The sequence below is a fragment of the Allosphingosinicella sp. genome (assembly GCF_046295735.1).
GTDB lineage: Bacteria > Pseudomonadota > Alphaproteobacteria > Sphingomonadales > Sphingomonadaceae > Allosphingosinicella.
The window spans coordinates 1-115,343 of record NZ_JBKBMQ010000004.1 but is presented as its reverse complement, the minus strand read 5'-3'; the positions used below and the strand labels follow the sequence as shown (position 1 = coordinate 115,343).

Sequence of the window (115,343 nt, the reverse complement as noted above, 5' to 3'; positions counted from 1 at the left end):
CATAGCAATCGGCCTGCAGCTCCATCCGGACCTGCAGCGCGTTCGCTTCCGCCTGCGAGGCGCGCGCCTGCGCCTGGCGGACGTCGCGGGCGATGCCGGTGATCGTCTGGATGTGGTGGCCGACCTCATGCGCGATCACATAGGCCTGGGCGAAATCGCCGGGCGCGCCGTGGCGCCGCTCCAGCTCGCGGAAGAAGGTGGTGTCGAGATAGATGCGCCGGTCCGACGGGCAGTAGAAGGGCCCCATCGCCGCCTGCGCCGCGCCGCAGCCCGACATGCCGCGCCCGTCGTAGAAGACCAGGCGCGGCGGCTCGTAGCGCTGGCCGGCGGCCTGGAAGACTTCCGACCAGCGGTCCTCGGTCGAGGCGAGGACCTGACAGGAGAAACGGGTGACCTCGTCCTCGGCGCAGACGTCGCCGGCCGGGCGGCCGGCCTGGCGGGCCTGGTGCGGGGCGACCGCCGTCTGCTGGCCGCCGCCGCCGCCGCCGAGCAGGCCGATCGGATCGCCGAGCAGCATCGTCACCGCGAACAGGACCAGCAGGCCGCCGATCCCGAAGCGGTTCAGCACCAGCCCGAAGACCAGCCCGCCGAGCCCGCCGCCCCGGCCGCCGCCGAAGCCGCCGCCGCCGAAGCTCTGGCCGCGCTGGCTTTCGACATTGCCGCTCGTCCTGCGCCCTCCGAACCGCATGAACTCTTCTCCTCCGAACCGCGGGGGAATGTGCGGATGCGGAGGGAGGTTCCATATTCGAAGGCCGTTGCAAAGGCGTCGCGGCCGGGCGAAACAGCCGGCGTCACAATTTGAAAGGCGGTTCATGTTGCTTTCCGGCAAAACGGCACTCGTTACCGGCTCCACCTCCGGCATCGGCCTCGCCATCGCCCGGGCGTTCGCGGCGGAAGGCGCGCGGGTCGTCCTGAACGGCTTCGGCGCGGAGGAGGAGATCGCGCGGCTTTCGGACGAGCTCGGCGCGCGCCACATCGGCGCGGACCTCACCGATCCGTCCGCGATCGCGGCGATGATGGAGGAAGCCGGCGAGATCGACATCCTGGTCAACAATGCCGGCATGCAGTTCGTCGCCCCGGTCGACCAGTTCCCGACCGACAAATGGGACCTGATCGTCGCGCTCAACCTGTCGGCGGTGTTCCACACGACCCGGCTGGCGCTGCCGGCGATGAAGGCCAGGGGCTGGGGCCGGGTGATCAACACCGCGTCGGCGCACAGCCTGGTCGCGAGCCCCAACAAGGCGCCCTATGTCGCGACCAAGCATGGCGTCGCCGGCTTCACCAAGGCGGTGGCGCTGGAAAACGCGCAGAGCGGCGTCACCGTCAACTGCATCAGCCCCGGCTATGTCTGGACGCCTCTGGTCGAGAACCAGATACCGGACACGATGAAGGCGCGCGGCCTCACCCGCGAGCAGGTTATGAACGACGTGCTGCTCGCCGCCCAACCGACCAAAAAATTCGTGACGGTCGACCAGGTGGCGGCGCTCGCTCTGTTCCTGTGCCGCGACGAGGCGGCGGCGATCACCGGCGCCAACCTGTCGATGGACGGCGGCTGGACGGCGCAATAGGCGCGGGGGCCGGGCTACATGGAGCCGTAATAGGTGCGCGACAGCGGGAGCTCCATGACGCGGCCGACGTGTTCAAGCGCCTCCCGGACGGCCGGTCGCTCGCGAACCCGCATCAGCCGGTCGTCCAGCGCCTGCGCGGGCGCGACGAGCGTGCCGCCGCGATAATCCTGGAGGCCGATCACCAGCCGGTCGGCGTCGTCCCCTCCCAGGCGCCGGACGAGCAGCGCCTCCGCCGCGTCCTCGTCGCCCATGCAAAGGAGGGCGCGGGTGTGGGCGGCGCCGTTCTCCTGGGAATTTTCCGACAGCTTCGCGAGCCAGGGCGCCGCTTCGTCGCCGCGGCCGAGCTGGGCGAGCGCGCACACTCCCCCCGCCCAGATCCACATCTTGCCGAACATGCTGGCATAGCGACCCTGCGCGCCTTCCAGCACCTTCACCCGCTCCAGCGACTCGGCCGCCCGCTCCGCCTCCCAAAGGACGCTAAGGTGGTTGATGAAGAGGTTGATCAGATAGGGATGCGCCGCCGGATCGAGGACGGTGAGACGGCCCATCAGATCCGCGGCTTCGCTTGCCCGGCCGAGATCGGAGAGGGCGTAGGCCGCCTCGTTCACCAGCCACATGCCTTTTTCCGACTCGCGGGCCATGGCCGCCGGATCGGACAGGCGCGGCTCGACCAGCCCGAACGCCTCCGCGCTGCGGCCGGCGCGGCGCAGATATTGCACGCGTTCGAGCAGGACGGCGGGATCGTCAGGCTGGCGGGCCAGGGCGGCCGCGGTCGTCCGGTCGCTATCGGCCAGCGCCGCCTGCAGTCGCGCGGCGGGATCGGCGCCGAGCCCCAGCGCTTCATATTTGCGCAGCACCACCAGTTCGAGCACCGAGCGGACCGAGCGGATGCCGTCGGCGATCGGCGCGAGGCCGGCGAGATCGCCCCGCTCCGTCCGCGCGCGCACCACCGCCATGCGCATCGAATCGCGCGAATCGGCATCGGACTCGCCCGGCCAGCCGGCGGCGACCAGCGCCTCCGCCATGGCGAGCTGCTGATCCCGTTTCTCCTCGCGGGTCAGCCCACGATAGATGTCCCACACGGCTTCCGGGTTGAAGATCTCGAACAGGATCGCGCGTTCGTCCTCGGCCCGCACCGCCGCCAGCGCGGCGACGATCACCGCCGCCATCCGCTCGCGGCTCTCCGCTTCCGCCGCGGCGATCCAGACCTCCCAATAATCGGAGGCCTCATCGGTGCCGGTCGCCAGCAGCCGCTCGGAGACGCGGCGTGCCTCCTCGTGCCGCCCCAGCGTGACATAAGCGAGGATCTCGATCCGAAGGAATGCGATTTCCACCCCCGCATCGGACGGGATCGTGCGGGCGAGGCGGATGTGGCGCAGCGTCGCTTCGGCATAGGCCCGGTCGCGGCCCAGGCGCTCCTCGTCGAGCTCGGCGAGCGCGCCCAGCGCCCGCTCCACCTCGTTGCCGCTCGGCTTGGCGCCGCCGGCGCGGGCGGCGGCGGGCTTGCCCGGCTCGGTCTTGGCGAGCGCCGGTCCGCCGGACCAGGCGAGCGCGAGCATGACGGCCGCGCCCGCGAAAAGCTTCTTCTTCATCCTTCCCCCCTTGCGATTTCCCAAAGGCTTAACCGATCCGCGGCGGCTTTCAACCGGGCTTCGACTTTCGCTCTCGCCTTTCCCGGCACGGTCGCTAGAGTGCCGCGCCGATGTCGCGTTCCCTGATCGTTTCCGCCTGCGCGGTCCTGCTCGTCTCGCTCCCCGGGTGCGGGGTGGTGCGCGAGGCGGCCAACCAGCCCGTGCTGCAGCCCACCGTCGACTGGCGCAACGTCGCGACGCCCAACGACCGCCGGCGCCTGCGCGAATGGCGCAGCGCCTGGGTGGAGGGGCTGGCGCTCGCCGCCGCGGCCGGCCACCAGGCGGAGATCGCGCGCGAGGGCACGCTCCTCCATCCCGACGCCGCGCAGATGCGGGCGCTGCCGCCGCCCGGCGACTATCGCTGCCGCACGATCAAGATCGGCGGCCAGTCGCCCGGCATGCTCGACTATCTCGCCTATCAGCCCTTCGCCTGCCGGATCACGCTGGAGGAAGGGCTGCTGAGCTTCGCCAAGGTGAGCGGATCGCAGCGGCCGGTCGGCCTGCTGTTCGAGGATACGGACCGGCGGATGGTGTTCCTGGGCACGCTGCAGCTCGGCGACGAGCGGCGCGCGCTGCAATATGGCCGCGACCGGGAGCGGGACATGGCGGGCGTGCTGGAGCGGGTCGACGACCGGCGCTGGCGGCTCGTCTTCCCCTACCCCCATTTCGAATCGCTGATCGACGTGCTGGAGCTCGTACCCGCCAGCAGCTGAAAGGACCGCCGATGACGAAGCGCCACCTGATCGCCGCTCTGCTGGCCTGCGCCGCCTGGACCGCGCCGGCCGCCGCCGATCCGATCCGCGACGGCGTGCGGCAGGACATGCCGTCGCTGCTCGAGCTCTACCGCCACCTCCACGCCAATCCCGAGCTCAGCCTGCAGGAGGAGCGGACCGCGGCGCGCATGGCGCAGGAGGTGCGGCGATTGGGCTTCCGGGTGACGACCGGCGTCGGCGGGCACGGCGTCGTCGCGGTGATGGAGAACGGGCCGGGGCCGGTCGTGCTGCTGCGCGCCGACATGGACGGCCTGCCGGTCGAGGAGCAGACCGGCCTTCCCTTCGCCAGCCGCGTGCGCGCGACCTCCACCGCCGGCACCGAGAGCGGGGTGATGCACGCCTGCGCCCACGACACCCACATGGCGGCCTGGGTCGGCGCGGCCCGGCGGCTGGCGGCGATGAAGGACCGCTGGTCCGGCACGCTGGTGATGATCGCCCAGCCGGCCGAGGAGATCGGCGTCGGCGCGCGGGCGATGCTGGAAGACGGGCTCTACACCCGCTTCCCCAAGCCCACCCACGCCATTTCCTTCCACAACTCGGCGACACTGCCGGCCGGCCAGATCGGCTATTCGATCGGCCCGGCGCTCGCCAATGTCGATACGGTCGACATCCGCATCCGCGGCGTCGGCGGCCATGGCGCAGCGCCGCACACCACCCGCGACCCGGTGGTGCTCGGCGCGCGCATCGTCGGCACGCTGCAGACCCTGGTCAGCCGCGAGCTCAACCCGCTCGATCCCGCGGTGGTGACGGTCGGCAGCTTCCAGGCCGGGACCAAGCACAACATCATCTCCGACGAGGCGGTGCTGCTTCTGACCGTGCGCAGCTACACGCCCGAGACGCGGCGCCTGCTGCTCGACGGCATCCGCCGCATCGCGCGGGGCGAGGCGATCGCGGCCGGCATTCCCGACGACCGCATGCCCGAAGTGACGATCCGCGAGGGCGAATATACGCCGGCGACGCTCAACACCGAGGCGCTCACCCGCAGCAGCGCCGACCTGTTCCGCGAGCGCTTCGGCGAGGAGCGGGTGATGCAGGTGCCGCCGGTGATGGCGGGCGAGGATTTCGGCCGCTACCACCTCGCCGACCCGTCGGTCGAAAGCCTGATCTTCTGGGTGGGCGGCGTGCCGCAGGCCAAGTGGGACGAAGTCGCGGGCGACACGTCCCGCCTGCCCTCGCTCCACAGCCCCTTCTGGGCGCCGGACCCCGAGCCCACCATCGCCACCGCCGCCGAAGCGATGGTCGCCGCCGCGCTGGGGGTGTTCGGGCGGTAACCGACCGAATCCTCCCTGTCCGCGAAGCGGATGGGGAGGGGGACCAGCCGAAGGCTGGTGGAGGGGCGGCGAGCAAAGCGAGCCTGCCAGCGCCGATTGCCCCTCCACCATGCTGCGCATGGTCCCCCTCCCCATCGCCTTCGGCGACAGGGAGGATTTTCGTCTACTCTACCCAGTCGAGGCCGATGTCGCGGTAGAGGCCGCGGTCCTCCTCCCATTCGGGGCGGACCTTGACGTGGAGGAAGAGGTGAACCTTGCGGCCGAGCAGGGCGGACAGCTCCTCGCGGGCGGCGCGGCCGATTTCCTTGATGCGGGCGCCCTTGTTGCCGAGAACGATCGCCTTCTGGGTCGGGCGGCCGACCAGGATCTGCTGGTGGATGGCGACCGAGCCGTCGCGCCGTTCCTCATATTTCTCGGTCTCGACCGCGCTCGCATAAGGCAGCTCGGCGTGGAGCTGGTGATAGAGCTGCTCGCGGGTGACCTCGGCGGCCAGCATCCGGTCGGTGGCGTCGGAGACCTGGTCTTCGGGGAAGTGCCACGGCCCTTCCGGCATCCGCGCGGCGAGCGCCGCCTTGAGGTCGCCGACGCCGTCGCCGGTCGCGGCCGAGACCATGAACGTGTCCTCGAACGCCACCCGATCGTTGAGCCGGGCGGCGAGGCCGAGCAGCGCGTCCTTCTTCGCCAGATCGACCTTGTTCAGCACCAGGATCTTGGGCTCGCGCCGTTCCTTCAGCCGGTCCAGCATCTCCTCGATCCGGTCGGAAAAGCCGCGTTCGGCGTCGACCACCAGAGCGACCATGTCCGCGTCCTGCGCCCCGCCCCAGGCGGCGGCGACCATGGCCCGGTCGAGCCGGCGGCGCGGCTCGAAGATGCCGGGCGTGTCGAGCAGCAGGATCTGCGCCGCGCCCTCGATGGCGATGCCCATCAGCCGGGTGCGGGTCGTCTGCGCCTTGGGGCTGACGATCGCGACCTTCTGCCCGACCAGCGCGTTCACCAATGTCGACTTGCCCGCATTGGGCGCGCCGACCACGGCGACCAGGCCGCATTTTTCCGTCACGTCAATTTCTCCAGCAGCGCCTTGGCGGCTTCGGTTTCGGCTTCCTGCTTGTTGGTCCCTTCCGCCGTCGCCGCGCCGACGCCCCTGATCGACACTTCCACCTGGAAGGTGGGGGCATGGTGCGGGCCGGAGCGGCCCTTCAGCTCATAGACCGGCGGCTTGCGCTCGTTCGCCGCCGCCCATTCCTGCAAAGCGGACTTGGGATGCTTGGGCGCGCGGGTGCCGCGTTCCACCCGTTCCGACCAGGCGCGGCGCACGAACGCCTCCGCCGCCTCGAACCCGGCCTCCAGATAAAGGGCGCCGATCAGGGCCTCCATGATGTCGCCAAGCACATTGTCGCTGTCGCTGGCGCCGTCGTCGCGCGCCTGCTTGCCGAGCCGCATCTGCGCCCCGACGCCGAGCTCGCGCGCCACTTCCGCGCAGGCATAGCCGGAGACGAGCTCGTTGAAGCGGCGCGACAGCTTCCCTTCCGGCTCGTCCGGGAACATGCGGTAGAGCCAGGTCGCCATGGCCAGGCCGAGCACCCGGTCGCCGAGGAATTCCAGCCGCTCATAATGGTCCTGCCCCAGGCTCGCATGGGTGAGCGCCCGTTCGAACAGCGCCATGTCGCGGGGTGTGTGGCCGAGGGTCGATCGGACCCAGTCCTCGAGCTTCGTCATCAATAGGTCTGCCCCACGCGGTCCCAGCGCGCGGCCGTGACCCAGGTCCAGGGATTCAGCCATTCGGCCGAGCCGTCGGTCGAAAAGATGGTGATGAGCGCGCGGCCGACCAGATGGTCGACCGGCAGCATGCCGACGCCGCCCACGTCGAGCGGGAAGCGGCTGTCGAAACTGTCGTCGCGATTGTCGCCCATGACGAACACATGGCCCTGCGGCACCACGGTCGGCGCCATCTCGTCGCCCGGTCCCTCGCCCTGATCCAGCACGAAGTGGCTGCGGCCGCCGGGCAGCGTCTCCTGATAGCGGGCATAGGCGCAGAACTGACGTCCATCCTCGCCTTCGACGATGCGGGGCTGTTGCGGCACGGCCATGCGGCACGGGCTGTTGGGCGATCGTTCCATCAGAAAGTCTGCAACGCGGTGGCGCGCCACCGGCTCCCCGTTCAGCCACAGGGCGCCGCCGCGCATTTCCACCACGTCGCCGGGAAGGCCGATCACACGCTTCACATAATCCTCGTCACTGGGTCCGGGATAGCGGAAGACGGCGACGTCGCCCCGCTCCGGCAGCCGTTCCATGATCCGCCCCTCGAAGCGGAAGACGCCGAACGGGAAGGAATGCTGCGAAAAGCCGTAGGGCCATTTGGCGACGAACAGATAATCGCCGATCATCATCCGCGGCAGCATCGATCCCGACGGGATGCTGAACGGGGCGATCAGCAGGCTGCGCAACAGGATTGCGGCGATGAACAGGAGGATGAGGAAGCGGGACGTTTCCGCCCAGCCTTCCTTCTTCTTCGCGGGCTTCGCGGCCGGCGCGGCCGGATCGGCCGGCGCCGCGGCGCCCTTGCTGTCGCTGCTGTCCATCGGCCCCGCTTTCGCTTGGGGCCGGGAACGGGTCAAGCGGCTGCGTCCGCCGCGATCCATGCCGGCACGGATTTCGCGCCCCCAAGCGGACCCTTCCTTGACCCGGCCCACGCGGCTAGACGGGCGCGACGCAAGAGGAGACGCGGACGATGAGCGAGGCTTGGCAGGCGGTCGAAGAGCTGGAGCGCACCGAATTGAAGGCGCTGTTCGACGCCGATCCGGAGCGGGTCGGCCGCCTCTCGGTCGCGGAAGCAGGCATCCGCTTCGATTTCTCGAAGACCCATCTCGACGCGGCGGCGCTCCGGGCCTTCGTCCGCCTCGCCGAGGCGCAGGACCTTGCCGGGCGGCGCGACGCGCTCTTTTCCGGCCAGGTGGTGAACCCGTCCGAAGGCCGCGCGGCCGAGCACAGCGCCGAGCGCGGCCAGGGCGCGCCGGAGAGCGTGCAGCGGGCGCGCGGCTTCCACAGCCGGATGCGGGCGCTGATCGACGCGATCGAGGCCGAGGCGTTCGGACCCATCCGCCACATCCTCCATGTCGGGATCGGCGGATCGGCGCTGGGGCCGGACTTCGTGGTGGACGCGCTCGGGCGCGGCGAGAATATGCGCTACGACACGGCGATCGTGTCCAACGTCGACGGCGCGGCGCTTGAGGAGGCGGTGCGCGGCTTCGACCCGGAGACGACCTTGCTGGTGATCGCCTCCAAGACCTTCACCACCACCGAGACGATGCTGAACGCCCGCTCGGCGCTCGCCTGGATGGGCGAAGCCGGCGTCTCCGACCCCTATGGCCGGGTGATCGCCCTCACTGCCTCGCCGGAAAAGGCGGTCGCGTTCGGCGTGGACGAGACCCGCATCCTGCCGTTTTCCGAAACGGTGGGCGGGCGCTATTCGCTCTGGTCGTCGATCGGCTTTCCGGCGGCGCTGGCGCTCGGCTGGGAAGCGTTCGAGACTTTGCTCGAAGGCGCCGCGGCGATGGACCGCCACTTCCGCCTGGCGCCGCCCGAGCGGAACGCGCCGCTGCTCGCCGCCTTTGTCGACCGCTATTACGCCAATGTCGCGGGCGCCGAGACGCGGGCCGTGTTCGCCTATGACGAGCGGCTGCGGCTGCTGCCGCCCTATCTCCAGCAGCTGGAGATGGAATCGAACGGCAAGAGCGTGCGCCTCGACGGCGGCGAGGTCGGCCGCGCGAGCGCCGCCATCACCTGGGGCGGGGTCGGCACCGACGCCCAGCATGCCGTCTTCCAGCTGCTGCACCAGGGGACGCACCTGGTGCCGGTCGAGTTCGTCGCCAGCGTCGAGCCCGGCCACGCGCTCGATCCCGAGCATCACCGCCAGCTGCTCGTCAATTGCTTCGCGCAGGGCGCCGCCTTGATGGCCGGCCGCGGCGGCGACGATCCGCATCGCTTCTATCCGGGCGGGCGGCCGTCCACGACCATCCTCCTCGACCGGGTCGATCCGGCGACGCTCGGCGCGCTGATCGCCTTTTACGAGCATCGCACCTTCGCCAACGCCGTGCTGCTGGGCATCAACCCGTTCGACCAGTTCGGAGTCGAGCTCGGCAAGGAAATGGCGAAGGCGATGGACGGCGCCGGCGCGCCGGACTTCGATCCGTCCACGCTGGCACTGATGGCGCGCGCCTTCGGCGACGAGGGGGAGGAATGACCGGACGCACGCTTTTGGCCGCCGCCCTGGCCGCTCTGCTGCCCGCCGCCGCGGCGGCGGCGCCGCTCGAGACTTTCCGCAACCGCTTGTTCGTCGCGGCCGAGGTGAACGGCGCGCCGGTCGCCGCCCTGCTCGATTCGGGCGCGGAGATGAGCGTGCTGGACGACGGCTTCGCCGGACGGCTCGGCCTGGCGCAGGCCGGCGGCGCGACCGCCCACGGCTCCGGCGCGGAGGCACTGGAGGCGCGCTTCGCCCAGGGCGTGGCCATCAAGGCGGCGGGGGTCCGGATCGCCGACCGCACGGTGGCGGTAATCGACCTCGGCGAAGTGTCGGCGCGGCTGATCGGCCGGCCGGTCGACATGATCCTCGGCCGCGACCTGTTCGACGCCGCGCGGCTGCGCATCGACATCGACGGCGGCACGATCGATCCGCTGCCGCGCGACGCCGAACCGGCCGGCGTCCGGCTCGCCCTCGCCAGCCATCGCGGGATCGAGGCTTTCCCGGCGGCGGTGGAGGGCCACGCGACCGCGCAGGCGGTGTTCGATCTCGGCAACGGCAGCGAGGTGATGGTCGGCCGCGCCTTCGCCGAGCGCATCGGCCTCGCCGCGCCGGGGCGGATCGTCGAGCGGCGCAGCGGCGGCGGCCTCGGCGGCGCGGTGGAGCGCGACGTCGTGCGGCTGGAGACGCTGGACATCGCCGGCCGCACTTTCCGCGACATCCCCGCCGCGATCGACGATTCGCCCACCGCCGCCGATCTCAACATCGGCACGTCCATGCTGCGCCATTTCCTGATCACGACGGACTTCGCCCGCCAGTCCCTCTGGCTCGCCCCTCACGAGTGAAGCTCCCCACCTCTCCCCCCGGGAGAGAATACGGAGCCTTGGCGAGGCGAAGCCGAGCCTAGGCGGAGTTGGTGAGGGTGTCGGCGCCGGGAGAACATCCTCGAACGCCGTACCCCCTCACCCCAGCCCTCTCCCCTTGGGAGAGGGGGAGGAGCCGCCACTCTCTCCACGCCCGCTCTCCCGTTCGGCCTGAGCGTGTCGAAGGCCGCTATTTTCTTCCGATCCGCGCCTTGAAGTAAAAGGCGGCCTTCGACAGGCTCAGGCCCAATGGCTGGGGGTTGCCTCCCGGAGGGAAGGAGACAGCGATGCGCATCCTCATCTACCTGTTCGATGGCGTGACGGCGCTCGACGCCATCGGCCCCTATGAGTCGCTGAGCCGCCTGCCGGACGTCGACATTCTGTTCGTGGCCAGGGCGCAAGGCCCGCTGCGCACCGGCGACGGCTTCCTCGGCCTTCACGCCGACGCGGCGATCGGGGAGGCCGGGGCCGCCGACATGCTGATCGTGCCCGGCGGCCAGCGCGACGCGGTGGCGCGGGAGGCGCGCGATCCGGAGCTGCTCGCCTGGCTGCGTACCATCGATGCGGTGACGCGCCGCACCTGCTCCGTCTGCACCGGCGCGATCCTCCTCGCCGCGGCCGGACTCCTCTCCGGGCGGCGGGCGGCCACCCACTGGCGGGCGCGCGACATCCTTCCCAAGCTCGGCGTCCGCTATTCCGGCGAGCGGGTGACGGCGGACGGCAAATATCTGACCAGTGCCGGCGTCTCCGCCGGCATCGACATGGGCCTGACGCTCTGCGCCGAGATCGCCGGGCGGGAGCTGGCGGAAGCCGCGCAGCTCAGCATGGAATATGATCCGCGTCCGCCCTTCGACGCCGGGGACCACCGCACGGCCGGGCCGGAGCGGATCGCTTTGGTGGAGACGCTGCGCACGTGAACTGCCCAACCCCCTCTCCCCCCGGGAGAGGATACGAAGCCTTGGCGAGGCGAAGCCGAGCCTAGGCGAAGTTGGTGAGGGTACCAGCGCCCGAGACTATTCTCCAACACCGTACCCCCTCACCCCGACCCTCTCCCCATGGGAGAGGGGGAAGAGGGGCGCCCTCCACCCGCATTTGCGCGCGGGGGGCGGCGTCGCCATATGGGCGGCTCAACGCTGCGGGGACCTGCACGTATGGCTGAAAGCTACGACTACGACCTCTTCGTCATCGGCGCCGGATCGGGCGGGGTGCGCGCCTCGCGCGTCGCGGCGGCCCATGGAGCGCGGGTGGCGATCGCCGAGGACCACAGGGTGGGCGGCACCTGCGTCATCCGCGGCTGCGTGCCCAAGAAGCTGCTCGTCTACGGCGCCCATTTCGCCGAGGACCTGCAGGACGCCCGCCGCTTCGGCTGGGACGTGCCGAAATGCCGTTTCGACTGGCCGGCGCTGCGCGACAACGTGCTGGCCGAGGTCGAGCGGCTGGAAGGCATTTACGGCGAGATCCTGGAGCGCAACGAGGTCGAGCTGCACGAGCAGCGCGCGACCGTCACCGGCCCCAACGAGGTGACGCTGGCGGACGGGACCCGCCTCACCGCCGGCACGATCCTGATCGCCACCGGCGCCTGGCCGATGGTGCCGGACCTGCCGGGGGCGGAGCTCGGCATCACGTCGAACGAGGTGTTCCATCTCGACGCGGTGCCGCGGCGGGTGGCGATCGCGGGCGGCGGCTATATCGCCAACGAATTCGCCGGCATCTTCCACGAATTCGGCGCGGAGGTAACGCTGATCAACCGCGGCGACCGCATCCTGCGCCATTATGACGAGCAGATCCGCGACCGGCTGCTGCAGATCTCGCTGACCAAGGGCATCGGCTTCAAGTTCAATGCGCCGTTCGAGCGGATCGAGAAGGCCGAAGACGGTTCGCTGGACATCCACCTCAAGGGCAGCCCCGATCCGTTGAAGGCCGACCTCCTCCTCTGGGCGGTGGGGCGGCAGCCGAACAGCCGGGGCCTCGGCCTCGAGGAGGTGGGGGTGAAGCTCGGCAAGGACGGCGCGGTGCTGGTGGACGAGGACAACCAGACCTCGGTGCCGTCCATCTATGCGATCGGCGACGTCACCAACCGCGTCCAGCTGACGCCGGTCGCGATCCGCGAGGGCCAGGCGTTCGCCGACAGCGTGTTCGGCGGCAAGCCGACCCGGGTCGATTACGAGAACATTCCCTCGGCCGTGTTCAGCCATCCGCCGATCGCCGGCGTCGGCATGACCGAGAGCGAGGCGCGCGACAAGCTGGGCTCCTACAAGACCTACACGTCCGATTTCCGGCCGATGAAGAACGTGCTGGCCGGCCGCAACGAACGCTCGCTCTACAAGATGATCGTCGAGGGCGAGACCGAGCGCGTCGTCGGCCTTCACATGATCGGGCCCGACGCGCCCGAGATCCTCCAGGCGGCGGCGGTGGCGGTGAAGGCCGGCCTCACCAAGGCCCAGTTCGACGACACGATCGCGCTCCATCCCACCATGTCGGAAGAGCTGGTGCTGATGCGCTGAGGCTTTCCCCCTCTGCCCCCTCCCCCCGCGGAGGGCAGGGTGGGGGTCTCGGCGGTGGCGGATGTGCTTCGGAAGGCGGGAACCCTCACCCCGGCCCTCTCCCGGGGGGAGAGGGGGTTTTCGGCGCCCGTCTCCGACGTTTGCTCCCCCTCCTCCCGCGGGGGGGAGGACCTGCTCCTCCCCTCCGGGAGAGGCCATGCTCCCCCCTCCCCCTCCGGGGGAGGGTAGGGTGGGGGTCCCCGGCGGTGGCGGATGTGCTTCGAACGGCGGGGGCCCTCACCCCGGCCCTCTCCCGGGGGGAGAGGGGGTATTGAGGTTGACCGCGTGGGTCCGGCGGCTAGGATGTGGGCCCAAGGGGTTCTTCAATGCTTTCAGGACTTTTGCTGCTTTTCGCCGGGGCCGCGGCCGTTCCGGAGCCGGTGCCGGTCAACCCGTCGCAATGACTGCGGGCGAGCGACCTGCCGTTGCTGAAGCGGCTTCGCACGCGGACCGAAGAGATTCGCTACAGTCTCGAAGTCGATGCGCGCGGACGGCCGGTGTCCTGCACGATCGATGAGGGCTCGAGCTCGCCGGCGATCGACGCGCGCACCTGCGGGTTGCTGATGGAACGCGCCGCCTTCACCCCGCCGACCGACGCATCGGGCGCGCCGATCGCCTCGACCTTCGCCGGCAAGATCGTCTGGCACGTCGCCGATCCCGCCAAGGTGAGGATCGAGGATTTCGAGCCGGGGATGCGGCGCTTCATCTACGGCATGGCGAGCGACGGCACGGTCGAGAGCTGCGCGAAGGAAGAGGAAGGCGCCCCGTTGTGGACGCCCGGCACCAGCGATTGCGACGGCGTGGTCGGCCGCGCCTCTTATGTCTTCGCCCGCCATGCCCGGGACTATGGAACCCTCCACAGCCTGGTCGCGGTGATGCGGCCGGGCGATGCGCCGCCCGCCATTCCGGGCGCGACCTTGCTGTACGACGAGGGCGCGCAGCTCGAATTCCGGGCGAACGGCCGCTTCATCCGCTGCACGCCCTTTCCCGGCACCTACGACCCGACACTGCCGGAGCTATGCTCCTCTCTCCCTTCGGAAGTGCGGACGCGCCAAGGCACGGCCGAGACCCGCATCGTCCGGCGCCGCATCTTCGGAATCGCCCGCGAGGAGGACTGAGCCCCGCTCGCCTTCCTCTGCGGGAAGGCCATGCTCCCCCTCCCCCTGCGGGGAAGGCCAGGCTCCCCCCTCCCCCTGCGGGGGAGGGTAGGGTGGGGGGCTCCGGCGGCGGCGGGTTTGCTTCGGAGGCGGGGACCCTCACCCCAGCCCTCTCCCGCGGGGAGAGGGGGTGGATGTGCGCTTGGGATCGGGCGCGGGGATCGCTAGAGGGGCGGAATACTGGCGAGGAGGTAGATGTGACGGAAGGCTATATGTCCGGCTTCGGCAGCCATTTCGCGACCGAGGCGGTGGAGGGCGCGCTGCCGGAGGGGCGAAATTCGCCGCAGAAGCCGCCCTTCGGCCTCTATGCCGAGCAATTGTCGGGCACCGCCTTCACCTTGCCGCGGCACGAGAATCGCCGCTCCTGGCTCTACCGCATGCGGCCTTCCGCCGAGCATCCGCCCTATCGCGCCTGGGACGGCGCGCCGCTGTTCGCCGCGGCGACGGTGGCGGAGCTGGCGCCCAACCGGCTGCGCTGGAGCCCGCTCGAGCCGCTGGAGGGTCCGAGCGACCTGATCGAAGGCATGGCGACGATGCTCGCCAACGGCAATCCCGAGGCGCTGACCGGCGTCGCGGTGCACATCTACCGCGCCGATCGCGGCATGGAGCGGCGCGCTTTCTTCAATGCCGACGGCGAGATGCTGTTCATCCCGCAGCAGGGCCGGCTGGAGCTGCTCACCGAGATGGGCCGGATCGAGGTGGCGCCCGGCGAGATCGCGATCGTGCCGCGCGGCGTGCGCTTCCGCGCGCTGCTGCCCGACGGCGCGGCGCGCGGCTATGTCGCGGAGAATTACGGCGCGCTGCTCAGGCTGCCGGACCTGGGGCCGATCGGCGCCAACGGGCTCGCCAATCCGCGCGACTTCCTGACGCCGGTCGCCTGGTACGAGGACCGGGACGAGCCGTTCGAGCTCGTCCAGAAATATCTCGGCCGGCTGTGGATCACCGAACTCGACCATTCGCCGCTCGACGTCGTCGCCTGGCACGGCAATCTCCCGCCGGTCAAATACGACCTCCACCGCTTCAACACGATCAACACGGTGAGCTTCGACCATCCCGATCCGTCGATCTTCACCGTGCTGACCTCGCCCACCGACACGCCGGGCCGGGCCAATGCCGATTTCGTGATCTTCCCGCCGCGCTGGATGGTGGCGGAGGACACGTTCCGCCCGCCTTGGTTCCACCGCAACGTGATGAGCGAGGCGATGGGCCTGATCCACGGCGCCTATGACGCCAAGGCCGAGGGCTTCGCGCCGGGCGCGCTGTCGCTCCACAACCTGATGGCCGGGCACGGCCCCGACGTGGCGAGCTGGCGGGCGGCGAGCGAGGCGGAGCTCAAGCCCCACAGGATCGAGGGCACGATGGCCTTCATGGTCGAAAGCTGCTGGCCCTACCGGCCCACCGGATATGCGATGGCATCGCCCGCGCTGCAGACGGATTACGACGCCGCCTGGGGCGGATTCCCGAAGGCGCGGCTGGGGTAAGCTCCCTGCGGGGGAGATGGACGCTTGCTCCCCCTCCCCCTGCGGGGGAGGTAAGGTGGGGGTCTCCGGCGGCGGCGGGTTTGCTTCGGAAGGCGGGGACCCTCACCCCAACCCTCTCCCATGGGGAGAGGGGGTATTCGGTGCCTGCGCCTTGCTCCCCCCTCCCCCTGCGGGGGAGGGTAGGGTGGGGGTCTCCGGCGGCGGCGGGTTTGCTTCGGAAGGCGGGGACCCTCACCCCGGCCCTCTCCCATGGGGAGAGGGGGTATTCGGTGCCTGCGCCTTGCTCCCCCTCCCCCTGCGGGGGAGGTAGGGTGGGGGTCTCCGGCGGCGGCGGCTTTGCTTCGGAGGCAAGGGGACCCTCACCCCGGCCCTCTCCCAGGGGGAGAGGGGGAAGAAGGGGGAGAGGGGGTTTCTTACGCGCGGAGGGCTTTGCGGGCTTCGGGAAGGGTGAGGGCGAAGGCGGCGAAGTGGGTGAGGGCGTCGACGACGCACCAGGGGCACCAAGCCCTGTCGACCTTCGGCATCTGGTGGAACAGATATTTGGCGGCGATCGCGGCCTGCGGCAGGCTGAGCAGGCTCGCCAGGACCGGCAGCCAGGGGCGCCGCTCCCCCCGGTCGGCCGGGCCGGCCGCGGCGAGCGCGATCGCGGCGGAATGGGCGATGAGGGTGAGCGGCGCATCGGGCATGCCGTAGGAAAAGGCCTCTTCGCTGGTGTTGACCTTGTCCGTGTCGAAATGCGGTGTCTTCGTCTTGGGGTCGGGCAGATGCTTCAGGATGCCCGTCTGAAGCAGGGTGACGACGCCCATGGCCGCCATGCCGACCAGCGACACGCCGACGATGGCCCGCCGGTAGCGCATCTCCGGCCGGTCGTCCGTGCGGATGCTCCGCTCGAGCGCGCGGGGCGACAGATCGCCGCTCGTCGCGCGGTGCAGCAGCTGTTTCATGACGGGACTCCTCTCGCCGGCCCAACGCAGCGCCGGGCGAAGCGCTCCCGCCGCAAATCGCTAGGAGCGCGCCGCCGGCCGTGGTAGCGGGCGAACGGGGAGGGGTTGCCCGAGATGAACGAATTGTCCGCCGATTTCAAAGCCGCGCCGGCCGAGGCCGCGGCAGGGCCGATCGCGATCGGCATCGTCATTCCCTGCTTCAACGAGGCCGGCAACGTGGCGGAGCTGGTCCGCCGGCTCGACGCGACGCTGACGGGGATCGCGTGGGAAGCGATCTTCGTCGACGATGCGAGCCCGGACGGCACCGCCGACATCGTCCGCGCCATCGCCCGCGACGACCGCCGGGTGCGCTGCCTGGAACGCTACGGACGGCGCGGCCTCTCGTCGGCCTGCGTCGAGGGCATGATGGCGACCTCGGCCCCGCTGATCGCCGTGATCGACGCCGACCTGCAGCATGACGAGACGCTGCTGCCGGCGATGGCCGCGCGGCTCGCCGCCGAGCCCGAGCTCGACATCGTCGTCGCCTCCCGCTTCGTCGAAGGGGGCAGCGCGGACGGCTTTTCCGGCGCGGACCGCGCCTCGCAGTCGCGCATCGCCACCAGGCTCAGCCGCGTGGTGCTGCGCGAGGAGTTGGCCGATCCGATGAGCGGCTTCTTCATGGTGCGGCGCGAGGTGTTCCGGGCGGCGCTTCCCAAGCTGTCCGCGGTAGGCTTCAAGCTCCTCCTCGACATTTTCGCCTCGTCCGACCGGCCTCTGCGCTTCGCCGAGCTGCCTTACTCCTTCCGCGAGCGGGTGAGCGGGACGAGCAAGCTCGACGGCACGGTCGCCTTCGAATATCTGATCATGCTCTACGACAAGGCGCTGGGGAAGCTGGTGCCGACCCGCTTCGCCTTGTTCTCGGCGATCGGCGGGCTTGGCGTCGCCGTGCACTTCGCCTTCCTCACCTTGTTCTATGTGGCGCTCGGCTACGGCTTCATCCTCGCCCAGACGATCGCGACGGTGGGGGCGATGACGTTCAACTTCTTCCTGAACAACGCGCTCACCTATCGCGACCAGCAGCTGCGCGGGCCGGCGAAGCTCGTGAAGGGCTGGCTGTCCTTCTGCCTGGTGTGCAGCGTCGGCGCGGTCGCCAATGTGGGCGTCGCCGCCTTCCTGTTCGAGACGCAGCACGCTTACTGGACGGTGTCGGCGCTGGCAGGGATCCTGGTCGGGGCGGTGTGGAACTTCGCTCTGTCCTCCCGCTTCACCTGGGGCCGCTACTGAGCTGACACCTCTTCATCCTCCTCGCGGAGCGAAGCTCCATGGGGAGGGGGACCAGCCGAAGGCTGGTGGAGGGGCTTGCCGCCGCTGTTTGCCCCTCCACCATGCTATGCATGGTCCCCCTCCCCGTCGCCTGCGGCGACAGGGAGGATCAGGTCAGCGCCAGCTGTCGAACCAGGTCCATTTCAGGAAGTCCTGGTCCTGCTGCAGCGGCGAGGCGGAGATGATCGGGTAGAAATAGATGAACAGGGTGATCGTCGCCGCGAAGAAGGCCGGCGGCACGAGCTGCGCCCGTCCGCCCCGGCACATCCGGTCGAACGCCACCGCGAGCGCGATCGAGAGGAAGATCGCCGGCACGTAATAATAATAATAGAAGCTGACGTTGCGCGGGATCACGGCGTAAACACCGTAGGAGAAAGCGAACAGGCCTGCGAGCAGCAGCAGGCGCATATCCTTGCTCCGCCAGCCGCGGCGCAGCACCAGCAGCATTGCGACGAGCCCGCCCCACATCACCGCGGGATTGCCGACCAGCAGCACGCCGCGCAGCACGCCGTCCACCCGTTCATAGAGATACCAGATCGGACGCCCGATCAGCGGCCACTGGGTCCAGCTGCTCATGTAATTGTGGGGGGACAGCGGCTGCGTCTGCTGGCGGTAGATTTCGAACTGGTGCGGAATGATCTGAAGCAGGCCAAGCCGATTGGTCTCGACGAACAGCGCCGGCAGGAAGGTGAGGAAATAAACCGCGAGGAAGGTGCCGCCGAAATAGAAGAGGCCGTCCATCGTGGAGACGCCGCGCCAGGACGGCAGGTCCTTCGTGTGGAGGAACTGGTCGTCGGGCACTCCGGCCTTCTTGGCCTGACGGTCGCGGATCACGTAGAACGCGATGGCGGCGCCGAGGAAATAGGGAAGCGCCGCCCATTTGGAGCCCACCGCCAGGCCGAACATCGCGCCGGACAGGATGAGGCCCCATTTCACCCGCTTCGCATCGCCGCGCTGATAGCTGTCGAGCAGGAAATAGAGCGCGAACAGCAGGAACGCGCCCATATAGACGTCCAGCATCGCGATCCGCGCCTGGATGTAGACGAGCTGGTTGAGGAGCGTCAGCACCGCCGCCGCGACGCTGATGCGCACGTCGCGGAAGATGGTCTGCGCGATCAGGAAGACGGCGACGATCGTGGCCGTCCCCATCAAGGTGCTGAAGAAGCGCCAGCCGAAGGGGTTGTCGCCGAAGATCAGCATGGAGATGCCGATCAGTGTCTTGGCGAACAGCGGATGCTCCACGTTGCGATATTCGATCCCCTGGATGAGATCGCGCGCCGCCGGGACGTAATGAGTCTCGTCGAAGAACAGCTGGGTGGGATGCTGCAGCTGGAACATGAAGAGGATCTGGCTTACCACCGCCAGACCGATCATCGCCGGAAGCACCCCGATATTGGGGATGAACGACAGCCCCGAACGGGCCGGCGGCGGCGGCGCTACCGCCGGTTCAGCACGATCACTCATATCTCCGCTCCCCTTGGCGACCCGGCAGGCGCCGTCGCCCTGTTGAATCTCTTGCTGGGGGCTCCCCCGCCCGCTCCTCCTCTATGCCAAAAAGGCGGTGTGTTGCCGAGCGAAAACGGCTAGGAACAAGCGGTCCGAAGAAGATTGCACGGGGGAGGGGAATGCGGGTGGAACGGCCGAAGGAAGTCGCAGCGTTCGAATGGCTGTTCCTGGCGGCGATCGCGCTCGGCGTGGTCGGCGCCATCATCGACTGGGAGCTGCTCGCGGCCGACCCGTTGCTGCTCACGGTCATCGCGCTCAGCCTGATCGTCACCCTGTTGCTGGTGATCGGCACGTCGCGCTTCCGCAGCAACGTCTCGCGCTGGATCCTGACGGTGCTGACCGTGATCGGCGTGGCCATGTCCGCGGGAACACTCGGCGTCACGACGCTGACGGGGCTGCTGGCGACGGTCACCGCCTTGTTGCAGGTGCTGGCGCTGTTCCTTCTGTTCACCGAACCGGCGCGCACCTGGTTCGCGGCGCCCGCGACCGACACGCAGCCGGAGGAGCCAGGACCGGCCTGATCGGAGCGCGCCGGCCGCCCCTTCCCTCCACACCTGCAGGTGGCGCGTTCAGGCTGCCGCCGCCTCGCTCGACCGGCCCCAGGGCCGCTCGCGGAACCACTTGGTCACCACATATTTGACGCCGCGCTCCACCGGCTGCGCCTGGTGCATGGTTTCGGGATTCGGCTCGCCGAGCAGCCCGAGATTGTTCCAGGTGAGGAGGTTGCCCGGAGTCGGCACGATCCGGATGGCAGTGCGGGGAAAGGTCGTGGCGCCGCCCGCTTCGACGTGATTGAGGAACGCCATCGCGGTCCAGGTCCGCTGCCCGCCTTCGGCCATCACCCGCTCGAAATATTCCTCCTCGCGGTGGAAATAATCGTGGTGCGCCTTGAACTGTTGGCCGACCGTGTAGCGCTGCCCCTGCATCGGCTCGCCATATTCGGGCGGGATGCCGAGCAAGTCGGCGATCCGCTGCTCGATGGCGGCGACGACCGGGTGCTGCCGGTCGAGGTGGCAGGTGTGGCTGGTGCGGAATTCGGGGTCTTCGAGGCTGCCGAGCGTCTGGGAGGGCACCGCGTCGCGATCGATGAGACCGATGATCGCCGCGCATTCGTCCGCCGTCAGGAAGGACCGGACCACATAGAGGTCGAGCGCGTCAGTCGGCATGCGGAAGGCGTTAGGCGCTTCCGCCAGAGCGGCGGTGGCGATCGCCCCGAACGGAATGTGCGAATCAGCCATATGCGCTTCCGCTGCCCCTCCTGGCTGCTGCTCTGGAGTTAACGGCGAATCGCCGACTTTGGCAACGCCGCTCGGCCGCTTCGCCACTGGCGCCTGTCGCCGGCAGCCCGTGGCGGATCCCAGCCAAAGAAAAAGCGGCGCCGCTGATGGCGGCGCCGCTCTTTCGGTCGAAGGCCCAGGCCCAGATCAGCCCGGCGTAACGGGAGTCGGCGTCGGCGTCGGAGTGGGCGTCGGCGTCGGCGTCGGAGTGGGCGTCGGCGTCGGCGTCGGCGTCGGAGTGGGCGTCGGCGTCGGAGTGGGCGTCGGCGTCGGCGTCGGAGTGGGTGTCGGCGTCGGCGTCGGCGTCGGGCTCGGAGACGGGCTCGGCGTCGGAGTGGGCGTCGGCGTCGGCGTCGGAGTCGGCTCCGGGGTGGGAGTCGGCGTCGGCGTCGGGCTCGGCGACGGGCTCGGCGTCGGAGTGGGGGTCGGCGTCGGCGTCGGAGTCGGCTCCGGGGTGGGAGTCGGCGTCGGGCTCGGAGACGGGCTCGGCGTCGGCGTGGGGGTCGGCGTCGGAGTGGGCGTCGGCGTCGGCTCCGGCGTGGGGGTCGGCGTCGGCGTCGGCGTCGGCGTCGGCGTCGGCGTCGGCGTCGGAGTGGGCGTCGGCGTCGGAGTGGGCGTCGGCGTCGGCGTCGGCGTCGGCGTCGGCGTCGGCGTCGGAGCCGGCGGTTGCGGACGCGGACGGCTGCGATTCGTCAGGATCGCCGCGGCGGCAACCGCGAGGCCGACGCTCACCGCGACCGCAGTCGTCGAGGCCGGGGGCATGGTGCCGCCACGGCCCGGAGGCGTGCTCGCCTGCGAATAAGCCGTCGTCGCCGCCGAGGAGGCGCTGGCAAAGGCATAGCGAATCGGACCGGTGCTGGCGGAGGCCATCGAAGCGCCGGGAAGGGCACTGGCTGCGATCGCCGGGCTGAATGCGGTCGTGAACACGAGAGCAAACGACGCGAGAGCGGTCGTGGAGTGCAGAAGGCGCTTCGACTTCATGGTAATTCCCCTGTATGCAGCTTCTTCCAACCACATGTCGGGGGCGAAATCAACCCTGAAGAAGGTGGCTGACGCGGGATTCATCTTACAAGCTGCTCATACTGTGTGGTAATTTTCTGACCAACCAACAAGGGCGGGGGAGTGCGGGGCGGTGGGATCGACGGGATCCGGGACTGGTGGGAAAGCCGAGAAGGCGCGGGGAGGACGCCGCGGGAACGCGGAACTGACAGACAATGAGGGCGCGCTGCTCGCCCTCATCCAGCGGATCCAGCCCGCAACCGCCTATCAGATCGCGAAATTTTACGAAGCTGCCCCAGTCCACAGCTTCAACGCCGCCAAGGGCAAGCTTTATCCCCTGCTCTACCGGCTTCAGGAGCGCGGACTGCTCGGCTCGGAGGCGGTGGCGCGCGACCAGCGCGGCACGCAGCTGTTCACCTGCGCCCCCGCGGGCGAGGCGGCGCTGCGCAATTGGACCCGATCAATCCGCGCCGACCACGATCTGCTCCACGATCCGCTCCGAAAAAAGGTGCAGGCCTTCGAGTTGCTCGACCAGGCGGAGCGAATCGCCTGGATCGAGGACGCCCGCGCGCTGCTCCAGGCCAAGCTCGCGCGCATCCTTATATATGGCGCCCATGAAGAAGGCCGGTGGGGACCGCTCCTCGCCGACAGCGCCCGCACCGCGACCGAGGCGCGACTCGCCTGGCTGGACCGGCTGCAGGAGGAGGTGCTGAGCGACGGCCGGCCCGCCTGATCCAGCGGAATCAGGAGCTTCCAGCGGCCGCTTTGGAAAACTCATCTTCTCCGGCCGCTGTTTCTCTGCCAAGGTGCCGCATCGGGGATCGATAGGGCGACAGAGGGGACATACCTTGCCGCGAACTTTGGCCGGGATCGTGGTCGGCATCATCGTCGCCATCGCCGGAATCTGGATCACCGACGTCATCACCCAGCAATTCTATCCGCTGCCCGCGCCCGAAGCGCGGCCGGCGGACGCGGTCGCCTGGGTGCCGCCGGAAATTCCGGCCGGCGCGCTGTTGTTCGTCGCCTTCGCCTGGTTCATCGGCGCGCTGCTCGGCGGCGGCGCAGCCGGGCTGATCAGCGGCAAACGCTGGACGGTTTGGCTGCTCGCCGCGCTCGTCCTCGTCGCGGCGACGATCCTCACCGCCTGGCTGCCGGCTCCCGGTTGGGCGAAGATGGGCGCGGTCATCGCGCCGATGCTGGGCGGCCTCATCGCCACCGCCCTTACCGCATTGTCGCGCCCGCAGCGCCGCACGCGGCGGGCGGAGCCCGCTTCGGCCCCGCAATAGAAGCCGCGCGCCCCGGCCCATGCACATCCTGTTCCTGACGGACAATTTTCCGCCGGAGGTGAATGCGCCGGCGTCACGCACCTATGAGCATTGCCGGGAATGGGTGAAGGCGGGCGCCGAGGTGACGGTGGTCACCTGCGCCCCCAATTTCCCGAAGGGCGCATTGTTCGACGGCTATCGCAACCGGCTGTGGCAGACGGAGGAGATGGACGGCATCCGCGTCGTCCGGGTGTGGAGCTATATCAGCGCCAATGAGGGCTTCCTGCGCCGCACGCTCGATTATGTGAGCTATATGGTGAGCGCGACGCTCGCCGCGCCGTTCGTGCGCAAGGCCGACATCGTGATCGGCACCTCCCCGCAATTCTTCACGGCCGTGGCCGCTTATATGGTGTCGCGGACGAAGCGCATCCCGTTCGTGTTCGAGCTGCGCGATCTGTGGCCCGAATCGATCCAGGCGGTCGGCGCGCTGAAGCCGAGCCGCGCGCTGCGGGCGCTCAGCCGGCTGGAGATGTTCCTCTACCGCAAGGCGGCGGCGATCGTCAGCGTGACCCGCTCCTTCCGCGAGATCCTGATGGACCGGGGGGTGGACGGCGCGAAGATCCACGTCGTCACCAACGGTTCGGACCTCACCCGCTTTCACCCGCTGGAGCGGGACGCGGCGCTGGCCCGCGAGCTCGGCGTCGAGGGGCGGTTCGTCGCCGGCTATATCGGCACCCACGGCATGGCGCATGCGCTCCACAGCCTGCTCGAGGCGGCGCGGCTGCTCGCCGGGCGGCCGGACGGGCGCGACATCGTGCTGCTGCTGGTCGGCGACGGCGCGGAGAAGAAGGCGCTGAAGGCGCGCGCCGAAGAGCTCGGCCTCGCCAACGTCCGCTTCGTCGACACGGTCCCCAAGGCGGAGATCCCGCGCTACTGGTCGCTGCTCGACGTCTCGATCATCCACCTGCGCAAGCAGGACCTGTTCAAGTCCGTCATTCCGTCCAAGATGTTCGAAAGCATGGCGATGGGCATCCCCATCCTGCACGGCGTCGAGGGCGAATCGGCCGACATCCTGCGCGAAAGCGGCGCCGGCTTCACCTTCGAGCCGGAAAATGCCGCCGAACTGGCCGACCATCTGGTGCGGCTCGCCGGGGACACGGCGCTGCGGGCGGAGGCGGGGCGGCGCGGGATCGCGGCGGCGCGGCGCTACGACCGCCGCCAGCTCGCGGCCGAGATGCTGGACGTGCTGCGGCGGCTGGTGCCGGCGGCCCGCCGCGACTCGGCCTGACGATGGGGCTGATCGGCCGGCTGGGCCGCGCCTGGCGATTCGGGCGCCACATGCCGCCGCGCAAGCTCGCGCACCGTTGGGCGCTGGAGGCGCGGCGCCGGATCGCTCTGCGCCGCCCGCCGCGACTCGACTCGCCCGGACCGGAGCGGCTGCGCCCCTCCCCCGCCCCGCCGCTCCCGCTCTTTCCGCCGCGTGGGCCCAAGGCGGAACGGCTGGGGCAAGGCTGGCGCTTCACCTTCGTCGGCCGCACGGTCGAGATGGCGGGCGGCATCGACTGGTCCGCGCCCGGTCCCGGACCCGAGCACCAGCTGTGGCGGATGAACCTCCATTATATGGAGTATCTGGAGGCGCTCGACGCCGAGACGGCGGCGGAGCTGATCGGGCGCTGGATTGCCGACAATCCGCCGTACCGCCCGGGCTATTGGCGTGACAGCTGGAACAGCTACGCCTTGTCGCTGCGGGTCGTGGTGTGGATGCAGCAGCTCGCCCGGCACGGCGGCCGACTCGCCACCGCCGATGTGCTCGACAGCCTCGCCGCCCAGCTCCTGTTCCTGGAGCGCAATCTGGAGCGCGATCTCGGCGGCAATCATTTGATGAAGAACATCAAGGCGCTGGCCTGGGCGAGCGTCTTCTTCGAAGGGCCGGTGGCGACGCGCTGGCGCGCCCTCGGCCTTCGCCTGCTGGACCACGAACTTCGCCACCAGATCCTGCCCGACGGCATGCATGACGAGCGCTCCGCATCCTATCACGCGCAGGTCCTCGCCGACCTTGTCGAGATTCGCCACGCGCTCGGCCGCGATCCGCTGTCGGGCCGGCTGGACGGTGCGATCCGGGCGATGGCCCAGGCGGCGGCCGACCTCGCCCATCCGGACGGCGGCCCGGTCCTGTTCAACGACAGCGGCCTTACCATGGCCTATTCGCCCGCCCAGTGCCTCGATGCGGCGGCGCGGGTGCTGGGAGAGGCACCGCCCGCCCCCTCGCCCGTCTTCGCCTATCCGGCGGCGGGCTATTTCGGGCTGCGCGCCGGCGCCGTCTATCTGACGGCGGACATGGGGCGGATCGGGCCGGACGACCTGCCCGCCCACGGCCATGGCGACATCGGCAGCTTCGAGCTTTCGGTCGCGGGCGAGCGGCTGATCGTCGACCAGGGCGTGTTCGAATATATCGAAGGCGAGCGGCGGACCCGCGCCCGCGCCGCCGCCAGCCACAACACGCTCGCGCTCGACGGCGCGGACCAGGCGGAATTCTTCGGCGCCTTCCGCTGCGGCCGGCGCCCCAACGTCACGGTGCGGCGCTGGGAGACGCGGGACGGCGGCTTCCTGCTCGAAGGCAGTCATGACGGCTACGCCTATCTGCCCGGCCGCCCGATCGCGGTCCGCCGGATCGAGGCGGACGCGGCCGCGATCCGGGTCCACGATTGGATCGAGGGCCGGACGGACCGCGCCGCCTCGGCCGGCCTGCTCCTCCACCCGGACGCCACGGCGGAGCGCGAGGACGGCGCGATCCTGATCCGGCGCGGGGGCGCCGCCGCCCGGCTCCGCCACTCCGGCGAGGCGTGGATCGAGCCGGCCGTGCACTGGCCCGACATGGGCGCCGAGCGTCCCACTTTGCGCATCCGCCTGCCCCTCGCCGACCCGGTCGCCGGCGGCGACTTCACGATCGAGATTATCTAGCGGGCCAATCCTCCCTCTGGAGCGAAGCTCCATGGGGAGGGGGACCGCACGAAGTGCGGTGGAGGGGCAATCGGCGCGGGTCGGCCCCTCCACCATGCTTCGCATGGTCCCCCTCCCCATCGCCTGCGGCGACAGGGAGGATGGATGGTTCCCTAGCCCGCGAATTCCCCCGCGCGGATCGACCAGCGGGAGACTTCGATCAGCTCGTCATAGGGGATCGGCGCCGGGCCGCCGCCGCGCAGCGCCTGGAGGAAGGCCGCGGCGCAGGCGGACTGGCCCTTGTCGCCGCCGCGCGAACGCGCCTTGGTGAAGCCGGGCCAGCCATGGCCGACCAGCGTCCGGTAATTGTCGAGCTGCAGGATGCGGCCGCCGCCGAACAGCTCGATCCGCTCCTTGGGGAAGCTCTTCGCGCCGTTGGCAAAATAGTGGATCGTCCCGTGCGAACCGTCGGCGAAGCTCAGCGTCAGCGTCGCCTTGTCGTCGCGCACCGCGTCGCCCGATTCGGCGCCGAGGCGAGTTGCGGCGAGGCCGGTGATCGGATGACCGACGAGGAAGCGCATCAGATCGATCCAGTGGCAGCCCTCGCCGACGATCCGGCCGCCACCCTCTTCGCGGTTCTGGACCCATGTGTGGGCCGGCACGTCGCCGGCATTCACCGTCATGATCAGCGTCTTGGCCACCGACAGCTGGTCCGCCAGCGCCTTCATCCTGACGACCAGCGGCGCGAAGCGGCGGTTGAAGCCGACCATCAGCAGCGGCGATGCGCCGGCCGCCGGCGCTTCGTAAGCGGCGGCGACGGCGTCGATGCCGGCATCGTCGATCGCCAACGGCTTTTCGACGAAAACCGACTTGCCGGCGGCGAGCGCGCGGGCGGTGAGATCGGCGTGGGAATCGTGGCGGGTGGCGATGACGATCCCCGAGACGCTGTCGTCGGCGAGCACGGCGTCGATGTCGGTGGCGGCCGCCTCCGCGCCCGACTTGCGGCCGTGGATGAAGGAGGACAGGCCGCTGCGGCTCACCACCGCGGCGATGTCCGCGCCGCCTTCCTTCATCGCGGGGATGAGGACGCGCGAGGCGTAATTGCCCGCGCCGATCACGGCGATCCGCGCCGCGCCCGCAGCGGCCGCCTGCCGCGCGCCGCCCAGAGGGATGTAGCGCGACCAGCGCGAGGGCGCGGCCGGACCGGTGTCGGCGGGCGGTTCCGGATATTCGACGATGATGCCGAGCATCTTCGGATCGCCGATCAGGCTTTCATAGGCCGCATTTGCCTCGGCGATCGGCACACGCTTCGAGATGAGCGTGCGCACGTCGAGGCGGCCGTCCGCCATCAGGTCCAGCACCGCCTCGAAATTGCGCTGCTCGGTCCAGCGGACGAAGGCGTAGGGATAGTCGACCGCCCGGTCCTCATAATCCGGATCGTAGCGGCCGGGGCCGTAGGAGCAGGAGACCTGGAAGCTCAGCTCCTTCTCGTAGAAATCGGCGCGGTTGATGGTGGAGCCAATCACGCCCACCAGCACGATGCGGCCACGCTTGCGGCTCATCCCCGCAGCCTGGGCAAGCGGTTCGGAGCTGCTGGTCGAGGCGGTGATCAGCACCGCGTCCGCCCCGCGCCCGCCGGTGAAGCGCATCGCCGCCGCCACCGGATCGCCGGCGCCGGCATTGGCGACCTCGGCTCCGAAACGCTGCGCCATCGCCAGCCGGTCCGGATCGAAATCCAGCCCCAGCACCCGGCATCCGTTGGCGCGCAGGATCTGGACCGCCATCAGGCCAATGAGGCCGAGGCCGATCACCACCACCTTTTCCCCCAGGGTCGGCTGGATGAGGCGAATGCCCTGGAGCGCGATCGCGCCCAAGGGCGTGAAGGCGGCCTCCTCGTCGCTCACCCCGTCGGGGATGCGGGCGCACAAAGTCTGCGGCACGCAGACCACTTCGGCATGTGAACCGTTCGAGACGACCCGGTCGCCGACTTCGAAGCCTTCGACCCCCGGCCCCACTTCGTGGACGATACCGGCGCTGCAATAGCCGAGCGGGATCGGCTGATCGAGCTTGGAGCGCACCGCCTCGATCGTCGGCATGACGCCGTCGGTGCGCATCTTGGTGAGGACGTCCTTCACCCGCTGCGGCTGTTTCAGCGCCTTTCCGACCAGGCTGGAGCGGCCGAAGTCGAGCAGCATCCGCTCCGTTCCGGCGGAGAGCAGGCTGGCCCGCGCGGCGATGGTGAGGTGGCGCCCGCGAGACACCGGCGCGGGCACCTCGGCGACCTCGATCTGGCCGTTGGACAGCGACTGGAGAACCTGCTTCATGAACGATCATCCCCCGGGCCTGCGGGAATTACGGGCCTGGCGCCCCGATTAGAAGAAGCCTCCCCGAAAATCGACCGATTTTCACTCGCTTGGCCCGTCCCGGATTGCTACGCAGCAATCCGGGGGGACGGGCCGCCGCGGCGGCGCACATAAGACGGGGACGGGGACATGCCGCTGCTCGACCGGATGAAGCGCGAGACCGCGCTCAAATTCCACGACGAGCTCGCGCTCGACCATTTCTCAGAGATCGACATCGATCTCGCTTTCTATTCCTTCATCCGCGCGGCTTATTACCGCAAGGACGTGAAGGACGTGCTGGACTATGGCGCCGGCCGCAACCGCTACGAGCAGGATTTCGATCCGGCGATCAACAGCTGCTACATCCGCGAGCTTCGCGACCTGCGCTTCGGCGGCGCGACCGTCACCGCCGCCGATGTCGATCCCGACGTTATGAGCCACCCGACCTCGCACCGCCAGGTGGTGATCGATCCGAAGGGCCCGCTACCCTTCGCCGACGAATCGTTCGACCTCATCGTCTCCGACTACGTGTTCGAACATGTCGAGAATGCGCAGCTGGTGGCGGGCGAGCTGCAGCGCGTGCTGCGCACCGGCGGCTTCCTGTTCGCGCGCACGCCCAACAAATATGGCTATGTGAAGATGGCCAGCGCCGCGGTGCCGAACCGGCTCCACCACGCGGCGCTGAAGCGCATCTCGCCCCAGCGCAAGGAGCGCGACACCTTCCCCACTTACTACCGCCTCAATTCGAAGCGCGACCTCCAGCGGCATTTCAGCCAGTGCGAGGTGGCGGCGATCAACGACAGCTGGGAACCGGCCTATTTCTTCGGCAAGCCCTGGCTCTACCGGCTGCTTCTGCTGGTCCACAAATTGCTGCCCAAGGCGCTCGGCACGGCCAGCATCTTCATCCTGAAGAAACGCGGCTGAGCGGCGGCGCTTAGGACCCTGCGCTACTGCCGACGAGGCGCCGAGTGCCGGGCGCGGCTTGGGAGCCGCGGGTGCGCAGTTCCGAATACATGGCGACGAGCTTGCGCGCTTCGGCGTCCCAATTGTAGCGCTCCAGCACGGCGCGACGACCCGACGCGCCATAGGCCCTGCGCCGCTCCGGATCGGCGGCGAGCGTGCGGATCGCGGCGGCCACCGCGCCGGCGTCCGACGGATCGACCAGCAGTCCGGCGTCGCTCCAACGAACGATCTCCGCCACCTCCACGGCAAAAGCGGGGGCGATGAGCGCGTTCTGCGCCATCATATAATCGAACATCTTGTGCGGCAGCGCGCGTTCATGGTTCCTCGGACCCGGCTGGAACAGGACGAGCCCGATGTCGGATTCGAGCAGCAGCGCGTAAGCTTCGTCGTACGGAAGCCAGGCTTCGAACCGGATGCGGTCGCGGAGGTCCAGCCGATCGACCTCGGCCCAGAATTCCTGTTCGGACTCGTCATTGAACTCGCCAACGACGTTCAGCTTCAGATCGAGATCGGCACAAAGCCGCATCGCCTCGAGCAGTTGGGGCCACCCACGCAGTCGACCGATCAGGCCAAGGTGGACGAGCCGGACAGGACCGCCGGACGCTTCGGGAGGACGCAGGCGATCGGCGGTGTGGATCGGCCCGTAATTGGATACGGTCAGGAGCTTGTCGGCGCAGAAGCGATAATCCTCTGCGATCGAATGCTTGGCGAGCACGATTTTCCAGGTGAGCGCCGCCGCAACACGCACACAGGCGGCGTAGATGGCACGAACCAAGGCGCGGGCGCGCCGAGGCGCCCGTTCGACGACCATCGCGCTGTAATCCTCGTGCGCGTCGAAGACGCAGCGCGCGCCGGTCGCCTTGGCGAGAAACGCCCCGACAAACCAGGAATCCACTTCGTTGCAATGAATCGCATCCGGCTTCAGCGCCGCGACCGCCTTGGCGGAACGCAGCAACGTGCGAGGCCGCCACCAGCGACCCCGGGCGCGTGGCACCGCCCGTATCTCCACGCCGTCGCCCGGCCTGCTCGCAACCGGCGCATCGGCGGGACAGACATGGATCACCTCGAAGCCGGCCCGCGCCAGCGACAGAGCTTCCTTGTCGTAGACGCGCTTGTCGAACGGCGGATGGGCGCTGGAAAAGAAGACGATGCGCGGCGCCGGCCCAGCCTCGCGCCCGCGAACGCCCTGATCTTCGGACATAGAAAAGCCCCACCGTCGAGAGAAGCCGATAGCGCCACCCCGCACCGCGACCGCGATCGCCGAAGCGCGCCTGGCCATCTCCCCCAAAGCGCGATCCCACCGCTTGGCGTTTAGCCGATGGACCCTTTGGGAACAAGGCGGTAATGGACGTTTTGGGGGCAGTCGGTGCGGCTTCGCATCGAACGCTGGCGACCTATGGGCGAGGGGCTCTATCGAGCATGACGGAGTGGATCGCGGCGTGAACGGGAGCCTTGCGCGCGCCGCCGACCTCATCTCGCGCAATCGGCGCCTCATCCGGCTGATCGGCGTGCTCGGCGGCATTCGTGCCGCGCATGCGGTCGGCGGCATCGTGCTCGTCGCCGTGGTCGTACGCGGCTGGAGCCTGACCGATGCCGGCGTCTATTTCCTGTTCGTCACGGTGTCCGCGATGGCGGGCGCTCTGTTGCTGGGCGCGTTGCAGCATCTGAGTCTGCGCCACGGCTCGATCTATCGGGAGAAAGGCGACGATGCCGGGCGGCTGCGCCTGTTCGGCTTTGGCTGGGCGGTCGCGCTGCTGCTCTACGTGGTGCTGAAAGGCCTCCTCGCCGCCGTGGGAACGGGAGGAGCGGGTTTACCGGAAGCCGCCACGCGCCTGCTCGCAACGGGCTTGCTCGCCGAGAGCATCACCTTGTCCGGCCTGATCCTGTTCATGGTGGGATACGCCCGGTCAGGCGGGCACCTGACAGCGGCGCAGCTTCCTGAGTTCGTGTTCCGCACCTGGGGAATGGTGTTGCTGGCCGCAGCGGTGCTTGCCCTGCCCGGCGCGCACGACGCGGTGTCGCTGCCGCAGCTCTTTGTCGCGGTGCAGATCGTATCCCTGCTGTTTCTGCTCGCCGTCTCGCGTGCCTTTGTCAGCTTCGTGAAGCTTCGGCCCTCGACCATCCGGCCTGAGCGGGGCTGGGTCGCTGAATATCCCCGGCTCGCTTTCTACACGGGATCGGGAGCGGTGCTGGCTAGCATGGACGTGATCCTCGTCGGGCTCCTGCTCTCGGTCGAAGATGCGGCCATCTACAAGGTGGCCGCGCAAGCGGGAGCCATCATCATCAGCGGCATCCAGCTCAGCAACGTCATCTACGCGCCGCAAATGGCAGTGCTGCACGACAAGGGCGAACGCGACCAGTTGCAGCGCGTGACCCGCCACTCGGCTCGGATCAGCTTCCTCATATCGCTTGCAGTGGTGGCGCTGTTCGCGGTCTCGCAGCCCGTGCTGCCGACGATCTTCGGGTCCGAGTTCGGAGCGGCCTATGTTCCGCTCATGATCCTCGCAGCGGGCCGTCTGGTGAACGCCTGGTACGGCTCCGCCACCAACCTCGCCATCATGTCGGGAACTTCGATCCTGATCGTGTGGGCGCAACTGCTGGGCATCGTGGTCGCGGCGCTGTTGATCGGCCTACTCGCGCCAGCGGGGGGAGTAGCCGGCGTGGCGATGGCGATGTCGGTCTCGCTGGTCGTCTGGAACGTCGTGCTCGCCCGGGCTCTGCATCGCAAACTGAAGGTGAAGCTCGGCGCATTCTAATCTGATCAGCCCAAGGAGGGTGTCCAATGGCAGAAGTTCTCCACATTCAATGTCCCAATTGCCGCGCCGACGATTACAGTCTCTGGGCCGAGGAAAACGGGTTCAAGGCGGTGAAATGCAAGCCGTGCGGCCTCGTCTACGTCAACCCGCGCCCTTCGGACGAGATGATTACCGAATCGCACAAGATCGGAATGCATCAAGGCGAGGAAGGCAATCTTAACGTCAAGGCGCGCCGGCTTCCCTCCAAGGTCCGCCGCTACAAGAAGATAATCCGCGACATGTTTGGCGACGAGATCCGTGCCGGCAAACCGCTACGATGGCTGGATGTCGGGGCCGGTTACGGCGAAGTGGTCGAAGCCGCAGCGGCGGTGCTGCCTACGGGAAGCGAAGCCTCCGGGATCGAGCCCATGGCCCCCAAGGCGGAAGCCGCGGCGGCTCGCGGCGTGCCAGTATCGATGAAGCGATTGGAGGAAGTCGGCGGCGGGTATGACGTGATCTCCCTGATCAACGTTTACTCGCACATCCCGGATTTCGACAGCTTCGGGCAAATGCTGGTCGACAAGCTGAAGCCGGGCGGTTTCCTGTTCCTGGAGACCGGCAACCTTGCCGAACTCCGCTCCGGCAAGGAATTTCCCAACATCTTGGTCCTCCCCGACCATCTGGTGTTCGCTGGAGTGAAGCAGATGCTCCAGATCCTCGAGCGGCTCGGCCTCACCGTTGTAGAGCATCATAAGCGGCCTGTGGGTAATCTGGTCTGGACCGCCAAGACGTTCGTCAAAGGTTTGATGCGGGGTAAGCTCAGGATCGCCTTCCCGATCTTCGCACCCTATCGAACTGTTCTTTACAAGGCGCGCAAGAACTAACCGTCAGCGGCGGAGTGGTACTGCGCCGTAGCGGAACCCATAAGGGCGCCGCTGCCGCGGTGCAGCCTTTTCTTTCCGAGCGTCGCGGAGCATCTCGTAGGAAAGGAGCGGCGCCAGGATCGCGAGGATGAGGAAGGGCCGGCTGAGATAGAGGCTGCTTGCCTTCATGCTTTCGATCACCGGGATGAAGGCGATGAGGTGGATCGCCAGCACGTAAGCCGACGTCTCGCGCAGCACGACGCGAGCCAAGCTGAAGAGAAAGGAGAACACGATCGCCGCAATGGCAAAACCGCCCAGCAGACCGAGATCGGCCATGGCCTCCAGGAAGGCTTGGTGCGGATAGATGCCGAGCGCTGACTCCGCACCGTGGATGCCCCAACCCCAACCCGGCCGCTCTAGAAACATCTCCCATGCCGTGCTCCACAGATAGCCGCGGCCGCTCTCGTTCATCTCCGCCTGCGGATTGAGCATGCGGGAGAAGCGGCGCATCAGGAACGAGTTGGAGTCGAGCACCGCCAGAAACACGAATGGGAGAAGCGGTAGCGCAATCGCGCCGGTGCGTAGCGCCGTCATCAGCCGGTTGAAGCCGGTACGCTTCAGTCCGTATATCGCGGCCAGGAACAGAGCGGCGAGCCCGGTTAGGAGAGCCGTGCGCGCCAGAATGGTGCTGAGCGAATAGGTGAGAAACAGTGCGAGCAGGCCGAGGGCAATCCGTTTGGGCCAGGATTTCTGCGCCCGCATGCCAAGCACGGCGGGTCCGATCGCAGCGGCGACCGGGACCGCCGTCATCGTGTAGAGGAGCTTGACGTCCTCGGCGCCCCAGCCCGCGACGCGCGCTTGCACATAATTCGGATCATAATTTGTGTAGAGCGCGGTGACGATGCCGAGCAGGACCACCGTCCAGACGACGCCTTTCAGCACCTTCTCCGCCGACGCGAAATGGGCGGCGATCACCATCGCGGCCGACAAGGCGACGGACAGCAGCGCTTCCCATTGCTCATCCGTATCAAGGCTGGGCATCCTGGTGGCCATTAGGAGGAGGAGCAACAGCAGCCCGATATGGCCGGCGGTTGGTCGGATCGCCTGAACCCGATAGCCGATGGCCAGGGAGACGAAGGCGAATAAAGCGACCGCTCCGAGGCCCGCGGTGTAGACCACCGAATTGGCGAGGCCGCTCATCATGGCAATGACCGGCGTGAATGCGAACAGCGTAATGCCGGCACCCAGCAGATGCCCCGTTTCCGGGAGCACGATGCGCGCAGACTGGCCGGTTGAGACTTGCCGCGTCGGCATTCCGGCTCCAGGCTGGCGGTAGCTCATCGTCATCACGTCCCCCGCAGCGGCAGCAGCTGCAACTCGTCGAAAAAGCCGACCGCCTCCGCGTCCACCCGCCCGCGCGGGAGGCTGAGGGACAGCCATTGGAGTTCGCACCCGCCGGCCGGCACTGTAAAGCGGAACGCGAAATCGGTCCAGCGACCCTCCTCCGCCGGCGGGCCGGCCTCCCCCAACGGGGCGCCGCCGCTTGCACAGGTCACCACCCAGGCCGGCGGCGCGGTGCGGGCGATCCGTTCCATCCGGGCGCGGCCGCGCAATTCGTAGCCGCCCGGCGGCAACACCAGCAGCTGCCGGATGAGCACCCGCGGCGCGTCCGACCCGAAGGCGAAGCGCAACGCCCGCCCGGCGCCTCCCGCCGGAGCGGAAGCCGGCTCGGCGCTGTAGCGCTCGTTCGCGCCGAAATTCCAATCAAACGGCGGCACCGGGTCCTCTACCCCTTCGAAGCCGCCGTCGCGCAGCCCGGCCGAAGAGGCGCGTCCCGCCACCCGTTCATATTCCCGCGCGGCGAGGCCGAAGCGCTCGGCGGCGACCAGACGGCGGACGTAGCGGCGGATCACGTCCGGCTCCGCCCGGCCGCCCGCGGCCTGCACCGCGTCGAGCAAGCGGCTGAAACCTTCGTAATCCTCGCTCTCGAGCGCCGTGCGGTTGAGGAACTGACGCCCCCAGACCGGCACGCGGCGCGGCGAGCCGAGATCGGCGGCGATCGCCCGGCCGAGCGGCTCCACGAAACCGTCGCGCCCCATCCGCTCGGCAAGCCGTTCGAACAAAGTGCCGCGGAAATTCCGGTCGGCGCGGATCGCCCGGTCGTAATGTTCGACCGCGCGGGCGAAGTCGCCGCTTCTCTCATAACGTTCGGCGAGCCACAGCTCGACATGAAGGCTGCGCTTGGACAGATCGGCGGCGTGGCGCATCAGCCGCTCGGCAGTGTCGCGGTCGCCGCGGCGGTCGGCGGCCACCGCCAGCACCCGATAGGCGCCGGGAAGGCCCGGATCGCGCTTCAGCGCCTCGCGGGCGAGCGCCTCGGCGGGGACGGGATCGGCGGCCGGATCGTCCGGTAGAAGCCGCTCCGCCTGGGCGGCAAGGGCGGCGCCGCTGTCGAGGCCGTAGCGTAGCGCGAGATCGGGGCGCCCGCTTTGCGCCACCGCCCCGAAGGTGGCGGCCGTCACATACCACAGGAGCAGGAACGCGGCCGCGCCGACCGCGATCGTGCGGATCCTTGCTCCCGTTCCGGCGGCGTCCGGTGCGCGATCCTCCGCCACGGCGCGCGGCTCAGGCGGCTTCCCGGCCGGTCGTCAGCTCGCGACCGTAGCTGTAGTAGTAATAATAGGACTCGCCGTAACCGGCCTGCGACTTGCGCGGATCGAACTTGGTGAGGATGCCGCCGGTGAGCGGCGCGCCGACCGCCCGCAGACGCGACAGCGCGCGCAGCGCCACGCGGCGCTTGGTCCGCCGCGATTCGACCACGAACACGATGCCGTCGACCACCGTCGAGATGAGCGGCGCGTCGGCAAGGCCGAGCACCGGCGGATTGTCGAACACCACATGGTCGTAGCGCGACCGCGCTTCGGCGACGAAGGCCTGGAGGTGCATGCCCGACAGGAGGTCGCCCGGGCTCGGCGGCTGCGGCCCGGCGGTCAGGACGCTGATCAGCTCGTCCTCGATATGGTGGACGAACTGGTCGAGCTTGCCCTTGCCCGCGAGCAGGATGCTGAGCCCCTGCTTGTTGGGCAGGCCGAGCGTCTTGTGGAGCGAGGGCTTGCGCATGTCGGCATCGACCAGCAGCACGCGCCGTCCGAGGCGGGCGAGCGCCATCGCGAGCGCGCGGGCGCTGGTCGACTTGCCTTCGCTCGGCTGCGAACTCATCACCGCGATCACCTGCGGCGCGCCGGTGGGGCTCGCGAGATCGAGACCTGTGCGCACTGCCGTATAGGCTTCGCTGACGCCCGACTTCGGATCCTTGAGGATCGCGGCAACGTCCGTGTCCTTCTCCTGCCCCACGACACCGAGCAGCGGCAGTCCGAGCAGCGAGGTCAGCTCTTCCGGATCGGTCAACCCCTCGTCAATCTGGTCGAGGCCGAAGGCGGCCGCGACGCCCACCACACCGCCCAGAATGAGGGCGAGCAGCATGTTGAGCAGCGGGCGCGGCGAGGACGGCTCGGTGGGCGGCTTGGCGGCGTCGACCACCGCGACGTTGTTGCGTCCGACGCCGCCGGCGATGCCGATTTCCTTGTAGCGCTGCAGCAGGCCGTCATAGAGGCTGCGGCTGGTGTCCACGTCGCGCTGGAAGATGTTGTACTGGATGCCGCGCTGGCGGACGTCGAGCGCTTCGCCGGTCAGCTGGGCGACGCGGCTGCGCAGCTGGTTCTCGCGCTGCAACGCCGACTGGTAGGTTTCCTGGAACGAGCGACTGACCCGCGCTTCCTCGCGCGCGATCGCCTGATCGAGCGCGTCGATCTGCCCCTGGACCGCGCGCGCCTGCGGAAAGCCGGGTTCGTATTCCACCATCAGCCGCGCATATTCGGCGGACGCCTCCGCGCGGCGCTGCCGCAAGGTGGCGAGCGCGGGGCTGGAGAGGCTTTCCTGAGACGCCCCGCCCTGCGCCTGCCGCAGCCGGCTCTCCGCCTGGACGCGGGCCGAGGTGGCGGCGGCGAGCTCTGCGTTGAGCAGCGACAAGGTATTGCCGACCAGCGACTGTTCCTGCTGCCCCTCTCCGCCGGTCACGCCGGTATTGACGCTGACGAGGCCCTGCTGCGTGGCATAGGTAACCAGCTGACGCTCGGCATCTTCCAGGCGCTGGCGGACCTGCTCGATCCGCCGCTCGAGGAATTCGCGCGCGTAGGACGCGGAATTGAACCGGCGATCGAGCGAGGCCTGCATGAAATTTTCGACCCAGACGTTGGTCACCCGCGCTGAGAAAACCGGGTCCGGGCTTTCGAACCGCACATCGACCAGCCGCGACGAGGCACGGGGAACGACGCGCACATTCTCAAGCAGCACCTTTTCGGCCTCGTCAAGGCGCTGGGCGCGGGCTTCCTGGCTCAACTGACCGGGCGTTTGATCGGCGAACAGGCCTCCGCTTTCGTCCAGCTTGTAGATCCGGCGGAATTGCTCGTTTTCAGGCAGGTTGAGCTTTTCCGCGACGCTGCGCGCCAGCGATTGCGAGCGCAGCAGGCCATATTGCGTCTCGTAGAATTCGCGATCCTGGACCGACACCTGCTCGCTGACGCCTTCGAGCCCCGTGACGTTCTCGACCTCGCGGGATATTTCCAGCGTCGCGCTCGCCACATATTGCGGCGTCGAGAGCAAGGTGACGGTCGCGCCGATCAGCAGTGCGACGGCGATGCAGCTCAGCACCACCCATTTGCGGCGAAACAGGGTCCAGTAGAATTGGACAAGTTGGCTCGGCGCCGTTTCGCCTTGCAGCACATGAACCGCGGGCGGCTGCACCTCTTCCGCGAGGACGAGGCCCCTCGGATCACGGCGGCCTGAGTCGAAACCAATCTGCATCTTGTTTCCCGATCTACCGGACGATGGCGACCAGCGGTGCGGTCAGAAGCCCGCCCATCGATGCGATGTCCCTGAACAGACGGCGGCCAGGCGAGTCCCCCACCACCACCACGTCGCCGGCGAACAGCTCCGGATCGGCATAACGGCCTTCGCGGATCGCCCTCAGGCTGTAGAGCGCGGCCATGCGCTGATCGCCGATGTTGCGGAACACGACCACGTCGTTCAGCGTGGCAAATTCGGTGACGCCCTTCGCCTGCGCGATGGTGCGCATCAGCGAGGTGCGGCCGATCACCGGATACTGCCCCGGCTCGCGCACGGCGCCGTCCACGGTGATGAGCTGGCTTACCGCCTCGACGAGGTTGATCGAAACCCGCGGGTCACGGACGTAGTTGGCACGAAGCCCCGCGCGAACCATTTCCTCGAGTTCGGTGGGCGTGCGTCCCGCCGCCTCGACGGAGCCGACGAGCGGAAGCGACACCCGGCCGCTCGCATCGACCTGCGCTTCGGCGCTGAGCGCGTCATTGCCATAGACGGCGACCCGGATCCGATCGAGCGGTCCGAGCCTGTACGGCCGCTCGGTGCCGTTCGGATCGACATGGGCGGGAAGCGGCAACGCCTGATGCTGCGTGACTTCCAGACCGGGGCCGCCCGTGAACACCGCGCGCGACGCGCAGCCGCCGAGCGCCAACGCCGCCAGGGCGACCAAAAGAACCGTTTTTTTCACGTCCCCGCCTCTTCCCAAGCCCCGGGTTGGTCGTAAGTGCTTGCAATTATGTGCAATCTACAGACCCTCCTCTTTACACCGCCGCCGTGGTGCGGTCGAGTCCTAATTCGCCGCCCTGCTCCGCGGTAGCCCGACGGTACGGCTCCAGCAGAAGCGCGCAGAAGATCGCGAACAAAGCCGCCATGGTCGGGGTCCGCAAAGGGAACTCGACCAGGCTGGCGACGAGCAGGCCGCCGGTGCAGACGATCGCGACCTTCATCTGGTCCCCGATCGCGCCGTGCCTGGCCCGCGACGCCCGCCAGGCCCGCTGCAGCCACCAGTAGAGGAAGAGAAGCAGGAGCACGACGGCCGCCGCGCCGCCCTCGATACCGATCTGGACGAGATCGTTGTGGGCGTGATTCACGTAAGCCGACTCCATCGTTTCCTGGCGCTCGAAGGCCGGGAAAATGTAGCGGAAGGAGCCGAAGCCGGAGCCCCAGGGAAGGAATGCGGCCAGCATGCGGTCGAGTTCGCCCACGATCAGCACGCGCGTATCCTCCGCCAGCGACGTGCCGAACAGGCGCCCGACCGAGCGGGTATCCGCCAGCAGCGTCGCAAGGCCCGCCGCGGCAATCGCGCCCGCCGATCCCACCACCAGCCAGTGAAGGCCCCTCCTGCCCCCGCTCCGCCGCCCCATCGGTGGGTTGAGGGGGTAGAACAAGGCGGCGGAAGCGGCCAGCGCGAGAAAGGCGATGGCGAAGCCGGAGCGCGACCCTGTCACCGCGATGCTGACCAGCAGGAAGAGGCTGAGCGCACCGAGGATGATCCCGTCGAAGCCGCGGTCCCTGCCCGCCGCGGCACGCTCCCGCGCCTTGTAGGCGAGCAGCGGGAAACCGAGCGCGATCACGAGCGCATTGTGATTGCGATTGGCGAACAGGCCGACGGCATCGCCTTCATTGGTGATGCGGTAGAAGCGAAGCACCGTTCCCGCCCCCGCCGCGATCTGCAGCATTCCGAGAAGGGCGCTGACGCAAATCAGGATCAGGATAGCGGTGAGCAGACGCGCGCGCCATTCGGGCCCGAGCGCGGACGCGCCGAGGAAGGCGGCGAGCGGCACCAACAGCGCCATCAGGGCGTTCCGCGTGCCCCCGGGCGACAGGGTGAAGGGACGCCATTCCTCCGTCAGGCCGGCCGCGGCAATGCCTTCCGCCCAGATTTCCCGGCCGGAGAAGAGCGCCCATAGCCCCGGCGGCAGCGGCACCAGCTGCGCCCCGACCAGTCCGAACATCGCGGCGATGAACCACAGAGCCTCACGCTTCCCTTCGAAGACGCTTCGGCCCGCGATCAGCACCAGCGCCGCGAGGAACAGGACGGTCGCCGGCCGCACGAACAGCAGCGACTGTGCGTCGCCCCGCGCGGTTCCGCCGCCGAGCGCGATCACGGCCAGCCAGCCCGCGACGATCCAGAAGAGCAGGCGCTGCCGTTCGACGCCCCCGTCGGCGGCGGGCGGCGCGCCGCTCCGGCGCCGTCGAGCGCGCGCGCCCGGGATCACCGCGGCGCCTCTCCCCGCGCCCGCAGATCCGCGACGCAGCGCTCGGCCGTGTGCCCGTCCCAGAGGACCGGACGCCGCCGAACCGAACGCGCCTCGCCCAGCGCGGCTTCCAGGAGGCCGGGCAGTTCGGCCGGGGTCGAAAGGCGGTTCGTCCCTTCCTCGATCGTGATCGGGCGTTCGGTATTCTCCCGCAGCGTGAAGCACGGAATGCCGAGATAGGTGGTCTCTTCCTGGATGCCGCCCGAATCGGTGATGACCGCCGCGGCGCCCGTCACCAAGCTCATGAAGCGGATATAAGGAAGCGGCGCGATCAAGCGAACGCCCGCCGCCTCGAGTTCGGCGTCCATGCCGGTGTCCCTCAGCCGCGCCGCCGTGCGGGGATGGACCGGGAAGACCAGCTGGAGGCGCCGCTGTACCGCCTTCAGACAATCGACCAGCGCACGCAGCGGCTCGTTCGTATCGACATTGGCCGGCCGGTGGAGCGTCGCGACGCAATAAGGCGCGCCGGTGACGCCGATCTCCGCCGCCGTTCCCGCCGCCTCTATCTTCGGCCGCGTCATTTCGAAGCTGTCGAGCATGATATTGCCGACGCGGGTGATCCGCGCCTCCGGCACGCCTTCGGCGATGAGGTTGCGGTCACCATCGGGCGAAGGGGTCCACAGCACGTCGCAGATCGCATCCGTGGCGATGCGGTTGATCTCCTCCGGCATGGTGCGGTCGCGCGAGCGCAGCCCGGCCTCCAGATGCGCCGTCGGGATGAGGAGCTTGGCGCCGACCAGGGCCGCGGCGACGGTCGAGTTGACGTCGCCGACCACCACCAACCAGTCCGGCCGCCGCTCCATCGCCACCTTTTCATAGGCGATCATCACCCGTCCGGTCTGCTCGGCATGGGTGCCCGAACCGACGCCGAGATGATGGTCGGGCTGCGGCAGCCGCAGATCCTCGAAGATCGCGTCCGACATGTTGGCATCGTAATGCTGGCCGGTGTGGATCAGCACCGGATCGAAATCGGGCGCTTCATTCAGCGCATGCCAGAGCGGCGCCACCTTCATGAAGTTCGGCCGCGCGGCCGCGATCAGATGCACCGTCCACAAATCGATTCCCTCCCCGCTCGGCCCTGTCCGTCCCCCCTTCCGCCTCTCTTAGCGCACCGCCGCGCCGCGGCAAGGCGAAAGCCCCGCCGGCTGGCTCAAGCCGGGACAGCGGCCGGCAGATTTCGTTAGCGCATTGCAAACCAAGCTTTTACAAGTGCGGCTATCGCCGAATCAGGGGGGAGTGACCTGTCGGCTCGCGGTTTCGCGGAGCGACAACATGAACATGCCTGTGGCTCTCGGCAAATATGCCGGGGCAAGACGGTCGACGTGGGACAGTCCCGGCTGGCAGCTCGGGATGGCCCTTCTGCTTGCCGTCGCGGCACCCGGGCTGGTCCGGGTCGCGGTGGACCCCACCCAGCTCAACAATGAGAGCCTCTGGGCTTCGCTGGCGGGCACGGCGGGCGCGGTCCTGCTCGGCGTCTGGTGGTTTCGGCGCTTCCTGAACTATCCGGGCGTCAAGGCGCTCAACAACGTCGTTCCGGCGTTCGTCATCTTCTACGGACTCGCCCTCGCCATCTTCTTCTTCGCGCGGCTAGATTATTCGCGCTTCCACTTCCTGGCGAGCTTCGTCGTCTGCGTCGTCTGGTTCTTCGCCGTGTCGTTCCGTCTGCAGCGGCGACGGCATCTGCGCGTCGGCCTCGTTCCTTTCGGGCTGGTCGACCGGCTGACGCAGATCGGCGGCATCACCTGCATCCGCCTCGACCAGCAGACGATGCACAGCGACTATGACGTCATCGTCGCCGATCTGCGCGCCGAAATCCCGGCGGACTGGGAACGGTTCATCACCGACGCAGCGTTGCGGGGTGTCCTGGTGCTCCACTTCAAGCAGGTCGAAGAATCGCTCACCGGCCGGGTGTCGATCGAACATCTGTCCGAAAACAATTTCGGGTCCCTACTCCCCGGCCTCGTCTACGGACGCGTGAAGCGGGCCGGCGACCTCGCCTTCTCGCTTCTCACGGCCCCTCTGCTGTTCCCGCTGTTCGTGCTGCTGGCTGTGCTGATCAAGCTGGATTCTCCAGGGCCCGCCATTTTCCGGCAGCAGCGCATGGGTTATCGCGGCCGCCCCTTCGTCATGTACAAGTTCCGCACCATGCGGCACGAGACGGAGCTCGGTCCCGACGACGCGCGCCGGGCGGCGATGACGCAGTCGGCGGACAGCCGCGTTACGAAGGTGGGCCGCTTCCTGCGCCGCTATCGCCTCGACGAACTGCCGCAGGTGCTGAACATCCTGAAGGGCGAGATGAGCTGGATCGGGCCGCGGCCGGAAGCGGTGCCGCTGTCGCTCTGGTACGAAAGCGAGCTCGCTTTCTACCGCTACCGCCACATCGTTCGCCCGGGCATCACCGGCTGGGCGCAGGTGAAGCAGGGCCATGTCGCCGAGGTGGACGAGGTGCTGAGCAAGCTCCACTACGACTTCTACTACATCAAGAACTTCTCCTTCTGGCTCGACATGCTGATCGTCGCCGGCACGCTCCGGACCGTCATCAGCGGCCACGGCGTGAAGTGAGCGCGGCGCCGCCCGCCCGGACATGATCCGCGAACTCGCCGACCGCGCCGCGGCTTCGCTCCCGCGACCGATGCTGCGCGGCGCCGCCTCGCTGATCCAGCGGGCGCGAAAGACCCTTTGGTTCTTCACCCGGCCCGAAACCTTCGGCGTGCAGGCGATCGCGCTGACGCCCGCCGGAAAGGTCATCCTCGTGCGCCTGACTTACGCGCCCGGCTGGCAGCTTCCGGGCGGCGGGCGGCCCCGGCATGAGGATCCCCGGGCCGCGCTGATCCGCGAGCTGTGCGAGGAGATCGGACTGCGAACGTACGGAGCGGTCGAGCATCTCGAGGACATGTTCGCGATCGTCGATCACAAGCGCGATAGCGCCGCGCTCTTCCTGGTCCGCGATGTCATCTACGAACCCCGGCCGTCCCTCGAAATCGAGGCGGTGGCCGAATTCGCCCCTTCGGCTATGCCGCCCGGCGCACAGCGCGTCCGCGCGGCGCTGGAGCGCCATCGCGGCAGGATCGGCGGCGACGCGTGATGAAGAGAGGGCGCCCCCGTGCGGGAGCGCCCTCTCCATCGGACCGCTCGGCTCAGCCGCCCGTATAGGCGACGAAGTCGAGATGGGTGAGCGCCGTGCCCGGAGCGACGGTCGCGAACAGGACCGCCTCCACGCCGCCGGCGCCGTCCGGATCGTAGAAGATCGATCCGGTCGCGCTGTTGTAGATGATGCGATCGTCCGCATCGAAGGCGAAGCTTCCCGTCCGGAACGCGTTGGAGTTCAACGTTCCGTTCTCACCGATGCCGGAGAAGATCGACCGATCGAGGAAGATCGTGTCGTCGACCGGGCTGAAGTCGACGATGTGATCGACGTTGGTCGACATGTTGAGGGCGGTGTCGAAGTGGAAGCCGTCCTTGCCCGCGCCGCCGATCAACCGGTCGTTGCCGGTGCCGCCGAACAGCTTGTCGTCGCCGCCAAGCCCGTAGAGCACGTCGTCGCCCGCCATACCGCGCAGCGTATTGGCACCGGCATTCCCGTAGATCGTGTTGCCGATTTCGTTGCCGTTGAAGTTGATCGGATTGGTCCCGTTCGCGGCCGTGGTACGCAGGATCTCGACATGAACGCCCGCGCCAAGCGTATAATCTCCGCGCGAGAAGATCGTGTCGGTGCCCTCGCCCGGCAGCTCGATCACCACGTCGTTGGGATTGTCGATGATGTAGGTGTCGTCGCCGCGGCCGCCGACCAGCAGATCGTTGCCGGCGCCGCCGTCGAGCAGGTCGTTGCCGTCGCCGCCATAGAGCTTGTCGTCTCCAGCCATGCCGCGCAGCTCGTTGTCGCCGGCATTGCCGTAGATCGTGTTGGCGATCTCGTTGCCGGTGAGTTTGACAGCGGCGGTGCCGTTTGCGGCGGTGGTTCGCAGAATCTCGACGTGGGACCCGGCGGCCAGCGTATAGTCGCCGCGCGAGAAGACGGTGTCGGTGCCCTCGCCGGCGAGTTCGATCACCACGTCGGCGGAATTGTCGACCACATAGGTGTCGTCGCCCTTGCCGCCGCGCATGATGTCGATGCCCGCGCCGCCGTCGAGCAGGTCGTTGCCGTCGCCGCCGATCAGTTCGTCGTCGCCGGCACCGCCGTACAATTTGTCGTCGCCGCCGCGGCCTTCGAGCACGTCGTTGCCGGCATTGCCGCGCAGGATGTTGGCGGCTTCGTTACCGATCAGCCGGTCGTTGCCCGAACCGGAGCTGGCATTTTCGATGGTGACGCCGTTGGCGATGGTGAAGCCGCCATGGATGCCCCACACATGGGACACGTAGCCGCCGCCGCCCACTTCATATTTGAGCGTCGCGGGCCTGAGGTCGATCACCGCGTCGCGGCTGCCGGAATAGGTGATCTCGTCGATCCCGCCCGCGTCCCAGATCGAATAGAAGAAGGTGCCGGGCGCGTTCACGTCCTTCAGGACATAGGTGTCGTTGCCGGTCGCCCATTCCTCGTTGACGCCATATTTGTCCTGGATGACCGCGATGTCGAACGCCATCAGCCCGCCGAGCCAGCCATAGCCGGCATTGGTCGAGGCCTGGCCGTAGGGGGAATCGACCCATCCGTCCTCATAGGACATCATCGTGTAGACGCCCTGGTTGAGACCGAAATCGCCGGTCGTGTAGCTGAAGGCGGCGCCGCGCGAGGTGACGCCGTTCATCACGCCGGAACGGCCGCCGCCGTCATGCGGGTGGGCCATGCCGTGGCCGTGGCCGAGCTCGTGGATCAGCGTGACGAAGGTGAAGCCGCCCGGCGCCAGCCCTTCCGGATTCCAGCGCTCGTCGCCCGAATTGACTTCGGTCTGGCCGGCATTGCGTTCGCCCGGCGGGCTCATCCGGCCGAGCAGGCTCGCGCCCGGCCCCGGCGTGCCCTTGTAGGTGACGATCTTGAAATCCGCCTCGTAGCGGTTCTGCGTCTCGATATAGACGATGTCGGCGACCTTCTCATATTCCTTGAAGGCCGTTACGAAGGCGTCCTTCTCCCACTGCTCCATGCCGGCGGCGATCATGGTGGTGGTGAGGCCCGGATTGGTCGGATCCTCGTCCACGAACACGTCGCCCGCCTTGGCGAAATAGTAGGTGATGACGTTCTTGCCGGTGATGCCGTAGGGGTTCCAGGCATGGCCGGTGAACGGATTGCCGGTCTCGCGCGGGCCTTCCTCGCCGTCCGGATTGCGCGACGAGCCCTTGACCTGCGAGCCCCAGTCGAGCGCGTAGAGCGGGCTGTCCGGCTTGTAATAGGGCTTGTAGCTGAAGGGCGAGGCTTCGCGCAGGAACAGCTGATAGTCGCCGACGAAATCGCCGGTCGCGCCGGGCACCGGCAGCTCGTCATAAGCGCGCGCGTTGATGAAATAGGTGCCGCTTGCCTGCGGCGTGAAGGTGAGCAGCGCGTCGAGGCCGGACGGCGTGTTCGGCCCGCCGCCGTCGGCGACGACGAGCAGCTTGCCGGTCGCGTCGTAGAGTTCGAGATAGGCGTCGGCCAGCGGCACGCCCATCGGCCCGCCGACATGGGCATATTGGCCGATCTCATAGGTCTTGCCGGCCACCAGCTCGACCCGGAAGAAGTCCTGATCGCCCAGATAATCGAGCGTGTTGACGATCGTCTGGCCGACGGAGAGCGTGACCGTGCTGCTGATGTCGTCGGGCACGTTGTCGATGGTGATGACGCCCGGCGGAATGACGATCAGGCCGGTGTCGCTGCCGATCAGCACCTCGCCCAGATCGCGGGCCGCGGCTTCGTAATGGAGGGAGGACAGGCCAAGCTGATTGGCCCAATAGTTCATCGCCAGGCTCGACCTCTGCTCGCCTTCGCAAATCCAGCACATCTTCAGATCTCCTCAATCCTGAACCTCGGGAATGGCCGCGCGCGCCGCGAAGGCGCGGCGGCCGAAGGATTTGTCGCAACTCTTGAAGGTGGTGCGCTTGGGCCAGCCGCCGGGACGGCGGAAGCCGGGAAGACGCAGCTCAAAACCGGCCGCGAAGCGGCGGGGCCGAGCGGAAGGGCACGCGCCTCAGCCGAGCGCAAACCAGAGCGCCCTTGCTGAATATGTGCACGACCGATCGCTCAAGCCATTCGCCTCGCTGGCGTTTTCGCTGCCTACTGCTGCTGTTCAGAACATCCTGAAGCTGCGATGGTTCCATGACGCCAAAAGCCGGGCCCGGCGCAGGGGGGTTTCCAAAGGGTGCGGGCTTGATGATCGGCTCCGCCGCCGCCACATGGGCGCCATGCCGAAACACGACCCCGTTCCGCCGCGCGAGCCGCCGCCTGCGCGCCAGGGCCCCGATTATGCCCGGGCGGCCTCCGCCTGGGCGCGCTACAAGGCGATGATGAAGTGGATGGCGCTCGCCGCCTTCGTCTCGGTCCTGCTGGCGCTCATCTATCTGAAGGCGAGCGGGGTCGAGATGCCGATCCACGCGGTGATCGCCACCGTCGCCGGCGTCGGCCTCACGGTGCTGGTCGGCACCGCGCTGATGGGCCTCGTCTTCCTCAGCAACGCATCCGGCCACGACGACGCGGCCACGCATGGAGAATGGAATGACCCGGGAAGACGCTAGGCGCTCGCCGATCCTGAGGGTGGTGCCGGCGCCCGGCGACATCAATTCGAACGGCCACATCTTCGGCGGCTGGGTGCTGAGCCAGATGGACATCGCCGCCGGCATCGTCGCCTCGCGCGAGGCGGACGGGCCGGTCGCGACCGTCGCCATCGACGCGATGAAGTTTATCGCCCCGATCCTGCTGCACGACCTCATCTCGGTCTATGCCGAGGTGGAGCGGGTCGGCCGCACCTCCATCTCCATCCGCATCGAAGTGATCGCGAGCCGCGCGCGCGGGCGGGAGGAAGTGAAGGTGACCGAAGGGCTGTTCACCTTCGTCGCGCTCGACGAACAGCACCGCCCCCGCCCGGTGCGGCGCGACTGATCAGTCCCGCACCCGGACGCGGTAGTCGAGCGTCGCGGTGCCGTTCGCGGGCACATTGACCTTCCACAAAGGCATCGCCCGGCGCCGCTCCAGGCGGACGGCGGAGCGCAGGTCCCGCGCCGGCACCTCGATCTCGGCTTCATAGGCGACGGGCCGCGGCCCGTCGTTCGCGACCTCCAGCCGATAATGGGTCCAGCCGCGCGCGCTGCGAACCCGGACGTGGCGGGCACGCACGCCCGGCGCCTCGCCCATCTCCACTTCCACCTCTTCGCCGATCGCGCGGTCGCGCATCTCGCCCTCGCCGATCACCAGCCGCCTCTCCCCGGCCGAAAAGAGGACGAGATTGCCGGCCAGCAGCGGCAGGCCCAGCCCCTCGGCCGTGCGGTTGCGGGTCACCAGCAGCCGCCGCGCCGGCGCCCATTCGCCTGCCGGATCCGATCCGATGCGGTGGCGGTGGACGAGCCGCGCCTGCACGCCCGTCCGCCGCAGCAGCGCCACCTGCTTCTGGCTGTTGGCGGCGACGGTCACGGGCTCGGGGATGCGGTAGAGCTTGAGATCGCCCAGTTCCTCCTGCTCGGCGGTCATCACGGTGACGGGAGCGCTCTGTTCGAGATTGGGGCGGCCGATACGGGCGCCGGTCACCACGATCGCGGCCGTCGGCGGCGGCGGCGGAGCCGGCGGGGGCGGGGGCGGAGGCGGCGGCATGCCCCAGGGATCGAGCGGGATGTCGCTGGTCCGGCTGTGCGGCCAGCAGTTGAGCTGGATCGGCCCGCCCTCGCGCGGCTGCGGCGGCGTGCGCTGCCAGTTCAGCCAGCCCGCCACTGCTTGGGTCTCGGCCTCGGAGAAGCTCGTCTCGTCGGTGCTGGCGAGCGTCAGCCAGGCAAACAGGTCCACTTTCTGCCCGTCGTCCGACAGCTGGGCGATATAATCGGCCTGCCAGTCGAAGCCGGTGGCGATGTAGGACAAGGTGACGGTCGCGGTGAGCGGCTGGGCGCTGCGCACCCGCACCGACAAAGTGGGCCGGGCGTTGAGATCGGGCGGCACCTCGTCGACCAGCAAGGTCTCGCGCAGCCCGGTGCAGCGCAGCGCCTCGAACCCTTCCTCCGTCTCCAGCACCAGCAGCCCGCCGGCGCCGCTGCGCGCCACCGCCTGATATTCGCGCACGGCACCGGTCTCGAGCGAGGTCCGGCGCAGCGTGACGCGGCGGCCGAGCGAGCGGTCGATCAGCGTGCCCGGCGACAGCAGCAAGGCGTCGCGGTTCCGCTCCACGATGCCCTCGGGAAAGCCGGTGACGATCGCGCTTTGCGGCACGATCCCGCCGGCGACGCCCTCGAACCGCACCTCCGCCTCGCCGGCCGGGATCGATATGGTGCGGGTTTCGGACACCAGAGCGAAGCCGCCGAGCCAGCGCAGATTGGGCGCCTCTCCGGCCGGCCGGTCCGGGTTGCGGTAGATGGTGACGGCCACCCGCACCGGCGCGGGCGACGCGATGCGCGCCTGCGCCGCCGCCGGCTCCGGCCGCAAGGCGAGCAGCGCCAGGAGCAGCAGGAACAAAGGGCCGCCGCGGCGGAACACCGGGATCAGTACCGCGTGTCGAAGGTCGCCGTCACGGTGACGCTGCCGTTGGCGGGCACCGGCACCCGCCACAGCGCCTCGTCCGCGGTGCGGCGCTCGCTCGGTTGGCTCTCCGCGGCGATGCGCGTGTCGCCCCACAGGCCCTGCTGGATCAGGTCCACCGTCACCGGCTCCGGCCGCGCATTGGTGATTTCATAGCGCATGCGGCTGCGCCAGCGCTGGTTCGACAGCCGCTCCCGCTCCTCGACGATCGGGTGGATCTTGATGTCGAACGCTTGCCCGGTGGTGAGGCCGAGTTCGGACCCCATCGGCGTATGATCGATCGCGCTTTCGCCGACGAATTGCGGATTGCCGCGCGCGTCGCGCTGGTAGACGCGCACCGTCCCGGCCGGCAGCGCGTCGCCCAGGCCCTGCGCCCGGCCGCTGGAGAAGCGCAGCGTGGTGTTCGCGCTCTGCGGCTGTTCGGAGCTGCCGAGCCAGGGGTTGCGATATTCATAAACCCGCGCCGCCGGCGCGCCCGGCGCGTCGAGGAAGCTCACCTGCTTCGTCTGGCGGTGGGCGATGGTGGTCCGTTCGGGCAGCGGATAAAGATAATAGTCGCCGATCCGTTCCCGGTCCGACGTCTCGACGCCCGCGGCGCGCAGCCCGCGCGGCGGCGGAGGCGGAGGCGGCGGGGCATAGCCGCCGCGATAGGATCGGCCCGGTGCCGCCTGGCCGACCTGTCCCGCCACCAGCAGCACCGAGGCGTTGGTATAGGCCGTGCCGCTGTTGTTGGTGAGGGTGATCCAGCCCTGCACGTCCATCCGCCCGGCGCGCTCGTCGAACAAGGCGACATAATCGGCCGACCAGCCGAGGCCGGGCGTCAGATAGGTGAGCGTCGCCGGACGCCGCCCGCCGCGCTCGGTCTGCACCGTCACCGACAAGGTCGGCCGGGCGCGCAGATTTTCCGGCACCCGGTCGAAGATCACCCGCACCGGCAGGCCGTCGTCGCGCAGCACCTCGATCCGGTCGCCGATCTGCAGGATGACGCCGCCGTTCGCCGCCAGCACCCGCGCCCGCTCGCGCGTTTCGGCGCCGGTGGCGGGATTGGTGCGCACCAGCGTGATCGTCTCCCCCACCGCCTTCTGCATCAGCGCCTGGGGCGACAGCAGGTCGAAGTCGAAATTCTGCTCGACGATGCCGATGTCCGGCCCGGTCAGCGTCACCGTTTCGGCGCGGATCTGGCCGGAGACGTCGCGGAAATCCTGGCGCGAGCGGCCGGCGGGAAAATCGAGCTGCCGCGTGTCCTGCACCAGCGCCAGATCGTTGTTGTAGATCGTGACGGAGACGTCGCCCTGCGCGGTCTGCGAGGGCGGCGGAATGACCGGCTGGGCCAGCAAAGGAGCGGCCGCGAAGCCGCACAGCAACAGGACGCGACGCATCTACACGCTCCCCGAATGGATCGGGGAGCAGCGTCTACTTCGCTGCAGAAGCCGTCAACTAGAAATCGACCTGCGCCCGCGCGCCGAGCACGTTCACCGAATAGTCCCGCCGCCCGCCGGCGCCGAGCAGCGTCGCGTCGTCGTAGCGCAGATGCCCGTAATTCAGCATGAAGCGGACATAATCCTGCGGAATCCAGATCAGCGAGGCGAGGAAGGCGTTCTGCCGCCCGCCCATCGCGCCGGCGCCGCCGTTCAGATCGAGATGGTCGTAGCGCAGATTGACCTGCAGCGCGCCGAAGCCGCCGTCGCTGCCCAGCGGACGCGCCACCCGTGTCCGGTCGAAGCGGCCGTTGCGGTAGCCGCGGGTCTCGCCGGTCAGGAAATAGCCGACCTCCGCATAGCCGCCGAAGAAGCCGTGCTCCGCCCCGGCCAGCGTCTCCGCGTCCAGCCAGTGGATTTCCCCCGCCGCGTGGAACGGGCCGCGGATGAGCGCCGTCTCCAGCCCGTAATGCGTCTCCTGCGTCACGCGCAGCGGCGGCGTGCCGATGAAGCGGACATTGGTGGTGCGCAGGAACGGCCGCTGCCGGTAGCGGGTGGTGACGTTCGATTCGGCAAGGCCGGTCTGGTCCCGCCAGTGCGCCGAGCCGCCGAAGTGGAGCTGGGTCTCCCCAAGCTTGGGCGCATATACGAGCCGCGCGTCGACCCCGATCGATTCGTTCTCGTCGCCCAGCCCGCTGCCGCGATTGTTGTCGGCGAGGGCGGCGATGTCGTCGGTGAAGACGCCCGCCTCCGCGATCAGCGGGCCGCGGCTGTAGGTCGCCGACAGGCCGACCCTCCGCTCGAAGCCGAACGCGGTGGTGAAGGCGGCGCGCTCCATGAAGGACGTGAAATTGGCGCTGGTGACCCGCTCCAGCGACTCGAAGGCGTTGTGCTGGCCGAGCGTGAAGCCGAGATTGGGGCTTGCCTGGTAGCTGAGATAAGCGTCGGTGAACTCGACCGACCCGCCCGCGACGTCGACTTCAAAGCGGTAGCCGAACCCGCCGGGGACGGTGCCGTCGACGCCCAGCCGGGCGCGGCGGACCCGGTTGGCGAAGCCGAGGCCCGGATCGACGACCCCGGCCGGGCTCTCGACATGGCCGACGTCGAACTGAAGCCGGCCGCGCGGCTTGAACGACCAGCCGCCGGGCGCGGTGAACTGCGGCGCGCCCCGCCAGCTCGGCGCCGGCGCGGCCGGCGGCGCGGGAGGAGCAGCGGCGGCCTGCGCCGGCGCGGGCGCCGCGGGCGGAGCCGCCGCCTCGGCCGCGGCGCGTGCTTCCATCTCGGCGAGCCGCGCCTCGAGCGCCTGGACCTGCGCCCGCAGCGCGGCGATCTCTCCGGCGACGTCGCCGCCGCTCTGCGCCGAAGCGGGGGAGACCCCCGCCAGCGCGGTGGCGGCGAAGAGGCCGGCGAGAGCGAATTTCCTGTTGGTCATGCGGACCCCGAGATGACAGCCTGGTTGCGGGCCTAGGAAAGCGGGGTGACAGCTCGGCGTCACCTGCATGACCTTTTTGTTACGCCGCTTCCCCGCGGCTCGCCCTGACTCATGCCCCCGCCATCCCCCCCGGCATCGCCAGGCGGAAGATGGGCGTTCACGAGATCGCGGACGCGCGACGGTCGCGGCGCGGCGCGGCGGCCTTCCGCTACCTCCTCAGCGGCCCTTTTCGGGCATCGGAGCGGTGCCGTTGCCGGCGCCCGGTCCCCCCGTATTGCCTTCCGGCTGCGCGGCGACGTCCGATTCGTTCAGCACCGGCTGCGGCGTGCCCATGTCGCCCGCGGCGGGCGCGTCGGCGGCGCGCGCCGCTTCCTCTTCCGGGCTCCCATCCTCGCGCGGCGCCGGCGGCGGCGGAAGCGGGATCGGGCTGGAGCTCATCTGGTTCATGTAAACCATGAGGTCGGCTCGGTCCTGCGGATTGCCCATGCCGGCGAAGGTCATCTTGGTGCCCGGGGCGAAGTTGCGCGGCGAGCGTAGCCACTCGCTCATATTCTCCCAGGTCCAGGTCTCGCCCGAACGCTGACGCAGCGCGTCGGAATAGGTGTAGCCCGCCACATGGGCGATGGTGGCGCCCATATTGCCCCACAGATTGGGACCCAGGCCTTGCGCGCCGCCCTGTTCGATCGTGTGGCAGGCGGCGCATTTGCGGAACTGCTGCTCGCCGCGGCCGGCATCGGCGGTCTGCAGGAAGAAGGCGATCGGCTCCTCGCCGGGGGCCTCGCCGCCTTCCTCTTCAACGCCCTCGATCGGATAGCCCATCGTCTCCGGACGCTCGGCTTTGAACACCTCGCCGGTGACGAGCGAGGCGCCCAGGAGCACGATGCCCGCGCCCAGCACCCAGCCCGCAATCGTGTTGGTCCGATTGTCCATGTCCGCAGAAACCTCCGAGCTGCGCGGACCGGCCGCGCGCGAATGACGATGATTTGGCGCCCCCTTTATGCGGGCGGACGCCCGGGGGCAAGCCGCTCCGCTTCCGCCCAGTGGCGCAGCAGCGTGTGGGCGATCGCATAAGGCGGCGGCGCGAGGAACGGGGCGTCGGGCGCGCCGTCCAGCGCGGCGCGGATCTCCGCCCGGCTTGCCCAGAAGGCGTCCTCCAGCTCGTCGGCGTCGAGGCTGAGCGCGTCGCCTTCCGCCTCGGCGAGGCAGGCGATCATCAGCGATCCGGGAAAGGGCCAGGGCTGGCTGGCGACGTAGCGCACCTGGCGGACCGTCACGCCCGCTTCCTCGAACAATTCGCGCGCGACCGCCTCCTCCACCGATTCGCCCGGCTCGACGAACCCCGCCAGCGCGGAATAGCGGCGCGGCGGATATTGCGGCTGACGGCCGACCAGGACGCGCCCGTCATGCTCGGCGAGCATGATCACCACCGGATCGACGCGCGGAAAATGATCGGTGCCGCAGCCGCCGCAGCGCCGCCCCCAGCCGCCGCGGAAGAAGGCGGTGGCGGAGCCGCAGGCGCCGCAGAAAGGATGGCGCGCATGCCATTCGGCAAGGCTGCGCGCCGCGCCCCAAAGCGCCGCATCCTCCGGAGCCATGCGGGTGAGCAAATGGAAGACGGCCCAGGCCCGCTGCCCCGGGACCGGGCGCGCGAGCGGCGCGAACAGCGGCCGATCGCCGTCCAAGCCGAGGAATACCGTGTCGCGTCCCTCCTCCAGCTCGGCCAGCGATCCCCAGCTCAGCCGGCCGTCCGCGTCGAGCACGGGATCGAGGCCGTCGAGCCGCAGCAGCCGCGCGTCGAGCCGGGCGGCGAGTTCCGCCAGGCGCGCCTCGTCGAGGCGAAAACGGTCGGCCCGGTCGATGCCGGACCCGGTGAAACCGGTCTTCAAGCGGCCTGCCTCCATTCGATGCCGCGCGCGGCGAGCTTGGCGTAGAGCGTGGGAAGGCCGGCCTCGCCGATGCGGTCGATCGGCCACCAGATCCCCTCCCCCCGCTCCCGGGTTTCGGCGGCCAGAAGCCGCATGTCGAGCGCGAAATGGGTGAAGACATGGCCGACCGTCCCCGCGTCGCGCCAGTCGGCCGCCGCCGGCGGGCCCTCGGGCAAAGCGAGCATGCCGCCGAGCAGCCCCTTGGGCGGGCGGCGGACGAGGAGGACGTGGCCGTCATGTTCCAGCCAGTAGGCGGTGCCGTCCCGCTTCGGCTTCGGCGCCTTGGCGGCCTTCAGCGGATAGAGCGAAGGCGTGCCCTCCTCGAAGGCGGCGCACTGGGTCCGGAGCGGGCAGGCGCCGCAATCGGGCGCGCGCGGCGTGCAGATGGCGGAGCCCAGGTCCATCATCGCCTGCGCGAAATCGCCGGCGCCTTCCTCCGGGACCAGAGTCGCGGCGAGCGCGCGCAGCCGTGTGCGCGCCTTGGGCAGCGGCTCCTTCACGGCGCAAAGCCGGGCGACCACCCGCTCGACATTCCCGTCCACCGCCACCGCCCGCTTGCCGAAGGCGATCGCGGCGATGGCGGCGGCGGTATAGGGGCCGATGCCCGGCAGCTTGACGAGCGCCGCCTCTTCGTCCGGGAAGCGGCCGCCATGATCGGCCGCGACGGCGCGGGCGCAGGCGAGCAGGTTGCGGGCGCGGGCATAATAGCCGAGCCCCGCCCAGGCGGCCATCAACTCCCCGTCCTCGGCGGCGGCGAGCGCCTCGACCGTCGGCCAGCGGCGGGTGAAGGCTTCGAAATAGGGCTTCACCGCCGCGACCGTCGTCTGCTGCAGCATGATTTCGGACAGCCAGACGCGGTAGGGATCGGGCCGCTCGCCGGATTCCGCCCGCCACGGCAGGCGCCGCTTATCCACAGCATACCAACACAAAAGTGCGCGCGACACATCGACGGACATGGTGCGCGTATGCCATGCTCCCGCTCATGGCGAAATCGGGCGAACCGAAGAAAAAACAGCCGGCCGAAGCGCCGCGGGCGAAGCGCGCGCGCGCGGTGGCGGACATGCTTCCGGTCGTGGGCGGCGCCGCCTTCCGCCGCTTCGGCTTCGTCCAGAGCGCGATCGTCAGCCGCTGGCGGGAGATCGTGGGCGAACGCTACGCCGCCGTCTCCTCCCCGGAATCGATCCGCTTCCCGCCGGGCAAGCGCAGCCAGGGCGTGCTGACGCTGGTCGTCGAAGGCGCGCACGCGCCGATGATGCAGCATGTCGCCCCAGTGATCGTCGAGCGCGCCAACCGCTTCTTCGGCTATCCGGCGGTGGAGCGGGTCGCCTTTCGTCACGGCGTGGTAAAGCTTGCTCGCGCCAGGGGGCGGACGGCGCCGCCGTCGCTCCGGCCGATCCCGGCCCATCTCGGCGACTCGCTGCGCGGCATCGCCGATCCGAAGCTGAAGGCGTGCCTGGAATCGCTTGCGCGCGGGCTCGATGCGCGCGATGCCCCGCCCGCGGTCGCCGCGATCCCGGTCGTCGGCAAGATTGGAGACGTGAAGAGATGAAGATCAAAGTGAGCGTCGCGGCAATGGCGCTGGTTCTCGCGCTCGGCGCCTGCGGCGGCGGTGACGGCAACGGCGGCACGGCCGCGGTCGGCAGCGAGCAGCTGCAGCTCGAACCCATCGCCGCGCCGAACAACGGCGACTGGACCGAAGTGGTCGAGCGCACCGACGAAGGCGGCTTCCGGATGGGCAATCCCGACGCGCGGGTGAAGCTCGTCGAATTCGCGTCGATGACCTGCCCGGCCTGCGCGTCCTTCTCGGGCGCGGCCAGCGAGTCGCTCAAGAACGATTATATCCGTACCGGCCATGTGAGCCTGGAATTCCGCAACTTCGTGCGCGACCCGGCGGACGCCACCGCCTCGCTGCTGGCGCGCTGCCAGTCGCCCGCCGCCTTCTTCCGTTTCACCGAACAGCTGTTCGCCGAGCAGAGCAGCTGGATGGGCAATATGACGGAGCAGGAAGCGAACGCGATCCAGGCGATGCCGCCCGAGCGGCAGGTGCCGGCGCTCGCCGCCGCGCTGGAGCTCGACCAGTTCTTCCGCCGCCGCGGCGTTCCGGAAGCGGAGGTCAATGCCTGCCTGTCGAACCAGCAGGAGCTGGCGCGGCTCGCCGACTTGACGCGCGTCGCCAACGAACGCCACGGCGTCGCCGCGACGCCGAGCTTCCTGCTCAATGGCGAGTTGCTTGAAACCGGCGCCGACTGGCCGCGGCTCGAGGCGCGCATCCGGGGCGCGCTGGCGCGATGAAGGCGAAGCGGCTCGTCATCGCGGCGCTCGCCGGCGCGGCAGCGGTGGCGGCGCCGCTCGCCATCGCGCCCGCCCAGGCGCCCAAGGCCGCCAAGGCGCAGCGCGACTGGACCCAGGTGATCGCCCGCACGCCGGAAGGCGGCTTCCGCATGGGCAATCCCGAAGCGCCCATCAAGCTGGTCGAATATCTCTCGCTCACCTGCGGCCACTGCGCCACCTTCGCCGCCGAAGGCATGCCGGCGCTGCTGAACGAGCATGTCCGGCCCGGGCGCGTCAGCGTCGAATATCGCAACTTCGTCCTCAATCCGTTCGACCTCTCGGCCTCGCTGCTGAGCCGCTGCGCCGCCGACCGGCGCTACTTCGCGCTGAGCGGCGAGATCATGGCGCGCCAGTCCGAATGGATGGGCCGGGTCCGCGACCTGGATCGCGCGCAGGTCGAGGCGATCGACAGCCTGCCGCCGATGGCGCGGCTGGCGCGGATCGCCGAGATCACCGGCCTCACCGACATCGCCGCGCGCCACGGCATCAACGCCGATGCGGCGCGCGCCTGCCTTGCCGACGAAAACGGCGTCGCGCGGCTGGTGCAGATGCGGGAGGCGGGCACCGCGCTCGGCGTCCACGGAACGCCGAGCTTCCTCGTCAACGGCCGGCTGGTCGAGGCGCATCACTGGGCCGCGCTCCGGCCCCTGCTCCGCCCGCCCGGCGGACGCTAGCGCCGCCATGCGGGCCGGGGGGCTGGGATGCGGATAAAGCGGCTCAAGCTGTCGGGCTTCAAGAGCTTCGTCGAGCCCGCCGAACTGCGCATCGAGCCCGGCCTCACCGGCGTCGTCGGCCCGAACGGCTGCGGCAAGTCCAACGTCCTCGAGGCGATCCGCTGGGTGATGGGCGAATCGAGCCCGAAATCCATGCGCGGCGGCGGGATGGAGGACGTGATCTTCGCCGGGACCGCGCTCCGCCCGCCGCGCGAATTCGCCGAAGTCACCCTGATGCTGGAGCGCGAGGCGGCCGACGTCGCCGGCGATGTCGGCGTCGCGCCCGAGGGCGAGGTGGAGGTGACCCGCCGGATCGAGCGCGGCGCCGGCTCCGCCTACCGGGTGAACGGCCGCGACGTCCGCGCCAAGGACGTGGCGCTGCTGTTCGCCGACGCCGCCACCGGCGCCCACTCCCCCGCCCTCGTCAGCCAAGGCAAGATCAGCGCCGTCATCGCCGCCAAGCCGACCGAGCGGCGGCTGATGCTGGAGGAAGCGGCCGGGATCGCCGGGCTGCACGTGCGCCGCAAGGATGCCGAGCAGAAGCTGCGCGCGGCCGAGGCGAACCTCGCCCGGGTGGACGAGCTGCTGGGCGACATGGAGCAGCGCGCCGCCGCGCTGAAGCGCCAGGCCCGCGCCGCGGAGCGCTACCGCCGGCTGTCCGACGAGATCCGGACCGCCGAGGGGCGGCTGATCTTCGCCCGCTGGCGCGAGGCGGCGACGGCGGCGGAAGCGGCGCGCAAGGAGGCCGAGGCCGCGAGCGCGGCGGTGGAGCGCGCGGCCGAGGCCCAGCGCGCCGCCGCGGCGCACCAGCATCAGGCGGCGCGCGACGTCGCCGACCGCCGCGCCGCCGCGCTGGCCGCGCGCGAGGAGGCGCAGGCGCTCGGCCACCGGCTCGCCGCGCTGAAGGCCGAGCTCGGCACCGTCAGCCGCCGCATCGCGGAACTGACGCAGCGCCGCGCGACACTGGCGTCCGACCAGGCGCGCGAGGCGGCGCTCGGCGAGGACGCCAAGGCCGCGCTGGAGCGGCTGGAGGCGGAGCAGGCCGCCATCGCCGCGCGCCTCGCCGACGCGGAAAGCCGGCGCGGCACGATCGACATCCGCACCGTCGAACATGAGGACGCCGCCCGCGCGGCGGAAGCGGCGCTCGCCAAGGCGCGCGCCCGCCAGGCGGCCGAGCAGGCGGAGGCGCGGGTCGCGCGCAGCGCGCTGGACGCCGCCCGCGCCCGCCTCTCCCGCGCCGAGGCCGAGGCCGCCCGCGTGCGCGCGCAGATGGGGGAGCTCGGCGACGAAGCGCCGCTGGTCGACGCCCGCCGCGCCGCCCGCGCCAAGAAGGACGCCGCCGAAAAAAGCGCCGTCGCCGCCGGCGAGGCGGTGCGCGCCGCGGAGGCCGACCGCCAGCAGGCGGCGGCGACGCGCGACGCCGCCGAGAGCGAAGGCGCGTCGGCCCGGGCCGCGCTCGCCGCGCTCGAGTCCGAAGCCAAGGCGCTGCGCAAGGCGGTGGAAGGCGCGGGCGGCGACCGCGCGATCCATCATCTGAAGGCCGCGCCGGGCTACGAACGCGCGCTCGCCGCCGCGCTCGGCGACGATCTCGACGCCTCTCTGTCCGGCGACGCCGCCCGGCGCTGGACCGGGGCCGAGGCCGACCCGCGCGACCCGGCGCTGCCGGAGGGTTGCGAAAGCCTCGCCGCGCATGTGGAGGCGCCGGCGGCGCTGGCGCGGCGGCTGCGGCAGATCGGCGTCGTCGACAAGGACGATGGCACCCTGCCCCTCGCCGTCGGCCAGCGGCTGGTGACGCGCGACGGACTTCTGCGCCGCTGGGACGGCTATGTCGCGACCGGCCTCGGCGCCGCCGCGGCCGAGCGGCTGATCCGCGTCAACCGATTGTCCGAGATCGAGCGGGCGCTGCCGGGCGCGGCGGACGCCGTGGCGCGGGCGCAGGCGCGGGTCGACGCGGCGCGGGCGCGGATCGAGGCGGCGCGCGAGGCTGCCGACGCCGCCCGCCGCGCCGAGGCCGAAGCCGCCGCCGCCATTCGCGAGGCGGGTCGCGAGGAAGACGCCGCGAACGTCGCGATCGAGCGGCTGGAGGTGCGGCGCACCGGCCTTGCCGAACGCGCCGACCGCGCCGAGGCCGACGTCGCCGACGCGCGCGCGGCCGAGGCGGAGGCCGCCGCCATCGTCACCGCGCTTCCGGACGCGGCGGCGACCGACGCCGAAGTGGCGGCGCTGCGCGAGACCGCCGAAGCGGCACAGCGCGCGCTCGCCGACGTGCGGGCCGAAGCGGCGACCCATGCCCGCGCGGTCAGCGCCGACCGGCAGCGCGCCGAAGCCGCGGCGCGGGAGACGGCGGACTGGAAGGTTCGCGCCGCCGATGCCGCCAAGCGCCGCGCCGACATGGCCCGCCGCATCGCCGAGGCCGAGGCCGAGGCCGGGAAGCTCGCCGACGCGCCCGAGCGGCTGGCCGGCGAGGTCGAGCGCCTGTCGGGACAGGCGACCGCCGCCGCGGAGGCCGCCGAAGCCGCCGCCGCCCACGAGCGCGCCGCCGACGAGCGGCTGCGCGAGGCCGAACGGCGGCTCGCCGACGCGGGCGAGGCGCTCAGCATCGCGCGCGAGGCACGGGCCGGCGCCGCCGCCCGCGCCGAAAACCAGGAAAGCCGCCGCATCGAGATGGGCCGCATCTCCGGCGAGCGGTTCGAATGCCCGCCCCCGCTGCTTCCGGAGAAAGCCGGGTTCGACGAACAGGATGTCGGCGCGGCGCAGGACGAATCCGCCCGGCTCGACCGCCTGACCGCCGACCGCGAGCGGATCGGCCCCGTCAATCTGGTCGCCGAGCGGGAGCTCGCCGAGCTCGAGGAGAATCGCGTCTCCTCCCAGGCCGAGCGGGAGGAGCTCGGCGTCGCCATCCACCGGCTGCGCGGATCGATCGGCAGCCTCAACCGCGAGGGCCGGCTGCGCCTGCTCGCCGCCTTCGAGGCGGTGGACCGCCATTTCCGCAGCCTGTTCACCACCCTGTTCGACGGCGGCCAGGCGCATCTGGAGCTGGTGGAATCGGACGATCCGCTGGAGGCGGGGCTGGAGATCATGGCCCAGCCGCCGGGCAAGCGCCTGTCCACCCTCACCTTGCTGTCGGGCGGGGAACAGGCGCTCACCGCGGTCGCGCTGATCTTCGCGCTGTTCCTCACCAATCCGGCGCCGATCTGCGTCCTCGACGAAGTCGACGCCCCGCTCGACGACGCCAATATCGAGCGCTTCTGCGACCTGCTCGACCGGATGGTGGGCGAGACCGACACCCGCTACCTGATCGTCACCCACAACGCGGTGACGATGAGCCGCATGCACCGCCTGTTCGGCGTCACCATGGTGGAAAAGGGCGTCAGCCGCCTGGTCAGCGTGGACCTGGGCGGGGCGGAGCGGCTGCTGGCGGCGGAGTAGCGCCGCTCAGCCCCGCCGCGCCGTCTCCAGATGCCTGCGGATGTCGGCGTCGCTCGGCGCCCCGCGCGCCGCCCGTTCGAGTAGCGACAGCCCCTCGGCCTTGTCCTGGCCGCTCTTGAACAGCAGCCAGCCGAGCGTGTCGGCGGTGGCCGGGTTCTCGCGGTCGAGCTCCCACGCCTTGCGGGCGAGCGGGATCGCCCTCGCATAGTCGTTCTGCTCCGAATAGGCCCAGGCGAGATTGTTGAGGATGGTCGCGTCGCGGTCGCCCAGGCGCCGGCGCAGATTTTCGTAGATGGTGGCCGCCGCCGCCCAGTTGCGTGCCTCCATGTGCCGCCCGGCGAGCAGCAGCTGGGCCGGGACGTTGCGCGGGTTCTGCTCGAGGAACAGGCGCAGCACCTGGTCGGCCGCCGGACGCTGGTTGGACCGTTCCAGCGCCTCGATCATCCGCATCGCCACCGGTTCGGTGAAGGCGAGGTTCGCGGCCTTGCGATATTCCTCGGCCGCGCCGGCGAAATTGCCTTTGACGCCGAGCGCGTCGCCGACCAGCACATGCGCGTCCGGAACGCCCGGATTGGCCGATTGCAGGCGGCGGGCGCGCTCCAGCGCCTCGTCGCTCTGCCCGCGGCCGAGCAGGGCCGCGATCAGCACGATCTGCGTCGGCGCATGGTCCGGCCGCTCGGCGGCGGCGCGCTGCACGGCCGCGAACTGGCCGGCGTCGAGCTGAAGGTTGTTGAGGCTGGCGGGCGGGCGCTGCGGCTGGGCCGCGCGGGCGATATAGCGCGCCGCCGCCTCGCGGTCGCCCTGCCGCTCCAGCGCCTTGCCGATCAGCGTCAGCGTGTAGCTGTCCGCGTCGGGGCTGTCGGCGATCGGCTTCAGCGTCGCCGTCGCCGCGCGCGCGTCGCCCATCTTCCACTGGGCGGCGGCGAGCAGGCGGCGCGCCTTGCGGTTGTTGGGCTGATCGGCGACCAGCCGGTCGAGCCGGCGCACGGCCTGTTCGACATTGCCGGTCTGATAGTCGATCGCGCTCGCCAGCAGCATGCCGGCCGGCTTGTCGTCGAACACGCCGCCGGTGCGCTGGTAGATGGCGCGGGCGAGCTCGAAGTCGCGGGCGCGCGCGGCCAGCATCGCCTGCAGATAGAAAGCGACCGGATTGTTGGGGGAGAGGCTCAGCGCCTGCCGGCTGTCGGCGAGCATGTCGCGCATCCGGCCGAGATCGCCATAAGTGGTGGCGCGCTCCAGCAGCGCGGTGACATGGCCGGGATCGACCTCCAGCGCGCGGTCGAACCACTCCACCGCCGCCTGCAGGCCGTACTGGCTGCGGGTCAGTTCGCCGCGCAGCACCAGCGCCTCGGTGTTGCGCGGATTGGCGGCGACCGCCTTGTCGGCCGCCTCGAGCGCGCCGGCCAGGTCCCCGACATGGCGGCGGAAGCGGCCGAAATCGGTCCAGATGTCGCTGTCGCCCGGCGCCAGCTCGGCGGCGCGGGCGAATTCGGCGGCGGCGGCCATATTGTCGTTCTGCGCCATATGCGCCCGGCCCTTGATCCGCGCGGCGTAGGCGGCGTGCTCGCCCGCCGCCTGGTCCGCCTCGGCGATGGCCTTGTCCGGATGGTTCTGGAGGAGCTTGGCATGGGCCATCAGGTGCCGCGTCTGCTCGACCGGCGCGCCGGCCTCGCGGGCGCGCAGGATCTCGGACTCGGCGGCGATGCCGTCGCCCAGGATCAGATAGGTCCGCGCCTGGGCGAGCCGCGCGTCGACATGGCCGGGATTGGCCTGCAGCGCGTTCATGAATTCGATGCGGGCGGTGCGCGGCTGGCCCTGCTCCAGCGCCGCGAGGCCGCGCTCATAGGCGTCCTTGGACCCGCCGGCCGAAGCCTGGTTGCAGGCGGCCGCGCCGGCGAGCAGCAGCGCGACGAGCAGTTTGCGTGTTCCGGTCATGGCTGGAGTCCATATTGCTTGAGGAGGTCGTAGAGCGTGGGGCGGCTGATCCCGAGCAGCCGGGCGGCGCTCGAAATGTTGTTCTCGGTGCGGGCGAGCGCCTGCCGGATCGCGCGGCGGTCCGCTTCCTCGCGCGCGGCCTTGAGGTTGACGGGCAGCCCGTCCTCGTCCGCGCTTTCAAGGTCGAGATCGGCGGCGGTGATGAGCTTGCCGTCGGCCATGATCACCGCGCGCTTCATCCGGTTCTCGAGCTCGCGCACGTTGCCGGGCCAGGCCCAGGCGTTGATCGCGTCGAGCGCGCCGGGCGCGAAGCCCTTCACCTGCGGGTTCATTTCGCGGGAGAAGATGTGGAGGAAATGCTTGGCGAGCAGGGTCGCGTCGCCGTGCCGCTCCGCCAGGGTCGGGATCTTCACCACGATCTCGGCGAGGCGGTAATAGAGATCCTCGCGGAAGCTGCCCTCGCGGATCATCGCGTCCAGATTCTGGTGGGTGGCGCACACGATGCGGGTGTCGACGGCGATCGCCTTGCGCCCGCCGATCCGCTCGATCACCCGCTCCTGCAGGAAGCGCAGCAGCTTGACCTGGAGCGGCAGCGGAATGTCGCCGACCTCGTCCAGGAACAAGGTGCCCTGATGGGCGAGCTCGATCTTGCCTTCGGTGGTCTTGATCGCGCCGGTGAAGGCGCCCTTCTCGTAACCGAACAGCTCCGCCTCGAGCAGGTTTTCCGGGATCGCCGCGCAGTTGATCGCGACGAAGCCGCCGTCGCGGCGGCCGCTGGCATTGTGAACGCCGCGGGCGAGCAGTTCCTTGCCGGTCCCGCTCGCGCCGAGCAGCATCACCGACACGTTGGCGTTCGCCACCCGCTCGATCGTCCGGGCGACCTTCATCATCTCCGGCGCGGCGGTGATCATCGTGCCGAGCACGGTGCGCTCGTCCCCCACCCGGCTTTCGAGCCGGCGGTTCTCCGACTCGATGTCGTGCAGCTGGAAGGCGCGGCGGACGATGAGGCCGAGCTGGTCGATGTCGACCGGCTTCTGGTAGAAATCATAGGCGCCGGACGCGATCGCCCGCAGCGCGCTTTCGCGTGCGCCGTGGCCGGACGCGACGATCACCTTCGTCTCGGGCTTCAGCGTCAGGATGTTCTCCAGCGTCGCGAAGCCCTCGCTCACCCCGTCCGGATCGGGCGGGAGGCCGAGGTCCAGCGTCACCACCGCCGGCTCGGCCTGGCGCACCATGTCGACCGCCGCGTTCCGGTCGGAGGCGACCAGCACGTCGTAATCGTCATAGGCCCAGCGGAGCTGCCGCTGCAGACCCTCGTCGTCCTCGACGATCAGAAGCTTGGCCTTGGCAACGGCACTCATGCGCGCATCCGTTCATAATGGGGAGCCGGCATTGTCCCAGCCCGGGGTAAAAAGACGGTGAAGCGGCTGCCTTCGCCCTCGCGGCTTTCGACCTCGATGCGGCCGCCCATCGCGGCGATCAGCGTCCGCGCCTCGAAGGCGCCGACGCCGAACCCGCCTTGCTTGGTGGAGGCGAAGGGCTGGAACAGGCGCGTGCGGATGAATTCGCCGGACATGCCGGCGCCGCTGTCGGCGACCTCGATCGCGACCTCCTGGCCGCGCGCGGCGAAGGAGACGCGCACCGGCTCGCCCGCGCGGCTGGCGTCGATCGCGTTCTGGACGAGATGGCCGAGCGCCTGTTCGAGCCCGGCCGGATCGGCCATGGCGGCGAGCCCGGCGTCGCCGATCATCTCTACCGGATGGACCCTCTTCTTCGCGCCGACCAGCGGCGCCAGCAGGCCGTGGAGCGGCACCGGCCGCGGCGGCGCCGCCTCCGCCGACCGGGCGGGCGAGAGCCGGGCGAGCAGGTCGTTCATCTTCCGCACCGAGCTTTGCAGCGTCGCGATCATGTCGGCCCGGAATTCCGGATTGTCCGCATGCCGCTCGGCGTTGCGGGCGACGAGGCTGAGCTGGCTCACCAGATTCTTGATGTCGTGCATGATGAAGGCGAAGCGGCGGTTGAACTCGTCGAACCTTTGCGCGTCCGCCAGCGCCTGATGGCTGCGCGCCTCGGCGAGATAGGAAGCGGCCTGGATGCCGGCGGTGCGGAACAGGTCGAAATCCTCCCAGTCGAGCGGCCGCTTCACCAGCGGATGTTCGAGCACGACCAGCCCCACCAACCGGTGGTTGTGGATCAGCGGGATGCCCGCCCAGACATCGTCCAGCGCCTGCATCCAGCCCGGGACGGCGATGCGGCGGCCCTCGATATCGAGCGCGCCGTCCGCCAGCGTGCCGAAGTCCACGACGTGGGAGCTTTCCTCCAGGAAGCGGGCGAAGGCGCCGTCGTCGTCATGGGCGGGGCCGGCCGGGAGGTGCCAGTTCCAGCGCGCCGCCGGCTCCAGTCGGTAGCGCTCGTCGGCCAGCAACAGGATGCCCGCCGGCGAACCGCCGATATCCGCCAGCGCCTTGACGATGCGCTGCTCGATCGGCGCCTTGTCGTCCGCCTGCCGGCCGACCGTATGGGTGAAGCGCAGCCATTCGGCGCGATAATCGTAGCGGTGCTCGAAGAAATGCTTGGCGAGCATCACCCTCGCCCAGGCCCGCGCCCGGCCCGACGGGAGCAGGATCAGCGCCGCCAGCGTCATCGCAAAGACGAGGCCGATCTGCGCGCCGCGCACCCAGTCGCCGCCCACCGCCTCCATCGCCCGGTTGGCGGACATCATCAGCAGCAGATAGGCGAAGATGACGAGCACCGAGAGCGACTGGAAGGTCGCCGCGCGCGAGATCTGCATCTTCCAGTGACGGTTGCGCTTGCTCGCCAGCGCGAAGATCGGGACCAGCATCGCCAGCACCGCGCCGCGCATCGCGAACAGGTCGGTCGCCGGCTCGCGGGTCAGATAGGCGACGGTGTAGAGGTGAAGGTCGTAGATCCACATCGCGGCGAGCGCGATCATCGGCAGCTGGATGCCCCAGCGCGAACCCGGCGCCGCCTGGCCGTAGAGATTGTGGACGAGGACCAGCGAGCCCGCGGCAATGGTGATGCCGATCACCTGAAGCGTGGCGGTGAGCGCGGCGAGCACCGGCGGGTTGGACGAGAATTCGCCGGTGGTGCCGGCCAGCACGATCTGCAGGCCGATGACGCCGGCGACGGCGGCATAGACCGCCTTCACCCCGCGCACCCGCGCATCCTCCTCCTCGCCGCGGTGGATGCCGTACATGAAGGCGAGGAAGCACAGGTTGCGCGCGCTTTCGGCGAGGCCGGTCAGGAAATGGTTCGGCCCCAGCATCGACAGGAAGATCGACCAGACCGACACGGCGGCGAACGCGGAGACGAGCGGCCGGTTGCGCGGCTCCAGATGCCAGTGGCGCAGCTGCCAGATGGCGAGCGCACCGAACAAGGCGGCGGCGAGCAGGTGGCTCCACAGCGCGAAGAGCGAGATCATCGCGCGCCCTCCGGCCACAGCACGACCCGCAGCGTCTGGAGGATGATCAGGACGTCGAGGAAGGGCGTGTAGTTCTTGGCGTAATAGAGGTCGAATTCCAGCTTCTGGCGCGCATCCTCGATCGAGGCGCCATAGGGATAGTTGATCTGCGCCCAGCCGGTGATGCCGGGCTTCACCATGTGCCGCTCGGCATAATAAGGAAGGCGCGCCTCAAGATCGGCGACGAACTGAGGCCGCTCAGGCCGCGGGCCGACGAAGCTCATCTCGCCCTTCAGCACCGACCAGGCCTGGGGAAGCTCGTCGATGCGCAGCTTCCGGATCACCGCTCCGACCCGGGTGACGCGGGGATCGTTCTCCTGCGCCCAGACGGCGACGCCGCCCACTTCGGCGTCCTCGCGCATCGACCGCAGCTTCAGCAGCTCGAAGCTCTGGCCGTAGAGGCCGACCCGCCGCTGGCGGAAGAAAGCCGGCCCGCGGCTCTCCAGCTTCACCGCCAGCGCGGTGACGAGGATCAGCGGCGCGGCGAGGAGCAGGATGACCAGGCTGACCAGGATGTCGAACATCCGCTTGGCCGCGCCCGACAGCCGCCGCCCGGCCGAAAAGCCGTCGGAAAAGATCAGCCAGGACGGATTGAGGCTGTCGAGATCGACGCGGCCCGTCTCCCGCTCCAGGAAGGAGGACAGGTCGTTGACGTGGACGCCCGCCGTCTTGGCGCGCAGCAGGTCGTTGAGCGGCAGCGAATTGCGCCGCTCCTCCAGCGCCAGCACCACTTCGGTCGCGCCGAGATCGCGGATGAAGGCGGGGAGGTTGGCGATCTCCGCCCGGTTGACGGCGCGGGCGACGACCACCGGCCCGTCGTTCATCGCGACATAGCCGGCGACGACGAAGCCGGCCCCTTCGGCCCCCGCGAGCGCCTCCACCCGCGCGGCGCGGGGCCCGGCGCCGAGCACCAGCACGCGCCGCTTGAACGCATCGCCGCCCAGCGTCCGACCGAGCAGCAGGCGCACCAGCGACAGGAGGCCGAGGCCGAACAGGGTCGCGTAGAGCAGGCTCGACCGCCAGAAACTGACCGGCGGCACCAGGAAGAAGACCAGCGACAGGAGAAGGATGCCGACCGACATGGCGACGAACAGCCGCGCCACGGCGAAGCGCAGCGACTGGTGCGCCTCGACGCCGTAGACGCCGACCGCGACCATCGCCACCTGCACCGCCGCGGCATAGGTCAGCATGTGCGGCAGCCGCCCGCTCTCCGGATCGATGCCGCCGCCCAGCTGCCAGATGCGCAGCGTCCAGCCCGCCTCCGCGGCCAGCATCAGCAGCGCGAAGTCGATGAGGCCCAGCAGCAGCACCGCATGCGGCACATAATGTTTGAACAGCCGGATCACCGGGCGCGCGCCCCCGGCCGCGCCGCGTCACGATGGCGAGGTGTAAACCAGTCCGACATGGCCGGCACTGTCGCCGAAACTTACAAAGATTGGGTGAACGCCCCCTTCACGCTGCCCCGCCCGCCTTGCCGACGCGGGACGGCGCCGATAGCCTCGCCGCATTCCGGATCGGAGGGGAAGCGGCGATGAAGCATTCGGGGTCCTGCCTGTGCGGCGCGGTCGCGTTCGACGTGGAGGGCGATCTGCCCGGCCCGGACGCCTGCCACTGCACGATGTGCCGCAAACATTCCGGCCACGTCTTCGCCTCCACCGACGTGCCGAAGGCGGCGCTCGCCGTCCGGGGCGAGGACAAGGTCGGCTGGTACCGCTCGTCGGACGAGGCGCAGCGCGGCTTCTGCACCGTCTGCGGATCGTCCTTGTTCTGGGAATCGCTCGGCCGCGACACGATCGCGGTGGCGATGGGCGCCTTCGAACGGCCGACCGGCACCCACCTCGCCGTGCACATCTTCACCGCCGACAAGGGCGACTATTACGACATCGCCGACGGCGTCCCCCAAAAGGCGTGAGGATCGGCCCGGCCGGGGGAACGCCCCGCGCCGGCGCGGCTTGTAGGGGCATGACCTATTCCATCCTCGCGCGCGATCCGGAGACCGGCGAAATGGGTGTCGCCACCCAGTCGCAGGCCTTCGCCGTCGGGCACAGCGTGCCCTGGGCGCTGCCCGGCTTCGGCGTCATCGCCACCCAGTCGATGGGCGAGCCCGCTTATGGCGAACTCGGCCTCGACGGGCTGCGCGCCGGCCTCACCGCGCAGGAGGCGCTGGTGGCGGTCCGCAGCATCGACCCGCATCCCGAGCGGCGGCAGGTCGCGATGATCGACGGCCATGGCGGCATCGCCGCTTATACCGGCGCCGCCTGTATCGCCGAGGCGGGGCAGCGGATCGGCCGCGATTGCTGCGCCATCGCCAACATGATGCGCGGCGACGGGGTGTGGGACGCGATGGTGGAGGCGCTGGAAGGCAGCAGCGGACCATTGGCGCCGCGTCTGATGGCGGCGCTCCACGCGGCGGAGGCGGCGGGCGGCGATTTCCGGGGCCAGCGTTCGGCGGCGGTCAAGGTGGTGCGGGCGGCGCGCAGCGGCCGGCCCTGGCGGGACCATGTCGTCGATCTGCGGGTCGACGATCATGAACGGCCGCTGGAGGTGCTCGACCGGCTGGTCGAGAAGAACGCGCGCTACAACCGCATGGTGCGCGCCTTCGAACGGGCGCTGAACGGCGCGGCGGAGGAAGCGGCGGCGGATGTCGACGGGATGGCGGTGGAGCAGGCGGCGATCGAGCCCGACCTGCTGATGTGGCGCGCGGCCATCCTGGCGCTGGCCGGCCGCGAGCGCGAGGCAGAGAGCGCGCTGGAGAGCCTGCCGCCCGCCTTCGTCGAGGTGTTCCGCCATCTCCGCACCGCCGGCCTGGTCGACCGGCCGGATCTGTGGGAGCGGCTGCTCGCCCGCGCGGGGACGCGCGAGGCCTGACGGCGTCAGCTCACCGCGGCGGCGGCTTTCTTGGCTTCGGTTTCGGCGCGCATCCGGGCGGTGCGCTCGGCCCGGGCGGCCATGTCGGCCCAGGCGGCGGCCGATCTCAGGCAGCGTTCGCGGACATTGTCGAGGCTCGCGGCCTCCGCGTCGCGGAGCGCCCTGGCGGCTTGTTCGGAATAATGGTCGGCGGTGGACATCGAAGCTCCCTGCGGTGGATGTTCGCGGGAGGGCGCGAGGCCCTCCCGCGCGTCATTGCGAAGCGTCAGGCGCTCGCGAGATTGCAGGCGCTGGTCTTGCCGCGCCGGTCGGTCTCGAGTTCGTAGCTCACGCGCTGGTCGCGATCGAGGGTGCTCATCCCGGCGCGCTCGACGGCGCTGATGTGGACGAACGCGTCGTTGCCGCCGTCCTCCGGCTGGATGAAGCCGTAACCCTTGTCCGCATTAAAGAATTTGACGGTTCCGATGGGCATGATGTTTCCTTCAGGTAACGGGAGGCCGGGAATCGGCCGCCCCTGTGCTGCGAGAAGCGAGAGAGAAGGAAAGAGGAGCCGCAAAGCGCCAAAGACCGTCCATTTGCGACTGTAGCCCCGCCAACATAGGCGAAAGCCACCGCAATTGTAAGGGGACTCGGCCGCGCGTCTCCGGTGGGCCGGGCGATCATGATCCCCGTGCCCCGCTCTCCCGCCGCCATTGCTTCGGAGCCGCGCCGCCGCAGGGGCGTCGAAGCGCTCCTCGCGAGGACGGGGGAGGCTCCGCCACCTCCGCCCTTCGATGCTGCACGGGACGGCGTGGTCCCCCTCCCCCGCGTGCGGGAGAGGATTTGACATGTTAGTTCGTGTTGGCGGGTTCGGCTTCGTTGAGCCAGGCTTCGTTGTCGAGGCCGACATCCTCGGCCGTCATGCTGTCGGGCGAGGTGTCGAGCACTTCGGCATGTTCGTTGAGGCGCCGGTTCTCGTCGGCGCTGAGACCGCCTCCGGCTTCGTTCTGCTGCCCGCAGGCGGCTAGCAAGGCGGCGCCAAGCGCCGCGGCGACGATCGTCCTCATCTCATCTTCTCCCTGGCATCGGCGGCCGAAGCTAGACTGAAAGCCCGGGCGGCGACAACTCCCCGCGCGCCGGCGGCGAAGGCGCAAGAAAAAGGGCCGCGCGCCGGTGCGGCGCGCGACCCCTTGTTCAGCGTAAACCTTGAAAGGCTTACTGCGCGTTGCCGGTGGCCGTGTTGGCGACCGCGTCCGACGCGTTCTCGATGGCGTCGCCGGCATTGTCGATGGCGTTGCTGGCGGTGTCGAGCATGTTCTGCGCGACGTTCTCGGCACCGAGGGTGTCGGCGTCCGCTTCGTTGGCGGTCACTTCGGTCTCGTTGGCGGTGACCTGGTTGTTGGCGGCTTCGTCCTGGGCGCCACCGCAGGCGGCGAGGCCGAGGGTGGAGACGGCGACGAGCGTCAGAGCGATTTTCTTCACAGGCATTTCCTTCGTTCAGTTTGCGAGGAGAACTTTACGGTCTTTGGCGCTGGGCGAGGCCCCCCCGGTCGACCGGCGGCTTTCCAGCGGCGTGGAGATGTAATCGAATCGAAACCGTATGTCTACTGGTCCGGTAGTTAATGTGTCGCGCCAACGCCTTGACCCACACATAAAGATATCTTTATATCCGCAAATATGCCCGCGCATGCCGACATCTTCAGATCCCTGGCCGATCCGACCCGGCTGCGCATCCTCGCCCTGCTGCGCGCGATGGAGCTATCGGTGGGCGAGCTCGCCCAGGTGCTCGGCCAAAGCCAGCCGCGCGTGTCGCGCCACGTCCGCATCCTCATCGACGCGGGCCTGGTCGAGCGGCGCAAGGAAGGCAGCTGGGCCTTTCTGAGCCTGGGCGAGCGCGACCGGACCGAGCCGCTGTTCGGCCTGATCGACTGCTGGACCGATCTCGACGGCGAGGATCCCTGGATCGTCGCCGACGCCGCCCGGCTCGCCGCCGTGCGCGCCGACCGGGCCGCGGCGGCCGAACGCTATTTCGAAAGCCACGCCAAGGACTGGGACGCGCTGCGCTCGCTCCACATCGCGGAGAGCGAGGTCGAGGCGGCGATCGCCCGCGCGCTGGGCCTCGGCGCCGCGGACGCGCGGCCGGTGGGGCGCCTCATCGACATCGGCACCGGCACCGGGCGGATGATCGAATTGTTCGGGCGCGCGGCCGACCATGCGCTCGGCATCGACCGTTCGCCCGAGATGCTGCGCCTCGCGCGCGTCAAGCTCGCCCAGGCGGGGATCGAGGCGGAGCTGCGCCAGGGCGACATGTATTCGCTCGCGCTTCCGGCCGGCAGCGCCGACACGGTGATCCTGCACCAGGTCCTCCATTACGCCCAGCAGCCCGCCTCCGCGGTGGCGGAGGCGGCGCGGCTGCTCGCGCCCGGCGGGCGGCTGCTGGTGGTCGATTTCGCTCCCCACGAGCGGGAGGAGCTGCGCAGCCGCGCGGCCCATGCCCGGCTCGGCTTCGCCGACGAGGCGATGATCAAATATCTCGAGGAATCGGGCCTGCGCGGCCGTGTCGTCGAACATCTGGAGGGCGGCGAGCTGACCGTCACCGTGTGGATCGGCGAGCGGCCCCAGCCCAAGCTGAAGGTGGTCGCATGAGCCCGTTCGCATCCGCGCTGGAGACGGCCGGCAAGCCCCTGTTCGCCGACGTCGCCGGCGACATCTCCGTTTCGTTCGAATTCTTCCCGCCCAAGACGGAGAAGATGGAGGCGACCTTGTGGGAGTCGGTGAAGACGCTGGAGCCACTCGGCCCGCGATTCGTGTCGGTGACCTACGGCGCCGGCGGTTCGACCCGCGAGCGCACCCATGCGACGGTGGAGCGCATCCAGCGCGAGACCAGCCTGCAGGCCGCTGCCCACCTCACCTGCGTCGAGGCGACGCGCGAGGAGATCGACGAAGTGGCGCGCGACTATTGGGCGGCCGGCATCCGCCACATCGTCGCGCTGCGCGGCGACCCGCCCGAACAGGGCAAGGCGTTCGTGGCGCGGCCCGACGGCTATGCCAATGCGGTGGAGCTGGTCGCGGGCCTCAGGAAGGTGGCGCCGTTCGAGATTTCGGTCGCGGCCTATCCCGAAAGCCATCCCGATTCGCCCAACCGCGCCGCCGATCTCGACAATCTGTGGCGCAAGATCGACGCCGGCGCGGACCGGGCGATCACCCAGTTCTTCTTCTCGCCCGAAGCCTTCTTCCGCTTCCGCGACCAGGCGGCGCAGATGGGCATCGACGCGGAAATCGTGCCCGGCATCCTGCCGGTGTCGAACGTCGCCCAGACCCGCAAGTTCGCGGCCCAGTGCGGCGCCTCCATCCCCGGCTGGATGGACCGGCTGTTCGAAGGGCTCGACAACCTCCCCGCCGCGCGCCAGCTGGTCGCGGCGACCGTCGCCGCCGAATTGTGCGGCCAGCTTTATGCGGGCGGGGTGCGGCACTTCCACTTCTACACCTTGAACCGGGCGGAGCTGAGCTACGCCATCTGCCACCTGCTGGGCCTTCGCCCCACCGGCCAGGCGCGGGAGCAGGCGGCATGAGCGGCGCGCGCGAGAAGCTGCAGGCGGCGGCGCAGGACCGCATCCTCGTCACCGACGGGGCGTTCGGAACCGAGATCCAGAACAAGGGGCTGTGCGACGCCGATTATGCCGGCACCCTCGGCCTCGGCCGCGACCAGAAGGGCAATAACGACATCCTGGCGCTGACCCGGCCCGACGTGGTCGACGCGATCACCCGCGCCTATCTGGACGCCGGATCGGACATCGTGTCCACCAACACATTCTCCGCCAACCGCATCAGCCAGGCCGATTATGCCGCCGAGGCGCTGGTGCGCGACATCAACCATGCCTCCGCCCGGATCGCGCGCGCCGCCGCCGACGATTACGAGGCGCGCGACGGCCGCCCGCGCTTCGTCGCCGGGGCGGTCGGGCCGACCAACAAGACGCTGTCGCTGTCGCCCGACGTCAACGATCCCGGCTATCGCGAGATCGACTTCGACGGGCTGAAGGAGGTTTATCGCGAGCAGATCGACGCGCTGATCGAAGGCGGGGCGGACTTCATCCTGATAGAGACGATCTTCGACACGCTGAACGCGAAGGCCGGCATCATGGCCGCGATCGAGGCGGGCGAGGCGCTGGGCCGGGACGTGCCGCTGATGATTTCGATGACGATCACCGATCTCGCCGGCCGCAACCTGTCCGGCCATACGGTCGAGGCCTTCTGGCATGCGGTGCGCCATTGCCGCCCGGCGACGATCGGCCTCAACTGCTCGTTCGGCGCGCAGCAGCTGCGCCCGCACGTCCAGGCGCTGTCGGCCGCCGCCGACACGCTGCTGATGGCCTATCCCAATGCCGGCCTTCCCAACGAGCTCGGCTGCTATGACGAGCTGCCGCCGACCACCGCCGGCTTCCTGCGCGGCTGGGCGGAGGAGGGTCTGGTCAACGTCGTCGGCGGCTGCTGCGGATCGACGCCCGCGCACATCGCCGCCATCGCCGCCTCCGTGGCCGGGGTCGCGCCGCGCCGCCTGCCCCGGCCGGCGCCGGTCACCCGCCTCGCCGGGCTCGAGCCCATGATTCTCGCCGCCTGAAGCCAGTGGATATGAAAACCAACCTCGCCTTTGCCGATCCGGCGCCCGAAACGGCGCTGCGCGCCACCTTCGTCAATATCGGCGAGCGCACCAACGTCACCGGCTCTGCCCGGTTCAAGAAGCTGGTCATGGCCGGCGACTATGCCGCCGCCGTCGAGGTCGCGCGCCAGCAGGTCGAGAACGGCGCCCAGATCATCGACATCAACATGGACGAGGGCCTGCTCGACGCCGAGGCGGCGATGGAGACCTTCCTGAAGCTCATTTCGGCCGAGCCCGACATCGCCCGCGTGCCGTTCATGATTGACAGCTCCAAGTGGAGCGTGATCGAGGCGGGCCTCAAATGCGTGTCCGGCAAGCCGATCGTCAATTCGATCAGCCTCAAGGAAGGGGAGGAGGAATTCCTCCGCCTCGCCCGCCGGATCCGCCACTACGGCGCCGCGATGGTCGTGATGGCGTTCGACGAGACCGGTCAGGCCGACACGGCGGCGCGCAAGGTGGAAATCTGCGCCCGCGCCTACGACCTGCTCGTCGCCGACGGCTTCCCCCCCGAGGACATCATCTTCGATCCCAACATCTTCGCGGTCGCCACCGGAATCGACGAGCATCGCCGCTACGCGCTCGATTTCATCGAGGCCTGCCGCGCGATCCGCGCCCGCTGCCCGCACGCCCACATATCGGGCGGCCTGTCGAACCTCAGCTTCTCCTTCCGCGGCAACGAGCCGGTGCGCCGCGCGATGCATTCGGTGTTCCTCTACCACGCCATTCCCGCCGGGCTCGACATGGCGATCGTCAATGCCGGCCAGCTCGACGTCTACGACGCGATCGACCCGGAGCTGCGCGAGGCCTGCGAGGACGTGATCCTCGACCGCCGCGACGACGCCACCGAGCGGCTGGTGACGCTGGCGGAGAAATATCTCGGCTCCGATCCGGTGCGCGAAAAGGCCGAGGCCGAATGGCGCGGCTGGCCGGTCGCCAAGCGGCTCGAACATGCGCTGGTGAAGGGCATCGACGCCTTCGTCGTCGACGACACGGAGGAGGCGCGCCAGCAGGCGGCGCGGCCGATCGAGGTGATCGAAGGCCCGCTGATGGACGGCATGAACGTCGTTGGCGACCTGTTCGGATCGGGCAAGATGTTCCTGCCGCAGGTGGTGAAGTCCGCCCGCGTGATGAAGAAGGCGGTCGCCCATCTCATCCCCTTCATCGAGGAGGAGAAGGAGCGGTCCGGAATCTCCACCGCCAAGGGCAAGGTCGTGATGGCGACCGTAAAGGGCGACGTCCACGACATCGGCAAGAACATCGTCGGCGTGGTGTTGCAGTGCAACGGCTTCGAGATCGTGGATCTGGGCGTGATGGTGCCCTGGCAGGACATTCTCGACACCGCGAAGCGCGAAAATGCCGACATGGTCGGCCTTTCCGGCCTCATCACCCCGTCGCTCGACGAGATGGTGACGGTCGCGCAGGAGATGCAGCGCCAAGGGCTCGGCATCCCGCTGCTGATCGGCGGGGCGACCACGTCCAAGGTGCACACCGCGCTCAAGATCGACCCGGCCTATGACGGCCCCGTCCTCCACGTGCTGGACGCCAGCCGAGCGGTCGGCGTCGCCTCCAGCCTCGTCTCCGACACCCAGAAGGAGCCGTTGGTCGAGAAGACCGCCGCCGATTATTCGGCGGTGCGCGACGCCCGCGCCGGCAAGGGGCAGAACGAGCTCGCCGGCCTCGCCGAGGCGCGCGCCAACGCCCAGCCCTACGACCCCGCCGGCAAGGCGCCGCCACCGCGCCGCCCGGGCCTCCACCAGTTCGGCGAATGGCCGCTCCGCGATCTTCGCAACGTGATCGACTGGACGCCTTTCTTCCGCGCCTGGGAGCTGCACGGCAATTATCCCGCGATCCTGGAGGATCCGGTGGTCGGCGAAAGCGCGCGCGCGCTGTGGACCGACGCACAGGCCATGCTCGACCGGATCGTCGCCGAACATTGGGTCACCGCCCGCGCCACCCTCGGCCTCTGGCCCTGCCGCCGGGAAGGCGACGATGTCATGGTGAACTCCTCCCCGGAACGGGGAGGAGGACCGCCGGCGGAGCCGGTGGTGGAGGGGGGCGAGCGCAGCGAGCGTGGAGGCGCGGGCCCCCTCCACCAGCCTTCGGCTGGTCCCCCTCCCCGTTCCGGGGAGGATTTTTGGGTCCGTCTCCCCTTCCTTCGCCAGCAGGTGAAGAAGCGGGAGGGGCGCGCCAATATGTGCCTCGCCGACTTCATCGATCCCGACGGCGAGGACTGGATCGGCGGCTTCACCGTCGGCATCCACGGCCTCGAGCCGCATCTCGAGCGCTTCAAGGCCGAGAATGACGATTATTCGGACATCCTGCTGAAGGCGCTGGCCGACCGGCTCGCCGAGGCGCTGGCGGAGCGGCTCCACCAGCATGTCCGCGCCAGCATCTGGGGCTATGAGGGCGAGGACCATCAGACCAGCCTGGACCTCATCCGGGAGAATTATACCGGCATCCGTCCGGCGCCCGGCTATCCGGCTTGCCCGGACCACAGCCTGAAGCCGGTCCTGTTCGATCTGCTCGGCGGCGCGCCGGCCGGCGTCTCGCTCACCGAGAATTTCGCGATGCTGCCGACATCGGCCGTCTCGGGATTCTATTTCGCGCACCGCGACAGCGACTATTTCGGAGTCGCGCGGATCGGCGAGGACCAGCTCGAGGATTATGCCGCCCGCCGCGGCGTCGACCTCGACACCGCCGCCCGCTGGCTGCGGCCGAACCTCGACTGAGGGGGCGTGAGGAAATCCCGGCCTTCGCCGGGATGACGGGGCATTTCCGTCATTCCGGCGAAGGCCGGACTCCCTCTCCGCTCACCCCCAGACGGCGGCTCAGCGGCGGCGGCGGGCGGGGGCGCGGTTGAGTTCGGCGAGCAGGGCGTCGGCGCCGTAGATCTTCGCCATCGCCTCCTGCACCGCGGCGGCCGAGACCGAGACGGTGCGGTTGAGGCGCGGGTCGAAGCCGTAGGAGCCGCCGATCGAGTGGATGTTGCCGTCGAACGCGGTGCCGATCACCGATCCGTCGCGCGCGATCACCGGCGAGCCGCTGTTGCCGCCGATGATGTCGTTGGTCGACACGAAGTTGAACACGACATCCTGGTCGAGCCGGTCGCGGGCCGCCGCCCAGAGCGGGGCGAGATCGTAGGGCGGGGCGCCGGTCGCGCGTTCGAACAGGCCGCCGATGCGGGTGACCGGCGGCACGTCCTGGCCGCGCTCGGTCCAGCCCTGCACCGAGCCGTAGGAGATGCGCAGCGTGAAGGTCGCGTCCGGATAGACGCTGTCGCCATAAGCGGCAAAGCGGGCGCGGGCGAGGCGGGACTGGGCGGCGGTGATCGGCGCGTCCACCTCGGCCCGGAAGCGGTCGAGCTGGGCGCGGCTCACCGGATCGGTGGCGAGGACGAAGCGGATCAGCGGATCGTCGGACGCCTGGATGGCGGCCATGCCGCCCTCCCACAGCCGCCGCCGCTCCGCCTCGTCGCCGAGCCGGGTGCCGCCGACCAGCCGGGCGGCGATCGCTTCGGGCGATTCGCGGCCGAGCAGCTCGCGCACGCGCGGATCGTCGGCGCCGAGCAGCTCGCGCGTCTTCGACAGCCAGAAGCCGAGCGACAGCTCCTCGAGCCAAGGATAGACCGGCGCCGCGTCGGTCACCTGCTTTTCGAGCAGCGGCAGGCGCGAGGCGGTGTAGCCGGGCAGCCGCTCGGCCTCCGGCTTGTCGCGCTCGGCGGCGGCGCGGACCAGGGCGCGGGCGTAGGAGAAGAGGCTGGAGCGGAAGCCGGCATTGGCCTCCAGCATCAGATAATCGGTGTAGAAATCGGCGTAGGTGGCGGTGGCGGCGTCGACCTCCGCCCAGGGGTCGCCGATCTGACCGGCGAGCGCCGGATCGGCGGCGACGCGGCCGCGCAGGTCCTGCTCGGCGGCGGCGAGGCGGCCGGAGAATTCGCGGTCGCGCAGCGCCTGCCACTGGCCGATATAGACCTTGTAGCTGTTCTCCACGCCGAACAGCATGTCGGCGCCGGTCCGGGTCCGCTCCGCATCGCCCGCCATCGCCGAAATCAGGCGGCCGCGATATTCGGCGAACAGCGGCACCAGCACCGGGAAGATGGTGTCGCGGCGCATCGCGAACTGGCCCTGGGTGAAGAGCCGCTGGGTGCTGCCGGGATTGCCGACCACGAAGGTCGGCTCGCCCGGCTGCGGCGCGCGCGGATTCCAGCGCAGATGGGCCGGCGTCGCGGCCGGCCGGCCATTCTCGTAGACGCGCAGGAAGGCGGCATCGAGCGCGTAGCGCGGGAAGTTGAAATTGTCCGGATCGCCGCCGAAGAAGGCGGCCTGGAATTCGGGCGCGAAGGCGAGGCGCACGTCCGAATATTTGCGATAGCGGTAGAGCTTGTATTCGCCGCCGCCATAGAGGGTGACGACCTGGCAGCGCTCGCGCTCCGGATCGGTGCAGCTTTCGCTCTCGATCGCGGCGATGGCGGCGTCGCGGGCACGGGCGAGCGCCGCGCCGGTCGAGGTGCCGATCGCCGCCTGGACGCGCGCGGTCACGTCGGAAATGGCGGTCACCACTTCGGCCTGCTGGCCCGGGCATTGCCGCTCCTCGCCGCGCGTGGCGGCGGTGAAGCCGGCGGCGACGAGATCGTTCTGTTCGGTCGACAGATCCTGGACGCAGGACACGACGCAATGATGGTTGGTGAGGACGAGCCCTTCGGGCGAGACGAAGCTCGCCGAGCAGCCGCCGGTCAGCCGCACCGCGGCGGCCTGGACCCGGTCGAGCCAGGGCCGGTCCGGCGCCCAGCCATAGGCCTGGCGCACCCGCTCGGTCGGGAAGGCGTCGAAGGTCCACATCCCCTCCTCGGCCGCGGCCGGGGCGGCGGGGAGGAAGGCGGCGGCAAGAGCGGCGGCGGCGGCGCCGGACAGAAAGCGGACGTGCATGGAAGACACCTTCGTGGACAGACGGATCGACGCGCTTCTAAGCACAAGTGGAAGCCCCCGTACAGCAGCCGTCGCCGTCATGCGGACGGTGAGCGTCATCGCCAACGCAAAGCTGCGCGACATCGCCCAGACACAACTGAGGTGATGACGCACTAGGGGCGGGAGCTAGGTTCCGAAGATGAAGCTGTCCGGGGTCAGGATGGGCAGCTCGACATGGCTGGGTGGGCCCCTGCCGTCCAGCATGCCGGTGGTCAGCTGGTGCTTGCCGGCCAGTTCGATCACGAAATCCGCATTGCGGTCGCCGTCGGCGTCGAGCATCAGCCTGGTCGTCTTCGTCCGGCTGTCATAGACGGTGGCGATCTCGCCGGACAGGCCGGTGAAGCCCCTGGCGGCAAGGCTGAATGAGGCGCTGGCCGGCATCTCCCCCAGCAGAGCAGACAGGTCGATTCGATCGTTGCGCGGATCGAAGTCGGTGATGAAATCGGGCGCGTTCGGCGTCGAGTCGCTGAGCTTCAGGAATTTGAACACGTCGCGCCCGGCGCCGCCGGTCAGGATGTCGCGTCCGCCGCCGCCGATCAGCACGTCGTTGCCCGCGCCACCATTCAGCACGTCGTTGCCGTTCCCGCCCACGTCTTCGAACACGGTGATCGGACCGGCGAGCCCCTGCGGCGAGAACAGGCCGATCAACCCGTCGCCGAGCAGCAGGTCGTCGCCGCCGCCGCCGTTCAGCACGTCGTCGCCGACGGCGCCCGCCAGGATGTTCGCGCCGTCGTCGCCGGTGAAGCTGTCGCTCCGCCATGTGCCGGACAGATTCTCGATGCCGGTCAGCTTCCATGCGCCGTGGCCGGTCTGCTGATAGTCGCCTTGCAGGCCGAGCGAGATGGTGAGCCCGACGGCGATAGCCGGATCGCCCCAGTTGACGACGCCCACCGTGTCGCGCCCGCTGCCGCCGTCGGCCACCTGCGTGCCTTCGGTCAGGCCGAGCCAGTCGTCGCCGCCATTGCCGATCAGCACGTCGTTGCCGCCCGAACCCCACAGGCCATTGTCGCCGTCGTCGCCGATCAGCACGTCGTCATGCGGCGTCCCCGACAGATGTTCGATGTTGATCAGCGTATCCAGCCCGTAACCGGTCTGCTGTGCCTGCCCCTGGAGGAGCAGCGAGACGGTGACGCCGTTCGGAGAATTGAAATAGCCCGCCCGGTCGAAACCGTTCCCGCCATTGAGGAAGTTCACCCCCGCATGGCCCTGCAGATAATCGTCGCCGTCTCCGCCCTCGAGATGGTCGTTTCCATCCAGACCGCGAAGATGATCGTTGCCCGCCTCGCCGAACAGCCGGTCGTCGCCGGCTACGCCGCTCAACACGTCGTGGCCGTCGCCGCCATAAAGGATGTCGTCGCCGTCCTGTCCCCAAAGCTGGTCATTGCCGGCAAGGCCATGGATGATGTCGTTACCCGGGGTTCCGAAGATCACATCGTTGCCAGCCGTTCCCCAGATGACGTTCGGCGCCACCGTGGCGGCGAACGGCACCACCACATATTGATCGGGCTTGAAGGGCTGATCGAGCGGCGAGGGCATGACGACCGAGAAGAGCAGCCGGTCGACGTTCGTCACCGTGTTCGTGCCGAGATAGGCGGCCGAGCCGATGCCCTGGACGGTGAGCGTGCCGCCCGTCCCCGCGATCGTCGCCACCGCCTCGACGCCGCCGTCATGGAGCCGCTCCACGACGCGCTTGCCGGCATGGACGCCGCTTCCCTGAACGACGCGGAACGTCCCTTGCGTATCGGCCGCGAAATAGAAGACGGCGATGTCGTCGTCGCCGGTGCCGCCGTCATAATGGTCGTTGCCGATGCCGCCGACCAGAAAGTCGTTGCCCGCGCCGCCGAGCAGGACGTCGTCGCCCGCGCCACCGATCAGCGTGTCGTTGCCGTCGCCGCCTTCCAGCCAGTCGTTGCCGCCGACGGTCACCGTCGGGTGGCTGAGGAACATGACGATCGGCCCCGGCCCGCCGTTCGATCCGACGATGGTGAACATCCCGTCGCCGAGCAGGAGGTCGTTGCCGCCGCCGCCGATCAGGATGTCCGAACCGGCCGCGCCGGCCAGCACATTGTCGTTCTCGTCGCCGATGAAGCGGTCGTCGCCGGGCGTGCCGGTCAGATTTTCGATATTGGTGAAGGTCCACAGCCCCGCGGCGGTCAGCTGCGGCTGGCCCTGAAGCGCCAGCGACAGCTCGATCCCGACGGTGCCGGTGAAGTGGAGCGTGTCCTTGCCCGTTCCGCCGTCGATCACGGCATTGCCGAAGCCGGCCCAGATGAGGTCGTCGCCACCCTCGCCGTTCAGGATGTCGTCGCCGCCCGAGCCCCAGATCCAGTTGTTCTTGTGGTCGCCGGTCAACTGGTCGGCAAAGGGCGTGCCGCTCACATATTCGACGTTCCGAAGCAGGTCGAAGCCCGCCGTGCCGGTGTCCTGATATTGCCCCTGGAGCAGCAGCGAGACGGTGACGCCGCCGACATTGTTGAAATAGCTCACCCGGTCGTGATCGCCGTCGCCGCCGTCCAGGATGTCGTCGCCGAACGGACCGTCGGGTCCGTCGCCCACCAGGAAGTCGTTGCCCGCTCCGCCGTAAATCTCGTCGTCGCCAGCGAGGCCGCGCAGGAAATCGTCGCCGCCCATGCCGTGGAGGGTGTCGTCGCCCTCGTCGCCGAACAGGAAGTCCATGGCGGCGGTGCCGACGATCGTGTCGTCGCCCCTGCGGCCGTTGGCGCTGACCGCCCCCGGGAAGGCGGCGAGGTTTATGAGGTCGCCGGCGACGGAACCTTCGACATGGCTGCCGAACTGCTGCGGCGTCAGGTTGATGACGACGAGCTGGTTCTGATAGTCGCTGGTGCCGTCGACCAGCAGATGGAGCTGATCGACGTTGGTGACGGTGTCCGTCCCGTGATAGGCGGCCGATCCGAGCCCGGTGACAATCGCCCCGCCGGGGCCGGTCACGTCGATCCTGAACAGCCGCTCGACGGTGCCGCCGTTCACCAGCTCGACGAACAACGCGCCCGCATCGGCGCCGGTGCCGTCCACCAGCCGCAGCGTCCCCGCCGTTCCCGGCGCCAGGAAGAAGGAGGCGACGTCGTTGCCGCCGGTGCCGCCGTCGACCGTGTCGTTGCCCGCGCCGCCGACCAGATAGTCGTTGCCGCCGCCGCCGAGCAGCGTGTCGTCGCCCGCCCCGCCGAAGAGGTTGTTGTCGTCCCCGTTGCCGATCAGCGTGTCGTTGCCGCGATGACCGTTGGCGTTCCTCACGCCCGGATAGGCCGCGAGGTCGATGACGTCGTCGCCTTCGGACCCGTCGACCCAGTCGCCGCCCCAGTACATCGGCGTCAGGTTGATCCCGGCCCACTGGCCCGGCGCGTTGCTGTCGATGACCGAGACGTGGATCTGATTGATGTTCGTCAGCGTGTCGGTGCCGAGATGCGCGAGCCGGTTCAGCCCTTGAGCGGTCGCGGCGCCGTTCCCGCCGATCGTCACCTTGAGCACCGCCTCCACGCCGTCCGCCGTCATCAGCTCGACGATCAGCGACCCCGCGTCCGCGCCGGTGCCGTCGACATAGCGGAGCGTGCCCTGCGTGCCGACGGGCAGGTGATAGGCGGCGACATCGTTGGTGCCGGCCCCGCCGTCGATCATGTCGTCGCCGGCGCCGCCGACCAGATAGTCGTTGCCGCCGCCGCCGAGCAGCGTGTCGTCCCCGTCCTCGCCGTTCAGATTGTTGTCCTCGTCCGTCCCGACCAGGCGGTCGTCGCCGAAGCGGCCGTTGGCGTGCCGCGCGCCCGCATAATCGGCCAGCACGATGTCGTCATGGGTCTCGGACCCGTCGATCCATTCGCCCCATTGCATCGGGGTCAGGTTGACGCCGAGCCACTGGCCCGGGACGTTGCTGTCGAGCACATGGACATGGATCTGATTGATGTTCACCAGAGTGTCGGTGCCGAGCTCCGCCAGCCGGTTCAAACCCTCGACCGTGGCGTTCCCGACGGACGTGATGGTGATCTTGAGCAGCGCCTCCGCAAGGCCGGCATGGACGAGCTCTACGATCAGCGATCCCGCGTCCGCCCCGCTGCCCGCCACGAGGCGGAGCGTGCCCTGGGTCCCGGGCGGGAGGTGATATCCGGCGGCGTCGCCGCTGCCGGCGCCGCCGTCGATCAGGTCATTGCCGGCGCCGCCCACCAGATAGTCGTTCCCGCCGCCGCCATAGAGGCTGTCGTCGCCATGTCCTCCGTCAAGGCCGTTGTCCGCGGCATTGCCGATGACGACATCGTCGCCGAAGCCCGCATCCGCGCCGAAGATGTTCGGCCGGGCGGAGAGATCGACGACATCGTCCCAGATGCCGCCGATCGCGAAGTTCCACTGCTCGTAATAGACCGGCACCATGTGCACCGCGATGAAGCGGGATTGGTCGAACGGCCCGACCGGGAGGATGTGCAGCTCCTCGACTCCGGTCAGCGTATCGACGCCGAGGCCGGCCGCGCTGTTGAGGCCGGTCACGATGGTCGCATCGCCGGATTTCGCGATCGAGAAGACGCGCTCCGCGAAACCGCCGACCACGCGTTCGACGAAGATCAGCCCTTCCTCGGCGCCGCTGCCGCCGACCAGCCGGTAGGAGCCGAGCGTGCCCTCCGGCAGGTTCAGCACGGCGATGTCGTAGCCGGCGCCGCCTTCGATGACGTCGTCGCCGCCCTGGCCGTTCAGCCAGTCGTCGCCGTCGCCGCCGTCGAGATGGTCGTCGCCGTCGAGGCCGATCAGCGTGTCGCTCCCGCCGCGGCCGAAGATCACGTCGTCTCCGTTGGTGCCAACCAGATAGTCGTCCCAGTCCGTCCCGTAGATCGGTCCCATGTCGTCACCCTGTCCTCGGCTGCAGCGGCTTCAGCTCCGCAGCGGAAGGATCGGCTTCAACACGGGCCCCCGTCATCTCCCAAACGGGATATGCCTGCGGTTTTCCGCATCTACCATATGGGAGATGATCGCTCCCGGGCGTCCCGTTATGGCGCGGGGAGAGCGCGAGCGAGGCGAGGCACCGCCATTCCGCCGAGGCACTCCCCTCCGGTGGATAGGGGCAGGGGTTGAGCGCTCGGCCCCTGCCCCGCCCTTCTCCCCGCCGCCGTGTTCCCCACGTCGACCTTTGTGCCGCGCGGGAAGGTCACCTCGTCCCGGCCGCGGCTACGTTCCCGTCCGTCCCCGCGCCTCGAAGCCGCGCAGAATGCCCGTGCAGAACGCCTTGGCGTCCCGGTCGGCGGCGACGACGTCGGCGATCGACGCCCGAAAGGCGAGGCCGCCGCGATCCAGACAGGTTTCGATCACCGCCGGAATGTCCATGAACCCGATCCGCCGTTCGAAGAAGGCCTCGCCGGCCACTTCGTTCGCGGCATTGAAGAGAAGGTGCCGGGTTGGCCGGAGCGTACCGCCGTTCGCGCAAGTTCGAGGCTGGGAAAGCGCACCGGGTCCGGCGGCCAGAATTCGAGCTTTCCGAGCTTGCCGAGGCTGATGGCCGCGACACCGGTTTCCCGCCGCGCGGGCCAGCTCAGGGCATAGCCGATCGGCACCCGCATATCGGCCTGTCCGAGCTGGGCGATCATGCTGCCGTCCTTAAACTGCACGGCGGAATGGAAAATCGAATTCGGGTTGATCAGGACTTCAACGGCGGCTTCGTCGACCTTGAAGAGGTAACAGGCCTCGATCAGCTCCAGGCCCTTGTTCGCCAGCGTGGCGCTGTCGAGGGAATTCTTTCGGCCCATCGGCCAGTTGGGATGGGCAAGAGCCTCGGCCGGCGTCTTCACGTGCATTTCCGCGAGGCTGGAGAAGCGGAACGGGCCGCCGCTCGCGGTGAGCGTGATCGAGGCCACCTCATCGGCCCGGCCGCTCATCAGGCACTGGAAGATCGCGCTGTGCTCCGAATCGACCGGGATGACGGGCACGCCGCGGGCATCCGCCAGCTCCAGCAGCTCGGGGCCGCCGCAGACCAGCGACTCCTTGTTCGCGAGCGCCAACTGCCCGCCCGCGCGAATCGCGGCGAGCACCGAGGGGAGGCCCGCCGAGCCGCAGATGGCCGCCAGCGTCACGTCGGCGCCGGCCGCGGCTACCTGCTCGACGCCCGACGGCCCGTCGAGCACTTCGAGATTGGGCACGTGGGCGCGCAGCTGCTCCGCCCCGCCCGGATCGCGCACGGCGACCCGGCGACAGCCGAACTCCGCCGCGATCCGCGCGGCCGCTTCCCAATTTGCGCCCACGGTGAAGCTGGAGAGCGTGAATTCCCCCGGATGCATGCGGATGAAGTCGAGCGCGCGCGTCCCAATGGATCCGGTCGCGCCAAGGATGCACACTGTCTTCATCTAATCAGGTCTTCCTCATGTGGCGATCCGACTGTCCTGCCTGATTTGCGGCATTCGCCTCAAGTGCCGCCACCACTTTATCTCCGAACGCGGCCGTGCCGAGCGTGCCGGCTTTGAGCCGCTCCACGGCCGGCCTTCACCTTCCGCCCGCTGCGACCCGCGGCCCGTGATACATCGGTTCCCTCGCGCCGCCGAGGTGGAGGAGAGCGTCCAATCCGGCTCGACCAGCTGTTCCAGGACCGATCGGGAAAATTCGCTTGGCTGGGGTGGCAGGAAGCTGAATATCTGCCGTTTGCCTTCTAAGGCATTGAAAAGTCGAGCGACTCTTCCGAGCGGATTAACCGTGGCTACAGCCGTTGGCTACAGTCGCGGCCCCGGCAGTGGCATTCGCCGCGGCCGGAGCACGAGGAATCGCACGGTCGTGCAATTGGATCAAGCCGCTTCTGAATGGCAGAGCCTGGCCAAAAGCCGCTCGTCCCTTTGCAGCACCAGGCAAAGGAAGTCGACAGGCGCCTACATGTCCCTGCTACCGCCATCAAGCAGTCATAACGATCTGAATGTTCGCCTCGGGGATGCCGTACCGCGCGGAGAGGCCTTTCTTGGCCTCCTCGATTGATAAGCCCGTCGCCGGCGCTGACATTGCGGTCCCCGTAGCCGCCATACCCTCCGCCTTCGGCATCGGCATGAACTTCAGCTTCGAGATATCCAGGCCCTTGATCCTCAGGGAGTCGGTGTCGCCATAGGTCACCGGGTTCCGCTCGTGCCCACGAAAATCGGGGATCAAGACCTCGGCATATTCACTGAACAGGATGATGTAGCGGTCACGGCCGTTGACCACTCCAACCTTACGGATGCCCGATACCTTCCCGACCAAGAAGGCCGCCCGGTGGGGTTCGGGACGATGGCCGCACTCCTCATCGAACTTTCGGTCGGCGTTGCGGGTGCAAACGACATACTCGATTGCCGTCATGTTAGAGGGGTTCAGGACCCAAGATTGCGTCCCTCCGGCTTCAAGGATGGAAGGCGTCGACTTCGCGGTGAAAACGATCAGGGCACCTTTGGCCATATGTCAGCTCCTCATTGACATCTCTCGTATATATGAATTCTTTATATTTTCAAGATAGAATCTATCCGTTGTGAATAACTCCTCATCGTTGCCGGAACGAACGGCAGAATAGCTGGCTTCTTCTGACGCCCCGTTGCTGACGCGGGGCCCCCAGCCGTTCCTAAAAAAAGAGGGGCGGCGGCGGCAGCGGTTGCCAAGGATCGGTTGGTACGGGTACGCCAAAGCCCCACCTCAGCGACGGACCCCATGATCACCAGCCCCAGCCCCAGCCCCGCCAGCGAAACCCTCGAAGACTATCTGGCCGGCGACTACCACCAGGACATGGACGACATCCGCGAGCTCGAGGAGACCCTCGAGCGGACCGCCAATGTGTTCATCTATGCACGGGCAAAGGACGGAACCTGGGCCTACGAGCTGTCGCGGGACAACGCGGCGGCTGCGCAAGAGGACCGGAAGGTATCCCATGGCACTCAAGGCATGATTGCCGCTGCGCTTGCGAAGATGCTCGGAGACTCCCGTCTGCCGAGTGGCACGCTCGCCCGGCTGCGCATCAAGTCCAAGCAGGACCTGAAAGCAGCGCTGAAAATAGGCCTGGAGCGGCTGGAGGACGATGTCATCCGGACGGGAACATTGATATCCGGGTCATTCGGCAGGAATGATCCGATCACGACCAGCCACATCAGTGAGCTTCGGGGAGGGGCAGTCGAAGACAAGGTCAGTGCGAGAGCTTCGAAAATTCTGAATCTAGCTTCCGCCGATCTCGCCGCGCTGGTGCGCCTGGATCCTAACAGCGACGCCCGGCTGCTTCCGGACTTACCCGCTTATACGGCGAAAATCAGGGGTGTGCCGGCAGCTCAGCAGCCAAAACAACCCAAGTACCTTCGCAACGCGTTTGTACCACTCCGAATTGCCCGTATTGTTGCTGAAGCCGAGGAGTCAAATGTAAAAATTTTCTCAAAATATGATCGGACGAAGAGCACGGCAAGGGGGCAGGTGAGGAAAGACCCCTTCCGCAGCGCGACGGTCGCGCAATCAACCTTCAAAGCGTGGTATAGAAGATTCTTCGAATCTACTCTTCATGAGCAGCTTTCGTACAGCGACATACCCGACAGTCGGTTCGATCCGGCGGAGCTCATCTTCTGTCTCGAGGGCCTGCTGATCGTTTCACCGCGATCGGTGGACGAGCGGCTGATGGCTCGCGTTATCGATGTTCTCGAGGCGAGGCAGGACGAAAGCGCCCATTGGCGACCGAACCGTCCCCTGTACGCGACGCCGCAGGGGATGACGATGCTCCCGATCAGCGTCGAAGGCGCCGTTTCCTTGATGCGGTCGATCTCCCTCTTTGACCGCGACAAGGATTTTCAGGATGCAAGCCGCAAAGCCGTCGGCATGCTGCGGCGCTTTTGGCAGTGGCTTCTGGCTCGATCCGTCGAGTTTGAGCTGGAGCCCGCGGAGCAATCCACGGCGAAGGCAGGAGCCATGATCGCTGGCCAGAAGCTTCTGGGCTGGCATTCTGAGCATGTGAACGATCCAGGCCTGATCCATCTATGGGACACGAGCCAGGTCATCGAGTTCATGCTGGGCTATCGCCAATTGCTACAGCGCGCGGTGGCCGGACGAACGCTCGAGCTTTCCGGCCTAAAGGTGAACCGCTCCGCCGGTCGGCGCCCGGATCGCCCTCTCAGACAATGGGTCAAGGTCGTCGAGAAGTACGAGCCGCAGCTGAGTACGGACAAGAAGAAGCAAGTCTACCGGAAGATTTTCACGACCTTTATCGCGCCTTGGGCCCAAGACCGACCGGGGAAGGCCTCCTCGATGCTCCTCTATGGTCCCCCCGGCACGGGCAAGAGCACAGTCGGCGAGAACATCGCCGACGCTTTGGGTATGCGCATGATCACCGTGACGGTGAGCGACTTCCTCGGCCGTGGCGGCGCTCATGTGGAGGCGCGCGCCAAGGCGATCTTCCAAACGCTCGAAGCCCAGTTCGACACCGTCATCCTGTTTGACGAGATTGATGCGTTCCTGCTCGACCGTGACAGCAATCGCTACGAGAAGCAGGATACCCTGTTCCAATTCCTCACGCCTGGAATGCTCACCAAGATCAACGACCTGCACAAGCTGGGCCGGTCCATCTTTATCATCGCGACCAACTACAAGGACCGGATCGATCCGGCCATCCAACGCAAGGGCCGCATCGACCAGCATTATCTCCTCGGTCTTCCGGACAAGGAGCGGCGCGAGGCGATCTTGAAGGAGGAAATTGGGCTTGGAGACAACGGCACAGTTCCAAGCAAGCTCGTCGATGATTCGGTGTTTTATGGCTACTCGGACATCAAGGCTGCCGTCGCAGATGCCGGCGGAAAAGGCGCGAGTGAACAGGCAGTCGCCGACAGGCTCGCAGAGCCGGAGCGCGCACCTGCGACCGTCGCGTCATACCTCAAGCGGGTGAAGGTGGAGGACGACAAGTTAGATTGGAGCGACTTCCCGCCAATCGAGTTTGATGGGCTTTGGAAACTCTGGCACGAGACCCACCAAACCAAGGGGATCGACGATCTGTTGGCTGCTTACAAGAATGGCGCCCCCAAGCACGATAAATTGCTTGAAGAGCTCAAGGAGCAGCTCAAGCTGAATTCCGATGACTGACCCTTCCCCCCAGCCCCTCGCCGCCATCCGGCAGATATGGCGCTCCGCCTTCGGCTCCACCCGCGTCGCCTATCTCTCGGGGCCGATCACGACCGGCCGGCGGTTCATCGACTGGTGGCGGGGCGGCAAACACGCGATCCCGCCCGAGTCCGACGCCTATCGCGCCGCCCTCCGCGAGCAAGTGATCACGCCGAACGAGGAGGCGCTGAAGCTCACCGCCGAGCTGCTGCGCGCCAAGCATGCCGAGCCGGTGATCGAGCCCGCCAGCCTGTTCGTCAGCCACTGGTCGCAGACCGACTATCTCGAGCTGTGGGAACAATTCATCACCGATCATGCCAGCCGCATCCTGCTGATGGACGGCTGGGAGTTCAGCGCCGGCTGCGCGTCCGAATTCTGCCGGGCGCATCTTGACGGCATTCCCACCGCGCGCATCGACGGCACGCCGATCGTCGCGCGCGACGGCATCGCCGCGATCCGCCGCGCGCTCGCCGATGTCGAGGCGCTCGACCCGATTCCGGCCTATCTCGCCGAGACGCTGCGCGCGACCGCCGATCGGCTCGAGGCGACGCTCCCCGCGATCGTCTACGTCCCCGGCGGCGGCATGCCGCGCAAGGACGCCTCGCTCGATCGGCTTGCCGAGATCATCAACGTCGCCCAGTTCGTCAGCTACGAGCCGCGCCGGGGCAAGCCGAAGCAGGCCTTCGCGCGCGTGCTCGGCGAGGCGCCTAATCACGGCTTTAGCGGCCTCCAGGAAGCCGCCGAGACGCTGCTCGCCCGCAGCGCCGACGGCTCCGTCAACGTCCGCAGCTTCACTCCCGAAAGCCCGCTCAGCCGCGAGTTCATCTATGGCCTCAAGACCGTCGACGAGGTGACCTCGGCCGTCTTGCGCCTCACTCGCGAGGGCCTCCATACGATCGTCAACGAGACGGTCGACATCCACGATGGCGGCGTCTCAGGCGTGATCCTCGGCAATCTCATCGAGTTCGCGCCCGACGACACGCCGCGCGCCGTGGAGAAGCCGGGCACGGCCTCGCTCCCGCTCGGCTGGGGCTCGCGCCTGCTCGTCACCGTCTACGGCTTCGAGCCGGACCTCGCCGTGCCCGAGAACACCCGCCTCGAATTCAGTATCCACCCGAAGCCGCGCGGCTGGCGTCACACGCATACGCTCGGCTGGGAGATCGCCGAGCATGAGGGCCTCGGCCTGCCGCCGCCGATCCAATGGCCGAACCGCTTCAGCCGGATGATCGGCGACAAGGTGTTCGGCCTCCTCGTCGCACACCATATCGGCCTTCCCGTCCCACGCACCACCGTCGTCAACCGGCGCGTCGCGCCGTTCAGCTTCGGCCAACCAACGGGCTCTGCCGAGGTCTGGTTCCGGACCTCACCGACCGAGCAGATGCCGGGCAAGTTCACGACCACGCGCGGCTGGACCGATCCCTTCCGGATCATGGCGGCCGAGGATCCGGAGCACGCGGCGATCGCTTCGGTGGTCGGCCAGGCCAGCGTGGTGCCGCAATATTCTGGCGCCTCGATCGTGCTGCAGTCGGGCGAGATCGCCACCGAGGGGGTGGCGGGCGCGGGCGACGCCTTCATGCAGGGCGCCGCCAATGCCCAGCCGCTTCCGGCGGCGGTGATCGAGGACGTGAGGAGATTGCATGCGGCCGCGTGCGAGCTCGGCCCGGTCCGGCTTGAATGGGTTCATGACGGCGATCGGGCGTGGGTCGTCCAGATGCACCGCGGCGCCACCGTGAGCGCGGCGGGCGTGCTGGTCCCCGGCGAAGCGCGGCACTGGACGCGGTTCGAGGTGGGGAACGGCCTCGAGCAGCTGCGCAGCCTGATCGCCCAGCTCCAGCCCGGCCACGGCTTGGAGCTGATAGGCGAGGTCGGTCTCACAAGCCACATTGCCGACGTGATCCGCAAAGCAAGGGTCCCGGCGCGTATCCAGCCGCAACGGCAGCGGCAGGCGGCGTAGGGCCACCTCGCAACGTCACTTCGCCAGTTGACGCGCTGGCGCCGATGCCCAGCGGCTCTGCACGGACCTGCAACGCCACCCTCATGGGCCCGTAAAGCGCCAACTCCGAATTAGGTACGGAGTCGGCGAAGCAGAGGCGATCTTTTCAGGCAACTTACGAAGCCTGCTGAGCCCCGGGTTGGCGCGTGCTAGCCCTAGACCCTTGCCTGCGAATGGAAACGACCGCGGCCGCGCTCAGGCAGGCTGCGATTTGGCGAGCTTCGCCGCGACCAGTCTGAATTTCTCCAGCGCCGTCTCCAGACTGTCGACGATCTCGGCAGCGATTTCGTCCGGCGGCGGCAGCGAGTCCGGATCGGTCGCGCTGGCGTCCTTCAGCCAGAACAGGTCGAGGTTCAGCTTGTCGCGCTTGACGAGGTCGGCATAGCCGAACCGACGGAAGCGTTCGGTCTCCTGCCGCTCGTGCCGGCGATACTTAGTGCCGAAACAGGATACGAAGTCATCCAGGTCGGCGCGCTTGAGCGGTCGCTCGCGCAGAGTGAACCGCTGGTTCGTGCGCAGGTCGTAGACCCACAGGTCACGGGTGGCGATCCCGGTGCCCGGCGTCGCCCTGTCGAAGAACAGGACGTTGGCCTTCACCCCCTGGCTGTAGAAGATGCCGGTCGGCAGCCGCAGCAAGGTGTGAAAGTCGAACTCCTCCAAAAGTCGCCTGCGCAGCGTCTCCCCGGCGCCGCCCTCGAACAGCACATTGTCCGGCATGACCACCGCAGCGCTGCCGCCGACCTTCAGGATCGACATGATGTGCTGCAGGAAGTTGAGCTGCTTGTTGCCCGTGGTGACCGTGAAATCGTCGCGGACATAGTCCTGCCGCTCGCTCTCGATCCCGCCATCCTCCCGGACGATCCGGAACGATTGACGCTTGCCGAAGGGCGGGTTGGTCAGGATCACGTCATAGGAGCGGTCGCCGCGATCGAGCAGCGCGTCCTTCTGCTTCACGGGCGAAGTCGCCCCGCCAATGCCGTGCAGATAGAGGTTCATCGCGCATAGCCGCACCACTTCGGCGACGATGTCGGTGCCGGACAGCTTCTCCTCGCGCAGCGCCTTGGCGACGCGCCGATCCTTGGCGGCGGGCTTTGCCTTCATGTGGTCGTACGCGGCGAGCAGGAAACCGCCTGTCCCGACTGCGGGATCGTGGACGGTCTCTTCGGGCTCGGGATCGACGAGCTGGGTGATGACCTCGATTAGCGGCCGCGGCGTAAAATACTGACCGGCCCCGGACTTCACCTCGCCCGCATTGCGCTCCAGCAGCCCCTCGTAGATCGTGCCTTTCACGTCGACGTTCAGGCCCATCCAGGTCTCGGCGCCGATCAGCGTCACCAGCCGCTGGAGCTTGGCGGGATCGCCGATCTTGTTCTCGGCCTTCAGGAACAGGGTGCCGACGATGTCGGTGCGCTTCGACAGCGTGTCGAGAATGCGGCGATAGGTCCGCTCGAGATCCTCGCCGGCGCGACCGCTGAGCGTGTCCCAATTGGCGTCGGCGGGTAACGCGGACCCCTCGCCCAGCGCCTCGGTCCGCTCCTTGTCCATCTTGAGGAACAGCAGAAAGCTGATCTGGCCGAGATAGTCACCATACGAAACGCCATCGTCGCGCAGGACGTGCGCATAGTTCCACACCTTCGCGACCAGCGCCTGTTCGTTCATGCGAGTTCTCCACGGAAGGCGGCGGCAAGGATGGATTGGCGGAGGGTAGTAGAGATAGCAGTCAGTTCGTTTGCGTCTGACCACCCGTCCTCCGCCTGCAGAGCGGCGTCCCGATATACCTGTACGATGTGTTCGAGTTCAGCTTGTGGGGGTATTGGCACTGGAGCGACTTTCACCGACGAGCCTGACACGCCGTGCTGGCCTGCGCTTGTTTTTGTGGAGGCTGCGATATGCCTTCGGCTTGCCCCGGCGTTCATCGCCAGCTCGAGGAAATCACCAACGGCATCGTTACAACTGGACGGCGTAGCGCACATCACCTTGTCAGGGTAAGCGACTGGGATCTCACCGCGATAGCGACCACACACCCCGACCAGCCCGGGATTTCCGTTGTAGCGCGTGAAGAGCAAATCGCCCTTCCTGGCCAAGGCTCCGCCGACGGCGAAGTCTTGCGAAAGCCAGCGGCGTTGATCATCGCGGACCAACATCGGTCGGACACTCGAAATGCGAAGGATCGGTATTCCCGGCGGAGCATGGGCCGGTTTCGCTGAGATGCCGTTGGAGAGCTGATCGACCAACTGATCGAACGACGCCCACACCCACCCGGCCGGCAGAGTAGGTAGGGAGTCCATGCTTGGCGCCAGCGGCTCCTTGTATCCCTTTCCTTTGTTCTTCGGCTCTGCTTGCCATCGTGATCGTCGCTCGACCAGGATGCGCGTGAGGAGGTCGGTACCAGTTTCCGTGGACGGGTTGGCGGCGCGCCAGTCGGCGGTGAGTTCGCCGGTGACGGCGGCCTTGAGCAGCGCCTTGCGCCAAGTTTCCAGATCGTCGCGCGCGCGCGCCAGCGCCGCTTCGCCATCGTCGATCTCAACGAACAGTTCGTCGATGCGGTCTGCTATGCGAACCTGTCGATCCAGTGACGGCAACGGCACGGGGATCGAAGCCAACGTCCGGGACGAAAGATGCTTCACGGTGACGGACGGTGTGTTCGCGTTAATGAGCTCAAGATAGCCGGGCAGAATGTATGCCAGATAGCGACGGTCTATCCGGGTCTCATCCGGCACGATCTTGCAGACCCGCTGGTTGAGGAGCGCGCGATCCGAACGCCAAAAGGCCGTTTGAAAATCGCCATCCATGCCGACCACGAGTTCGCCGGCTTCGACCCAGTAGCCGTCAGGGGCAGCGCCATCGAATTGCGTGTTGGTGAAGCCACGGGCGACATCGCGGATCCGGATGACCGGATGACCAACCGCGCCGAATCCGCCGGATTTGAACGGAAAGCCATTGATGATCTTGGCGATGCTGCCCAGCGGGACGCGGGTCCACCCGTCTGGACAACAAAGCCTCGGGTCGGTGCTGGCGTCTACCAGCGCCGATAAATCCGCTACGAAACTCAACCTTTATCCCCCGACTACGCCACCAGCGCGTCCTGAAGCTCGTCGAGTAGCGTATCGAGCCGCGGGCCGAAAGCCCGGCGCGCGCCGATGATGCCGCCGCGGCCTTCGAACTGGTCCTGGATGTCGGCGCTCGTCACCTCGATATTGGCGGCGAGATAGTCGCGGATCGCCTCCAGCCAGCCGAGTTGTTCCTGCGTGTAGCTGCGCCCGGCGCGCTGCTCGCGGCCCAGCCACAGGTTGAATCGGCCCGCCATATCCGACGACAGCGGCGCCAGCGTCTCCGACTTGCCGATCGCGAAGCGGACAAGCGCGACGATGTCTGTCAGGGTCCGCGCGGGGTTGGCGCGCACCTTCTCCGCGCTCAGCCGGCGATAGGCGCTCCACAGCGCCAGCGGCTCGAGCAGCCAGGGCGGGCGCATCATCACGTCGCGCAGTTCCTCCAGGCTGGCATAGGTCAGCCGCTTCGAAGCGGCGGGCAGGCCGTAGAGGATGCGCAGCGCGGTCAACTTATCGCGATGTTCGTCGAGGAATCGTCCGAAGTCGGCCGTCATAATCGTCGCCTGCCCCTCGTCCCAGGCGGAGGAGACGACCACGTCGCGGCTGATGTCGTCGATGACGACCTCGGACGCCTTCTTCACCTCGATCAGTACGCGGCGGAGCGCCGGATCGTTATAGGCGGCGAGCGCCGCCTCCCGCCGCTCGGACGCGACGGCCTCGATCTCAGCTTCGCTGGCGGTCGCGCCGTGGCGCTGACGGGCGTCCGCCTCGATCTTGTCGGCGTCGATGGCGTCGATCAGCTCGCCGGCCAGCGCCGACAAGGGCCTGCCGGCCACCGCCTCCACCTTCGCCTTGGCCGCATCGTCCAGCTTCCGGTCGAGCCGCGCCAGTCGGCCGGCGAGCGTCGACACCGCATCCTCATCGCTGCGCCCGCTGGCGACCTGCTCCAGCAGCTTCTCAAAGGCGACGCCATGTTCGCGCTCCAGCGGAATGGCCTGCGTCTTCAGGCTGTCGGTAACGCCCACCGCGTCCACCAGCACGAAACGGTCTTTCACGCCCGCGCCGGGCGTGATCGTGGCCAGCGTTTCGGGATCGATGGTCCGCACGCCGCGCCCGCGCATCTGCTCGAAATAGACTGCCGAGCGCACGTCGCGGAGGAAGATGAGCGCCTCGATCGCCTTCACGTCGGTGCCGGTGGCGATCATATCGACGGTGACGGCGATGCGCGGATTATAGGCGTTGCGGAACTCGGCGATCACCGTCTCGGCATATTTCGCCCCGACCTTGTAGGTGATCTTCTTCGCGAAATCGTTGCCCTGGTCGAACACCTCGCGCACGATCTGCACGATCTCCTCGGCATGGTGGTCGTCCTTGGCGAAGATCAGCGTCTTCGGTACTTCGCTGCGGCCGGGAAACAGCTCGGTGAACAACGTGTCGCGATAGGTCTCCAGCACCGTACGGATCTGATTGCGGGCGATGACGCTGCGGTCCAGGTCCTGCGGCGCGTAGGTGAGGTCGTCTTCCAGCAGCCGATACGTCTGCGCCCTCGTGTGCCGGTCGCGAACAGGAACGGTGTAGCCCTTCTCCACCCTCCCGCCATGCTCGCCGATCTGGGTGCGGATCCGAAAGATCTCACCTTGCACGTTGACGCCGTCTGCCACTGACTTCTCGTAAGGGTAATCGGCGACCAGATTTTCATCGAAAAAGGCGGCGGTCTGCACCGTGGGCGTGGCGGTGAGGCCAATGATGTGGGCATCGAAATAGTCGAGCAACTGGCGCCAACTGCCGTAGATCGAGCGGTGGCATTCATCGACGACGACGATGTCGAACGTCTCGGGCGGCATGGTCGCGCTATAGGCAACCTGCTTCGCTGGCGGGTTCCAGCCGCGTTCGAAGTCGCTTTCCTCCTCTTCCTCCTCGGACAGCTCGGTGCCGGTGAGCTGGGCGAACACGCGCTGGATTGTGGAGATGACGACCTTGGCCGGCGGGTCGAGCCCCGCGGCACCGAGGCGCTGGACGTTGTAGAGTTCGGTAAAGAGGCGGCCGGTGCCTGGCGGGCGGTAGGTCTGAAACTCCTTCAGCGTCTGCCGCCCGAGATTGTTTCGGTCCACCAGGAACAGGATGCGCCCGGCATCGGCATGGGCGAGCAGCCTGTAGGCAAGAGTCGCGGCGGTGAAGGTCTTGCCCGCGCCCGTCGCCATCCGCACGAACGCACGCGGCCGGTCGCTGCCGAGCGATGCTTCCAACCCCTCGATCGCCTCGACCTGGCAGTCACGGAGCCCGTCGGTGATCAGCGGCGGCATGTTGCTCAGCCGAGCGCGCAGCGATGACCCGCTTTTGAGCCAGGCGTGGAGCGTCTCCGGCCGGTGGAACGAGAAGACGCGGCGCGATCGATGCAGCGGATCCACCCGATCCGAGAAGAGGATCTCCGTCCCTGAAGCCTCATAGTCGAAGCGAAGTGGATCGCTCCAGCGAGCAAGCGCCTGCTGGGGCTGAGGCTGGTACCCCCGCGCCTGTTCGGCGACGCCGGAAAGAGTCGTTCCAGCTGCTTTCGCCTCGATCACGCCGCACGCCTTTCCTGCCACGATAAGCAGATAGTCGCAGGGTCCGGTCGCCAGCGGAAACTCCCGCACCGCGACACCGAGCGAAGCGGTCCGGTTCATTTCGGCGCGGTCCTGCACGACCCACCCCGCCGCCATCAGCTGTCCGTCGATGACCTCGCGGGCCTGGGCTTCCGGCGTTGCTTTCATCACCTACTTATTGCTGAAGAAGTTGAGCCTGAGCAATCTTCAACGCCCCTATCGCGGCGGGGCTTGTCATGTCGCCGCAAGGATCGAAAGGCGAAGCGAACGAGACCGGGACGCCGCTTTCACCGCTTAGTTGGCAACAAGGCAGATTTTGGTCGCTCGTAAGGACCCGGTCACGACCGGGATCTTGTTAACGGCGTCCAAGAGCACATTCAGCCGGCTGGCCTTCGAGTAGCGGCCGGCCGTCTGGCTCTCCAGCGTATGACAGGCCGTCATGATAGACGTCCCGGCCGGGTCCCACGCGCCCGCCTGCAAGCTCTCCGCATCCATCGCGTCGAGGGCTTTGTTGAACTCGGCCTGGAAGATTCTGGTCGCCGCCTCCCGATCGAGCGTGAATCGACGTCCCGGCTTGCCAAAAAGGTGCATGCAGAGATCCTCGAACTTCGCTGTGAGCATCGCCGCCCGCCGACGCGCGGCCCGGGGACAGGCCGTCCTCAGCGAAACGATAGGACGGTTGTGGCTCCCGCAGGGCAAACGGCGCGATCGGCGATACCAGTAGATGGCGCCGCGACGCTTCGTGTTGGGAATGGCGGTCATTGTTCGATCTCCTTCCCACGGATTGGCTACAGTCCGTGGCTACAGTGACCGGCCAAGGGCCAGCCTAGGACGGAAAGATCAGCTCGATATCAATGACTTAGCGCAAAGGTTGGCTGGGGCGGCAGGATTCGAACCTGCGAATGCCGGTACCAAAAACCGGTGCCTTACCACTTGGCGACGCCCCAGCATGCCGCGCGAGCGGCCTTATAGCCGCATCGCGGGCGGGCGGAAGCCTCCGGCGGCGCTTTTTTAGCACAGCGTGAAATCGATCCCCTGCGCCAGCGGCAGGTCGCGGCCGTAATTCACCGTGTTGGTCGCGCGGCGCATGTAAGCGCGCCACGCGTCCGATCCGCTCTCGCGCCCGCCGCCCGTCTCCTTCTCGCCGCCGAACGCGCCGCCGATCTCCGCGCCCGACGGGCCGATGTTGACGTTGACGATGCCGCAGTCCGAACCCGCCGCCGACAGGAAGGTCTCTGCCTCGCGCAGGTCGGTGGTGAAGATCGCCGAGGCGAGCCCCTGCGGCGCGGCGTTGTGGAGAGCGATCGCTTCGCCGAGGTCGCGGTAGCGCATCGCGTAGAGGATCGGCGCGAATGTCTCGCGCAGCGCCACCGGCGCCTGCCCGGGCAGCTCGACCAGAGCGGGGCGGACGTAGAAGGCCTCCGGCCAGCGCCCGGCGAACAGCCGCTCGCCGCCCTGCACCGCGCCGCCGGCCGCGCGCGCCTCGTCGAGCGCCGCGGCCATGGCGGCGAAGGCGTCGCCGTCGATCAGCGGCCCGACCAGCACGTCCGGATCGAGCGGGCTTCCCACCTTCACCTCCGCCCAGATCCGCTTCAGCCGCGGCAGCAGCGCGTCGTAAATGTCCTCATGGACGAACAGCCGGCGCAGCGTGGTGCAGCGCTGGCCCGCCGTGCCGACCGCGGAGAAGGCGATCGCCCGCTCGGCGAGCGCGAGATCGGCCGACGGGGCGACGATCATGCCGTTATTGCCGCCCAGCTCCAGCAGCGCCCGGCCGAAGCGGGCGGCGACCCGCGGCGCCAGCTCCCGCCCCATGCGGGTGGAACCGGTGGCGGAGACGAGCGGCACCCTGGGATGGCCGGCGAGCGCGGCGCCCGCGTCGCGGCCGCCCTGGACGAGGACCGACAGCCCGTCCGGCGCCGCGCCGAAGCGGGCCAGCGCCCGTTCGAACACGGCCTGGACGGCGACGGCGGCGAGCGGCGTCTTCTCCGACGGCTTCCACACCACCGCGTCCCCGCACACGAAGGCGAGGCAGGCGTTCCACGCCCACACCGCGACCGGGAAGTTGAAGGCGGAAATGACCCCGATCACGCCCAGCGGGTGCCAGGTCTCCATCATCCGGTGGCCGGGCCGTTCCGACGCGATGGTGAGGCCGTAGAGCTGGCGCGACAGGCCGACGGCGAAGTCGCAGATGTCGATCATCTCCTGGACCTCGCCGAGGCCCTCCTGCAGGATCTTGCCCGCCTCGATGCTGACCAGCCGGCCAAGCGGTTCCTTGGCGGCGCGCAGCTCCTCGCCGAACAGGCGGACCAGTTCGCCGCGCCGCGGCGGCGGCACCGTCCGCCAGGCGAGGAAGGCGGCATGCGCCCGCTCCACCGCCGCGCCGACCTCCTCCGGTCGGGCCGATCGGACCGCGCCGAGCAGCGCCCCATCGACCGGCGAGCGCGCGGCCAGGTCGCCCTCGTCGGGAAGGCGCAGGCCGAGCCGTTCGAACACCGTCTGCGCTTCGTCCCTCATCGCCGCTCCAGTTTTTCCATCAATGCCGTCGCCGCCGCCGGGTTGGTCTCCTTGGCGCCGGCGATGAAGAAGAGATAGGTCTCGCCCTGCTCCGCCCACGCCGCCGCCTTGGCCGCCCAGCCGTCCAGCGCCGCCTCGTCATAGGGCGATCGCTGCAGCCGCGCATAGACGAGGCCGCCGCCCGGCGCGCCGATCGAGGGATAGTCGTCGGAATCGGCGATCGCCACCGCGACGCCGGCGGCGCGGGCCATGTCGAGGAATTCGGCGCAGCGGAAGCTTTCGTGGCGCGGCTCCACCACGTGGGACAGCGGCACGCCGCCCGCCTCTCCCGGCAGCAGCTTCAGGAAGGCGCCGAAATCGTCGGGATCGAACCGCTTGGTCGCCATGAACTGCCACAGGATCGGACCCAGCCGGTCGCCGAGCTCGGCCAGCCCCTGGCCGCAGAAGCGCGCCACCGCCTCGCTGCCCTCGGCCAGCACCTTGCGGTTGGTGCAGAAGCGCGATCCCTTGACCGCGAAGCGGAAGCCCTCCGGCACCGCGTCCCGCCAGCGCGCGAACAGCTCCGGCTTCTGCAGCTTGTAATAAGTGGCGTTGATCTCGATCGCGCCCAGCCGCGCGGCGGCATATTCGAGCTGCTTCGACTTGGGCAGGCCCGGCGGGTAGAAACTCTCCCGCCAGGGATCATAGTCCCAGCCGCCGATGCCGACGCGGATCGCGCCCGCCGGCATCCGCTCAGCCGTTGGTGCGGCGGTTGACGAGGTCGAGATAGTCCTTGCGCAGCTGCATGCTGAGCTCGCCCACCTCGAAGTTCCACGGCCCCGCTTCGGCCACGGGGGTCACTTCGGCGGCGCTGCCGGTCAGGAAGAACTGCTCGAAGCTTTCGAGCTCCTCCGGCCAGATCTTGCGCTCGATCACCTCGATGCCGCGGCGCTTCGCCAGATCGATCACGGTGCGGCGGGTGATCCCGTCCAGGAAGCAGTCGGGGACCGGCGTGTGGAGCGCGCCGTCCTTCACGAAGAAGGCGTTGGCGCCGGTCGCTTCCGCCACCTGGCCGCGCCAGTCGAACATCAAAGCGTCGTTATAGCCGCGATTCTCCGCGTGATGCTTGGCCATGGTGGCGATCATGTAGAGGCCGGCCGCCTTGCTCTCGGTCGGCGCGGTATAGGGCGCGGGGCGGCGCCAGGGCGAAATGTCGAGCCGCAGGCCCTTGCGGATCGCCTCCTCGCCGAAATAGGCGCCCCATTCCCAGCAGGCGATGGCGAGGTGCGGCTTCGTGCGCTGCGCGGCGACGCCCATCTGCTCCGATCCGCGCCAGGCAACGGGCCGCATATAGGCGTCGGCAAGGCCGTTCGCCTTCAGCGTCTCGCGGCAGGCCGCGTCGATCTCCTCGACGCTCCAGGGGAGTTCGAAGCCGAGGATGGAAGCGCTCTTGCGCAGCCGCTCGCTATGTTCGCTGAGCTTGAAGATCTCGCCGCCATAAGCGCGCTGCCCCTCGAACACCGACGAGGCGTAGTGCAGGGCGTGGGTCAGGACATGGATATTGGCCTCGCGCCAGGGTTTCATTTCCCCGTCGAACCAGATCCACCCGTCGCGGTCGTCATAGCTGCGCTGGTCGGCCAAGCCTCTTCCCCTGTCCTGTTGTGCGGCGTGCCGCCCGGATAGGACCCAGCGCCCGGCCGGTCAACTTGGCCGCGCCCGCGCCTCGGCCGCCATCTCGTCGCTGCGGCGGAGCGACGCCGCGACGGTGCGGCGCAGCAGGGCCGCCATGCCGTCCGCCTGGTCCAGGACGTCGAGCCCGGCTTGGGTGGTGCCGCCGGGGCTCGCCACCCGCCGGGCCAGTTCGGCCGGCGGCGCGTCCGAGGCGGCGGCGAGCGCGCCCGCGCCCTCCACCATCAGGCGGGCGAGGCGCAGCGCCTGTTCCGCCTCCAGCCCCGCCTCGCGGCCCGCCTCGGCCAGCGCGTCGATGAAGCGGAACAGGAAAGCGGGGCCGGCGCCGGTCAGCACGCCGGCGAGCTGGAACAGCCGCTCCTCCTCCAGCCATTCGGCGCGGCCGAGCGCGCCCATCAGCCGCTCGACGCGCGTATCCCGATGTTCGGCGAACAGGTTGACCACGCCCTTGCGCAGCCGCACCGGCGTGTTCGGCATCGCCCGCACGATCGTCCGCGGTGCCGGGAAGCGGGCCCGGTGGGAGGCGAGCTCGACGCCGGCGAGGATCGAGACCAGCAGCGTCTCCGCCCCCAGAAGCGGCGCGAGGGCGGGCGCGACCTCGTCGATCTGGTAGGGCTTCATGCCGAGCAGCACCAGCGCCGGCACCTCGTCCTCCGGATAGTCGGCGCGCACCCGCACCCCGCCCGGCGCCGGCTTCCCGCTCGGCCGGATCACGGTGACCCGCGCCGGATCGAGCCCGGCGTCCAGCCACCCCTCCAGCATCGCCCCCGCCATGTTCCCGCACCCGACCAGCCAGATCGGGCCGGAGAAAAGGGGATCGGTCATGCTGCTCTCCGGTTTCTTCGCCACGAGGTCAGGAACACCCCGAACCGTTCGGGCTGAGCTTGTCGAAGCCCATCCCTTCTTTTTCCCCGCCCCCCGGGATAGCGGCGGCCTTCGACAAGCTCAGGCCGAACGGTGGGGAGGTAAGGCCCTGGGCTGGACCCCGAACCGGGCCTTACGCCTCGCCCTGCGTGTCGATCAGCGCGGCGGCGATCGCTTCCTGGGGGGTCTTGTCGGCCCAGAGGACGAACTGGAAGACCGGGTAGAAGCGCTCGCATTCCTCGATCGCCGCCTCGACCAGGGTCTCGGCCTGCTGCAGGCTCAAGGTCCCGCCCTCGTCGCCTTCCAGCAAGGCGGCGTGGCGGAAGAGGACCAGGCCCGACGTCGCCCACAATTCGAAATGGCCGAGCCACAGCTGTTCGTTGATGAGGCCGATCGTCTCGTAGGTCGCGGCGCGCTTGTCGCTCGGCACGCGAATGTCCGGCAAGGCCAGGAACTGAAGGACGTTGTCGTCGTCGCGCCAGATCGCGCGCAGTTCATATTGCGCCCAGCTTCCCTGGAACGTCGCGACGATCTCTTCGTCGCCGCTTCTTTCATAGGCCCAGCCATGGGCGCTGAAATAATGTTCGAGCATGTCGATCGGCGCGCTCGCCTCCCGCTCCAGCTCGTATTCGTCGACGTCCATAAGGCCCTTGCACCCTGTTTGTTCGCGAGGAACCTGCCGCCGCACCCGCCAAAGCGCAAGTGGAGGCACGGTTCCGCGCCGAGAAAACTGTGGATTACCGCAGGTGGGCGCGCGGGCGGCGCGGCGCCGTCACTCCTTGGCGGTTCCGGCGCCCTTCCTGGCGGACGCGCCGGCGCCGCTCTTCGCCTCGAGCGCCGCCTCGAGAAGCTGGACGCGCGCGCGCAGCGCCTCGACCTCGTCGCGGGCGGCGACGGCCATCGCCTTCACCGCCTCGAACTCGTCGCGCGACACCATGTCGAGCCCGCCGATCCATTCGCGGGTCCGCTCGCGAAAGGCGCTCTCCGCCTCGCGCGTCATGCCCGCGACGGTGCCGGCGGCGCCGTTCAGGACACGGACGAAATCATCGAACAGGCGGTTTTCGGACTGCATCGCGTCCTCCTTCAAGCGGGGTCAGAGCTCAATATCGATACCCTGTGCCTCCGGCGCAAGGTCTTCGGCGCCGGGATTGAGCTCCATGATCCGGTAGGTGAGCGCGGTCGCGAAGCCGAGCCAGAGGAGATAGGGGACGAGCAGCAAGGCGGCGACCTTGCGGATCCGCCACAGCACGACCGCCAGAAGCACGGTGAGCAGGATCATCGCGGCGATCACCGCCAGCGCCGCCGTCACCTGATGATAGCCGAAGAAGAGCGGCGACCAGGCATAGTTCAAGATCATCTGCCCGCCGAACAGGCCGAGCGCCAGCCCCCGCCCCGGCGCGCCGCGGGCGTGGAGGATCATGGCGAGGACGAGGCCGAGCAGGATGTAGAGGATCGTCCAGGCAACGCCGAACATCCAGCCCGGCGGCATGAAGTCCGGCTTCGCCAGCGCATCGAACCAGCGGTTGCCGTAGCCGCTGTTCGACAGCTGGCCCGAAAGCGTGCCGAGCAGCAGCACCAGCGGCACGGTGACGAGCGCATAACGCAGGAACGACATCCTGAGCTGCGCGCGGGAAGCGAGTCCGGTCATGGGTGATGGCTCAAGCAGATGCGGGGGACATGTGCAAGTTGGGCTGGGGTGCGAGGCGGGGGGAAGAAGGGAGATCCCGGCTTTCGCCGGGATGACGGGGGGCGCAAACCACCCAACCGTCATTCCGGCGAAAGCCGGAATCTCGCCTCCCCATCACTCCGCCGGCTGCGGAAGCGGCCCGGCGATCTGCGCCTCGAGCTTTCGGGTGACCGCGAGCGGAGAGCCGGTGAAGCGGGCGAGGCGGGAATAGAGGAGCGGGATCAGGAACAGGGTGATGAAGGCGGAGATCGCCACGCCGAACACGATCACGACGCCGATCGCGACCCGCGCGGCGGCACCGGCGCCGCCGCCCAGCATCAGCGGCATCGCGCCGGCGATGGTGGCGATCGACGTCATCAGAATGGGGCGCAGGCGCCGGGCGGAGGCCTCGCGGATCGCCTCGCCGATGTCGCGACCCTGATCGCGCAGCTGGTTGGCGAATTCGACGATCAGGATGCCGTTCTTGGCGGCGAGCCCGACCAGCATCACGATCCCGATCTGGCTGTAGAGGTTGAGCGTCTGGCCCATGACCGCGAGGCCGATGATGCCGCCCGCCACCGCCAACGGGACGGTGGTGATGATCACCGCCGGATGGACGAAGCTTTCGAACTGGGCGGCGAGCAGCAGATAGACGATGAGGATGGTGAGCGCGAACACGATCCAGATCGAGCTTCCGGACTCCTTCAGCGCCTGGCTCTCGCCGCGATAGCCGACCGCCGCCACTTCGGGCGAGGCGGCGGCTTCGGTTTCCAGGAATTCCAGCGCCTCGCCGAGCGTGTAGCCGGGCGCGAGGCCGCCGGACAACGTGATGGCGCGCATCTTGTTGTAGCGGCCGAGGTCGCGCGCGCCGGCCGCATCCTCGATCCGGACGAGGTTGGACAGCGGCACCAGCGCGCCGGTGCGGCTGCGGACGTGGATGGAGGCGAGGTTGGTCTCGGTCGCCCGGGCGCCGGCCTCGGCCTGGACGACGACCTGATATTCCTCGCCGCGGTCGACATAGGTGGAGACGCGGCGGGAGCCGAGCAGGCTCTGCAGCGCCGAGCTCACTTCCGCAACCGACACGCCGAGATCGCCGGCGCGGGCGGTGTCGACGTCGATGCGCAACTGCGGCTTGGTTTCCTTATAATCGCTGTCGAGATTGACGATGCCGGGATTTTGGGCGGCAGCGGCGATGATCCGGTCCCGCGCCACCGACAGGTCGGAATAAGTATCGCCGGCGATGACGAAGTTGATCGGCTGGCCGCGGCTGCGGCCGATGCCCGAACGGGCGGCGGCGTTGCCGCGCACCGCCGGCACCTGGCCGAGGGCGCGGTTGACCTGGGAGACCACGTCCTGGGTGGTCTCGTCGCGCTCCTCCCAGGGTTTCAGGAAGACGATGAAGCTGCCGCTGTTGAAATCGTCGCTCGCGCCGAAGCCGCCGGGCGTGCGGCTGATGATCGCGCGGACCGATCCTTCCTCGGTCAGCGGCAGCAGCCGCGCCTGCGCGTCGAGCATGTAGCGGTCCATCTCCTCGAAGCCGGTGCCTTCGGGCGCCGAGACGTTGGCGGCGAGGATGCCGACATCCTCGGTCGGGGCGAGTTCGCTTCGCAAGGTGGTGAACAGATAGCCCGCCCCCGCCAGCAGCACGAGCACCGCGATGCCGGGAAGGAGCGGCTTCAGCAGCACCTTGTCGAGCCCGCGCGCATAGAGCCGCTCGAGCCCGCGGAAACGGCGGTCGACAAAGGCGGCGAAGCGGCCGCGCTCCTGATATTTGAGGAGCTTGGAACAGAGCATCGGCGCGAGGCTGAGCGCCAGGAAACCGGAAAAGGCGATGGCGCCGATCATCGCGGCGGCCAGCTCGCGGAAGAGGAGGCCGGTCTGACCGGCGATGAACATCACCGGCACGAACACGGCGCAGACGACGAGCGTGGTCGACACGATCGCGAAGCCGACCTGGCGGGTGCCTTCGAAGGCCGCCTTGAGCGGCGGATCGCCGTTCTCGATCCGGTGATAAACGTTTTCCAGCACCACGATGGCGTCGTCCACCACGATGCCGATGCACAGCACGAGCGCGAGCAGCGTCAGCAGATTGATCGAGAAGCCCAGCATCCACAGCACCGCGAAGCTCGCCAGCAGGCAGAGCGGGACGGTGACGGCCGGGATCAGGGTGGCGCGCCAGTTGCCGAGGAACAGGTAGATGACGAGGATGACGAGCACGGCGGCTTCGAGCAGCGTCTGATAGACCTTGCCGATCGCCCGGTCGATGAACAGCGATTCGTCCGAGCCGATCGTCATCGACATGCCTTCCGGCAAGGTCGGCTGCACATCCTCCATCAGCTGCTTGGCGGCGTTGGCGACGGCGAGCGTGTTGGCGCCCGACTGGCGCACGATGCCCATGCCGATCGCGTTCTCGCCATTGAGGCGGAAGGCGCTGTAGGGATTTTCCGGCCCCTGCTCGACCCGCGCGACATCGCCCAGGCGGACGAGATAGCCGTCGCCGCCGCGGCCGACGATCAGCTGCCGGAACTGCTCGGGCGTGCTGTAGGGGCGGGTGACGCGCAGCGTGACGTTGCGCGTCTCCGATTCAAGCCGGCCGGCGGGCAGCTCGACATTCTGGGTGCGCAGCGCCTGCTCGACGTCGGCGGGGGTGAGGCGGAAGCCGGCGAGCCGTTCGGGCTGCATCCAGATGCGCATCGCCGGCCGCGCCTCGCCGCCGATGAAGACGCGCGCCACGCCGTCGATATTGGCGAAACGGTCGGCGAGGTTGCGGTCCACCCAGTCGCTGAGCTCGATGCGCGACCAGCCGGGCTTCGAGATGACCATGAACATGATCGGCGAGGCGTCGGCATCGACCTTGCGGATGGTCGGCGGATCGACCTCGAGCGGCAGGTCGCGGGCGGCGGCGCCGACACGGTCGCGCACGTCGTTGGCGGCTTCGTCGACCGAGCGGCCGGGCGCGAATTCCAGCGTGATCGCCGACTGGCCGTCGCGCGAGCGGGAGCTGATCGTCTGCAGCCCTTCCAGGCCCGACAGCCGGTCCTCCAGCACCTGCGTCACCCGCGTCTCGACGACATTGGCGGCGGCGCCGACATAGATGGTGTCGACCGACACGATCGGCGGGTCGGTGGCGGGATATTCGCGGACCGGCAGGCTCATGAAGCCGACCGCGCCGACCACGGCGAGCAGCAGCGCGATCACGGCGGCGAAGACAGGCCGCCGGACCGAGATGTCCGAAAGCTTCACGGCCGCGCCCCGGCGGGCGGTTGCCCCCCGGCGGGAGGTTGGCCGCCGGCGGGAGGCGGGCCGCCGGGGCGGCCGCCCGGCGCGCCAGCGAGCGTCACCTGCATTCCATCCGACACCTTGACGACGCCTTCGGTGACCACCCGATCGCCGGGGCGCAGGCCCTCGACGATCTCGATCCGGCCGGCCGAGCGCACGCCGGTGCGGACCGGGCGGCGGGCGGCGCGGCTCTCCTCGTCCACCACATAGACGAAGCGGCCGTCGCCTTCGCCGACGACGGCGAGTTCCGGCACCGACAGCGCCATGCGCGGCGCCGTCTCGATCGCCACCGTCAGCATCATTCCGGGCCGGAGGCGGCGGTCGGGATTGGGGAGGCGGGCGCGCACCGTCACGGCGCGGGTGTTGGGATCGATCACCGGATCGATCGTGGCGATGGTGCCGCGGAAGGGCTCGCCCGGGAAGGCGGCGGCGACCGCCTCAATCGTCTGGCCGGGCCTGAGCGCCGAGAGCATCGTCTCCGGCACCGGAAAATCGAGCTTGATGGTGGAGACGTCGCTGATCGTCGCGATCTCCGTTCCCTGGCTGGCGATCGCGCCGACCGAGATGTTGCGCAGGCTCACCCAGCCCGAGAAGGGCGCGGTGATCACCCGGTCGCCGATCTGCGCGCGGACGGCGCGAGCCTGGGCGCGGGCGGACTGGGCCTGCGCGACCTGTGCGTCGTAGCTCGCCTGGGTGGCGAAGCCGCGCTCCTTGAGTTCGGAGATGCGGCTCAGCTGCTGCTCGGCCTCGCGGGCGCGGGCCTGAACTTCGTTGAGCTGCGCGGTCTGCTGCTCCTGCTGGAGGACGGCGATGACCTGGCCGCGGCGCACGAAAGCGCCGTCGTCGAAGTTGAGGCGGACGATCCGCTCCGTCACCGGCGCCGACAGCGTCACCTGCTCGTTGGCGAGCGCGGTGCCGACGGCCTCGATCCGGTCGGAGAAGCGCATCGTGGAGGCCGCCTCGGCCTTGACCAGCGGCGGCGGCCGGCCCCGACCCTTTTCCTCCCCGCCGCCGCAGGCGGAAAGGAGCATCAGCGCCGAAAGCCAGAAAGTGGATAAGATGCGCAACCTGCAGCCCGTCATATGAGAAGGGCTCTTTCTAGCCCTTTGTGTTGCAACTGTGTCGATACGGCCGAAGGATTGTATCGAAATGTATCGAACGGTCCGGCTCGTACCAGGAAGCCGGCGCTAGACGCCCCGTCCCGCCCGATCAAGGCCGCTCGGCATGGAGGAGGAATTCGACATTGCCCTCGGGCCCGGTGATCGGGCTCGGGACGATGCCGGCGACTCGCCAGCCCCGCCCTTCGATCCAGGCCGCGGCCTCGGCGCAGACGCGCGCGTGCACCGTCGGATCGCGCACCACCCCGCCCTTGTCGATCTCGCCGCGCCCGGCTTCGAACTGCGGCTTGACCAGCGCCACCATGCGTCCGCCGGGGCGGACGAAGTCGACCGCCTTGTCGAGCACCTTGGCGAGCGAGATGAAGCTGGCGTCGCAGACCAGGATGTCGATCGGCTCCGGCACCTCCTCGTCGGTGAGGTAGCGGGCGTTGGTCTGCTCGTGGACGACGATGCGCGGATCCTGCCGCAGCTTCCAGGCGAGCTGGTTGGTTCCGACGTCGATCGCGTAGACCCGGGCGGCGCCGCGCTGGAGCAGCACGTCGGTGAAGCCGCCGGTCGACGCGCCGACGTCGAGCGCCACCGCCTCCCTCACATCGATCGCGAAATGCGTCAGCGCATGATCGAGCTTCAGCCCGCCGCGCGACACCCAGGGATGGTCCTTGCCCCGGACGTCGAGCGCCGCGTCGGACGCGAGCTGCTGGCCCGCTTTGTCGATCTTGCGCTCGCCCGAAAAGACCAGCCCCGCCATGATCAACGCCTGCGCCCGCGCCCGGCTCTCGGCGAGACCCCGATCCACCAGCATCTGATCCACCCGCTGCTTAGCCATGACGAAGAGCCGGTTCGATCGGCGGCACTTGCCGATGATCGTTCACGATCCGCCTGACATTCCCCCGGAACGTCGCGCCGCCGAAGTTCATCAGCAACCCCAAGGGCAGCCTCGCGAGACGAAGATAAGTGAGCAGCTGCCTGCCGTGGACGGGCATCAGCTGCTCAACGGATTTCACTTCCAGGATCAGCTTCCCTTCGACGAGCAGGTCCGCACGAAAGCCTTCCTTCAGCCGAAGTCCGGCCACTTCGATCGGCATCGGCTTCTGTCGCTCGACGGCAAAACCCCGGCTGGTCAGGTGAGCGTGGAGCAGGGCTTCGTAGACGCTTTCGAGCAGCCCCGGCCCAAGCTCGCGATGTATTCCAAGACCGATATCCACCGCCGCCCGCGCAATGTCCTCCAGCTCCGCCATGCGCCCCCCTCTACGCCAGATCGGCGCCTCCCGACATATGACGAGCGGCCTCAGGTGCAAAGCCGCCGGTGCACCATCTGCTCTGCACGTTTGCCATCCTTCCTCCGCCAGCTGTGGTTCCACCGTCCTTTTTCACGCAAAGCCGCGAAGGACCGCTAAGGACGCTAAGGGGCCGGAGCGGGCGCTCAAGTGGAGGGAGGCTACAGAAGGGCGGCTGCGCCGCCTCGCGGGACCAGCCGAAGGCCCATCTTCTTTCTTAGCGTCCTTAGCGATCCTTCGCGGCTTTGCGTGAAACTGACAGCCTGTGGAGCGCACCGCCGACCAAGATGCAATTCCTGCACTCGCAATCTCTACCTTTGCAGTTGAGTATCTGCTCGCCTTGGCCCACATCCGCTTCGGGAGCGAAACGGCTCTCGATCAATCAGGGGTATCAACATGCGTATCGTCGAACAGGCGACGGCGACTCTCGTCTCCGTGGCCGCCCAGTTCGTGATCCTCGCCGCCGTCATCGTCTGACGCGCGCGGGACCACGGGGTCATCTAGCAAGCCGCCAGGGCCCTGCCCGGCGGCTTGTTGCTTTTGGAGCGGACGGCGCCGTCTAGGCGCGCGCGCTTTCGGGGACGGCGGCGCTGTTGTGGCGCAGAGCCTTCAGGACCGTCTCGACGATGCCGTCGGCGTCGAGCCCGGCTTCGGCATATTGCTTCTCGGGCTTGTCCTGATCCTGGAACGTGTCCGGCAGGCGCATGGTCCGGAGCTTGAGGCCGGCGTCGATCAGCCCCTCGTCGCTCGCCATGGTGAGGACATGGGCGCCGAACCCGCCGATCGCCGCCTCCTCCACCGTCACCGCCACTTCATGGGTGGCGAGCAGGCGGCGGATGAGATCGGTGTCGAGCGGTTTGGCGAAGCGCAGGTCCGCCACCGTCGTCGACAGGCCGCGGCCTTCCAGCATGTCGGCCGCCTTCAGCGCCTCCTCCAGCCGGGTGCCGAGCGAGAGGATCGCGACCTTCTTGCCCTCGCGCACCACGCGGCCTTTCCCGATCTCCAGCCGCTGCGGAAGCTCCGGCAAGGCGAGGCCGAGGCCGTTGCCGCGCGGATAGCGGACCGCGATCGGCCCCTCGTCGTGGAGCGCCATGGTGTGGACCATGTGGACGAGTTCGACTTCGTCCGCGGCCGCCATCACCACCATGTTGGGCAAGGTGCACAGATAAGCGAGGTCGAAGCTTCCCGCATGGGTCGCGCCGTCGGCGCCGACCAGGCCCGCCCGGTCCATCGCGAAGCGCACCGGCAGGTTCTGAATGGCGACGTCGTGGACGACCTGGTCGTAGGCGCGCTGCAGGAAGGTCGAATAGATGGCGACGAACGGACGGTAGCCCTGCGCGGCGAGCCCGGCGGCGAAGGTCACCGCATGCTGCTCGGCGATGCCGACGTCGAAGGTGCGATCGGGAAAGCGCTGGCCGAACTTGTCGAGCCCCGTGCCGGACGGCATGGCGGCGGTGATCGCCACCACCTTCTCGTCCCGCTCCGCCTCGCCGAGCAGTGCCGTGGCGAACACGCCGGTATAGGAGGGCGGCCCAGCCGGCGCCTTGACCTGCTCGCCGGACACCACGTCGAACTTCTGGACGCCGTGATATTTGTCGGCCGCCGCCTCGGCCGGGCCGTAGCCCTTGCCCTTCTTGGTGACGACATGGACCAGCATCGGCCCCTCGTCGGCGTCGCGGACATTTTCGAGGATGGGGATCAGCGCGTCGAGATCGTGGCCGTCGACCGGGCCGACATAATAGAAGCCCAGTTCCTCGAACAAGGTGCCGCCCGTCACCCAGCCGCGGGTGAATTCGTCCGCCTTCCGCGCCGCGCGGTGCAGCGGGTCGGGCAGCCGCCGCGCCACCCGCCGCGCGAGGTCGCGCAGCGTCAGGAAGGAATGGGAGGAGACCAGCCGCGCGAGATAGGCGGACAGCCCGCCCACCGGCGGCGCGATCGACATGTCGTTGTCGTTGAGGATCACGATCAGCCGATTGCCGGCGACCTGCGCGTTGTTCATCGCCTCATAGGCCATGCCGGCCGACATGGCGCCGTCGCCGATTACCGCGATCGCGCGGCCCGGCGTGCCCGCCAGCTTGTTGGCGACGGCAAAGCCCAGCGCCGCCGAGATGGAGGTGGAGCTGTGCGCCGCCCCGAACGGATCATATTCGCTTTCGCTGCGCTTGGTGAAGCCGCTGAGGCCCCCGCCCTGGCGCAGCGTGCGGATGCGGTCGCGGCGGCCGGTGATGATCTTGTGCGGATAGCATTGGTGCCCGACGTCCCAGACCAGCCGGTCGCGCGGCGTGTCGAACACATAATGGAGCGCAACGGTGAGCTCGACCACGCCGAGCCCCGCGCCCAAATGCCCGCCGGTCACCGACACGGCGGAAATCGTCTCCGCGCGCAGCTCGTCGGCCAGCTGGCGGAGCCTGGAAGGCTCGATGCGGCGAAGCTGGTCGGGGGTCTCGACCTGGTCGAGCAGCGGCGTTGCGGGGCGCTGGGTCATACCGCGGCTTCTACGCGCATCCCGCCCGGGTGTCGAATGGGGAAATAGTCCATATTCCGTGCAGACGGCGCGCCGGACCCTGTCCGCGCGTCATTCCTCGCAGTCGCCGCAGCGGCCGCGCACCTCGATCACCGGCCGCTTGGGCGCGAAGCCGGCGGCCTTGGCGGCCTCACGCACGCCGCCCGACAGGCGGTCGTCGTCGAGATGCTTGGCCTGTCCGCAATTGTCGCAGATCAGGAAGATGCAGTCGTGCAGGCAATCGGGATGCTCGTTCGCCACATAGGCGTTCACGCTCTCCACCCGGCGGGCGAGGTTCGCCCCGACGAACAGGTCGAGGATCCGGTAGACGCTGTTCGCCGCCACCCGGCGGCCCTGGTCCTTCGACACCTTGTCGGCGATGTCATAGGCCGAAGCCGGCTTGTCGAAGCTCGCCAGCGCGTCGAACACGGCGGCGCGCATCTGCGTCCACTGCTCGCCGGACCGCTCCATCGTAGAGCGGGCGGCCTCGGCAAGGTCGCTGCCTTTGTGACTGTGGTGGTGATGTTCCATGCCCGGAATATGGCCCCTTCGCGGCTCGCGGACAAGCGTCAGCCGGTCCGCCGCGGGATGCCCCCCACGACCGGAGGCGTCACCATCCGCGCCGCGGCCGGCAATTCCGTCGAGCAGGGTCGTCAGCCGACGCGTATGAGTAGCGATGAAGGCACCGCCCCGGCAGCGCTGCACGACCCAACTCCTGAACCCGTCCAGTCGGCGCTCAACGGCCTCACCAGCCAGCTGTTGAGGAGCGCTCCATCTTGGAGCAAGGCGGTGCCGCCCTGATCGAGCGCACGGGCGATGTGAACGACGGCCGATCGATCCCCGCGCTCAGGGGGTCCAAGTTAGCGCCACCCTGAGAGAGCGTCCCGCAACATAGCCGAAGGCCGACGTAGAGGCGACCGTGAAGCCATAGGAATCAAAGATGTTGCGGAGCTCGGCACGGGCGAGAAGGTTGGGCCGGATTTGGTAGCGGATGCCGCCGTTCACGAGCGCATAATCTGGTGCCGGAACGAGCGGGTTCAGCTTCGCCACGCGGTCGCCCTGGAAGGTTACGGATGCGTCGAACGATAGCTGCTTCCAGCGAGGAAGCCTGTAGTTGGCGCTGAGGAGTAAGCGATAGCGCGGCTGGCCGACGGATCTCGATGTCAGTTCCTCATCGCCGATTCTCTGCTCGACCTGTGCATCCAAGTACAGAGCTCCGGCGATCAGATCGAGACCGGGCACCGGCTGCCCCGCGAGAGACACTTCCACGCCACGATGCCGGGTCGTACCCACGAAGCCATAGCGGTTGCCTGCGTCGAGGTTGGGGTAAGGCTTGGAAAGCGCGAAGCCGGAAACGGTCAGGGTCATCGGCCCGCGGGTGGCGCGGAAGCCGACTTCCTGCTGGTTGGTGATCGTGGCCGGCAGCACCTCGCCGCGATTGATTGCTTGAGCCGGCGCTATGCCGCTTTCCTCCAGTCCGTTGGAGGCGCTCGCATAGATCGCCAGACCAGGTGAAGGAGACCATGCTGCGAGAAGCTGATAGAGCCACGGCGAAGAGGTCATGGAGTTGCTGTCGTCGGCTTGAAGCACGGACTGCTCATACCGGGTTTTCTGAACGCCGAAGCTTATGTCGAGCCGCCGGTTCCATTCAATTCGGCCGTGTAGTCCGACGCCGATCTGGTCTACCGCGTCATTTCGTTCTCTTCCGAACTCAAGCGCCGGCTCGGGACGTACCGTCGGCTGATGGAGGTTGACCTCGCCAAGGTCGGCGACGGCGGCACCTCCCCGGCGCCGATCGACCGTGCGCCCTCTGAAGGATGCGGTTCCGGTGAGCCGAAAACGTCCCGTCTCCACAAGCCGGCGATATCGCACCTCCCCCGAGACGGAATGGTGGTCCTCTGGCGGGAAAATGTAGATCAGGCGCCGACCGTTGCCAGCAGGGTCTAGCCTGGTGATCAGGTCATAAGCGCCGCTACGAAGGTCGTAAGTCGACCGGAACAGCCCTGCCCGAAGTTCCGAATCGTCGGTGGGACGCCAGTCGAGGATCAAGCCCGTATTGGTGGTGCGATATTGGTAGATTGCCCACGGCTGACCGAGGAACTCTCCCCGGCGAACCCTTGGCGGAAGAAAAGGTCCGGACGTGAAGTAAGTCGGGCTCGATTGCTCGCGATAATCCTCGATCTCCGCGAAAGCCGACACGTTGAGGTCAGCGGACAGCGGTGCAAATCCGGCGACGCCAGCAGCGAAGTTGCGGTTCTCTCCGCCGCGGAAGTTGCTGCCGCCAGGATAAAATGCCGCGCGCCCGGCCAGGCCGGCCTTGCCTCTTCCGCCGCCGAGAGAGACCGTACCACTGACAAACGGAGAGGCGAGCGGGTCGATTCCGGCCGTGAAGCTGACGGAGTCGTTCCCGCTCGGTCTCCGGAGGCGGAAGTCTACCACTCCGCTCGGATTGGGAAGCACGTTCATCGCCGATGACATGATGATACCGGGCAGCAAGTACTTCAGTCGCAGCCCAATCATGTTCGCTGACGCGGTGAAAACTCCCACGTTGCTGATATGCGGAGCGATCGACCGCAACATACCGGCCGGTCAAGCGCTGGAATTCCATCGGGCCCTGCGGATGCACGGACAGGACAGCGTTCTGCTCACCTATCCTGGCGAGGGACATGGCGTGCGCAAGATGCCGGCATCAATCGACTATACCGCACGACTTTTGGCCTGGTTTCAGCACCACATGCCCCCCAACGCGCCGATCATGGAACATGACGGCGCCATGCAGGTCCGGCCGGCGACATCCTCCCGAGGCGCTCCCAGTTAAGCGGGCTGGCGAGCTTCGCTCCCTCGCGAGGCGGCATCCGTGGCGGTGCAATAAAGGTGGGCCGCGGCCTCAGTGATGTTCCCAACCTGCTGGCGGCGTCTTCTTGACGCAATAGATGTGGCGATCCGGCCCGTAGAAATACAGCCACTCGAAACCGTTCCACGACGCCACGTCGCCGATGAGCTCCACGCCGCTCACCAGGAGTTCCTCCCGTGCTGCGGCGACATCGTCGACTTCGAAGGCGACCACTGGCGGAGTCGTCAGTTGCTTCCCTATCGTGCCGGAACCGAAGATCTCAAGAAGCTGCCCATCCGCAACCTCCAGTATCGCCACCCCGCGCTCATCCATGGCGAGCGGCCGCAGCCCCAGCACCGATCGGAAAAATGCGAGCGTGGCGTTGAAGTCATCGGTGCCCACACCCACCCATGAATAGCCCTTGACCTTGATCTTAATGCTCCTCGTTAGTGCCCTTGTTTGCGCGTAGCTGCGCCCCCTCGGCCCCGGTCAGGGTAATCCAAAGGCGTTAGCGTTTTCCCGGAAGGCTGCCCAATCGCAAGCGGGCAATCTTTCTGGAACTTCTCTTGCGATAGTCAGAATGCTCGAAATACCGGTTGAAGCCGAATGGTTCTCCTGCCCCGGAGGTGTGGTCCATCAGCTGCTCCCCCTTTTCTGAACAGGATGATATCACAAGCGGTTGGCCACGGAAACCTGACGCCCGACACAGCTATCCAAATCCGGTTGCCGTCAGTACCGGCCCGCATTCCCTCGGCATGTGAATGAGCCCCATCAGCGCCCTCCAGCGGAATTGGGTCGAGATCTCCTGCACGAGGATTCAGGACAAGCGGGGTCCATCCTTGGTTAAAGGGGGGACCAGCTATCGGAAGCCGGAGATCTGACGGCTCCGAACAAGCCGCTGAGCCGACAATTGAACCGCTGGTCAGTCCGCAGTGCACAATGATCGGTCGCGACTGGCGTTCGCGCGGGTTAGGACGGCAGGTGAGCTGTCCGAGGCCCCGGTTCTGTCGCCCCGTTGGCCCTGGAAGGGCCACGGGGTGGTGAGCCTCGATTTCCGTCGGTCGCCCGGCCTTGTACAGAGCGGGCGATCCTTGCCTATCCTCCAACAAGGCGGAACGGAGGGGCGTTCGCTCCGCGCCTTATCCTCGATGTCGACCGGGAGCGCGAGGCCTCCTGCTCCACCGCCGGGCCCTTTGTGGGGCCGAGGCGAAGCCATGTAGGCGCGGGTCTTTTTCCGATGCAGATCGCTCGACGGGCGGTGGGAACCCCGGTTAGGTTGGGGTGTGACGGAACCGGTCCCCGATACCCGCTGGCGCTTCGGTCGCGCCCCTTTGGTGCTGCGGCGGGTCGCCGCCGCCATGGCGGCGGCTGCGATGCTGTCAGGGTGCGCGGCCGCCGCGCCGCGGCTTGTGCCGCCGTTCGACGTGACCGAGCAGCGGCGCATCCACGGCCGCGAACTGCCGCCCTTCCAAAGCTGCCCCAATCCGCCGGAGCCGCCGGAATGGTTCGAACGGCCCAGCTTCTATACCGACCCGGCGTTCAGCGTCCTCGACCCTCGCCTGCATGCCGAAGCGATGGCGCGAGTGGCGCCGCTCCGGGGCTTCGGACGGGGCGCCGCCGAATTGTCCGACGCCTATGTGCGCGACCGGCGGGCCGATCCGGCGCGGGCCGCCTGCGCTCTCGACTGGCTGGCCGACTGGGCGGCGCGCAACGCGCTGGTGAGCGGCGTCGCCAAATGGTCGAACAGCGACCGCGCCTGGTTCGTGATCGTGAACGCCTCCGTGTCGCTGATGAAGATCGACGGCGCGCCCGGCCTCGATCCGGAGAAGCTGGCGCTGGTGCGCGGCTGGCTGCGCCGGCTGACGGAGGATCTCGTCGCCCGCACCGACCGAAACCTCGAAAGCACGCGCGGCACTGATCGCTATCCGAACAATCACAGCCTGTGGACGGCCGCGGCGGCGGTCACCGCCGGGATCGCCACAGGCGACCGGCCTTTGTTCGCGCGCGGCGTTGTGGACCTGCGCGTCGGCCTGGAGGCGGTGGACGACAAGGGATTCCTGCCCGCCGAGATGCAGCGCCGCGGCCGTGCTTTGTCTTACCTCCAGTGGGCGGCCCAGCCGCTCGCTATCGGGCTTCTTCATGCGCAGGCCAATGGCGAGCAGCTGCTCGACGTCAATGACCGGGCCTTCGCGCGCTTCATGGCGGCCGTGGCGCGCGCCACCCGCGATCCCGCCATCGTGGAGCAAGCGACCGGAGAACCGCAGGAGCCTGGGGCGGCCGCGCCACCGCACCACCTCCTCCCCCCTATCCCCCCCACCCACCCACCACACCACCCCCCGCCTATCAAAACCCTCCACCCCCAACCAAAAAA

90 protein-coding genes, 1 tRNA gene and 1 pseudogene (1 of these 92 running past the window's edge) are annotated in these 115,343 nt (G+C 68.6%); 36 read left to right on the top strand and 56 right to left on the bottom strand.

Annotated elements, in window-relative coordinates; genetic code table 11:
* A protein-coding gene (gene ypfJ, locus ACK4K7_RS05325; protein ID WP_431864190.1) for a KPN_02809 family neutral zinc metallopeptidase crosses the window boundary here: on the bottom strand, positions 1-688 show its 5' portion. The gene continues 230 nt to the left of window position 1, outside the view; the window shows 688 of its 918 coding nt (coding positions 1-688); the start codon lies at positions 686-688; the stop codon falls past the left edge of the window.
* Positions 689-812: 124 nt separating this feature from the next.
* Between ypfJ and ACK4K7_RS05320 the strand changes: the two genes are divergently transcribed.
* A complete protein-coding gene (locus ACK4K7_RS05320) occupies positions 813-1,568 on the top strand; it encodes a 3-hydroxybutyrate dehydrogenase (RefSeq protein ID WP_431864189.1) in 756 nt (251 codons plus the stop codon).
* Between the two features lie 14 nt (positions 1,569-1,582).
* Here ACK4K7_RS05320 and ACK4K7_RS05315 read toward each other — a convergent pair whose 3' ends face one another.
* On the bottom strand, positions 1,583-3,160 hold the full coding sequence (locus ACK4K7_RS05315; RefSeq protein ID WP_431864188.1) for a hypothetical protein: 1,578 nt from the start codon (positions 3,158-3,160) through the stop codon (positions 1,583-1,585).
* 110 nt (positions 3,161-3,270) lie between these two features.
* Here ACK4K7_RS05315 and ACK4K7_RS05310 point away from each other — a divergent pair, with 110 nt between their 5' ends.
* Together ACK4K7_RS05310 and ACK4K7_RS05305 are read left to right on the top strand one after the other, a co-directional pair.
* Positions 3,271-3,912, top strand: coding sequence for a DUF4893 domain-containing protein (locus ACK4K7_RS05310; RefSeq protein WP_431864187.1), 642 nt, complete (start codon positions 3,271-3,273; stop codon positions 3,910-3,912).
* 11 nt (positions 3,913-3,923) lie between these two features.
* On the top strand, positions 3,924-5,243 hold the full coding sequence (locus tag ACK4K7_RS05305) for an amidohydrolase (protein WP_431864186.1): 1,320 nt from the start codon (positions 3,924-3,926) through the stop codon (positions 5,241-5,243).
* A 163-nt stretch (positions 5,244-5,406) separates the two neighbouring features.
* Here the strand turns inward: ACK4K7_RS05305 and era are convergent, their stop codons facing one another.
* From era to lepB, 3 genes are read right to left on the bottom strand one after another with little or no spacing between them, the layout of a single operon-like run.
* Complete coding sequence (gene era, locus ACK4K7_RS05300; RefSeq protein WP_431864185.1) at positions 5,407-6,300, bottom strand: GTPase Era; 894 nt, start codon at positions 6,298-6,300, stop codon at positions 5,407-5,409.
* Positions 6,297-6,959, bottom strand: coding sequence for a ribonuclease III (gene rnc, locus ACK4K7_RS05295; protein ID WP_431864184.1), 663 nt, complete (start codon positions 6,957-6,959; stop codon positions 6,297-6,299). Before rnc ends, era begins: the two co-directional genes overlap by 4 nt.
* The gene (gene lepB, locus ACK4K7_RS05290) at positions 6,959-7,822 is read right to left on the bottom strand and encodes a signal peptidase I (protein WP_431864183.1); all 864 of its coding nucleotides are present in this window, start codon (positions 7,820-7,822) and stop codon (positions 6,959-6,961) included. Before lepB ends, rnc begins: the two co-directional genes overlap by 1 nt.
* Positions 7,823-7,971: 149 nt before the next feature.
* Here lepB and pgi point away from each other — a divergent pair, with 149 nt between their 5' ends.
* The 6 genes from pgi to hmgA all read left to right on the top strand — a co-directional run bounded on the left by pgi (position 7,972) and on the right by hmgA (position 15,524).
* Positions 7,972-9,483 carry a glucose-6-phosphate isomerase gene (pgi, locus tag ACK4K7_RS05285; protein ID WP_431864182.1) on the top strand — a complete coding sequence of 504 codons (1,512 nt, stop codon included), beginning with the start codon at positions 7,972-7,974 and terminating at the stop codon, positions 9,481-9,483.
* The gene (locus ACK4K7_RS05280) at positions 9,480-10,325 is read left to right on the top strand and encodes a retropepsin-like aspartic protease (protein ID WP_431864181.1); all 846 of its coding nucleotides are present in this window, start codon (positions 9,480-9,482) and stop codon (positions 10,323-10,325) included. The genes pgi and ACK4K7_RS05280 overlap by 4 nt, the downstream gene beginning before the upstream one ends.
* A 305-nt stretch (positions 10,326-10,630) precedes the next feature.
* Positions 10,631-11,260 carry a DJ-1/PfpI family protein gene (locus tag ACK4K7_RS05275; RefSeq protein ID WP_431864180.1) on the top strand — a complete coding sequence of 210 codons (630 nt, stop codon included), beginning with the start codon at positions 10,631-10,633 and terminating at the stop codon, positions 11,258-11,260.
* 234 nt (positions 11,261-11,494) lie between these two features.
* Positions 11,495-12,847, top strand: a complete 1,353-nt coding sequence (gene gorA / locus ACK4K7_RS05270; protein ID WP_431864179.1) for a glutathione-disulfide reductase — start codon at positions 11,495-11,497, stop codon at positions 12,845-12,847.
* 464 nt (positions 12,848-13,311) lie between these two features.
* Positions 13,312-14,004, top strand: coding sequence for a hypothetical protein (locus tag ACK4K7_RS05265; protein ID WP_431864178.1), 693 nt, complete (start codon positions 13,312-13,314; stop codon positions 14,002-14,004).
* A 251-nt stretch (positions 14,005-14,255) separates the two neighbouring features.
* Entirely contained in the window at positions 14,256-15,524 is a 1,269-nt protein-coding gene (gene hmgA, locus ACK4K7_RS05260; protein WP_431864278.1) for a homogentisate 1,2-dioxygenase, read from the top strand.
* Between the two features lie 413 nt (positions 15,525-15,937).
* On the opposite strand, the gene ACK4K7_RS05255 is transcribed toward hmgA, so the two are convergent.
* A complete protein-coding gene (locus tag ACK4K7_RS05255) occupies positions 15,938-16,468 on the bottom strand; it encodes a vitamin K epoxide reductase family protein (RefSeq protein ID WP_431864177.1) in 531 nt (176 codons plus the stop codon).
* Between the two features lie 114 nt (positions 16,469-16,582).
* Between ACK4K7_RS05255 and ACK4K7_RS05250 the strand changes: the two genes are divergently transcribed.
* A complete protein-coding gene (locus tag ACK4K7_RS05250) occupies positions 16,583-17,731 on the top strand; it encodes a glycosyltransferase (RefSeq protein ID WP_431864176.1) in 1,149 nt (382 codons plus the stop codon).
* A 153-nt stretch (positions 17,732-17,884) separates the two neighbouring features.
* On the opposite strand, the gene ACK4K7_RS05245 is transcribed toward ACK4K7_RS05250, so the two are convergent.
* Entirely contained in the window at positions 17,885-19,234 is a 1,350-nt protein-coding gene (locus tag ACK4K7_RS05245) for a glycosyltransferase family 39 protein (RefSeq protein ID WP_431864175.1), read from the bottom strand.
* Between the two features lie 167 nt (positions 19,235-19,401).
* Between ACK4K7_RS05245 and ACK4K7_RS05240 the strand changes: the two genes are divergently transcribed.
* A complete protein-coding gene (locus ACK4K7_RS05240) occupies positions 19,402-19,797 on the top strand; it encodes a hypothetical protein (RefSeq protein WP_431864174.1) in 396 nt (131 codons plus the stop codon).
* Positions 19,798-19,845: 48 nt separating this feature from the next.
* On the opposite strand, the gene ACK4K7_RS05235 is transcribed toward ACK4K7_RS05240, so the two are convergent.
* Both ACK4K7_RS05235 and ACK4K7_RS05230 read right to left on the bottom strand, forming a co-directional pair.
* Positions 19,846-20,514, bottom strand: a complete 669-nt coding sequence (locus ACK4K7_RS05235) for a 2OG-Fe(II) oxygenase (RefSeq protein ID WP_431864173.1) — start codon at positions 20,512-20,514, stop codon at positions 19,846-19,848.
* On the bottom strand, positions 20,507-21,568 hold the full coding sequence (locus tag ACK4K7_RS05230; protein WP_431864172.1) for a hypothetical protein: 1,062 nt from the start codon (positions 21,566-21,568) through the stop codon (positions 20,507-20,509). The genes ACK4K7_RS05235 and ACK4K7_RS05230 overlap by 8 nt, the downstream gene beginning before the upstream one ends.
* A gap of 117 nt (positions 21,569-21,685) precedes the next feature.
* On the opposite strand from ACK4K7_RS05230, the gene ACK4K7_RS05225 reads away from it, so the two are divergent.
* The 4 genes from ACK4K7_RS05225 (at position 21,686) to ACK4K7_RS05210 (ending at position 25,778) form a co-directional block, all read left to right on the top strand.
* Complete coding sequence (locus tag ACK4K7_RS05225; protein ID WP_431864171.1) at positions 21,686-22,285, top strand: PadR family transcriptional regulator; 600 nt, start codon at positions 21,686-21,688, stop codon at positions 22,283-22,285.
* A gap of 127 nt (positions 22,286-22,412) precedes the next feature.
* On the top strand, positions 22,413-22,838 hold the full coding sequence (locus ACK4K7_RS05220) for a hypothetical protein (protein WP_431864170.1): 426 nt from the start codon (positions 22,413-22,415) through the stop codon (positions 22,836-22,838).
* A gap of 19 nt (positions 22,839-22,857) precedes the next feature.
* A complete protein-coding gene (locus ACK4K7_RS05215) occupies positions 22,858-24,105 on the top strand; it encodes a glycosyltransferase family 4 protein (protein WP_431864169.1) in 1,248 nt (415 codons plus the stop codon).
* A 2-nt stretch (positions 24,106-24,107) separates the two neighbouring features.
* The gene (locus tag ACK4K7_RS05210) at positions 24,108-25,778 is read left to right on the top strand and encodes a heparinase II/III domain-containing protein (protein ID WP_431864168.1); all 1,671 of its coding nucleotides are present in this window, start codon (positions 24,108-24,110) and stop codon (positions 25,776-25,778) included.
* A gap of 152 nt (positions 25,779-25,930) precedes the next feature.
* Here the strand turns inward: ACK4K7_RS05210 and ACK4K7_RS05205 are convergent, their stop codons facing one another.
* On the bottom strand, positions 25,931-28,081 hold the full coding sequence (locus tag ACK4K7_RS05205) for a bi-domain-containing oxidoreductase (protein ID WP_431864167.1): 2,151 nt from the start codon (positions 28,079-28,081) through the stop codon (positions 25,931-25,933).
* Between the two features lie 168 nt (positions 28,082-28,249).
* On the opposite strand from ACK4K7_RS05205, the gene ACK4K7_RS05200 reads away from it, so the two are divergent.
* Positions 28,250-29,023: a class I SAM-dependent methyltransferase gene (locus tag ACK4K7_RS05200; RefSeq protein WP_431864166.1), complete on the top strand. Its 774-nt coding sequence runs from the start codon at positions 28,250-28,252 to the stop codon at positions 29,021-29,023.
* Positions 29,024-29,033: 10 nt separating this feature from the next.
* Here ACK4K7_RS05200 and ACK4K7_RS05195 read toward each other — a convergent pair whose 3' ends face one another.
* On the bottom strand, positions 29,034-30,263 hold the full coding sequence (locus ACK4K7_RS05195) for a glycosyltransferase (RefSeq protein ID WP_431864165.1): 1,230 nt from the start codon (positions 30,261-30,263) through the stop codon (positions 29,034-29,036).
* 226 nt (positions 30,264-30,489) lie between these two features.
* On the opposite strand from ACK4K7_RS05195, the gene ACK4K7_RS05190 reads away from it, so the two are divergent.
* Together ACK4K7_RS05190 and ACK4K7_RS05185 are read left to right on the top strand one after the other, a co-directional pair.
* Positions 30,490-31,818, top strand: coding sequence for a lipopolysaccharide biosynthesis protein (locus ACK4K7_RS05190; RefSeq protein WP_431864164.1), 1,329 nt, complete (start codon positions 30,490-30,492; stop codon positions 31,816-31,818).
* 26 nt (positions 31,819-31,844) lie between these two features.
* Positions 31,845-32,681, top strand: a complete 837-nt coding sequence (locus ACK4K7_RS05185) for a class I SAM-dependent methyltransferase (RefSeq protein ID WP_431864163.1) — start codon at positions 31,845-31,847, stop codon at positions 32,679-32,681.
* Positions 32,682-32,684: 3 nt separating this feature from the next.
* Here ACK4K7_RS05185 and ACK4K7_RS05180 read toward each other — a convergent pair whose 3' ends face one another.
* The 6 genes from ACK4K7_RS05180 to wecB form a co-directional block, all read right to left on the bottom strand.
* Positions 32,685-34,007, bottom strand: coding sequence for an O-antigen ligase family protein (locus tag ACK4K7_RS05180; RefSeq protein ID WP_431864162.1), 1,323 nt, complete (start codon positions 34,005-34,007; stop codon positions 32,685-32,687).
* Positions 34,007-35,275, bottom strand: a complete 1,269-nt coding sequence (locus ACK4K7_RS05175; RefSeq protein ID WP_431864161.1) for a tetratricopeptide repeat protein — start codon at positions 35,273-35,275, stop codon at positions 34,007-34,009. The genes ACK4K7_RS05180 and ACK4K7_RS05175 overlap by 1 nt, the downstream gene beginning before the upstream one ends.
* A 10-nt stretch (positions 35,276-35,285) precedes the next feature.
* Positions 35,286-37,523 carry a GumC family protein gene (locus ACK4K7_RS05170; RefSeq protein ID WP_431864160.1) on the bottom strand — a complete coding sequence of 746 codons (2,238 nt, stop codon included), beginning with the start codon at positions 37,521-37,523 and terminating at the stop codon, positions 35,286-35,288.
* 13 nt (positions 37,524-37,536) lie between these two features.
* Entirely contained in the window at positions 37,537-38,247 is a 711-nt protein-coding gene (locus tag ACK4K7_RS05165) for a polysaccharide biosynthesis/export family protein (protein ID WP_431864159.1), read from the bottom strand.
* Between the two features lie 73 nt (positions 38,248-38,320).
* A complete protein-coding gene (locus ACK4K7_RS05160) occupies positions 38,321-39,778 on the bottom strand; it encodes an O-antigen ligase family protein (RefSeq protein ID WP_431864158.1) in 1,458 nt (485 codons plus the stop codon).
* Positions 39,775-40,863 (bottom strand): non-hydrolyzing UDP-N-acetylglucosamine 2-epimerase, encoded by a 1,089-nt coding sequence (wecB, locus tag ACK4K7_RS05155; protein ID WP_431864157.1) that lies wholly within the window; start codon positions 40,861-40,863, stop codon positions 39,775-39,777. The genes ACK4K7_RS05160 and wecB overlap by 4 nt, the downstream gene beginning before the upstream one ends.
* A 226-nt stretch (positions 40,864-41,089) precedes the next feature.
* Between wecB and ACK4K7_RS05150 the strand changes: the two genes are divergently transcribed.
* Both ACK4K7_RS05150 and ACK4K7_RS05145 read left to right on the top strand, forming a co-directional pair.
* Positions 41,090-42,379, top strand: coding sequence for a sugar transferase (locus tag ACK4K7_RS05150; protein ID WP_431864156.1), 1,290 nt, complete (start codon positions 41,090-41,092; stop codon positions 42,377-42,379).
* A gap of 70 nt (positions 42,380-42,449) precedes the next feature.
* Complete coding sequence (locus tag ACK4K7_RS05145; protein ID WP_431864155.1) at positions 42,450-42,902, top strand: NUDIX domain-containing protein; 453 nt, start codon at positions 42,450-42,452, stop codon at positions 42,900-42,902.
* Positions 42,903-42,954: 52 nt separating this feature from the next.
* Here ACK4K7_RS05145 and ACK4K7_RS05140 read toward each other — a convergent pair whose 3' ends face one another.
* Entirely contained in the window at positions 42,955-45,723 is a 2,769-nt protein-coding gene (locus ACK4K7_RS05140; RefSeq protein ID WP_431864154.1) for a M10 family metallopeptidase C-terminal domain-containing protein, read from the bottom strand.
* A 400-nt stretch (positions 45,724-46,123) separates the two neighbouring features.
* Here ACK4K7_RS05140 and ACK4K7_RS05135 point away from each other — a divergent pair, with 400 nt between their 5' ends.
* Positions 46,124-46,453, top strand: a complete 330-nt coding sequence (locus tag ACK4K7_RS05135; RefSeq protein ID WP_431864153.1) for a hypothetical protein — start codon at positions 46,124-46,126, stop codon at positions 46,451-46,453.
* Entirely contained in the window at positions 46,434-46,817 is a 384-nt protein-coding gene (locus ACK4K7_RS05130; RefSeq protein WP_431864152.1) for an acyl-CoA thioesterase, read from the top strand. The genes ACK4K7_RS05135 and ACK4K7_RS05130 overlap by 20 nt, the downstream gene beginning before the upstream one ends.
* On the opposite strand, the gene ACK4K7_RS05125 is transcribed toward ACK4K7_RS05130, so the two are convergent.
* From ACK4K7_RS05125 to mutY, 6 genes are all read right to left on the bottom strand, one after another.
* Positions 46,818-48,392 (bottom strand): DUF4139 domain-containing protein, encoded by a 1,575-nt coding sequence (locus ACK4K7_RS05125; RefSeq protein ID WP_431864151.1) that lies wholly within the window; start codon positions 48,390-48,392, stop codon positions 46,818-46,820.
* Positions 48,393-48,397: 5 nt separating this feature from the next.
* The gene (locus ACK4K7_RS05120) at positions 48,398-49,813 is read right to left on the bottom strand and encodes a DUF4139 domain-containing protein (protein ID WP_431864150.1); all 1,416 of its coding nucleotides are present in this window, start codon (positions 49,811-49,813) and stop codon (positions 48,398-48,400) included.
* Positions 49,814-49,871: 58 nt separating this feature from the next.
* Positions 49,872-51,284 (bottom strand): OprO/OprP family phosphate-selective porin, encoded by a 1,413-nt coding sequence (locus tag ACK4K7_RS05115; protein ID WP_431864149.1) that lies wholly within the window; start codon positions 51,282-51,284, stop codon positions 49,872-49,874.
* A 216-nt stretch (positions 51,285-51,500) separates the two neighbouring features.
* The gene (locus ACK4K7_RS05110; RefSeq protein WP_431864148.1) at positions 51,501-52,214 is read right to left on the bottom strand and encodes a c-type cytochrome; all 714 of its coding nucleotides are present in this window, start codon (positions 52,212-52,214) and stop codon (positions 51,501-51,503) included.
* Between the two features lie 65 nt (positions 52,215-52,279).
* On the bottom strand, positions 52,280-53,185 hold the full coding sequence (nudC, locus tag ACK4K7_RS05105) for an NAD(+) diphosphatase (protein WP_431864147.1): 906 nt from the start codon (positions 53,183-53,185) through the stop codon (positions 52,280-52,282).
* Positions 53,167-54,165 carry an A/G-specific adenine glycosylase gene (mutY, locus tag ACK4K7_RS05100; protein WP_431864146.1) on the bottom strand — a complete coding sequence of 333 codons (999 nt, stop codon included), beginning with the start codon at positions 54,163-54,165 and terminating at the stop codon, positions 53,167-53,169. Before mutY ends, nudC begins: the two co-directional genes overlap by 19 nt.
* Before the next feature lie 26 nt (positions 54,166-54,191).
* Between mutY and ACK4K7_RS05095 the strand changes: the two genes are divergently transcribed.
* Genes ACK4K7_RS05095 through smc form a run of 4 tightly spaced genes read left to right on the top strand, consistent with a single transcriptional unit; the run spans position 54,192 to position 59,682 of the window.
* Positions 54,192-54,758, top strand: a complete 567-nt coding sequence (locus tag ACK4K7_RS05095) for a DUF721 domain-containing protein (RefSeq protein ID WP_431864145.1) — start codon at positions 54,192-54,194, stop codon at positions 54,756-54,758.
* Positions 54,755-55,501 (top strand): thioredoxin domain-containing protein, encoded by a 747-nt coding sequence (locus tag ACK4K7_RS05090; protein WP_431864144.1) that lies wholly within the window; start codon positions 54,755-54,757, stop codon positions 55,499-55,501. The genes ACK4K7_RS05095 and ACK4K7_RS05090 overlap by 4 nt, the downstream gene beginning before the upstream one ends.
* On the top strand, positions 55,498-56,214 hold the full coding sequence (locus ACK4K7_RS05085) for a DsbA family protein (RefSeq protein WP_431864143.1): 717 nt from the start codon (positions 55,498-55,500) through the stop codon (positions 56,212-56,214). The genes ACK4K7_RS05090 and ACK4K7_RS05085 overlap by 4 nt, the downstream gene beginning before the upstream one ends.
* A 27-nt stretch (positions 56,215-56,241) precedes the next feature.
* Complete coding sequence (gene smc, locus ACK4K7_RS05080) at positions 56,242-59,682, top strand: chromosome segregation protein SMC (RefSeq protein WP_431864142.1); 3,441 nt, start codon at positions 56,242-56,244, stop codon at positions 59,680-59,682.
* A gap of 6 nt (positions 59,683-59,688) precedes the next feature.
* Here the strand turns inward: smc and ACK4K7_RS05075 are convergent, their stop codons facing one another.
* Genes ACK4K7_RS05075 through ACK4K7_RS05060 form a run of 4 tightly spaced genes read right to left on the bottom strand, consistent with a single transcriptional unit; the run spans position 59,689 to position 66,444 of the window.
* Positions 59,689-61,617, bottom strand: a complete 1,929-nt coding sequence (locus ACK4K7_RS05075) for a tetratricopeptide repeat protein (protein WP_431864141.1) — start codon at positions 61,615-61,617, stop codon at positions 59,689-59,691.
* Entirely contained in the window at positions 61,614-62,978 is a 1,365-nt protein-coding gene (gene prsR, locus ACK4K7_RS05070; protein ID WP_431864140.1) for a PEP-CTERM-box response regulator transcription factor, read from the bottom strand. The genes ACK4K7_RS05075 and prsR overlap by 4 nt, the downstream gene beginning before the upstream one ends.
* Positions 62,975-65,059 carry an XrtA/PEP-CTERM system histidine kinase PrsK gene (gene prsK / locus ACK4K7_RS05065; RefSeq protein WP_431864139.1) on the bottom strand — a complete coding sequence of 695 codons (2,085 nt, stop codon included), beginning with the start codon at positions 65,057-65,059 and terminating at the stop codon, positions 62,975-62,977. Before prsK ends, prsR begins: the two co-directional genes overlap by 4 nt.
* On the bottom strand, positions 65,056-66,444 hold the full coding sequence (locus ACK4K7_RS05060; RefSeq protein WP_431864138.1) for a TIGR03013 family XrtA/PEP-CTERM system glycosyltransferase: 1,389 nt from the start codon (positions 66,442-66,444) through the stop codon (positions 65,056-65,058). Before ACK4K7_RS05060 ends, prsK begins: the two co-directional genes overlap by 4 nt.
* A gap of 185 nt (positions 66,445-66,629) precedes the next feature.
* Here ACK4K7_RS05060 and ACK4K7_RS05055 point away from each other — a divergent pair, with 185 nt between their 5' ends.
* Positions 66,630-67,010: a GFA family protein gene (locus tag ACK4K7_RS05055; RefSeq protein WP_431864137.1), complete on the top strand. Its 381-nt coding sequence runs from the start codon at positions 66,630-66,632 to the stop codon at positions 67,008-67,010.
* 50 nt (positions 67,011-67,060) lie between these two features.
* The gene (locus ACK4K7_RS05050; RefSeq protein ID WP_431864136.1) at positions 67,061-67,966 is read left to right on the top strand and encodes a DUF1028 domain-containing protein; all 906 of its coding nucleotides are present in this window, start codon (positions 67,061-67,063) and stop codon (positions 67,964-67,966) included.
* Positions 67,967-67,971: 5 nt separating this feature from the next.
* On the opposite strand, the gene ACK4K7_RS05045 is transcribed toward ACK4K7_RS05050, so the two are convergent.
* The 4 genes from ACK4K7_RS05045 to ACK4K7_RS05030 all read right to left on the bottom strand — a co-directional run bounded on the left by ACK4K7_RS05045 (position 67,972) and on the right by ACK4K7_RS05030 (position 69,433).
* On the bottom strand, positions 67,972-68,166 hold the full coding sequence (locus tag ACK4K7_RS05045) for a hypothetical protein (protein WP_431864135.1): 195 nt from the start codon (positions 68,164-68,166) through the stop codon (positions 67,972-67,974).
* Positions 68,167-68,231: 65 nt separating this feature from the next.
* The gene (locus tag ACK4K7_RS05040) at positions 68,232-68,438 is read right to left on the bottom strand and encodes a cold-shock protein (protein ID WP_431864134.1); all 207 of its coding nucleotides are present in this window, start codon (positions 68,436-68,438) and stop codon (positions 68,232-68,234) included.
* Between the two features lie 358 nt (positions 68,439-68,796).
* Complete coding sequence (locus tag ACK4K7_RS05035; RefSeq protein ID WP_431864133.1) at positions 68,797-69,012, bottom strand: hypothetical protein; 216 nt, start codon at positions 69,010-69,012, stop codon at positions 68,797-68,799.
* Positions 69,013-69,160: 148 nt separating this feature from the next.
* On the bottom strand, positions 69,161-69,433 hold the full coding sequence (locus ACK4K7_RS05030) for a circumsporozoite protein (RefSeq protein ID WP_431864132.1): 273 nt from the start codon (positions 69,431-69,433) through the stop codon (positions 69,161-69,163).
* A 189-nt stretch (positions 69,434-69,622) separates the two neighbouring features.
* Here ACK4K7_RS05030 and ACK4K7_RS05025 point away from each other — a divergent pair, with 189 nt between their 5' ends.
* The 4 genes from ACK4K7_RS05025 to metH are packed head-to-tail and all read left to right on the top strand — an operon-like array spanning position 69,623 to position 75,331.
* Positions 69,623-70,591, top strand: coding sequence for an ArsR/SmtB family transcription factor (locus tag ACK4K7_RS05025; RefSeq protein WP_431864131.1), 969 nt, complete (start codon positions 69,623-69,625; stop codon positions 70,589-70,591).
* Entirely contained in the window at positions 70,588-71,517 is a 930-nt protein-coding gene (metF, locus tag ACK4K7_RS05020; protein ID WP_431864130.1) for a methylenetetrahydrofolate reductase, read from the top strand. Before ACK4K7_RS05025 ends, metF begins: the two co-directional genes overlap by 4 nt.
* Positions 71,514-72,563, top strand: coding sequence for a homocysteine S-methyltransferase family protein (locus tag ACK4K7_RS05015; protein ID WP_431864129.1), 1,050 nt, complete (start codon positions 71,514-71,516; stop codon positions 72,561-72,563). Before metF ends, ACK4K7_RS05015 begins: the two co-directional genes overlap by 4 nt.
* 11 nt (positions 72,564-72,574) lie before the next feature.
* On the top strand, positions 72,575-75,331 hold the full coding sequence (metH, locus tag ACK4K7_RS05010; RefSeq protein WP_431864128.1) for a methionine synthase: 2,757 nt from the start codon (positions 72,575-72,577) through the stop codon (positions 75,329-75,331).
* Positions 75,332-75,430: 99 nt separating this feature from the next.
* Here metH and ACK4K7_RS05005 read toward each other — a convergent pair whose 3' ends face one another.
* From ACK4K7_RS05005 to ACK4K7_RS04990, 4 genes and pseudogenes are all read right to left on the bottom strand, one after another.
* Entirely contained in the window at positions 75,431-77,527 is a 2,097-nt protein-coding gene (locus ACK4K7_RS05005) for a S46 family peptidase (RefSeq protein WP_431864127.1), read from the bottom strand.
* A 165-nt stretch (positions 77,528-77,692) separates the two neighbouring features.
* A complete protein-coding gene (locus ACK4K7_RS05000) occupies positions 77,693-82,405 on the bottom strand; it encodes a M10 family metallopeptidase C-terminal domain-containing protein (protein WP_431864126.1) in 4,713 nt (1,570 codons plus the stop codon).
* Positions 82,406-82,729: 324 nt separating this feature from the next.
* Positions 82,730-83,898 (bottom strand): annotated as a pseudogene (dxr, locus tag ACK4K7_RS04995) (1-deoxy-D-xylulose-5-phosphate reductoisomerase).
* A gap of 535 nt (positions 83,899-84,433) precedes the next feature.
* Positions 84,434-84,964 (bottom strand): hypothetical protein, encoded by a 531-nt coding sequence (locus tag ACK4K7_RS04990; protein ID WP_431864125.1) that lies wholly within the window; start codon positions 84,962-84,964, stop codon positions 84,434-84,436.
* A gap of 246 nt (positions 84,965-85,210) precedes the next feature.
* Between ACK4K7_RS04990 and ACK4K7_RS04985 the strand changes: the two genes are divergently transcribed.
* Positions 85,211-87,607 (top strand): ATP-binding protein, encoded by a 2,397-nt coding sequence (locus tag ACK4K7_RS04985; RefSeq protein ID WP_431864124.1) that lies wholly within the window; start codon positions 85,211-85,213, stop codon positions 87,605-87,607.
* The gene (locus tag ACK4K7_RS04980; protein WP_431864123.1) at positions 87,600-89,579 is read left to right on the top strand and encodes a hypothetical protein; all 1,980 of its coding nucleotides are present in this window, start codon (positions 87,600-87,602) and stop codon (positions 89,577-89,579) included. Before ACK4K7_RS04985 ends, ACK4K7_RS04980 begins: the two co-directional genes overlap by 8 nt.
* Positions 89,580-89,813: 234 nt before the next feature.
* Here the strand turns inward: ACK4K7_RS04980 and ACK4K7_RS04975 are convergent, their stop codons facing one another.
* From ACK4K7_RS04975 to ACK4K7_RS04885, 19 genes are all read right to left on the bottom strand, one after another.
* The gene (locus tag ACK4K7_RS04975; RefSeq protein ID WP_431864122.1) at positions 89,814-91,277 is read right to left on the bottom strand and encodes an N-6 DNA methylase; all 1,464 of its coding nucleotides are present in this window, start codon (positions 91,275-91,277) and stop codon (positions 89,814-89,816) included.
* Entirely contained in the window at positions 91,274-92,671 is a 1,398-nt protein-coding gene (locus ACK4K7_RS04970) for a restriction endonuclease subunit S (protein WP_431864121.1), read from the bottom strand. The genes ACK4K7_RS04975 and ACK4K7_RS04970 overlap by 4 nt, the downstream gene beginning before the upstream one ends.
* A 14-nt stretch (positions 92,672-92,685) precedes the next feature.
* Positions 92,686-95,418: a DEAD/DEAH box helicase family protein gene (locus ACK4K7_RS04965; RefSeq protein WP_431864120.1), complete on the bottom strand. Its 2,733-nt coding sequence runs from the start codon at positions 95,416-95,418 to the stop codon at positions 92,686-92,688.
* 126 nt (positions 95,419-95,544) lie between these two features.
* On the bottom strand, positions 95,545-96,012 hold the full coding sequence (locus ACK4K7_RS04960) for a hypothetical protein (RefSeq protein WP_431864119.1): 468 nt from the start codon (positions 96,010-96,012) through the stop codon (positions 95,545-95,547).
* Between the two features lie 110 nt (positions 96,013-96,122).
* Positions 96,123-96,197 (bottom strand) — tRNA-Gln (locus ACK4K7_RS04955).
* Positions 96,198-96,261: 64 nt separating this feature from the next.
* Positions 96,262-97,764, bottom strand: coding sequence for an L-piperidine-6-carboxylate dehydrogenase (gene amaB, locus ACK4K7_RS04950; RefSeq protein WP_431864118.1), 1,503 nt, complete (start codon positions 97,762-97,764; stop codon positions 96,262-96,264).
* Positions 97,761-98,492 carry a DUF72 domain-containing protein gene (locus ACK4K7_RS04945; RefSeq protein WP_431864117.1) on the bottom strand — a complete coding sequence of 244 codons (732 nt, stop codon included), beginning with the start codon at positions 98,490-98,492 and terminating at the stop codon, positions 97,761-97,763. The genes amaB and ACK4K7_RS04945 overlap by 4 nt, the downstream gene beginning before the upstream one ends.
* A 4-nt stretch (positions 98,493-98,496) precedes the next feature.
* Complete coding sequence (locus ACK4K7_RS04940; protein WP_431864116.1) at positions 98,497-99,384, bottom strand: branched-chain amino acid aminotransferase; 888 nt, start codon at positions 99,382-99,384, stop codon at positions 98,497-98,499.
* Positions 99,385-99,444: 60 nt separating this feature from the next.
* Positions 99,445-100,257, bottom strand: coding sequence for a pyrroline-5-carboxylate reductase family protein (locus ACK4K7_RS04935; protein ID WP_431864115.1), 813 nt, complete (start codon positions 100,255-100,257; stop codon positions 99,445-99,447).
* A 172-nt stretch (positions 100,258-100,429) separates the two neighbouring features.
* Entirely contained in the window at positions 100,430-100,939 is a 510-nt protein-coding gene (locus ACK4K7_RS04930; RefSeq protein ID WP_431864114.1) for a YbjN domain-containing protein, read from the bottom strand.
* A 129-nt stretch (positions 100,940-101,068) separates the two neighbouring features.
* The gene (locus ACK4K7_RS04925; RefSeq protein WP_431864113.1) at positions 101,069-101,368 is read right to left on the bottom strand and encodes an accessory factor UbiK family protein; all 300 of its coding nucleotides are present in this window, start codon (positions 101,366-101,368) and stop codon (positions 101,069-101,071) included.
* A 21-nt stretch (positions 101,369-101,389) separates the two neighbouring features.
* Positions 101,390-101,944 carry a TspO/MBR family protein gene (locus ACK4K7_RS04920; protein ID WP_431864112.1) on the bottom strand — a complete coding sequence of 185 codons (555 nt, stop codon included), beginning with the start codon at positions 101,942-101,944 and terminating at the stop codon, positions 101,390-101,392.
* Between the two features lie 153 nt (positions 101,945-102,097).
* A complete protein-coding gene (locus tag ACK4K7_RS04915) occupies positions 102,098-105,205 on the bottom strand; it encodes an efflux RND transporter permease subunit (protein WP_431864111.1) in 3,108 nt (1,035 codons plus the stop codon).
* A complete protein-coding gene (locus ACK4K7_RS04910) occupies positions 105,202-106,272 on the bottom strand; it encodes an efflux RND transporter periplasmic adaptor subunit (RefSeq protein ID WP_431864110.1) in 1,071 nt (356 codons plus the stop codon). The genes ACK4K7_RS04915 and ACK4K7_RS04910 overlap by 4 nt, the downstream gene beginning before the upstream one ends.
* A gap of 178 nt (positions 106,273-106,450) precedes the next feature.
* The gene (locus tag ACK4K7_RS04905) at positions 106,451-107,185 is read right to left on the bottom strand and encodes a TlyA family RNA methyltransferase (RefSeq protein ID WP_431864109.1); all 735 of its coding nucleotides are present in this window, start codon (positions 107,183-107,185) and stop codon (positions 106,451-106,453) included.
* Positions 107,178-107,597, bottom strand: a complete 420-nt coding sequence (locus ACK4K7_RS04900) for a GxxExxY protein (RefSeq protein WP_431864108.1) — start codon at positions 107,595-107,597, stop codon at positions 107,178-107,180. The genes ACK4K7_RS04905 and ACK4K7_RS04900 overlap by 8 nt, the downstream gene beginning before the upstream one ends.
* A gap of 598 nt (positions 107,598-108,195) precedes the next feature.
* Positions 108,196-110,121 (bottom strand): 1-deoxy-D-xylulose-5-phosphate synthase, encoded by a 1,926-nt coding sequence (gene dxs / locus ACK4K7_RS04895; RefSeq protein WP_431864107.1) that lies wholly within the window; start codon positions 110,119-110,121, stop codon positions 108,196-108,198.
* 90 nt (positions 110,122-110,211) lie between these two features.
* Positions 110,212-110,670, bottom strand: coding sequence for a Fur family transcriptional regulator (locus tag ACK4K7_RS04890; protein ID WP_431864106.1), 459 nt, complete (start codon positions 110,668-110,670; stop codon positions 110,212-110,214).
* Positions 110,671-110,985: 315 nt separating this feature from the next.
* Entirely contained in the window at positions 110,986-112,719 is a 1,734-nt protein-coding gene (locus ACK4K7_RS04885; RefSeq protein ID WP_431864105.1) for a TonB-dependent siderophore receptor, read from the bottom strand.
* Between ACK4K7_RS04885 and ACK4K7_RS04880 the strand changes: the two genes are divergently transcribed.
* The gene (locus ACK4K7_RS04880; protein ID WP_431864104.1) at positions 112,616-112,957 is read left to right on the top strand and encodes an alpha/beta hydrolase family protein; all 342 of its coding nucleotides are present in this window, start codon (positions 112,616-112,618) and stop codon (positions 112,955-112,957) included. The two genes, ACK4K7_RS04885 and ACK4K7_RS04880, sit on opposite strands and share 104 nt — an antisense overlap.
* 69 nt (positions 112,958-113,026) lie before the next feature.
* On the opposite strand, the gene ACK4K7_RS04875 is transcribed toward ACK4K7_RS04880, so the two are convergent.
* Positions 113,027-113,374, bottom strand: a complete 348-nt coding sequence (locus ACK4K7_RS04875; protein ID WP_431864103.1) for a VOC family protein — start codon at positions 113,372-113,374, stop codon at positions 113,027-113,029.
* Positions 113,375-114,255: 881 nt separating this feature from the next.
* On the opposite strand from ACK4K7_RS04875, the gene ACK4K7_RS04870 reads away from it, so the two are divergent.
* Positions 114,256-115,343: alginate lyase family protein (locus ACK4K7_RS04870; RefSeq protein WP_431864102.1), on the top strand; the 1,088-nt coding region annotated here is incomplete at its 3' end.

Bases quoted from the DNA above. Each gene is read 5' to 3' on its own strand.
- ACK4K7_RS04930 (WP_431864114.1), bottom strand. From the start codon at position 100,939: ATGGACGTCGACGAATACGAGCTGGAGCGGGAGGCGAGCGCGCCGATC.
- ACK4K7_RS05215 (WP_431864169.1), top strand. From the start codon at position 22,858: ATGCACATCCTGTTCCTGACGGACAATTTTCCGCCGGAGGTGAATGCG.
- ACK4K7_RS05150 (WP_431864156.1), top strand. From the start codon at position 41,090: ATGAACATGCCTGTGGCTCTCGGCAAATATGCCGGGGCAAGACGGTCG.
- ACK4K7_RS04960 (WP_431864119.1), bottom strand. From the start codon at position 96,012: ATGACCGCCATTCCCAACACGAAGCGTCGCGGCGCCATCTACTGGTAT.
- ACK4K7_RS05210 (WP_431864168.1), top strand. From the start codon at position 24,108: ATGGGGCTGATCGGCCGGCTGGGCCGCGCCTGGCGATTCGGGCGCCAC.
- ACK4K7_RS05320 (WP_431864189.1), top strand. From the start codon at position 813: ATGTTGCTTTCCGGCAAAACGGCACTCGTTACCGGCTCCACCTCCGGC.
- ACK4K7_RS05195 (WP_431864165.1), bottom strand. From the start codon at position 30,263: ATGTCCGAAGATCAGGGCGTTCGCGGGCGCGAGGCTGGGCCGGCGCCG.
- ACK4K7_RS05030 (WP_431864132.1), bottom strand. From the start codon at position 69,433: ATGCCTGTGAAGAAAATCGCTCTGACGCTCGTCGCCGTCTCCACCCTC.
- ACK4K7_RS05255 (WP_431864177.1), bottom strand. From the start codon at position 16,468: ATGAAACAGCTGCTGCACCGCGCGACGAGCGGCGATCTGTCGCCCCGC.
- ACK4K7_RS05315 (WP_431864188.1), bottom strand. From the start codon at position 3,160: ATGAAGAAGAAGCTTTTCGCGGGCGCGGCCGTCATGCTCGCGCTCGCC.
- ACK4K7_RS04905 (WP_431864109.1), bottom strand. From the start codon at position 107,185: ATGGCTAAGCAGCGGGTGGATCAGATGCTGGTGGATCGGGGTCTCGCC.
- amaB (WP_431864118.1), bottom strand. From the start codon at position 97,764: ATGAGGGACGAAGCGCAGACGGTGTTCGAACGGCTCGGCCTGCGCCTT.
- ACK4K7_RS05275 (WP_431864180.1), top strand. From the start codon at position 10,631: ATGCGCATCCTCATCTACCTGTTCGATGGCGTGACGGCGCTCGACGCC.
- ACK4K7_RS05200 (WP_431864166.1), top strand. From the start codon at position 28,250: ATGCCGCTGCTCGACCGGATGAAGCGCGAGACCGCGCTCAAATTCCAC.
- ACK4K7_RS05085 (WP_431864143.1), top strand. From the start codon at position 55,498: ATGAAGGCGAAGCGGCTCGTCATCGCGGCGCTCGCCGGCGCGGCAGCG.
- gorA (WP_431864179.1), top strand. From the start codon at position 11,495: ATGGCTGAAAGCTACGACTACGACCTCTTCGTCATCGGCGCCGGATCG.
- ACK4K7_RS04935 (WP_431864115.1), bottom strand. From the start codon at position 100,257: ATGACCGATCCCCTTTTCTCCGGCCCGATCTGGCTGGTCGGGTGCGGG.
- smc (WP_431864142.1), top strand. From the start codon at position 56,242: ATGCGGATAAAGCGGCTCAAGCTGTCGGGCTTCAAGAGCTTCGTCGAG.
- ACK4K7_RS05075 (WP_431864141.1), bottom strand. From the start codon at position 61,617: ATGACCGGAACACGCAAACTGCTCGTCGCGCTGCTGCTCGCCGGCGCG.
- mutY (WP_431864146.1), bottom strand. From the start codon at position 54,165: ATGTCCGTCGATGTGTCGCGCGCACTTTTGTGTTGGTATGCTGTGGAT.
- ACK4K7_RS04985 (WP_431864124.1), top strand. From the start codon at position 85,211: ATGATCACCAGCCCCAGCCCCAGCCCCGCCAGCGAAACCCTCGAAGAC.
- ACK4K7_RS04890 (WP_431864106.1), bottom strand. From the start codon at position 110,670: ATGGAACATCACCACCACAGTCACAAAGGCAGCGACCTTGCCGAGGCC.
- ACK4K7_RS05310 (WP_431864187.1), top strand. From the start codon at position 3,271: ATGTCGCGTTCCCTGATCGTTTCCGCCTGCGCGGTCCTGCTCGTCTCG.
- ACK4K7_RS05205 (WP_431864167.1), bottom strand. From the start codon at position 28,081: ATGAAGCAGGTTCTCCAGTCGCTGTCCAACGGCCAGATCGAGGTCGCC.
- ACK4K7_RS05095 (WP_431864145.1), top strand. From the start codon at position 54,192: ATGGCGAAATCGGGCGAACCGAAGAAAAAACAGCCGGCCGAAGCGCCG.
- ACK4K7_RS04910 (WP_431864110.1), bottom strand. From the start codon at position 106,272: ATGCTCCTTTCCGCCTGCGGCGGCGGGGAGGAAAAGGGTCGGGGCCGG.
- ACK4K7_RS04945 (WP_431864117.1), bottom strand. From the start codon at position 98,492: ATGCCGGCGGGCGCGATCCGCGTCGGCATCGGCGGCTGGGACTATGAT.
- ACK4K7_RS05185 (WP_431864163.1), top strand. From the start codon at position 31,845: ATGGCAGAAGTTCTCCACATTCAATGTCCCAATTGCCGCGCCGACGAT.
- ACK4K7_RS05000 (WP_431864126.1), bottom strand. From the start codon at position 82,405: ATGGGACCGATCTACGGGACGGACTGGGACGACTATCTGGTTGGCACC.
- ACK4K7_RS05025 (WP_431864131.1), top strand. From the start codon at position 69,623: ATGCCCGCGCATGCCGACATCTTCAGATCCCTGGCCGATCCGACCCGG.
- ACK4K7_RS05035 (WP_431864133.1), bottom strand. From the start codon at position 69,012: ATGAGGACGATCGTCGCCGCGGCGCTTGGCGCCGCCTTGCTAGCCGCC.
- ACK4K7_RS04990 (WP_431864125.1), bottom strand. From the start codon at position 84,964: ATGGCCAAAGGTGCCCTGATCGTTTTCACCGCGAAGTCGACGCCTTCC.
- ACK4K7_RS05305 (WP_431864186.1), top strand. From the start codon at position 3,924: ATGACGAAGCGCCACCTGATCGCCGCTCTGCTGGCCTGCGCCGCCTGG.
- rnc (WP_431864184.1), bottom strand. From the start codon at position 6,959: ATGACGAAGCTCGAGGACTGGGTCCGATCGACCCTCGGCCACACACCC.
- ACK4K7_RS05040 (WP_431864134.1), bottom strand. From the start codon at position 68,438: ATGCCCATCGGAACCGTCAAATTCTTTAATGCGGACAAGGGTTACGGC.
- ACK4K7_RS05130 (WP_431864152.1), top strand. From the start codon at position 46,434: ATGACCCGGGAAGACGCTAGGCGCTCGCCGATCCTGAGGGTGGTGCCG.
- ACK4K7_RS05235 (WP_431864173.1), bottom strand. From the start codon at position 20,514: ATGGCTGATTCGCACATTCCGTTCGGGGCGATCGCCACCGCCGCTCTG.
- dxs (WP_431864107.1), bottom strand. From the start codon at position 110,121: ATGACCCAGCGCCCCGCAACGCCGCTGCTCGACCAGGTCGAGACCCCC.
- lepB (WP_431864183.1), bottom strand. From the start codon at position 7,822: ATGGACAGCAGCGACAGCAAGGGCGCCGCGGCGCCGGCCGATCCGGCC.
- ACK4K7_RS05110 (WP_431864148.1), bottom strand. From the start codon at position 52,214: ATGGACAATCGGACCAACACGATTGCGGGCTGGGTGCTGGGCGCGGGC.
- ACK4K7_RS04980 (WP_431864123.1), top strand. From the start codon at position 87,600: ATGACTGACCCTTCCCCCCAGCCCCTCGCCGCCATCCGGCAGATATGG.
- ACK4K7_RS05170 (WP_431864160.1), bottom strand. From the start codon at position 37,523: ATGCAGATTGGTTTCGACTCAGGCCGCCGTGATCCGAGGGGCCTCGTC.
- ACK4K7_RS05140 (WP_431864154.1), bottom strand. From the start codon at position 45,723: ATGTGCTGGATTTGCGAAGGCGAGCAGAGGTCGAGCCTGGCGATGAAC.
- ACK4K7_RS05045 (WP_431864135.1), bottom strand. From the start codon at position 68,166: ATGTCCACCGCCGACCATTATTCCGAACAAGCCGCCAGGGCGCTCCGC.
- ACK4K7_RS04975 (WP_431864122.1), bottom strand. From the start codon at position 91,277: ATGAACGAACAGGCGCTGGTCGCGAAGGTGTGGAACTATGCGCACGTC.
- ACK4K7_RS05280 (WP_431864181.1), top strand. From the start codon at position 9,480: ATGACCGGACGCACGCTTTTGGCCGCCGCCCTGGCCGCTCTGCTGCCC.
- ACK4K7_RS04885 (WP_431864105.1), bottom strand. From the start codon at position 112,719: ATGTTGCGGTCGATCGCTCCGCATATCAGCAACGTGGGAGTTTTCACC.
- prsK (WP_431864139.1), bottom strand. From the start codon at position 65,059: ATGATCTCGCTCTTCGCGCTGTGGAGCCACCTGCTCGCCGCCGCCTTG.
- ACK4K7_RS04880 (WP_431864104.1), top strand. From the start codon at position 112,616: ATGATGATACCGGGCAGCAAGTACTTCAGTCGCAGCCCAATCATGTTC.
- ACK4K7_RS05120 (WP_431864150.1), bottom strand. From the start codon at position 49,813: ATGCGTCGCGTCCTGTTGCTGTGCGGCTTCGCGGCCGCTCCTTTGCTG.
- ACK4K7_RS05180 (WP_431864162.1), bottom strand. From the start codon at position 34,007: ATGACGATGAGCTACCGCCAGCCTGGAGCCGGAATGCCGACGCGGCAA.
- ACK4K7_RS05090 (WP_431864144.1), top strand. From the start codon at position 54,755: ATGAAGATCAAAGTGAGCGTCGCGGCAATGGCGCTGGTTCTCGCGCTC.
- ACK4K7_RS05015 (WP_431864129.1), top strand. From the start codon at position 71,514: ATGAGCGGCGCGCGCGAGAAGCTGCAGGCGGCGGCGCAGGACCGCATC.
- ACK4K7_RS05050 (WP_431864136.1), top strand. From the start codon at position 67,061: ATGACCTATTCCATCCTCGCGCGCGATCCGGAGACCGGCGAAATGGGT.
- pgi (WP_431864182.1), top strand. From the start codon at position 7,972: ATGAGCGAGGCTTGGCAGGCGGTCGAAGAGCTGGAGCGCACCGAATTG.
- ACK4K7_RS05145 (WP_431864155.1), top strand. From the start codon at position 42,450: ATGCTGCGCGGCGCCGCCTCGCTGATCCAGCGGGCGCGAAAGACCCTT.
- metF (WP_431864130.1), top strand. From the start codon at position 70,588: ATGAGCCCGTTCGCATCCGCGCTGGAGACGGCCGGCAAGCCCCTGTTC.
- prsR (WP_431864140.1), bottom strand. From the start codon at position 62,978: ATGAGTGCCGTTGCCAAGGCCAAGCTTCTGATCGTCGAGGACGACGAG.
- metH (WP_431864128.1), top strand. From the start codon at position 72,575: ATGAAAACCAACCTCGCCTTTGCCGATCCGGCGCCCGAAACGGCGCTG.
- ACK4K7_RS05135 (WP_431864153.1), top strand. From the start codon at position 46,124: ATGCCGAAACACGACCCCGTTCCGCCGCGCGAGCCGCCGCCTGCGCGC.
- hmgA (WP_431864278.1), top strand. From the start codon at position 14,256: ATGTCCGGCTTCGGCAGCCATTTCGCGACCGAGGCGGTGGAGGGCGCG.
- ACK4K7_RS04925 (WP_431864113.1), bottom strand. From the start codon at position 101,368: ATGCAGTCCGAAAACCGCCTGTTCGATGATTTCGTCCGTGTCCTGAAC.
- ACK4K7_RS05115 (WP_431864149.1), bottom strand. From the start codon at position 51,284: ATGACCAACAGGAAATTCGCTCTCGCCGGCCTCTTCGCCGCCACCGCG.
- ACK4K7_RS05005 (WP_431864127.1), bottom strand. From the start codon at position 77,527: ATGCACGTCCGCTTTCTGTCCGGCGCCGCCGCCGCCGCTCTTGCCGCC.
- ACK4K7_RS05245 (WP_431864175.1), bottom strand. From the start codon at position 19,234: ATGAGTGATCGTGCTGAACCGGCGGTAGCGCCGCCGCCGCCGGCCCGT.
- ACK4K7_RS04900 (WP_431864108.1), bottom strand. From the start codon at position 107,597: ATGGCGGAGCTGGAGGACATTGCGCGGGCGGCGGTGGATATCGGTCTT.
- ACK4K7_RS05055 (WP_431864137.1), top strand. From the start codon at position 66,630: ATGAAGCATTCGGGGTCCTGCCTGTGCGGCGCGGTCGCGTTCGACGTG.
- nudC (WP_431864147.1), bottom strand. From the start codon at position 53,185: ATGGAGGCAGGCCGCTTGAAGACCGGTTTCACCGGGTCCGGCATCGAC.
- ACK4K7_RS04965 (WP_431864120.1), bottom strand. From the start codon at position 95,418: ATGAAAGCAACGCCGGAAGCCCAGGCCCGCGAGGTCATCGACGGACAG.
- ACK4K7_RS04920 (WP_431864112.1), bottom strand. From the start codon at position 101,944: ATGACCGGACTCGCTTCCCGCGCGCAGCTCAGGATGTCGTTCCTGCGT.
- ACK4K7_RS05250 (WP_431864176.1), top strand. From the start codon at position 16,583: ATGAACGAATTGTCCGCCGATTTCAAAGCCGCGCCGGCCGAGGCCGCG.